Annotated in this window: 102 protein-coding genes and 6 pseudogenes (2 of these 108 only partly in view); 48 read left to right on the top strand and 60 right to left on the bottom strand. The window is 33.1% G+C overall.

The genetic code is table 11. The annotated features are described in order from the left end of the window. Positions 1-686, top strand: partial view of an adenosylmethionine-8-amino-7-oxononanoate aminotransferase gene (locus AD998_11525; GenBank protein ID KOY86689.1) — the 3' portion only. It extends 646 nt beyond the left edge of the window; only the last 686 of its 1,332 coding nucleotides appear in the window; the start codon falls outside the window, past its left edge; the stop codon is at positions 684-686. On the opposite strand, the gene AD998_11520 is transcribed toward AD998_11525, so the two are convergent. From AD998_11520 to AD998_11495, 6 genes and pseudogenes are all read right to left on the bottom strand, one after another. Next, a complete protein-coding gene (locus AD998_11520) occupies positions 683-1,405 on the bottom strand; it encodes a hypothetical protein (GenBank protein ID KOY86688.1) in 723 nt (240 codons plus the stop codon). The two genes, AD998_11525 and AD998_11520, sit on opposite strands and share 4 nt — an antisense overlap. Before the next feature lie 45 nt (positions 1,406-1,450). After that, positions 1,451-2,224: a hypothetical protein gene (locus tag AD998_11515; protein KOY86687.1), complete on the bottom strand. Its 774-nt coding sequence runs from the start codon at positions 2,222-2,224 to the stop codon at positions 1,451-1,453. Then, positions 2,221-3,258 carry a hypothetical protein gene (locus AD998_11510; protein ID KOY86686.1) on the bottom strand — a complete coding sequence of 346 codons (1,038 nt, stop codon included), beginning with the start codon at positions 3,256-3,258 and terminating at the stop codon, positions 2,221-2,223. Before AD998_11510 ends, AD998_11515 begins: the two co-directional genes overlap by 4 nt. 530 nt (positions 3,259-3,788) lie before the next feature. After that, positions 3,789-4,736: pseudogene (locus AD998_11505) on the bottom strand (hypothetical protein). 129 nt (positions 4,737-4,865) lie between these two features. Beyond that, positions 4,866-6,050, bottom strand: a complete 1,185-nt coding sequence (locus AD998_11500) for a hypothetical protein (GenBank protein KOY86685.1) — start codon at positions 6,048-6,050, stop codon at positions 4,866-4,868. Positions 6,051-6,122: 72 nt separating this feature from the next. Further along, a complete protein-coding gene (locus AD998_11495; protein KOY86684.1) occupies positions 6,123-7,325 on the bottom strand; it encodes an alanine dehydrogenase in 1,203 nt (400 codons plus the stop codon). Positions 7,326-7,474: 149 nt separating this feature from the next. Between AD998_11495 and AD998_11490 the strand changes: the two genes are divergently transcribed. The 4 genes from AD998_11490 to AD998_11475 all read left to right on the top strand — a co-directional run bounded on the left by AD998_11490 (position 7,475) and on the right by AD998_11475 (position 11,066). Continuing rightward, complete coding sequence (locus AD998_11490) at positions 7,475-7,876, top strand: hypothetical protein (protein ID KOY88168.1); 402 nt, start codon at positions 7,475-7,477, stop codon at positions 7,874-7,876. A gap of 169 nt (positions 7,877-8,045) precedes the next feature. Continuing rightward, positions 8,046-8,771 (top strand): hypothetical protein, encoded by a 726-nt coding sequence (locus AD998_11485; GenBank protein KOY86683.1) that lies wholly within the window; start codon positions 8,046-8,048, stop codon positions 8,769-8,771. A gap of 219 nt (positions 8,772-8,990) precedes the next feature. Beyond that, positions 8,991-9,854, top strand: coding sequence for a nicotinate-nucleotide pyrophosphorylase (locus tag AD998_11480; protein KOY86682.1), 864 nt, complete (start codon positions 8,991-8,993; stop codon positions 9,852-9,854). Positions 9,855-10,043: 189 nt separating this feature from the next. Continuing rightward, complete coding sequence (locus AD998_11475) at positions 10,044-11,066, top strand: hypothetical protein (GenBank protein ID KOY88167.1); 1,023 nt, start codon at positions 10,044-10,046, stop codon at positions 11,064-11,066. Between the two features lie 15 nt (positions 11,067-11,081). Here AD998_11475 and AD998_11470 read toward each other — a convergent pair whose 3' ends face one another. From AD998_11470 to AD998_11455, 4 genes are all read right to left on the bottom strand, one after another. Continuing rightward, complete coding sequence (locus AD998_11470; protein ID KOY86681.1) at positions 11,082-14,090, bottom strand: hypothetical protein; 3,009 nt, start codon at positions 14,088-14,090, stop codon at positions 11,082-11,084. 117 nt (positions 14,091-14,207) lie between these two features. Beyond that, positions 14,208-15,485, bottom strand: coding sequence for a phospho-N-acetylmuramoyl-pentapeptide-transferase (locus tag AD998_11465; protein ID KOY86680.1), 1,278 nt, complete (start codon positions 15,483-15,485; stop codon positions 14,208-14,210). 89 nt (positions 15,486-15,574) lie between these two features. After that, complete coding sequence (locus AD998_11460) at positions 15,575-16,201, bottom strand: hypothetical protein (GenBank protein ID KOY86679.1); 627 nt, start codon at positions 16,199-16,201, stop codon at positions 15,575-15,577. Between the two features lie 75 nt (positions 16,202-16,276). Next, entirely contained in the window at positions 16,277-19,549 is a 3,273-nt protein-coding gene (locus AD998_11455) for a hypothetical protein (protein ID KOY86678.1), read from the bottom strand. Positions 19,550-19,650: 101 nt separating this feature from the next. On the opposite strand from AD998_11455, the gene AD998_11450 reads away from it, so the two are divergent. Beyond that, positions 19,651-20,172 carry an acetyltransferase gene (locus tag AD998_11450; protein ID KOY86677.1) on the top strand — a complete coding sequence of 174 codons (522 nt, stop codon included), beginning with the start codon at positions 19,651-19,653 and terminating at the stop codon, positions 20,170-20,172. A 275-nt stretch (positions 20,173-20,447) separates the two neighbouring features. On the opposite strand, the pseudogene AD998_11445 reads toward AD998_11450, so the two are convergent. The 4 genes and pseudogenes from AD998_11445 to AD998_11430 form a co-directional block, all read right to left on the bottom strand. Next, a pseudogene (locus AD998_11445) lies at positions 20,448-20,789 on the bottom strand (hypothetical protein). An 8-nt stretch (positions 20,790-20,797) separates the two neighbouring features. Beyond that, positions 20,798-21,562 (bottom strand): hypothetical protein, encoded by a 765-nt coding sequence (locus AD998_11440; protein ID KOY86676.1) that lies wholly within the window; start codon positions 21,560-21,562, stop codon positions 20,798-20,800. Between the two features lie 60 nt (positions 21,563-21,622). Continuing rightward, entirely contained in the window at positions 21,623-22,837 is a 1,215-nt protein-coding gene (locus AD998_11435) for a carnitine dehydratase (GenBank protein KOY86675.1), read from the bottom strand. A gap of 2 nt (positions 22,838-22,839) precedes the next feature. Beyond that, entirely contained in the window at positions 22,840-24,450 is a 1,611-nt protein-coding gene (locus AD998_11430; GenBank protein KOY88166.1) for a choline dehydrogenase, read from the bottom strand. Between the two features lie 234 nt (positions 24,451-24,684). On the opposite strand from AD998_11430, the gene AD998_11425 reads away from it, so the two are divergent. Both AD998_11425 and AD998_11420 read left to right on the top strand, forming a co-directional pair. Next, positions 24,685-25,026 (top strand): hypothetical protein, encoded by a 342-nt coding sequence (locus AD998_11425; GenBank protein KOY86674.1) that lies wholly within the window; start codon positions 24,685-24,687, stop codon positions 25,024-25,026. Positions 25,027-25,176: 150 nt separating this feature from the next. Further along, a complete protein-coding gene (locus tag AD998_11420; protein ID KOY86673.1) occupies positions 25,177-25,908 on the top strand; it encodes a hypothetical protein in 732 nt (243 codons plus the stop codon). 173 nt (positions 25,909-26,081) lie between these two features. Here AD998_11420 and AD998_11415 read toward each other — a convergent pair whose 3' ends face one another. Both AD998_11415 and AD998_11410 read right to left on the bottom strand, forming a co-directional pair. After that, positions 26,082-27,002 carry a hypothetical protein gene (locus AD998_11415; GenBank protein ID KOY86672.1) on the bottom strand — a complete coding sequence of 307 codons (921 nt, stop codon included), beginning with the start codon at positions 27,000-27,002 and terminating at the stop codon, positions 26,082-26,084. A gap of 12 nt (positions 27,003-27,014) precedes the next feature. Next, positions 27,015-27,575 (bottom strand): hypothetical protein, encoded by a 561-nt coding sequence (locus tag AD998_11410; GenBank protein ID KOY86671.1) that lies wholly within the window; start codon positions 27,573-27,575, stop codon positions 27,015-27,017. Positions 27,576-27,667: 92 nt separating this feature from the next. On the opposite strand from AD998_11410, the gene AD998_11405 reads away from it, so the two are divergent. The 9 genes from AD998_11405 to AD998_11365 are packed head-to-tail and all read left to right on the top strand — an operon-like array spanning position 27,668 to position 33,660. Beyond that, the gene (locus AD998_11405; protein ID KOY86670.1) at positions 27,668-28,672 is read left to right on the top strand and encodes a membrane protease subunit, stomatin/prohibitin; all 1,005 of its coding nucleotides are present in this window, start codon (positions 27,668-27,670) and stop codon (positions 28,670-28,672) included. A 1-nt stretch (position 28,673) separates the two neighbouring features. Beyond that, on the top strand, positions 28,674-29,075 hold the full coding sequence (locus AD998_11400) for a hypothetical protein (GenBank protein ID KOY86669.1): 402 nt from the start codon (positions 28,674-28,676) through the stop codon (positions 29,073-29,075). A 47-nt stretch (positions 29,076-29,122) separates the two neighbouring features. Continuing rightward, positions 29,123-30,145: a sugar kinase gene (locus tag AD998_11395; protein ID KOY86668.1), complete on the top strand. Its 1,023-nt coding sequence runs from the start codon at positions 29,123-29,125 to the stop codon at positions 30,143-30,145. Between the two features lie 14 nt (positions 30,146-30,159). Beyond that, a complete protein-coding gene (locus AD998_11390) occupies positions 30,160-31,470 on the top strand; it encodes a hypothetical protein (protein KOY86667.1) in 1,311 nt (436 codons plus the stop codon). 27 nt (positions 31,471-31,497) lie between these two features. After that, positions 31,498-31,920: a hypothetical protein gene (locus AD998_11385; GenBank protein KOY86666.1), complete on the top strand. Its 423-nt coding sequence runs from the start codon at positions 31,498-31,500 to the stop codon at positions 31,918-31,920. Beyond that, on the top strand, positions 31,920-32,345 hold the full coding sequence (locus AD998_11380) for a hypothetical protein (GenBank protein ID KOY86665.1): 426 nt from the start codon (positions 31,920-31,922) through the stop codon (positions 32,343-32,345). The genes AD998_11385 and AD998_11380 overlap by 1 nt, the downstream gene beginning before the upstream one ends. Continuing rightward, positions 32,345-32,785 carry a hypothetical protein gene (locus AD998_11375; GenBank protein KOY86664.1) on the top strand — a complete coding sequence of 147 codons (441 nt, stop codon included), beginning with the start codon at positions 32,345-32,347 and terminating at the stop codon, positions 32,783-32,785. The genes AD998_11380 and AD998_11375 overlap by 1 nt, the downstream gene beginning before the upstream one ends. A gap of 3 nt (positions 32,786-32,788) precedes the next feature. Further along, positions 32,789-33,196 (top strand): hypothetical protein, encoded by a 408-nt coding sequence (locus AD998_11370; protein ID KOY86663.1) that lies wholly within the window; start codon positions 32,789-32,791, stop codon positions 33,194-33,196. Positions 33,197-33,255: 59 nt separating this feature from the next. Beyond that, positions 33,256-33,660 (top strand): hypothetical protein, encoded by a 405-nt coding sequence (locus AD998_11365; protein KOY86662.1) that lies wholly within the window; start codon positions 33,256-33,258, stop codon positions 33,658-33,660. Positions 33,661-33,788: 128 nt separating this feature from the next. On the opposite strand, the gene AD998_11360 is transcribed toward AD998_11365, so the two are convergent. From AD998_11360 to AD998_11350, 3 genes are read right to left on the bottom strand one after another with little or no spacing between them, the layout of a single operon-like run. After that, on the bottom strand, positions 33,789-34,826 hold the full coding sequence (locus tag AD998_11360) for a hypothetical protein (protein ID KOY86661.1): 1,038 nt from the start codon (positions 34,824-34,826) through the stop codon (positions 33,789-33,791). Position 34,827: 1 nt separating this feature from the next. After that, positions 34,828-35,499 carry a hypothetical protein gene (locus AD998_11355; protein KOY86660.1) on the bottom strand — a complete coding sequence of 224 codons (672 nt, stop codon included), beginning with the start codon at positions 35,497-35,499 and terminating at the stop codon, positions 34,828-34,830. Between the two features lie 60 nt (positions 35,500-35,559). Further along, complete coding sequence (locus tag AD998_11350) at positions 35,560-36,672, bottom strand: hypothetical protein (protein KOY86659.1); 1,113 nt, start codon at positions 36,670-36,672, stop codon at positions 35,560-35,562. 135 nt (positions 36,673-36,807) lie between these two features. Here AD998_11350 and AD998_11345 point away from each other — a divergent pair, with 135 nt between their 5' ends. Further along, positions 36,808-37,794, top strand: a complete 987-nt coding sequence (locus AD998_11345; protein KOY86658.1) for a hypothetical protein — start codon at positions 36,808-36,810, stop codon at positions 37,792-37,794. Further along, the gene (locus tag AD998_11340) at positions 37,785-38,474 is read left to right on the top strand and encodes a hypothetical protein (GenBank protein ID KOY86657.1); all 690 of its coding nucleotides are present in this window, start codon (positions 37,785-37,787) and stop codon (positions 38,472-38,474) included. Before AD998_11345 ends, AD998_11340 begins: the two co-directional genes overlap by 10 nt. Before the next feature lie 91 nt (positions 38,475-38,565). Here AD998_11340 and AD998_11335 read toward each other — a convergent pair whose 3' ends face one another. The 6 genes from AD998_11335 to AD998_11310 all read right to left on the bottom strand — a co-directional run bounded on the left by AD998_11335 (position 38,566) and on the right by AD998_11310 (position 48,071). Further along, positions 38,566-40,263, bottom strand: a complete 1,698-nt coding sequence (locus tag AD998_11335) for a gamma-glutamyltransferase (protein KOY86656.1) — start codon at positions 40,261-40,263, stop codon at positions 38,566-38,568. Between the two features lie 298 nt (positions 40,264-40,561). Further along, positions 40,562-41,092 carry a hypothetical protein gene (locus tag AD998_11330; protein KOY86655.1) on the bottom strand — a complete coding sequence of 177 codons (531 nt, stop codon included), beginning with the start codon at positions 41,090-41,092 and terminating at the stop codon, positions 40,562-40,564. A gap of 9 nt (positions 41,093-41,101) precedes the next feature. Next, entirely contained in the window at positions 41,102-41,509 is a 408-nt protein-coding gene (locus AD998_11325; protein KOY86654.1) for a hypothetical protein, read from the bottom strand. Positions 41,510-41,606: 97 nt separating this feature from the next. Next, positions 41,607-42,296 (bottom strand): hypothetical protein, encoded by a 690-nt coding sequence (locus AD998_11320; protein KOY86653.1) that lies wholly within the window; start codon positions 42,294-42,296, stop codon positions 41,607-41,609. Between the two features lie 18 nt (positions 42,297-42,314). Continuing rightward, positions 42,315-47,351 carry a hypothetical protein gene (locus AD998_11315; GenBank protein ID KOY86652.1) on the bottom strand — a complete coding sequence of 1,679 codons (5,037 nt, stop codon included), beginning with the start codon at positions 47,349-47,351 and terminating at the stop codon, positions 42,315-42,317. Positions 47,352-47,471: 120 nt separating this feature from the next. After that, a complete protein-coding gene (locus tag AD998_11310) occupies positions 47,472-48,071 on the bottom strand; it encodes a hypothetical protein (GenBank protein ID KOY86651.1) in 600 nt (199 codons plus the stop codon). Between the two features lie 80 nt (positions 48,072-48,151). On the opposite strand from AD998_11310, the gene AD998_11305 reads away from it, so the two are divergent. Continuing rightward, positions 48,152-49,228: a malate dehydrogenase gene (locus tag AD998_11305; GenBank protein KOY86650.1), complete on the top strand. Its 1,077-nt coding sequence runs from the start codon at positions 48,152-48,154 to the stop codon at positions 49,226-49,228. 53 nt (positions 49,229-49,281) lie between these two features. On the opposite strand, the gene AD998_11300 is transcribed toward AD998_11305, so the two are convergent. After that, positions 49,282-49,857, bottom strand: a complete 576-nt coding sequence (locus AD998_11300) for a glutathione peroxidase (protein ID KOY88165.1) — start codon at positions 49,855-49,857, stop codon at positions 49,282-49,284. Between the two features lie 138 nt (positions 49,858-49,995). Between AD998_11300 and AD998_11295 the strand changes: the two genes are divergently transcribed. The 4 genes from AD998_11295 to AD998_11280 all read left to right on the top strand — a co-directional run bounded on the left by AD998_11295 (position 49,996) and on the right by AD998_11280 (position 54,277). Next, positions 49,996-52,245 (top strand): ribonuclease R, encoded by a 2,250-nt coding sequence (locus AD998_11295; protein ID KOY86649.1) that lies wholly within the window; start codon positions 49,996-49,998, stop codon positions 52,243-52,245. 13 nt (positions 52,246-52,258) lie between these two features. After that, complete coding sequence (locus AD998_11290) at positions 52,259-52,774, top strand: hypothetical protein (protein KOY86648.1); 516 nt, start codon at positions 52,259-52,261, stop codon at positions 52,772-52,774. 145 nt (positions 52,775-52,919) lie between these two features. Continuing rightward, positions 52,920-53,891 carry a hypothetical protein gene (locus AD998_11285; protein KOY86647.1) on the top strand — a complete coding sequence of 324 codons (972 nt, stop codon included), beginning with the start codon at positions 52,920-52,922 and terminating at the stop codon, positions 53,889-53,891. A gap of 146 nt (positions 53,892-54,037) precedes the next feature. Continuing rightward, positions 54,038-54,277, top strand: coding sequence for a hypothetical protein (locus AD998_11280; GenBank protein ID KOY86646.1), 240 nt, complete (start codon positions 54,038-54,040; stop codon positions 54,275-54,277). Between the two features lie 50 nt (positions 54,278-54,327). On the opposite strand, the gene AD998_11275 is transcribed toward AD998_11280, so the two are convergent. Together AD998_11275 and AD998_11270 are read right to left on the bottom strand one after the other, a co-directional pair. After that, positions 54,328-56,220: a hypothetical protein gene (locus AD998_11275; protein ID KOY86645.1), complete on the bottom strand. Its 1,893-nt coding sequence runs from the start codon at positions 56,218-56,220 to the stop codon at positions 54,328-54,330. Between the two features lie 99 nt (positions 56,221-56,319). Then, a complete protein-coding gene (locus tag AD998_11270; protein ID KOY86644.1) occupies positions 56,320-57,795 on the bottom strand; it encodes a hypothetical protein in 1,476 nt (491 codons plus the stop codon). 97 nt (positions 57,796-57,892) lie between these two features. Between AD998_11270 and AD998_11265 the strand changes: the two genes are divergently transcribed. From AD998_11265 to AD998_11230, 8 genes are all read left to right on the top strand, one after another. Further along, complete coding sequence (locus AD998_11265) at positions 57,893-58,336, top strand: hypothetical protein (GenBank protein ID KOY86643.1); 444 nt, start codon at positions 57,893-57,895, stop codon at positions 58,334-58,336. 90 nt (positions 58,337-58,426) lie between these two features. Further along, positions 58,427-59,905 (top strand): hypothetical protein, encoded by a 1,479-nt coding sequence (locus AD998_11260; protein ID KOY86642.1) that lies wholly within the window; start codon positions 58,427-58,429, stop codon positions 59,903-59,905. A gap of 80 nt (positions 59,906-59,985) precedes the next feature. Further along, positions 59,986-60,576, top strand: a complete 591-nt coding sequence (locus AD998_11255) for a pseudouridine synthase (protein ID KOY86641.1) — start codon at positions 59,986-59,988, stop codon at positions 60,574-60,576. 3 nt (positions 60,577-60,579) lie between these two features. Then, on the top strand, positions 60,580-61,242 hold the full coding sequence (locus AD998_11250; protein ID KOY86640.1) for a hypothetical protein: 663 nt from the start codon (positions 60,580-60,582) through the stop codon (positions 61,240-61,242). A 105-nt stretch (positions 61,243-61,347) separates the two neighbouring features. Beyond that, complete coding sequence (locus AD998_11245) at positions 61,348-61,863, top strand: hypothetical protein (protein ID KOY86639.1); 516 nt, start codon at positions 61,348-61,350, stop codon at positions 61,861-61,863. Between the two features lie 19 nt (positions 61,864-61,882). Then, positions 61,883-62,443, top strand: coding sequence for a hypothetical protein (locus AD998_11240; GenBank protein KOY86638.1), 561 nt, complete (start codon positions 61,883-61,885; stop codon positions 62,441-62,443). A 181-nt stretch (positions 62,444-62,624) separates the two neighbouring features. Beyond that, positions 62,625-62,972, top strand: coding sequence for a hypothetical protein (locus AD998_11235; protein KOY88164.1), 348 nt, complete (start codon positions 62,625-62,627; stop codon positions 62,970-62,972). A 70-nt stretch (positions 62,973-63,042) separates the two neighbouring features. Next, positions 63,043-63,309 (top strand): hypothetical protein, encoded by a 267-nt coding sequence (locus AD998_11230; GenBank protein KOY86637.1) that lies wholly within the window; start codon positions 63,043-63,045, stop codon positions 63,307-63,309. 50 nt (positions 63,310-63,359) lie between these two features. Here the strand turns inward: AD998_11230 and AD998_11225 are convergent, their stop codons facing one another. From AD998_11225 to AD998_11150, 16 genes and pseudogenes are all read right to left on the bottom strand, one after another. Then, positions 63,360-64,526: a hypothetical protein gene (locus tag AD998_11225; GenBank protein ID KOY86636.1), complete on the bottom strand. Its 1,167-nt coding sequence runs from the start codon at positions 64,524-64,526 to the stop codon at positions 63,360-63,362. After that, positions 64,526-65,632: a hypothetical protein gene (locus AD998_11220; GenBank protein ID KOY86635.1), complete on the bottom strand. Its 1,107-nt coding sequence runs from the start codon at positions 65,630-65,632 to the stop codon at positions 64,526-64,528. Before AD998_11220 ends, AD998_11225 begins: the two co-directional genes overlap by 1 nt. Then, positions 65,629-65,994: pseudogene (locus tag AD998_11215) on the bottom strand (hypothetical protein). Before AD998_11215 ends, AD998_11220 begins: the two are co-directional and overlap by 4 nt. 287 nt (positions 65,995-66,281) lie before the next feature. Beyond that, complete coding sequence (locus AD998_11210) at positions 66,282-67,151, bottom strand: hypothetical protein (protein ID KOY86634.1); 870 nt, start codon at positions 67,149-67,151, stop codon at positions 66,282-66,284. A gap of 163 nt (positions 67,152-67,314) precedes the next feature. Continuing rightward, the gene (locus tag AD998_11205; GenBank protein ID KOY86633.1) at positions 67,315-68,208 is read right to left on the bottom strand and encodes a hypothetical protein; all 894 of its coding nucleotides are present in this window, start codon (positions 68,206-68,208) and stop codon (positions 67,315-67,317) included. A 25-nt stretch (positions 68,209-68,233) separates the two neighbouring features. Beyond that, complete coding sequence (locus tag AD998_11200) at positions 68,234-69,283, bottom strand: cytochrome C peroxidase (GenBank protein KOY88163.1); 1,050 nt, start codon at positions 69,281-69,283, stop codon at positions 68,234-68,236. 21 nt (positions 69,284-69,304) lie between these two features. Next, a complete protein-coding gene (locus tag AD998_11195) occupies positions 69,305-69,862 on the bottom strand; it encodes a hypothetical protein (GenBank protein KOY86632.1) in 558 nt (185 codons plus the stop codon). Beyond that, positions 69,859-70,566 (bottom strand): hypothetical protein, encoded by a 708-nt coding sequence (locus AD998_11190; GenBank protein ID KOY88162.1) that lies wholly within the window; start codon positions 70,564-70,566, stop codon positions 69,859-69,861. Before AD998_11190 ends, AD998_11195 begins: the two co-directional genes overlap by 4 nt. A gap of 200 nt (positions 70,567-70,766) precedes the next feature. Continuing rightward, a complete protein-coding gene (locus tag AD998_11185; protein KOY86631.1) occupies positions 70,767-73,145 on the bottom strand; it encodes a hypothetical protein in 2,379 nt (792 codons plus the stop codon). A gap of 4 nt (positions 73,146-73,149) precedes the next feature. Continuing rightward, on the bottom strand, positions 73,150-73,542 hold the full coding sequence (locus AD998_11180) for a hypothetical protein (GenBank protein ID KOY86630.1): 393 nt from the start codon (positions 73,540-73,542) through the stop codon (positions 73,150-73,152). Between the two features lie 84 nt (positions 73,543-73,626). Continuing rightward, a complete protein-coding gene (locus tag AD998_11175; GenBank protein KOY86629.1) occupies positions 73,627-74,436 on the bottom strand; it encodes a hypothetical protein in 810 nt (269 codons plus the stop codon). 162 nt (positions 74,437-74,598) lie between these two features. Next, the gene (locus AD998_11170) at positions 74,599-74,805 is read right to left on the bottom strand and encodes a hypothetical protein (GenBank protein ID KOY86628.1); all 207 of its coding nucleotides are present in this window, start codon (positions 74,803-74,805) and stop codon (positions 74,599-74,601) included. Positions 74,806-75,116: 311 nt separating this feature from the next. Next, positions 75,117-76,097, bottom strand: coding sequence for a hypothetical protein (locus AD998_11165; GenBank protein KOY86627.1), 981 nt, complete (start codon positions 76,095-76,097; stop codon positions 75,117-75,119). 5 nt (positions 76,098-76,102) lie between these two features. Then, a complete protein-coding gene (locus AD998_11160; GenBank protein ID KOY86626.1) occupies positions 76,103-77,137 on the bottom strand; it encodes an aminodeoxychorismate lyase in 1,035 nt (344 codons plus the stop codon). Continuing rightward, positions 77,137-77,541, bottom strand: coding sequence for a hypothetical protein (locus tag AD998_11155; protein ID KOY86625.1), 405 nt, complete (start codon positions 77,539-77,541; stop codon positions 77,137-77,139). Before AD998_11155 ends, AD998_11160 begins: the two co-directional genes overlap by 1 nt. Before the next feature lie 6 nt (positions 77,542-77,547). Then, on the bottom strand, positions 77,548-78,003 hold the full coding sequence (locus AD998_11150) for a hypothetical protein (protein ID KOY86624.1): 456 nt from the start codon (positions 78,001-78,003) through the stop codon (positions 77,548-77,550). 213 nt (positions 78,004-78,216) lie between these two features. Here AD998_11150 and AD998_11145 point away from each other — a divergent pair, with 213 nt between their 5' ends. The 4 genes from AD998_11145 to AD998_11130 all read left to right on the top strand — a co-directional run bounded on the left by AD998_11145 (position 78,217) and on the right by AD998_11130 (position 84,414). Further along, positions 78,217-80,085 carry an amino acid transporter gene (locus tag AD998_11145; GenBank protein KOY86623.1) on the top strand — a complete coding sequence of 623 codons (1,869 nt, stop codon included), beginning with the start codon at positions 78,217-78,219 and terminating at the stop codon, positions 80,083-80,085. 193 nt (positions 80,086-80,278) lie between these two features. Then, positions 80,279-83,128 carry a hypothetical protein gene (locus AD998_11140; protein ID KOY88161.1) on the top strand — a complete coding sequence of 950 codons (2,850 nt, stop codon included), beginning with the start codon at positions 80,279-80,281 and terminating at the stop codon, positions 83,126-83,128. Positions 83,129-83,206: 78 nt separating this feature from the next. Further along, entirely contained in the window at positions 83,207-83,722 is a 516-nt protein-coding gene (locus AD998_11135) for a hypothetical protein (protein ID KOY86622.1), read from the top strand. A gap of 47 nt (positions 83,723-83,769) precedes the next feature. After that, complete coding sequence (locus AD998_11130) at positions 83,770-84,414, top strand: protein SanA (protein ID KOY88160.1); 645 nt, start codon at positions 83,770-83,772, stop codon at positions 84,412-84,414. Positions 84,415-84,589: 175 nt separating this feature from the next. On the opposite strand, the pseudogene AD998_11125 reads toward AD998_11130, so the two are convergent. The 4 genes and pseudogenes from AD998_11125 to AD998_11110 form a co-directional block, all read right to left on the bottom strand. After that, positions 84,590-84,976 (bottom strand): annotated as a pseudogene (locus AD998_11125) (hypothetical protein). An 895-nt stretch (positions 84,977-85,871) separates the two neighbouring features. Further along, a complete protein-coding gene (locus tag AD998_11120) occupies positions 85,872-87,134 on the bottom strand; it encodes an aspartate kinase (protein KOY86621.1) in 1,263 nt (420 codons plus the stop codon). Positions 87,135-87,189: 55 nt separating this feature from the next. Further along, positions 87,190-88,701 carry an RNA polymerase sigma-54 factor gene (locus AD998_11115; protein KOY86620.1) on the bottom strand — a complete coding sequence of 504 codons (1,512 nt, stop codon included), beginning with the start codon at positions 88,699-88,701 and terminating at the stop codon, positions 87,190-87,192. A 69-nt stretch (positions 88,702-88,770) separates the two neighbouring features. Next, positions 88,771-89,064: a hypothetical protein gene (locus AD998_11110; GenBank protein KOY86619.1), complete on the bottom strand. Its 294-nt coding sequence runs from the start codon at positions 89,062-89,064 to the stop codon at positions 88,771-88,773. 54 nt (positions 89,065-89,118) lie between these two features. Between AD998_11110 and AD998_11105 the strand changes: the two genes are divergently transcribed. After that, complete coding sequence (locus tag AD998_11105; protein KOY86618.1) at positions 89,119-89,592, top strand: hypothetical protein; 474 nt, start codon at positions 89,119-89,121, stop codon at positions 89,590-89,592. A gap of 49 nt (positions 89,593-89,641) precedes the next feature. Here AD998_11105 and AD998_11100 read toward each other — a convergent pair whose 3' ends face one another. Continuing rightward, complete coding sequence (locus tag AD998_11100) at positions 89,642-90,847, bottom strand: acetyl-CoA acetyltransferase (GenBank protein KOY86617.1); 1,206 nt, start codon at positions 90,845-90,847, stop codon at positions 89,642-89,644. A gap of 1,332 nt (positions 90,848-92,179) precedes the next feature. Here AD998_11100 and AD998_11095 point away from each other — a divergent pair. After that, positions 92,180-93,400 (top strand): annotated as a pseudogene (locus AD998_11095) (hypothetical protein). Positions 93,401-94,432: 1,032 nt separating this feature from the next. On the opposite strand, the gene AD998_11090 reads toward AD998_11095, so the two are convergent. From AD998_11090 to AD998_11080, 3 genes are all read right to left on the bottom strand, one after another. Next, positions 94,433-94,867: an L-asparaginase gene (locus tag AD998_11090; protein KOY86616.1), complete on the bottom strand. Its 435-nt coding sequence runs from the start codon at positions 94,865-94,867 to the stop codon at positions 94,433-94,435. An 8-nt stretch (positions 94,868-94,875) separates the two neighbouring features. Continuing rightward, positions 94,876-95,589 carry a hypothetical protein gene (locus AD998_11085; protein KOY86615.1) on the bottom strand — a complete coding sequence of 238 codons (714 nt, stop codon included), beginning with the start codon at positions 95,587-95,589 and terminating at the stop codon, positions 94,876-94,878. A gap of 80 nt (positions 95,590-95,669) precedes the next feature. Next, entirely contained in the window at positions 95,670-97,229 is a 1,560-nt protein-coding gene (locus AD998_11080; GenBank protein KOY86614.1) for a GH3 auxin-responsive promoter, read from the bottom strand. A gap of 135 nt (positions 97,230-97,364) precedes the next feature. On the opposite strand from AD998_11080, the gene AD998_11075 reads away from it, so the two are divergent. Next, positions 97,365-98,027 carry an alanine racemase gene (locus AD998_11075; protein ID KOY86613.1) on the top strand — a complete coding sequence of 221 codons (663 nt, stop codon included), beginning with the start codon at positions 97,365-97,367 and terminating at the stop codon, positions 98,025-98,027. Positions 98,028-98,075: 48 nt separating this feature from the next. Here AD998_11075 and AD998_11070 read toward each other — a convergent pair whose 3' ends face one another. The 3 genes from AD998_11070 to AD998_11060 all read right to left on the bottom strand — a co-directional run bounded on the left by AD998_11070 (position 98,076) and on the right by AD998_11060 (position 102,872). Beyond that, positions 98,076-100,841 (bottom strand): hypothetical protein, encoded by a 2,766-nt coding sequence (locus AD998_11070; protein ID KOY86612.1) that lies wholly within the window; start codon positions 100,839-100,841, stop codon positions 98,076-98,078. Positions 100,842-101,022: 181 nt separating this feature from the next. Then, entirely contained in the window at positions 101,023-101,373 is a 351-nt protein-coding gene (locus AD998_11065; protein ID KOY86611.1) for a hypothetical protein, read from the bottom strand. Positions 101,374-101,606: 233 nt separating this feature from the next. Next, on the bottom strand, positions 101,607-102,872 hold the full coding sequence (locus AD998_11060) for a hypothetical protein (GenBank protein KOY86610.1): 1,266 nt from the start codon (positions 102,870-102,872) through the stop codon (positions 101,607-101,609). A 132-nt stretch (positions 102,873-103,004) separates the two neighbouring features. Between AD998_11060 and AD998_11055 the strand changes: the two genes are divergently transcribed. From AD998_11055 to AD998_11030, 6 genes are all read left to right on the top strand, one after another. Further along, entirely contained in the window at positions 103,005-103,682 is a 678-nt protein-coding gene (locus tag AD998_11055; GenBank protein ID KOY88159.1) for a tRNA threonylcarbamoyladenosine biosynthesis protein TsaB, read from the top strand. 205 nt (positions 103,683-103,887) lie between these two features. After that, positions 103,888-104,409, top strand: a complete 522-nt coding sequence (locus AD998_11050) for a hypothetical protein (GenBank protein KOY86609.1) — start codon at positions 103,888-103,890, stop codon at positions 104,407-104,409. A 2-nt stretch (positions 104,410-104,411) separates the two neighbouring features. Continuing rightward, positions 104,412-104,942, top strand: a complete 531-nt coding sequence (locus AD998_11045) for a hypothetical protein (protein KOY86608.1) — start codon at positions 104,412-104,414, stop codon at positions 104,940-104,942. 8 nt (positions 104,943-104,950) lie between these two features. Continuing rightward, positions 104,951-106,042, top strand: coding sequence for a hypothetical protein (locus AD998_11040; GenBank protein KOY86607.1), 1,092 nt, complete (start codon positions 104,951-104,953; stop codon positions 106,040-106,042). A gap of 98 nt (positions 106,043-106,140) precedes the next feature. Further along, positions 106,141-106,743, top strand: coding sequence for a hypothetical protein (locus tag AD998_11035; GenBank protein KOY86606.1), 603 nt, complete (start codon positions 106,141-106,143; stop codon positions 106,741-106,743). 153 nt (positions 106,744-106,896) lie between these two features. Further along, positions 106,897-107,979 (top strand): fatty acid desaturase, encoded by a 1,083-nt coding sequence (locus AD998_11030; GenBank protein KOY86605.1) that lies wholly within the window; start codon positions 106,897-106,899, stop codon positions 107,977-107,979. Positions 107,980-108,093: 114 nt separating this feature from the next. Here the strand turns inward: AD998_11030 and AD998_11025 are convergent, their stop codons facing one another. From AD998_11025 to AD998_11015, 3 genes and pseudogenes are all read right to left on the bottom strand, one after another. Further along, entirely contained in the window at positions 108,094-111,243 is a 3,150-nt protein-coding gene (locus tag AD998_11025; GenBank protein KOY86604.1) for a hypothetical protein, read from the bottom strand. A 32-nt stretch (positions 111,244-111,275) separates the two neighbouring features. Beyond that, positions 111,276-111,584 carry a hypothetical protein gene (locus tag AD998_11020; protein ID KOY86603.1) on the bottom strand — a complete coding sequence of 103 codons (309 nt, stop codon included), beginning with the start codon at positions 111,582-111,584 and terminating at the stop codon, positions 111,276-111,278. Positions 111,585-112,012: 428 nt separating this feature from the next. Continuing rightward, a pseudogene (locus AD998_11015) lies at positions 112,013-112,711 on the bottom strand (hypothetical protein). Positions 112,712-112,816: 105 nt separating this feature from the next. Here AD998_11015 and AD998_11010 point away from each other — a divergent pair. Genes AD998_11010 through AD998_11000 form a run of 3 tightly spaced genes read left to right on the top strand, consistent with a single transcriptional unit; the run spans position 112,817 to position 114,569 of the window. Continuing rightward, complete coding sequence (locus tag AD998_11010; protein KOY86602.1) at positions 112,817-113,686, top strand: hypothetical protein; 870 nt, start codon at positions 112,817-112,819, stop codon at positions 113,684-113,686. Positions 113,687-113,739: 53 nt separating this feature from the next. Then, positions 113,740-114,252, top strand: a complete 513-nt coding sequence (locus tag AD998_11005) for a hypothetical protein (protein KOY88158.1) — start codon at positions 113,740-113,742, stop codon at positions 114,250-114,252. 11 nt (positions 114,253-114,263) lie between these two features. Then, positions 114,264-114,569, top strand: a complete 306-nt coding sequence (locus tag AD998_11000) for a prolipoprotein diacylglyceryl transferase (protein ID KOY86601.1) — start codon at positions 114,264-114,266, stop codon at positions 114,567-114,569. A 9-nt stretch (positions 114,570-114,578) separates the two neighbouring features. Here the strand turns inward: AD998_11000 and AD998_10995 are convergent, their stop codons facing one another. Together AD998_10995 and AD998_10990 are read right to left on the bottom strand one after the other, a co-directional pair. Further along, positions 114,579-115,103 carry a hypothetical protein gene (locus AD998_10995; GenBank protein ID KOY86600.1) on the bottom strand — a complete coding sequence of 175 codons (525 nt, stop codon included), beginning with the start codon at positions 115,101-115,103 and terminating at the stop codon, positions 114,579-114,581. Positions 115,104-115,117: 14 nt separating this feature from the next. Then, a protein-coding gene (locus AD998_10990) for a hypothetical protein (protein KOY86599.1) crosses the window boundary here: on the bottom strand, positions 115,118-115,343 show its 3' portion. It continues 191 nt past the right edge of the window; the window shows 226 of its 417 coding nt (coding positions 192-417); its start codon lies off the right edge, out of view; its stop codon occupies positions 115,118-115,120.

Genomic DNA, 115,343 nt, shown 5'->3' with positions numbered 1-115,343 from the left:
CTGCCTTCATTTATGAACCTCTTGTACAAGGAGCTGCTGGTATGCGAATGTATAGTGTCGAAATTTTAGATGCACTTTTAGAAATAGCTAAGAAACACAATATTTTGTGCATTGCAGATGAAGTGATGACAGGTTTTGGACGAACAGGAAAACTTTTTGCATCAGAATATTGTACAAATAAACCTGATATTATGTGTCTTTCTAAAGGCATTACGGGTGGTTTTATGGCTTTGGGAGCAACTACTTGTACCGAAGAAGTCATTTCTGTATTTCGTTCACCAGAGTCATCTAAAACATTTTATCATGGACATTCTTTTACAGCCAACCCCATTGCTTGTGCTGCTGCTTTGGCTAGCATGGATTTACTCATTCATAAAGATTGCATAAAAGCTATTAATCAAATAGAACAGTCTCATATTCGTTTTGAATCGAAAATTGCCAAACACAAAGCCATTAAGAATATCCGAAGTATTGGAACAATCTTGGCTATTGAGCTGAAAAATAGCGAAGAAAGCAGTTATTTTAACAGTATAGGCAAAGAAGTCTATCAGTTTTTCTTAGAAAAAAATATGCTTCTTCGCCCTTTGGGAAATGTGGTATATGTAATGCCTCCATACATAATTCTACAAGAAGAATTACAGCAAATTTATGAAGCTATTGAAGAACTTTTGAGTCAATATAGTTAAAAACTAAAACCTGCTCTTAGAGCTATTCTTTGATAATTAAAACTTTTTTCTTGAGTGGAGTTCATCATATTGATGTTCTCCGTACCCTGTTGCTGTCTATACCCAACACTTAATAAAAAACCAGTAGAATTATTAAAAATAACCTTCATTCCTATACCTGCTCCCCAAAGAGCTCCACCACTGAATGTCAGGTTAGGATTTTCATTGGTTGTAATGTTTTTTCCATATCCTATATCAAGAAAATAAAATGGTATAACAAGCTTATTTTTTACAAAATCACCCCTTATACTTCCAAAAACAGGCAAGAATGTTTGTGTTGCATATAAATCAATCCCTATGCCACCTCCTAAAAATAAATATTGATTAAATTTATATCCGTTTACTGTCTGAAATGAAAATGCAGAGGTATTTACGTTTGGATTTGCTGTATTCCTTGCAGCCAATGCTCCCAATTCTGTATAATGAGAAAAACCTTTTGTTTTATAGCTGGTATTAGAAAAGACTTTTTCCTCTTTGATTTCTAAAACATCTGTCTTTGAAAACACAAATATATTTCCTTGTGTTGTTTGGATTTTTATTTTTTCGGAGTCATCGGATAAAACTTTTCCTCGAATAACCCATTCATTTTTTAGGTATAATACTTTTTCTGTATTTTTTTGAGCAAAAATAGAAAAAGAAGCAATTTGAAAGAGAGCAAAAAATAAAAAAAATGATTTCATAAAAAATAAGATAAGTAGTAATATGTGCAATTATGTTGCATAACGCTATTGATCTATCCATTGTTTAAAGAATTGTACTTTTTCTCTGCTCACAATGACATCCATATTGATGTGAGGTTCTAAAAAAATCTTCAAACGACTGTTAATATAACTTTTAAACTCCTTGATAGCGTTGATTTTTAGGATAAATTTTCTATTAATTCTAAAAAATAAAGCAGGGTCTAATATATTTTCTAGTTGTTCTAAAGTATATTCTATAATAAAACGTTTTCCTTGTATATTACTTAAAAAACAAGCTTTTTCATCTGTATAAAAATAAGCTATATCTTCTATATCTTGATACTGCATTTTATCTCCATATTTTACTAAAAATCTTGACTTATATTGATAATGAGATGCTTGTATATTTTTTTTGAGAGCATCCACTATCACATCTATATTTGGAATGGCTTGTTGATGATATTCTTGAATCGTTTTGTATTTTTTGAGAGACAGACTTAATTCTTCTAAACGAATGGGTTTTAACAAATAGTCTATACTATTGTATTTGAAGGCTTTTAAAGCATATTCATCATAGGCAGTTGTAAAAATAATGGGTACATGAAGTTGTATATGATGAAATAGCTCAAAAATATGCCCATCAGAGAGGTGAATATCCAGCAATAGTAAGTCTGGTGAAGGGTTTTGAGTCATAAATTCAATGATATCTTCAACAGAATCTAAAGAAGCTACTATTTCAATGGAAGCATCATATTGTTTGAGCAATAATTGGAGTCTTTCTGAAGCAAGAGCCTCATCTTCTGCAATTAGTATTTTCATAACTGAACGTCAATAAGTGGTAACTTTACTTTAAAAAAGTCTTCATCTTCAATAACTTCAATATTTCTATGACTCAATAACTGATAATGTTTGGCTATATTTTTAAGCCCTACAAGTGTTGAATCTTTTTCTAAGAGAGTTTTACGTTGGAGCGAATTACATACAATAATGTGAGCATCTGAGTCTGTGTAAATCAGTATTTTGAGTGGTTTTTTTTGAGACACGATATTATGTTTGATTACATTTTCTAACAGCATCTGAAGTGCTACAGGTACAATGCTGTATTCCAGATATTTTTGCTCAATCTTGATATCGACAATGAGGTTATCAGCAAATCTTTTTTGTAGAAGATATAAATATGATTGTATAAAGTCCAGTTCCTCATTTAGTGGTGTTAGCTCTCTTTCATGGCTTTTTAAGACATAACGATATACTTTAGAGAACTGCTCAACAAATTCATTGGCTGTATGAGCATCTTTGAGTATCAATGAGGAAAGTACATTCAGATTATTGAACAAGAAATGAGGATTTACTTGGCTTCTTAAAGATTGAAGTTGAGCCTGAACGGATGTCCTTTTGAGTTCTTCCGCTTCCAAAAGTTTTTGTTGATACTGACTAATATAATAAGAAATGACATTCAAACAATGTAAAAATAAACTTACCCGAAAACTAAATACGATAGATAATTTGAGAGGAAGCAAAATTTGAGACCATTCATAATCTAAGCCATAAGTGCCTATCAGATATGTGGGTAGAAAACCTGCCAGCAAGGCAATTGGTAAACTTGAAAGAAATTGTATGATTAAGAAATGTACTTTTTTTCCTGAAATAATAACTTTTTGAGGCAATAAGCGTTGCAAAACTCTATTTCCTTCCCATATGATTGCTGTAATTAATAAAAAAACAGAAATAATATAAATAGAAGGAGCATGAATGGGATAGAATTCGAACACTTCTGTGAGAACTGTATTGAAATAAGAATACAATCCGAGTAATAAAATAAAAATGTATCTGTATTTATGTGAAAAAAGCATACTAACCTATATTAAAAATCAGCTCTAAATACTAAAAGCATTTAGAGCTGAAAATTGTTTTATCTTAATACATTATTGATAGCATGAGCTACTCCATTTGTACCCATTACATTGGTAACAAGAACATTAGCACTTACAGGTGTTGAAGAATTTGGTGTAAGAGTAACTGTTGAACCACTGATAGAAACAGAAAGTGTACCATTGGCTACTGTAATAGTTTGTCCGTTGGATAAATCGGAAGAAAATGCTCTTGAGCCAACCACTACGTGTCTGCGAACAATATCTGCCAAAGCTGAAGCTCCAACAGCTGCCAATTCGCTATCTTCTAGAGTTCCGTTAGAATTAGCATCTAAGAAGTTAAAAGCATCATTTACTGGAGCAAATACTGTAAATGGACTATTAGCTGTTCCACTAAGAAGATTTGCTAAACCTGCTGAAGGGCTTGTATTGGCATCTGCATACTGAATAACTCTCAATAAACGACTAAAACGTGTATCTGTTGCTACTAAATTGGTAAGTGTGCCAGCAGGTGGTATCAAAACACTTCCTATTACATGAACTACCCCATTATCTGCTGATACATCGGCAGTTGCCACACGAATACCATTGATAAACACACCATTTCCATTACGAGTCGCATAAACAGGGCGTGAGCCATCAAAAGTGTTCACACTTGCATTGGGTCCAGCAGGCACCTGACTAGCATTTACCTGACCATTCAATACATGATAGGTTAAAATACTTAATATTGCAGAAGCATTTGCTGGATTTGATAAAAATGCCTGATTGAATCCTGCTGCTGTAAAAGCATCATTGGTTGGAGCAAATACTGTTAATTTTTGATCAACAGCTCTGATAAGAAGTGCAGCTACATTCGTAGAGGTATTTCTACTTACATTGGCTACTGCTGTTGTCAATAGAGAGAGATTAGCATTTCCTAAAGCTGCATCTAAAATCGAAGTACGTGGAACTATTACAGAATTGACAACATGAATTGTCCCATTCTTTGCTTTTAAATCGGCTGTACTGACTGTTGCATTATTCACAACCACGCTACTACCTTTACTGATTACTAGTGGTTTATTGGAAAGTGTATTTAGGATTTCTCCATTCACCAAACTCCCAGCATTTCTTTCTGTGGTCAGTACATGGTTTTGTAAAATGCTTGTAAGGGTCGCTACATCAGCATTTCTCACATCATTTTCTGTAGCAAAACCAGCTGCTTTGAAGGCATCATTGGTTGGAGCAAACACTGTGAGCGTTCCAGGATCGGCAGATAATGCGTTTTGCAAGCCTGTTCTCAGAACAGCTGCTTCCAGAAAACTGAAATTAGAATCGTCTGTTACGATTTGTGTAATAGTTTTTTGATTATTAGGAACAGGTGCTGGATCATCTTTTTTGCAACTTGCTATACTACCTGCGATTAGAGTTGTAATAGCTAAAGATTTTAAGCTCGTTTTAAAAATTATTCTTTTCATAAAAAATGAGGATTTAGTGATACAAAATCTGTATTCATAACCCTCATTTTTTCTTATGGTTATGAGAACCATGCTGAACTGTCAAATCTGATAGCTCAGTTGTAAGATAATCTTTCTCAACTGTAATTATTATAACATCAATAATCCTATAATAGCTGCAAATATCATAAAAAATATGGACCCTATAAAGATAAGAAATTGTAATAAGAAAGCCTTTATGATAGTTTTTATCCAACCCTGCTCATAAACAACTCTTTGTGAAATAATCTGATAGATAACTGTTACTAAAAAGAAAATGCCAAAATAAATTCCTTGAGCATCCTCATCCTTGATATAAAAAATAGGAATACCCAAAAGTAATGTGATACTAAAGAAATGAAAACCATATATCAGATGTTCTGAATAATATCGTTTACGGCGAATATACAACAATTTGAGCATCAAAGCCATAAAAGGAATCATCAGAAGGGTTGCCCACCACAACTTAGAGCCTACAAAATCTCTGATAAAACCATCAGGGTCCTTGGCTGTTTTGATACTTTGTCTGAAAAGAACTTTTTGCCATGTTTGTGTAATCTGGTATTTTTTGAAAATTGAGTCCACAGGCAAAGTATAAACATCTATCAGCTTAATATTAGCCTTTGGTTCGGATTTTCTACCAAAACTGAAATTGATATCGAAAGGCTTCTCTCTTAGATATTTCAGATATTTGAGGTCTTTGGTAAAAGCTGTATCTATCTTACTTTTTGCACTAGAATCTAAGCTTTGTTTAGATAATTTTAGATATACTTGTTCTACCTGTAAAGCTTTCTCAATTTCTCGCACATTGATATCCCTTTCTATCTCTGTTTTTGGCTTTTTACCTTTTTTCTTACTTTTAGATACATTGAACCTGTCTTCTTCCATCCGTTTCTGTCGGTTGGCAAAGGTAATAGAATCTTTTTTTCTTCGTTCTACTTTCTCTTCGTCTGTTATTTCATTGACATGTGGAACACTGGCAACCAGACCTGCAAAAAAGAACACTGAGAAAAAAATATACAGACGAATAGGAGGTAAAAAGGCACTTCTTTTACCCTCAATGAATGCTCTGGTCAGATAGCCTGGTCGAAAAATTAAATACAAACCTGTTTTAAATACCTTGCTATCGAAATTGAAGTTGGTATCTAAAAAATCTTTAAAAAAACTCCAAGCAGACTTTCTGATGTCTAAATGTTTTTGTCCACATTTATGGCAATGTGAAGAATCCGTATATTGTTCTGTCCCACAATTGGGACAGTGTGTTCCATTTAAGAGACCTTTTTCCAGAGAAATCATGTATCAATATTGTTTTGTATTTGGCAAATAAACGTTTAAAATTCTTGAAACATTATTCAAATTGCATTTTTTTTATTTCCCATCTACATAATCTTGCAAATATGTAAAATAGGGTGTCAGTTTGCCATTTTGAGCAATGGTAGCTCTTTCCAAAACCTTATCTTTATCTCCGTTAAAAAACTGAGGCAATACTTGTTTCATAAATTGCTCACCAAAATCTTTAGAAGCACCAAAAGGAAGTTCTGTAGGCAAATTATCTACTGCCATCATGGTAATATTATTCAGATTACTAAAAGCCCTCTCCTCTTGTCCTGTTTCTGGGTTAAAATCATAAAGTGGGTCTGCAATTGTTGAAGCTCTTAGGGTTGTAGGAATTGAGCCTTCTATATCGCAGGTAATATCTGCAATGATACTAATTTTAAAATTGGGGCTTTTGGAGTCTTCCAACGTAAATAGTTTAGGAGCTTTTGGATTCCAGAAGTGAGTAGAAATATACAAATCTGTCTGATTGGCATATTTTACAAAATCAGATTCAAAAAGTTCTGGATTGTCATAAAACTTATCGAATGGAGTATTTGTATTTTTTGCTTTGTAATAATCTGAAGAAGCCAACACCACAAAAACGGGCTCGTTGAAAGTTTGATTCAAATATTCTTCTGGGCTTACTTGCCTGATATTAAGAGCTTTTACAATTTCGATAGCACCTTTTCCTGAACGCCCTCTGCCTGTAATAGCTATCTTGATGTTTGGCAAACGTACTTTTTTAAGTTCTTTGAGTAAATCATCATAATCTTTGCAATCAATGGCTCTATGAAGCTCATAGAGTCTGTATTTAAGCCCCCATGTACGAAACGCATGATATGCCCCTACAATGCCTGCATAACGCCCAAAAGCAATAATTCTTTCTTCTTTTATATCTGTAAGACACTCGTAATCAATGAGTCTAATTTTTTTTTCTAAACAAACTTGCAATAATTTTTTATTATATGCTTGTTTTTTGATGGTATGTGAAAAAAAGAAATAAGTTTTGTTAGGTATTAAATCTTTGATAGGGACTTCTTTCACGCCTACAAGCACATCACATTCATCCATATTTTCCATAACAGGCAGATTAAGAGCTTCATATTCTTCGTCTTTGAGACAACGAACCACACTCGACTGCACAAATACTTTTACTTCAGGAAAATCTTGTTCAATTTTTTTGCACTGTTCTGGCAATAATACTACACGTCTATCTACGGGAATTTTCCCTTCTCTAATAACACCTAACTTCATAAATATTGGGTTTTAATTGGTTTTTGGCAAAAATAACAAATGTATTTGACTTTGACAATTACTCGAAATTGAGTTTTTTATTACATCTATAAAAAAAAGCACGAAATTTGATAGTATTATTGCAAACACATCAAACCCGTATTTTTGGAATGAATAAGCATATACTTAGTTTGTTATTGATTTGGATAGTTTTAGGTAGTACAATAGCATTTGCACAGCAAAAAGAAATATCAGACGCAGAGGCTTACATCAAGCAAGGTAACTCTAAAGGTCTTTCCCGACATTTTGGCGAAACCGTAGAACTAAATTTTGATGGCAAAAAACAAAACTATAGTAAAAATCAAGCAGAATTTGTCATGAAGGATTTTTTTGGAAAGAACCCTCCCACTGATGGTTTTGAAAATTATCACAGAGGCAATAATTCTGGTGTGAGCTACTCCATCAGTAAATATGCTTCACAAAATGGTTCTTATCGAGTTTTTATGAAAGTAAAAGTGCATCAAGGGAAATATATGATTGATGCTCTGGACTTTACCCTTATTAAAGAATAGATTACATAACTATGACATATTTTACAAGAGGCAGGTTTTTACTTGCCTCTATTTTTTGTAAAAAAGGATTGTTTTATGTCTATCATTATGCTTCGTTAATGATGTTTTTTTACTATTAAAAAATTCTAGCATAAAAGAATTTTTCTAAACTAATAATTTTTTTATAAACATGAATAAAAATAAATACACAAAAAAAATCATAAACAAAAGCAAAGACACAAAAAAAAATATAATTATATTTATGTTATTGGGTGTGCTAATATTCTCCTTGACACTAATTATGGAACGTTTTATGAGAGGTGAAGTAGCCACTCCCAATAATTTAGCAGACTTTTATTATAGTTCTGGATTGGGTTGGTTTTTGTTATTATTTACAGAAATATTATTATTTACAGCTATTATTATAATCTTCTATGGCTACATTATCCATTATATTACTTCCTTTGGCAAATGGGTAGAAGTTACAACCTTCTTATTCTTTTTAGTAATTATAATTTATTTTTTAATACAAGGGAACTTCAGTGTTTATGGTTATGCATATAAAATTGAAAAGCTATATACCAATAATCACCTGCTCTATGTATTTGATTATGTTGAACATTCCAGTAAATATGGAAACTCATATGTTTATAGAAAACACACCTTCAATGCCAAAACGCTTGAAAGAGTAAATAGAGAAGTTACCCAAAAAGATGCTACACTCAATTACCCCTCATACAAAGTTCTCTCCTCTGATGACCTACCCTCATATATATTAGAAAACAAAGACCATTATGATGCCATCGAAGCTCCCATCACAATCACTATAGATGATATTATCATTATTGCCAACAAAGGATGTCTATTTCAATTAGATAAAAAAACTAAAAATATTCTAAGGAAAATAAGACTCTAAAAAATATTGTATCTTTTTTAGATGAAAATAATTAATTAACTATCATTTTTTGTATATCAAATCTGACAGAGATTATGATTTATCAGATACTTGAAATGGATTTAACCATCCATTGCATCAAAGAATATAAATTTTAATTGATAGAATATTTAGGCTCTACATTTTAAAATATCATCTTCTTGATTATTTTTGACTTTATATTCATAAAACAATTTTTTTATGCGACCATCTTACGCCAACGACGAAGCTCTTTATAACCTCATTGACAATGCCTTGAAAGAAGATGTAGGTGACGGAGACCATTCTTCCCTTTCGTCTGTACCCAATAACGCTATGGGCAAAGCCCAACTCATTATCAAAGATAATGGTATTCTTGCAGGTATGGAGCTTGCTCAGATTATTTTTGATAGAGTAGATGCAGATTTAAAAGTAGATGTACGCATACAAGATGGTACAAAAGTAGAAAAAGGACAAATTGGGTTGTATGTAGAAGGGAAAGCTCAGTCTATTTTAAAAGCTGAACGCCTCGTTCTCAATTGTATGCAACGTATGAGTGGTATTGCTACTTTCACTGATATACTCAATCAGAAAATAGCTCATACCAAAGCCAAATTATTAGATACCCGCAAAACAACACCCAATTTCAGAATTTGCGAAAAATGGGCTGTATGGATTGGTGGAGGTAAAAATCACCGTTTTGGCTTATACGACATGATTATGCTCAAAGACAACCACATAGATTATGCAGGTGGCATCCAAAAAGCTGTTTTGGCAGCACAAAATTACCTCAAAGAAACAGGTAAAAAGCTACGAATTGAAGTAGAAACCAGAAATCTTCAGGAAGTACAAGAAGCCCTTGAAGTGGGTGGCGTGGATGTAATTATGCTTGATAACATGAATACAACCATGATGAAAGAAGCTGTAGCCATGATTGCAGGCAAAGTTGAAACAGAAGCCTCTGGAGGCATCACATACGATACTATTGCTGCTGTCGCAGAATGTGGTGTTGATTTTATTTCGGTGGGAGCTCTTACCCATTCCATTAAAAGTATGGATATTAGTCTGAAAGCCATGAAAGCCTAAGTAGTGATAAGTTATGAGTGATAAATTATAAGTTTAAACAATAGAAACCTTATAGGTTTTTAAGTACTTTTTATGAGTTTATTTACTGATTATCAAGTTTTTTACAAAAAATAAACCTATAAGGTTTGGTATAAAATTGTGAAACAAGCAAGTATTCAATATCAAAATACGTCTTATCAAATAGCTGATATTCAAAGTGTAGATATTTCTACACTTTCTTTTTCTCCATATCTCCAAAATACCATTGAATTTTGCAAAGAGTGGCTTTCAGGAAAAGAACAATTTGTAGTCAATACTTCAGGCTCAACAGGAACGCCCAAACCCATTGAAATTTCAAGAACACAAATGCTTGAAAGTGTACGCCTTACAAAACTAGCATTTGGACTCAAAGGAGACGAAACAGCATTGGTTTGCCTGCACACAGACTACATTGCAGGTAAAATGATGCTTATACGAGGTTTGGAACTTGGCTGGCAAATGTTACTCCAAGAACCTTCAAGCAATCCTTTAGAAAAAATCACCGAATCTTTTGATTTTGTGGCATTTGTACCTCTTCAGTTACAAACCATCTTTGAAAAAACTCCTGAAAAAATTACCCTACTCAATCAGTTCAAAACCATTATTTTGGGTGGTGCAAGCATTAGTGCTTCATTAGAAACTTTCATTGAAAGCCTGCAAGTACCTGTATATCATACGTATGCGATGACAGAAACGATTACTCACATTGCTACACGTTTGCTGAACACCAAACAAAAACAGCCTTATTTTGAAGTCATTGAAGGTGTAAAAATTCGATTGGATGAAAGAGGATGTTTGTGTATCACTTCTCCTACTACCAATTTTGAAGAAATTTTTACAAATGACATTGCAGAAATCATTGATAATCAATATTTTAAAATCATTGGTAGAATTGATAATGTCATCAACAGTGGAGGAATTAAGATTCAACTGGAAAACATCGAAAATAAACTCGAAAAAGTATGGGAAAAACTCAAACTCCGCCAAAGATTTTTTTGTACTGGCATTTCTGATGAAACCTTTGGGCAGATTTTGGTATTATGTATTGAAGGAAAGGCTTTGGATAGTGAACAAGAAACTTTGATTATGAAAGAGTTATCTTTATTGGTGGATAAATATCAAATACCCAAAAAGATTTTTTACAAAGACCATTTTTTAGAAACAGAAACAGGAAAAATAAAAAGGGCTTTATAAAAAACCCTTTTTTGTTTAGTAACATTGCCAGAAGGCATAACCTTCAAAAACATACATCTCCCCAGAATCTCCTAAGTTCATATCTCCAAAACTTTCACTAAATTGCATATAAAAATCTGGTCCGTCTTCTGGTTCCTGAATCCAGATAGGTTCACCACACACATAAGCAGGTGCATTAAATATTTTCTTCCTGATGGTTTTCAAATCTGCATTATTTTCATCCATTTGAGCATCATAGTCCATAAAAAATGCCCCTGAAGGTATCTTAATTTCGGTAATTTCAAACGAATATCCATCTTCTGATGCTGGTATTTCTAAAATATCTTCGGCTTTCAACAAAACTGTTTTTGAGGGATTTTCCCATTCTTCTTCATAACTAAAAAAAGCCAAAGCTCTATATTCTTCTCCTACCTGCTTTTTAAATAGAGGCAACGCATCCAAGTCTAATGTAAAAATATGCTTCATAGGCTCCGAATTATATTTAGGTATCAAGTCCTCTTTAATTGTTAAAGCATTTCCTCTAATACGATTAATTTCGTTTGCTGATACAGTTTTATCGTAGTCAGGTGCAAGATAATACACCGTTAAGCCTTGGGCATTCGGATTTTTATCAAAATACTTCTGACACAATTGCTTTAATAGATTAGCAGGTGTTAGATTTAATTCTTCCATATTATTTCCCTTTAATTGAGCATATATTTTTTTTAGTTTTTCTTCTCCAATAGTATTTTTAAAGGTATTGAGCATTTCTCCATCAGCACCTTTTTCGATAGCAAGATTGATAAGCCTTTCAGCATTCATTTTAAGTTTTTCAGAAAGTGAACGCTGTATCCAGTTGGTATTCAATATTTTTATCTGATTTGTTCCAACTGTTTCAAATGCTTTTTCAAGAAGTGCATGAGGTGAGTCATCAGAAAGCAAACTAAATACTCTGATGGTTGTCATTTTGTCTGTCTGTATCTGTGGAAGTAGTTGTTTTACAAGACGTTCTTGAGATAAAAAGCTTGTAATTTTTTCAAAATATGGTTGTAAATAATGGTCAAAATCGTCTCCATATTTAGGTAACCACAAATGTATGTTGATATATTGGTCATATTTTTCATCCCAAAGTATTTGTTTATCAGCCATGTCTGCTAGTTTTATCAATATTGCCATTGTCAATACTTCATAGATATTTTTTTGGGGAGCAACATTGAGTGTAACAGAATCAAGCCATTCCATATTTTCTATATGTGATAAGCCTTTGGCAATAGGTTGTACATTATAAACACCTAAATCCTTTTCAAGTTTATCAGAAAGCACCTGTATTGCATCCATTTGCAAGCTTTTATCCATAAGATGAACCATTGGAAAAGCCGATTTCCATAGGTATTTTTCATCAAGTACTTTTTTGAAAATCTTATTTGCTCTCTCCTCTGATAGGTATAGCAAGGCTTCTTGTGTTTGTTCTAAGCCTACAAACCACTTTTTAGAACTGCTCTCCATTACCTGATAAAATGAATCGCCCCCTATTAAATCATCATACCACTCAGGTACTGGCAAATTTTGTTTTTTTCTTTTTAAGATGGCAACTATTACGGTTGTTTCTGCTTTCTGTCCTGCTCGATAATCTTCTTTTATTCCCTGAATGATGGTTTCAAGTTCCTCAACACTATCATTTCGTATTTCTAAGAGAGCTTTATAAAAATTATGATAATCTGATGTAGAAAAAGCCTTGTATAACTGAATAAACTCATCTACACTTGCTTCTTCTACAGCAGGATAGGCTTGTGGCAAAGGTAAATTCCATTGAAATTTAAGAGATTCTTTCAACAAAGATTTTTTGAAATCTTTGAGAGGAACAAACTTTTCTACAAATTTCTGAAAGTTATCAGGTTTGTAAGTATCTAACTCTACAAGTTTACTATCTTCACACCACCATACATGATCGGCAATACCTTCAGCAGAATAGACTTTATATCCATTAGCTTGTGTATGTAATAGATTATAAGCAATATAAGATGCCATTTTTTTACTTAACTTATTTGCAGGTAGTTTACCAAAACGTACCAATACAGTTTTAAAGCCTTCTTGTGCCAAAGGAGTAAATTCTTCCCATACATCCTCAAATGCTTCTGGCGATTTTAGATAAAGATGCATGCACATTTTATCCAAATCGTACGACCAAAATTTAAACATTTTCCCTCCAATATTGCTTTTTTCAGTAAAATCAGCAGTTTTAAGCAATTTTATGAGGTATTCAGGTGTAATGAGGTTTGTATATTTTGATAAACCTCCAAAACCTAACAGATGAATAGGTATTGTATGTCCTAATCGTATCATTTGCCAAATACTGGCATAAATAGACTCCCAGCCTACTATTTTTTCAACAGCATCTTCTATTTTATAGAAATCTTTTTTTGTAGCAAATACTTTTAATATCTGATTAATGTGTTTTTCTGTTAAGATAGAGCAACCCATTTCGTACTCAACTTCTTTTTCCTTCGCATTTTCAACAAGAATGAATTTCCCATGTTTAAACCCTTCTTTATAAGTACCCTTTTCTAAAAGATTTCCATTTTCATCCCATTTCTCATATTCTCCGTCCAACAATCCATTTTGCCAATGTTGGGTATAAGATATTTTTCCATTGTTAAAATAATTGACATCTTTTCCATGAAGCATATCATTTGTATAATGTGCTTCTCTACTTATGCTTTTTTCAGTAAAAAACCAGACCCAATTTCCTGCCTTCAATCCATCAGAATAATACCCTCGACAATATTCTTGTTCATTTTCGTTGTACCAAGACCAAATACCATCCCATTTCCCATTTTTAAAACCTCCCTGAGAAGTTTTCTTACCTGCTTCATTAAAATAATGAAATTCTCCTTCTGCAAAGTCATTTTGATAACTCCCATACTGTTTGATACTTCCATTGGGATGGTAAAATTTCCATTCTCCTTGCATCTCATCATCGATAAGAACACCTTCTGATTCTAAAATATCAGTGTGGGGATAATAGTTTTTTTGATAATTGTCCATGTTGCTTCATATTATTGGTTTTAATAGGCAAAATAAAATTGCTTTGTCAGAGCAATTTAAATAATTGGCTCGACAAAGCAATTGGTTCACTCCGTAAAATTAATCGGGAGTATTTTTTTATCTTAATTTTAGTGTTACTAAACAAAATACAGCTAGTAGAATGCTAATCAGCCAGAAACGTGTTACAATTTTAGCCTCATGATAGCCTTTTTTCTGGTAATGATGATGTAAGGGAGCCATCAAAAACAAACGATTTTTTTGAGCATATTCTAAACCATGCTTTCTTTTTTGGTATTTAAAATATGCAACTTGTAAGGTTACAGAAAGAACTTCCGCAAAAAATATCCCACACAAAACAGGTATCATGAGTTCTTTGCGTACACAAATAGCCAAAACAGCTATCACACCACCCAATGCAAGGCTACCTGTATCTCCCATAAAAATCTGAGCAGGAAATGAATTGTACCATAAAAAACCAGCACAAGCCCCTGCAAATGCTGTTGCAAATATGACGAGTTCTCCCAAATTTGGGATATACATGATATTCAGGTAACCAGAAAAGATGATATTTCCTGATAAATATGCGAAAATAGCAAGTGTAAGCCCTATAATGCCTGACGTACCAGCTGCAAGCCCATCTATGCCATCTGTAATATTTGCTGCATTCGAGACTGCTGTTACTACAAAGATAACCATTCCAATATAAATAATCGCCTCCAGCCAGTCTGTGTGTACCACATTGAGCACTTTATAGTCAAAAGAATTTCCTTTTAAAAAAGGAACGGTTGTTTTAGTAGATTTATAGGCTACTGCATAATAAGGTTTTTCTCCTTTTCTTTCTATTTTATCAATTCTAACATCTTTTTCTTCTTTTTTAATTTGCTCTATTCGTGTTTCTTGTCCTAAAGGTACACGTTCTTGTACCACTATTCCACTATGATAATAAAGTGTTACTCCAACGACTAAGCCAATACTTACTTGCCCTACAATTTTAAATTTTCCTGAAAGTCCTTCTTTATTTTTCTTGGCAAGCTTTAAATAATCGTCCAAAAAACCAATAAAACCCAAACCTACAAGCGTGATAATCAATAGTAATACATAAATATTATCTAATTTGGCAAAAAGAAGTGTTGGGATAAGAATAGCAAGAATAATGATGACTCCACCCATTGTAGGTGTTCCTTTTTTCTCCATCTGTCCACTCAGACCTAAATTTCTGATGTCCTCACCTATCTGTTTTTTACGTAAATAATTGATGATTTTTTTACCATAAATTGTACTAATCAGTAAAGAAAGTAAGGAGGCTGCTCCAGCCCTAAAAGAAATATACTGAAACACACCAGCACCAAAAAAATCAAATTCGTGTTCTAAGTAATCAAAAAGGTAATATAACATAAGTCAGGTGAATTCTAAATGGTCAATTCTTAAATTCTAAATGGTCATTGTCTATTGTTCAATGTTCATTAATATTTCCAAGTTCAAACTTACTTTCTTTTCAGAAAATCTTTCATAAATAATTGAAAAAAGTTTTGTTTTCTTTTTTGTAAAGATTCTTCTTCGTTGTCATCAACAGGTTCAGAGGCATATTTGGTAGCTTCTACACTATAAAAAGCTTTTGGATGATAACTTTTGACAATATCTACCAATTCTTTTAAATCTTTACGTTCCACCACAGAAAAAATAAGGTTTACTCCTCCTTTATGTCCTTCAGCTTTTACGTTGGTGAATCCAAAACGAGTTGTTCTAAGGTGTTCTACAAGAGCTGTAGCATCTTGACGAGTAATAAAACGAACCAATACTTTTCCTACACCCAATTTATTTTCAAGCGTCATTCCCATAAAAGTTCCTGTGGCATAACCTCCTGCATAGGCTACATACGCAAGTGGATTATTGACTTGTTTAAAAATAGCTGTGATAATTGTTATCCAAATTAAAGATTCGCAGAAACCCAAAAAAGTAGCCAGTTTTTTTTTACCATTCATCATGAGTAAAATTCTTACTGTACCAATAGAAACATCTGTAATACGGGCTAAAAAGATAAGGCAGGGTAAAATAATCCAAGCAAAGAGGTTCTCAGAAATACCTAAATAATTTACAAAAAAATCTTGCATATATACTTATTTTGAAGCCTACGCAAGATAGAAAAAAAGAAAGACTTTGCATTTACAAAGTCTTTCTTTTTAATTTTATTGTTTGATTACCTTTTTAATGGCTTTATATTTTTCATTTCTGATTTCTAAAATATAAATTCCTTTTGGTAAATTATTCAAATCAATACTTTGTTTTAGACCATCTTGTATTGTTTTCTGATACACTTTACGTCCACTTACATCTGTAAGTTCTAAAACGTTGTTACCATAAAACTCTTTAGGTAAATTTACTTGTAATTTATCCGTTGTCGGATTAGGAAATAAACCTAACTGTTCAGAAACATCTTCTAAAGCAAGTACTGTTACTACAAAATTTGCTGATGTACTTTTACAAGTGGAAGCTGTAGATTGAGCCTCTACTGTATATGTACCCATCTGACTGATGGTCAGCTCATTGGTAGTTCCTGTAGATGCTAATAATGTACCATTTAAAAACCAACGATAATTTCTATAACCAGGTGTAGCCACAATTCTAGAACCATCTTGTGTAATTGTTACATTTACACCTGCATTAAAGGCTGTTGATGATAATGTATTATTAGCTGCATTACCATCTCCAGCAGCTGTAACAGTAGCTTCTATGGTATAATTTTCGTTTATTTTACTCAAATCTGCTGTAAAGCTTACATTTTGTGTAGCACTTGGGTTAAGACTCGCAATATTAGCTGAACCAGTATGTACTACACTATTATCAGCTTTTTTAACTGTATAGTTTACTGTTAGATTATTGAGAGCACTTGTTCCAGTATTTGATACTGTAACCTGTATGTTGGTAGATGATGTAAGTGTACATACATTTCCTTTTGGAGTAATGTTAGAAATACTTGCATCAGTTGCACAAGCAACTGTGGTATAGGTAAATGACTGGGCTATAGTTCTTCTACTCTTAGAATTATTTGTTCCCAAAGCTCTTACAGCGTACCAATAAGTATTACCTGTGGCTACAGGGTCTATCAAAGAAGTAGATGTTGTTGTACCCACTGATTCCATATATTTTGCTCCAAGCCTAAAAACCTCGTAACCAGTAGCTCCAGCAGATGCAGTCCAAGATACAGACACTCCATTACATGCTCCAACAAGTGTAAGCCCTGTAGGTGGTGCTTGAATAGAAAAATTAGCAATGCTTTGTGAGTTTAAAGCTCCTTTTGTTACTCTTACAAGTGCTTGTCCTGATGGTGTGTTGGGTACAGCCCAAGTGAATGAACGAGCTGAACCAGCTACTGTAGTAATGTTTGTCCAATTTGTACCATTGTTTGTAGAATATTCTAAAGTAAAGTTCCCATCAGTACCCCATGCATCCCATCTAATTACTTCACTTTCAGAAGGATGAAAAGATTCTCCTCCAAGAGGGAATATTACAACAACTTCATCTCTTACAAATTCATATACAACAACATAGTTTTGAGGACCTTGAGGAATAGTTGTTCCTGCAATATTTACTGTATGATTGCCAGTAGCAGGGTCATCAATTGTAATTTGCTCTGAATTATTTTTATTGTCTGTTCCTCTTGTTGCTAAACTACTGGGATTTGCAGAATCTAATATCCAAGGTTGAACTGTTGTAGAAGCAGGAGTTGTAATAGTCATATTCAAATTGTTGACTAAAGGATTGCTTGAAGCAGATGTACCCTCATAGTCATTCCAATAAACCATTACTTTGAGTTGTTTTGTACCAGCAGGCACATTAATCGTATGTGTATTAGCTCCACCTTGACTGATGCTACTTTCAAAATATCTATTGCCTTCCAAAGTAAGTACAGCTCTACGAGCATTTACTCTACCATAGCCATAAATATAGTCAGGATTAGCATTGCCTAAATCATCTGCTGTATTCATCAAAATAGCCTTGATTAAAGCAGATGTTGGATTATTATTACTATTCAAACTTTTATAAGCATGATACATAACAGCAAGTGTTCCTGAAATAGCAGGGCAAGCCATAGACGTTCCTGTTGAACTATAATAAGTATTATTTTCACCTGTTGAAAGAACGCTTGTTCCAACAGCACAAATTTCAGGCTTTAAACGACCATCTGCTGAAGGACCTCGGCTACTAGAACTAGCTATTACATCTGTTTTAGTAAGATTTCCTATTGCCATTACATTTTTTCCTGCTTTTCTACCACCTGTGATGGTGAAAAAACCTGAACCCGAATTTCCACTAGAAAATACGTGCATTAAGTCAGGAAATTGACGAATTTGTTGATCAACATTTACAGCTCCACTTGTATAACCTGCATTAAGTGTCTCACCCAATGAATGAGAAGTAATTTTGACACCTTTATCATTATAAGGTGCAGGCATCCCGTCAATATCAGCATGTCCACTATATACTTCCAATTGAGCACCAGAGGCTTGCCCTTTCATAAGCGGATTAACATTCCCTGCTCCCATAATAATACCAGATACATGGTCTCCATGATCCCCACTATTTGAAGATAGGTTATTGGTAATTCTTCCCTTTTTATCCATGTGGCTATCTGCAGTACCATCATCACCCATAGAAACTACCACACCTGTTCCATCATATTTTCTACCAGCAGCATATTCTGAATTCATAAAATTGATACGGTGATTGCTTGTAGATTCTCTATTTTCTAAATAAGGTTCTGGGTTTGTAGGTTCTAAATAGAAAACCACAGGAATTTGAGCTAATTCATTCAATTTATCAATGGGAATACGTAATTCCATTGTATTAGGCATTGCTTTTTCATTAATTATCTTTATCCAAGAATAGTTTTTCAAAAGATTTTTAGCTTGCTCAACACTAATGTTATTATATAATTGAATATATACATCATATTTACCATTCTCCTTGATAGCCCACATAGGTTTCTTTTTCCCTTTGAAAAGCATCGAAACTTTATCTTCTCCTTGATAAGGATAAACATCTTTTACTCCTATACTTTTAAGCGTTTCTGAGTTTACATTATCAGGTAAATATGCCCAAAAAGCATAATTAGGCAAATAATTTAACAATGTAACTCCTTTACTTTGAATAAGAGCTTTTGCATTTTCGTTAGGAATTTGATGAAATTGTAGAATTACATAAGTCCCTGCTCCAAATCTTGCTTGGGTAAAGGCTTGTTTTTGAGCAGAAAACTGCTCCACAGCAATTTTAGATGGCTGGTTACCAGATTGTAACTCCAAACGATAATTTTGAGCCATCAATGCTAATGATAAATAGCAGAGAATGATACTAAGATATAATTTTTTCATGGGTACATAAAATGGTATTTGTGTAAGAATAAAAAAATGGATAGTAGTTTTTTTTTGTATAAAACATTCTTTTTCAAGATGATTATACAATATAATATTTTGCAATTTATAATATTTCTAATCTTTATACAAATTTTAGAGATATAAAATATCTTTTTATTATTGCAAAGTCTTTCACTTAAAAATTATTTATGGCTCTTATTTTATCTGTTCGTGGTTACACTCCTAAGTTTGGGAACAATTGTTTCATAGCTCCAAATGCAACTGTAGTTGGTGAAGTAGAAACAGGTGATAACTGCACTATTTGGTTCAATGCTGTGGTACGTGGTGATGTAAATACCATCAAGATGGGTAATAACTGTAATATCCAAGATGGTGTGATCGTACATTGTACCTATCAGAAATCAAAAACTATTTTAGGAAATAATGTTTCTGTTGCTCATAATGCTATTATTCATGGTTGTACCATAGAAGACAATGTACTCATTGGCATGGGGGCAATTATCATGGATAATGTTCATATTGGGGAAGGTTGCATCATTGCAGCTGGAGCAATTGTGCCAGCCAATACCAAAATTGAGGCAGGTAGTATTTGGGCAGGTAATCCTGCTAAGTTTTTAAAACCTGTTGGCGATAAAGTATCTGAAATACAAAGAATTGCTAATAATTATCCTATGTATGCAAGTTGGTTTAAGGATATAGAACAGAATTAGTTAGCTAATTCTGTTGCTAGGCTGGCTTCAAGTAATTGAAAAAATGTTTGAAAAATGCTTTGTTTGTCAATAGACAAGTGTTTTTCTAGTAGTTCTCCTTTTTGGAAAATAAGTTGCAAAGTACCTGTTGCCATTGCCCACAAACATTTAGAAACCAGCAAAGCATTTACAGGCTTGATGCTGCCATCTTGTATGCCCAATTCAATACATTTGGTAAGTGTTTTATCTAAATGTAGCATTTTAGACTCCATTTCTTCAGGAATAGCAAAATCACTTCCTGAAACAAAATAAGAGATAAAACGGTAATAATGAGGATAAGTATTGGCAAAATCAAAAAAAGCAAAACCAATGGCACGAACTTTATCTACTCCAAGTTCATGATTTTCAACAACTTCATTGAAACGTTGTTGTAGAATTTCATTTCCCCTTTGACAAATTGAGAAAAAGAGTTCGTCTTTGCTTGGAAAATAACTATAAACAGTAGCTTTGCTAAATTTTGTCAGTTTAGCTACTTCATCCATTGTAGCATTATTGATTCCTTTTTCAAAAAACAGTTTTTCAGCTACCTCTACAATGCGTTCACGCCTTTTTTGTTTGGATTGTTCTCTTTTAGTCATAGTTTTAATTATTTAAGAAAAATATCGTAAGCAAATCGGGTAATGAGAAGCAAAATTACAATTAAAAAGAATTTTCTCACAAAAGCATTACCTTTGAGTATAGCCATTCTACTTCCTAAATAAGAACCAGCCATATTACACACCATCATTGGTATTGCCACTTTGAACATAACAAAACCTCCCATTAAAAAAGCTATTAATGAAAAAACATCAGCTACTACATTGATTATCTTGGCTTTGGCAGATGCCATCAGGAAATTATAACCAACTACACTTACGAGTGCAAAAACAAGCAAACTCCCAGTCCCTGGTCCTATCAGTCCATTGTAAAAACCTAATATTGCTCCAACAAGAAAGTTATACGTATAAACTCTGTTAAAGGATGGATGAATTTTAGAAATTTCTCCAAGTTGTTTTTGGGTATATGTGTAAATGACTATTCCAAGCATGAGAATGAGGATAACAGGCTTCAAAATACTTGCATCTATGATACTGGAGGCTTTTGCACCCAAAAAAGACATTCCTGCTGCTCCAACAGCAGCAGGAATAACAGCTTTGAAGTCTATTTTTACTTTTCTTAAATATTGCCAAACAGCTACAGATGTGCCCATAACTGAAGCAAAACGGTTGGTGGCTATCACCTGAGGCACTAAAAAATGTGGGAAAATTACAAACAAAGCAGGAACTTGCACAAGCCCTCCTCCTCCTACCACAGCATCTACAAAACCCGCCAAAAATGCAAACAAAGCAGCTAAAACAATTTCTATCTCCATTACTCGATTTTTTATAAAAAATTGAGCCAAAGATAAAACAAAGCTTGCAATTTCAGTTGTCTAAAAAGTAATTATTTTCTTTTCTTGAAGGTCTTGAAGGCGTTCTTGTGAAATACCCAGCGTTTCTAAAATAGTTTGAGTGTCTTCACCTAAGTTTGGGGCTATCCAAGCAGGTGTGGCTTTTGTTTCTGAAAATTTTAAAGGAACTCCTAATTCTTTAATTGTTCCAATTTGAGGATGATGCATTTCAACGAACATTTCTCTCGTTTTGAGGTGTTTATCATGTTCTACTTCATCTATTTCATAAACAGGACTGATGAGTAAATCATTTTCTTCACTGATTTTAAGCCAATACTCTCTTGGTTCATTTTTGAAAAATTCAGCAAGAGTTTCCTTGTTTTTTTGCATCATTTCCTCTTCTTGAGGCATGGCAAAACCCAAAAATTCAGGTTTTTGAAAAATTTGACAAAATTTCATCCAAAATTTAGCCTCAAGTGTTGCTAAGGCTATATATTTCCCATCTTTACAAGCATAGACATGATAATTTGGAAACATTCCAGAAAGAGGTGTTTCTCCTCGTTTTTGTACTTGTTTGGTGGCTTGGTAATAGGTAAAAGGTACTGTAAGGAGTGGCATGATAGCATCAGTCATGGATACATCTACATGTTGCCCTTTTTGAGTAGTATTTCTTGCATGTAAAGCTGAAAGAGAAGCGATTACACACATATATGAGCCTCCTGCTACATCTGCCATTTGAACAGCAGGAATAGTAGGATCTTGATTCTTAGCCCCTATTTGTCCTAAAATACCTGCATAACTAATATAATTCAAATCGTGTCCTGCAAAATGACTGTATGCCCCATTCTGACCATATCCTGTAATAGAAACATAAATAATTTTGTCGTTTACTTTTTTAGCATCTTCATAACCTATTCCAAATTTATCTAAATATTTGGGTCTGAATTGCTCTACTACAATATCGGCTGTTTTTACAAGTTCTAAAAATATCTCCTTCCCTTCAGGTTGGGTATAATCCAAAGAAAGACTTATTTTAGAACGATTGAACGCTAAATAGTTTGCTGAAAATTCTTGATTATCAGCTTCGTAAACAGGCGGAAAATTACGAACATAATCAGGTTGGTTGGGACTTTCTATCTTAATAACTTCTGCCCCCATATCTGCCATAAGCATTGTACCTAAGGGACCTGGCAATAATCTTGTTAAATCTAAAATACGAATGCCCTGTAAAGGACCTTGAGTGGGTTTTCTATTCATGTTTACTTCGTTTTTAAAATCATATCAGCAGCTTTTTCTGCAATCATAATAACTGGGGCATTGGTATTACCAGTCGTAATTTGTGGCATAATGGATGCATCCACAACCCTTAATCTTTTAATCCCTTTTACTTGTAAATGGCTGTTTACAACGCTCATTTCATCATTTTCAGTTCCCATTTTGCAAGTACCCACTGGATGATATACACATTCGAGTGTTTTACAAATATGTTCTAATATATCTTTCTCATTTTCAATATTTTTAGGAAAATATATTTCTTTTCTAAATTTATCGAATGCATTGGTTTGCATTACTTCAAAAGCTTTTTTTACACCTTGAATGAGTGTTTTTTGGTCTTTTTCTGTATCTAAATAATTGGGCTGTATGATGGGGGCATCCAATGGATTTTTCGACTGAATACTTACATATCCTCTACTTTCAGGACGTAAAAGAGTCGCTAAAATTGTGTAACCACTATGCGTTGGATATTTATTCAAATTATACATATCTACATCATAACCACCTAGATGAGCAGGAACAAAATGAAATTGCATATCAGGACGATCTGTTTGGCTATCAAGTCTCATAAATGCATTCGCTTCAAGTGGTGAGGCAGTTGCGACTCCCTTTTTGAATAAAAAGTACTCTAAAACTCCTTTAATTTGGTTATGTATTTTCAAATCATGATTGGCTGTTGGCACTTTAGATGAACTACTTACCATTGCAAAACAATGGTCTTGTAGATTTTTTCCTACACCTATCAAATCTTTTTTAACTTCAATACCTTGTTTTTTTAGAAATGTAGCATCTCCGATACCAGAAAGCATAAGCAATTGAGGCGAACCAAATGCTCCAGCTGATAGAATAACTTCTTTTTCACAATAAATTTTGTATGAATTACCTTTAGAAATAATTTCTATTCCACAAGCTTCATGCTCATCTATCAAGATTTTGCCTACATGGGCATTGGTTAGAATATCCAAATTGGGTCTTTTTTGGATAGGTTTTAAAAATGCTGTTGCTGTACTATGTCGTTTATGATTTTTAACAGTAAACTGAAAAAAATTTACCCCTTCTTGACTTTCACCATTGAAATCTGGGTTTAAAGGCATACCCAACTCCATACAAGCTTTTATAAACGATTCTGAAACAGCATGATGCGAATAAGCAGAACGAACATTGAGCAATCCATTTTTCCCATGAAATCTTTTATCCAATTTTTCATAATCTTCGTTATGTTCCGATTTGATAAAATAAGGCAATACATCTTCAAAACTCCAACCGTCACAACCCATAGAAGCCCAATCGTTATAATCTTCGGCATTACCTCTGATATAAGCCATTGCATTGGTAGAGCTACTACCACCAAGTACTTTGCCTCGTGGTTGAAAAAGTTTTCTATTGAGAACATTTTTTTGAGGTTCAGAGTAAAAAGCCCAATCTACTGCACTACGATTAAGTTTAGAGTATGCAGCAGGGATATGAATTTCCATTTTAGTGTCTTTCCCTCCTGCTTCAATCAAAAGAACTTTATTTTCAGTATTTTCTGAGAGTCTATTGGCTAAAACACAACCCGCCGAACCTGCTCCTACAATGATGTAATCATAGTTAATATCCTTTTTAGGCAACATAGAAGTACTTAGTTTAAATTATTTTAGCCAATTACAAAACTTTATATCTTAATATTTATCATTTACCATATTAAATATTGTTGAAATATATTTAAAAAAAATTCTATTAAAAAAAATTTGGCAGAATATTTGTATGTTAATTTAATGTTAATTAATTTTGAAGCCAATTTTAACAAAAAATAATATTTTTTTACACTTAACAACCTTTTATGAAAAATGAAAAACCTCGAAAAGCTCTTTTTAGTCAATGGTGTGTGGCTTGTGTGCCCTGAGAGTAGCTTAGAACAGCCTGAAAGTTTAAAAAAACTTTACAGACGACAAAAGCTATTTGTGAAATACGCCAAACGTTTTATGATGGGTCCTGTATTGGGCATGTTATTTGGTTTTCTGTTTATGCTTATGCAAGTTCCTACATTGGTAAGTATAGGCTTTGGAGTAGTTATAGCTATTGCTGGATTGTTTTTACCATTTAAGTACATTAAAAATGCTTACTGGTTACTTTTAGTCGGACTTTATGGTTTTTTAATTAGTCAGATGATAGTACATTGGGGGAATTAATACTCCTATATTCTTTATAAAATTTAAAGATAAGCACCTATGTTTGGGTGCTTATTTTTTGTCTTATAGAATTTGTTAAACTCATATTTTTAGTATATTGCTTAGTATTTTTAATTTATTATAACAACCATTCGATAACCTTTAAATTGTATGTCAGAAGAAACTAAACTAAGTTTAGAAGATGAAAATCGCATCAAAAAAGCTTTTAAGAATCATGATTGGAGTGAAATAAAAAGTACAAATTCTTGGGCATTGTTCAAGATTATGTCTGAATTTGTAGATGGATTTGATAAGCTTGCTCGTATAGGTCCCTGTGTTTCTATTTTTGGTTCGGCTCGTACCAAGCCCGATAATCCTTATTATATAACAGCTGAAGAAATTGCTTCAAGACTTGTAGATATGGGTTATGGCGTAATTACAGGTGGTGGCCCAGGTATTATGGAAGCAGGCAATAAAGGTGCAAAAGCTCGTGGTGGCAAATCTGTAGGTATCAACATCATTTTGCCTTTTGAACAAAGTAGCAATATTTATATTGACCCTGATAAGCTTATTACCTTCGATTATTTCTTTGTAAGAAAAGTAATGTTTGTCAAATATGCTCAAGGTTTTGTAGTGATGCCTGGTGGTTTTGGAACATTGGATGAGCTTTTTGAAGCTCTTACACTTATTCAAACCAAGAAGATTGGACGTTTTCCAATTGTGTTGGTAGGCAAAACGTATTGGGCTGGTTTAATGGACTGGATAAAAACCACTCTTTTAGAAGAAGAACGAAACATCAATGCAGAAGATCTTAATTTATTTAGTGTTGTAGACACTGCTGAAGAGGCTGTTGATGTCATTGATAACTTTTATTCACAATACTTATTACAACCTAATTTTTAATTTCGTAAACTAATATATCTGTTTCGTGAAATATATTGAGGGCTTAATAAAAAACAAAATAAGTAATGTAAAATCATTCCTATTTTTGAATTAATTATTATTCTGTCAATTAACAGAAAAGATAAGTGTTTTGTAGTAAGTGAAATACCCATTAATATTTAATGGGTATTTTTTTATCCTTCTCTAATTTCTTTTTTTCTACGAATATATCTTCGATTAGCCAAATTTTTCAGATATAGGAAATCTTTGTCCAAACCTTCTTCAATAATAGCTCCATAGATGGCTTTGTCTATATTTTGAAGGCTTTCTCCCAGTTTGGTAATGGGCAATGTTTCTAAGATTTCTCGTGAGGTGTAAGTACTAAAAGGCTTATGCTCAATTTGTTCTAAGTGCTTCTTCCATAGATTTAGAGCCTGCTCAATATCTGTGATACGTTTACGATTACGAATTTTAGTAATATCTCTATCTAAATTATCTTCAAAGACAATATGTTTGCGTTTGAGGTTTAATAAAACGATTTGCTTTTTAATCCAATCACCAAAAAAAAGCCAAATAACTATACCCAAAAAAATACCTGTAATACTCCAAAATATCCAAACATGGTAATTTACTTTTGGTGCAAGTATAGCTATTTCAGTATCTGAACGCAGGGCAAGGGTATCAAGTTTTTCAGATAAAATTAGCTCTTTAAAGGCAATAGAGTCTATATTTGAATATACCCAAGTAGAATCACCCTGTGGTTTGATAAGAAAAACTGGCAATCTCAAACGATGAATTTTATCTATTTCAAAGTTTCTGAGCCAGTAAACAGCACTATCTCTACTCAAAGAAGCGTTGGTTTGTGTAGGGAAAAACTTCTTTTCTTGTAGTTCAAAGCTTCCATATGTAAAATTAGTATCACAAAACACAACCTGCCAATGTTTAGGATAATAAAATGTGAGGGAAACAGGCGTAGGTTTGCCAATATACAATGTATCTTCCAAAAAATGTAGTACTGGTTGTATTTCTGAACTATCTTTTTTTTGAGCTAATGAAAATTGAGTTGATAAACCTAGCAAACAAAACAAAAAACAATATAAACCTCTATTTTTCAAATTTTTATAATTTTATATATAATTGCTTGTAAATGAATTGTTGGGCAAATCTACACAGAATCGCCATTTCTTCATAGCAATTATATCATTTGTTGTAATAGTAAGAATCCCTGTTTCCTGTGAATAGCTTTGTTCTATAATTTGAAAATCTGTTATATTTTCATTTAGTAGTTTTTCCGAATCGTCATAATAGCTTTTTTTGAAAGCAATTTTTTGTATAGTCGCCTCATTTCCAATAAATAATTGATTAACAAATGCAAGTTGATTTTCCCGATAACCCATTTGAGAATACACACCCTTAAAATTTTCTACCATTCGTAGTTTTTCTATAATTTTCTCTAAAATCTCCCCTTTTCTGCAAGTCCACTGCCCACAACCACCATACTCACAACCTTGTTTTTCAAATTGTTGAATCCATTTCATTTGTTCTACAAATAAAGGCTCTCCCAAACTATCTCTTCCTATACTTTCGTTGGGTATAAAAATATCATTCTCTATAATATGAAAAAAGTAACGTTGCTTTCTAAAAGTTCCATCTGGGAAACCCTGTGTATAAATTTTCAGGTCTTTCATGCTTTATTCAATTTTTCTTGGTAAAAATAGAAAAGTTATTATATTTGTGTAATTGCCTGTTTATCTTTTTAACTACTCAAACTCTTTCATGTATGTTTGGAATAAAATACATTAAATTTGATGCCATGACCTACGTTATGCGTTATACAAGTGGCAAATTACGTGCAGAAGGCAGAGGACTATCATTTTTTTATATGGCTTACAATACTTCTATTGTTGCCATTCCTTTGGGTAGTAATGATGTTCAATTTTTCTTCAACGAATCCACACGAGATTTTCAGACTATTTCTATACAAGGACAAGTTACTTATAAAGTTTCAAATCCCAAGCAACTTGCTGAATTGCTCGATTTTAGTGTGGATAGGTATGGTAATTATAAAAGTACAGATGCCGAAAAAATCACTCAACGTCTCACCAACGAAGCCCAAACAGCCACCAAAGCTCTAATTCAAAGCCTTACCCTCAAAGAGGCTATCAGAAGTGGTAAAAAAATAGAAGAAACTATCAAAGTTGGCGTACAAGCCTCTGAAGCTATCAAGATGCTTGGTATTGAGCCTTTGGCTGTCAATGTCATTGCTGTAAAAGCAAGTCCCGAAATGGAACGAGCCTTAGAAGCAGAAACTCGAGAAAGTGTACAACAAGAAGCTGACCAAGCTATTTATAATCGCAGAAACTTTGCTGTTGAACAAGAACGTAAAATCAAAGAAAGCGAACTCAATACTGAAATTGCTGTGGAAGAGAAACGGAAACAAATCGTTGAAAAACAAATGGAAACAAAGTTTTTGACACAAGAAAATCAGCAGAAATTAGAAGAAATGCAACTTGCTACAAGTATCACGTTGGAGCAACAACGCATAGAACTTGTGAAACTCAAAACAGAAAACGACAAAAGAGAAGCTGATGCCTCAAAATATATCCTTGAAGCCACACTTCAGCCTTACAAACAACTCGATTGGAAAACCCTCATGGCTATCAGTCAGAATGGTGGTGATGCTAAATTAAATATAGCCTTGGCATTTAGGGAACTCGCTGAAAACCCTCAAAAAATTAATAATCTCAATATTTCACCAGATTTATTACAGAATTTGATGTCGTAAAATGAGAAGTATAGAGCAAAGACTTCAAATATATACAAGAGCTTCTACTAAATGGATATTGGCTACTCTAATCTGTACTTTATTAAGCATATTAGGAGAAATTTGGAGTATTCTGTTTTTTGGGGTAGCATTTCTTTATTTTCAAAAACAATTGAGTTCTGCTATTACAAAAACTCATCCAAAGTTTTATTGGTTAGTTTCTATTCTGGTTTTGAGTTTATTATCGCTCAAATTTTCAGTAGACAATCAGATAAAAACTTCTTGTTTACAAAGTTCATCAGAGAGTTTGTTTGGTTACGGCTTATTTGTTATTTGGACAAGTATTTTTATTTGGGAAGCTTATTTTTATGCTTTTTCTTATAAGAAATTATATTTTGTTAAAACTATTAATGTTAGAAAATAATCTAAATCAATACTTAATTTATCATTTATAACTCATAACTAAAAAGTATGGCTACCATCGAAAAAGCCATTATCGTCAAAAGTAAAACCCGATTGGAGTTGCTTACTGAACAATACAACACAGTTCAGCAAGCTAAATTTTCCATAGAGCGTAAAAGGGAAAACTTGGAAGTTCAAAGTAATTTTTTAAGTAAAGAATCATTAAAAAGTGTAACCAGTAATAGAGCGAAAAAAAAGGAACAAATTGGTTCGGGAGAGTTTTCGGACTTTGATAAAGCCCACAAACAGCAATATAATGTACTTGAGATGGTGCAAAATATTACGGCAAAACACCTGAAAGTGAAGGTAATAGATAATACCATTCTACCCTCTTTTATCTTTTCAGAAAATGATTTGATTATTGTAGTTGGGCAAGATGGGCTGGTTGCCAATACAGCCAAATACACCAACAATCTGCCTATTATTGGTGTAAACCCTGATGCAAGCCGTTTTGATGGGGTTTTACTTCCTTTCAATGCTCAAACCTTTGAACAAGCCCTTTGGAACGTCTTGAAAGGCAATTATAACCATAAATTGGTAACAATGGCAGAAGTTTTGTTGGATGATGGACAAAGACTGCTTGCTTTTAACGATTTTTTTATTGGCCCCATTTCTCATTCTTCTGCTCGTTATCTTATTACATATCAAGATATTACAGAAACACATTCATCTAGTGGTATCATTATTTCCACAGGTGCAGGGGCTACAGGTTGGATGAGTTCACTTTTCAATATGGCAAATGGCATTCATCAGGCGTTTGGAGGTGGACAAATTTGTGAACGTCCCAAAGTACCTTTGGATACTGAACAGCTTATTTTTATTGTCCGAGAGCCATTTATTAGCAAAACCTCACAAGCTCAAGTTTCAGCAGGCATTATTACGCCTCAAAAAGAATTGGTTGTGGAATCGTTGATGGAAAAAACTGGAATTATTTTCAGTGATGGTATCGAGGCTGATAAACTTCGTTTCAATTCAGGCAGTATTGCCAAAATTGGTATCGCCAAAGAGAAAGCTAAACTGGTATTGCCTTAAAAATTGAGTAATCTATGCATCCTCTTATAGAATCATTAAAACTTGAGTTTTCATCAGAATTAGAGCAAAAATTACTGGCTTCTCCTGCTTTGGAAGAAGAAATTGAACATTTTAAACAAAAGGTAAAACAATGGGAATTACCTCCACTTCCAGAAGTTTTTTATGATTTTTTTCGTTGGCATAATGGCTCTAAAACAGCTACTTATAGTCTGGTTGATTTTTTTGATGGTGAAAGTATTTTACCTCTTTCTAATATTATTTCTGACAAAGAAATGTGGGACGACCACGAAAATAATGATATTTTTAAAGAATATGAGCAAGGTACTTGGTGGAATAAAGCATGGATTCCTTTTTTGTACATCCCTGATTGGTGGGTAGGTGTGATTGATACAAAGGGTTGTTTTGGAGGAAAAGCAGGTCAGATTTTAGGTTTTGATTTCAAATCCGCAGAAGGTAAAACTATTAGACATGAATCCTTTGAAAAATGGCTTGAAACGATGCTGGCTTTCAAAAAAGCTGGTTTATTGTATACTGCCCAAGATGAAGAAACGGGTTATCTGACCATTGAACAAGAAAATACTAAAAGAGATATTTTTGATAAAATTAATGGTACATTTCCATTTCATGTAGATATTTGGCAACATCGCCGAAAAGCAAGTTCTGAAAATCCTCATTGGCAAACATTAGAACAATCTATCCAAAATCAAGATTTTGAAAATGCCAAATCTTTGATAGAAAGCAGCAAAGTAGGCTTAAATGAGCAAAATTTATATATAATGGAACGCCTAACACCTTTGCTTTTAGCTTTGAATTTACAAGCATTTTCATTTGCTCAGTGGCTTATTGAGCAGGGTGCTGACTTAAACGCAAAAGATTGCTATGGATTTAATGCTTTTTCAAAGATTAAATCAGCTTATGCATCCAAGCAGATAAATAATATCTCATTTTACATTGAATTGTTATTAGCCAATGGTTATCAGCCTAAAGATTTTTTTGGTGTACACTGGCTTGCCCCTGTTTCAGAAAATGCCATAAATTTAGAAGACTTTAATACCTTAGACTACTGTTTATCAAAAGGTTTGGATATTAATAAAATTTTCCCTGAATATTCATTTAAAACGTTATTGCATGATCTTGTTGAGAAAAATGGGAAACTAACCACAGCTAAAACGCTTATAGAAAAAGGAATAGACAAAACCCTCAAAAATAAAGCAGGTAAAACAGCTTTAGAGCTATATCAGGAGTATTGTCAAAATATCAAACAAATATTTAAACATTCTTACACTCCAAATGATTATGAATCTTGGATAAATATACTTTCATAAAAAATCAACTTAAATTTTTTTAATCCCATGACAACAACACTTAAGCCCAGAGCCTATTGGATTCCCGCCGTTTTGGTTTTCATCCCTATCCTATTTTGGATGATGGTGGAAAATGCAAACAGTTCAGGAGTTCAAGTCAATTATACTTTTTATTTTTTATTAATTTCTGCACTTTGTATTGGTATAGTAGTCTATACCTTATTTTCTGACTATCAAGAGTATAGCTTTGACAATCAGAATCTTACAATTAAAAATTTAATTACTAAAAAGCTAACTACTATACCTTTAAAAAGTATTAAAAACTTAAAACTCCATGAAAAAAGTATGAGAAACGGGCATTATCATAATATTATTGTAGAAGCACAAAATGGAGAATATACTCTCAAAGGCGTGTATATCAATGAAATGATACAATTTTTTTATGAATTAGAAAAAACTGTGAAACAATAATGAGAACTACACTTAATTCCAAAGCTCATTGGATTCCTGCTGTTTTAATTTTCGCTCCCATTGTTTTGTGGATTATGCTGGAAAGTATGAATAATTCTGGAGCAGTTCGATTTGATTACTCTTCCTATCTTTTACTTGTTCTGCTTCTCTGTTGGGGAGGTTTAGCTTACACGCTTCTTTCAGACTATCAACAGTATAGTTTTGATAATCAAAATCTTGTAATCAAAAATCTGGTTACAAAAAAACAAACTCTCGTATCTCTCAAAAGTATAACAAATCTAAAAATTCATGAGAAAAGCATGAGAAATGGAAATTATCATAACATCATTGTAGAAACCAAAAGTGGTGAACATACTCTGAAAGGTATTTATGTTAATGAAATGATACAATTTTTTTATGAGTTAGAAAAATCTGTAAAACAGTAATGAAAACTTCTCTTAATACCCCAGCCTATTTAATTCTTATTTTTGGCATCTTGGGTCTAATTTTAGTGTTGATTCTAATAGTGAGTAGCGACAATCCAAAAGGAATCTTATTTAACTATTCTGACTTTTCGATTTCTTTATTGTTGTTTTTTGCTTTTTTAGGATATGGTGCTTTTTTTTTGTTATCAGGCTACAAAGAATATACCTTTAATAATAAGACACTTATAATAAAAAATTTAATTAGTAAAAAGCAAACTTTCATTGATTTATGTGATATTAAAAAACTAACACTTATAGCAAAAAAAACTGAATTTGGTTATTTTTATCATAATATTCTTGTCCAAACCAAAAATACTCAGTATACTCTCAAAGGTCTTTATATCACTGAAATGACGTTTTTTTTCAATGAATTAGAAAAGACTATAAAACGAATATCATAAATTATGACAACAACTCTTAAATCTAAAGCCTACTGGATTCCTGTTTTTCTTGTTGCAATGCCTGTACTTTTGTGGGTATTTCTGGATAAACTCAATAGCCTAGATGATTTCAGAATTGGCTTGGTTTTCTTTTTATGTTTTCTTATTCTTATTCTTTCGCTATCATCAAACTATAAGCAGTATTCTATTGATAAACAAAAACTTACTGTCCAAGATTTGATTACAAGAAAAACTACAATCATACCTTTACAAGATATTGTAAACTATCAAATATTGGATAAAAAAGCAGGAAATGCTCTGTATCAGAATTTAATTATCAAAACCCAACAAAAAGAATATATTTTGAATGGTGTATATGTAAATGGTATGAGAGAATTGCATAATGAGTTAGAGGAAAATATGAAGAAATAATTATTAATGGTACAGTATTTGAAACAAAACATCTATTCACTTTTAAATCAAAAATTATTATGCAGTTTTTCAAAATTACGTTCTTTGCTTTTTGTATGATTTTGAGTCTCCAAACATTGGCTCAATCGCAGGAAAAATGCTTTTCTAATGCAGGTTTAAAATCTGAAACAACTATTAAAATCAAATTTTTACCCAATAACCAAATCGCTGGAACCCTCACCACAGATGACTATGCTGGAACGCAGGCAAACGCATCTTTTACTGGTACCATCAAAAATGGTATCATTCAGCCCGTTTTTGAGAAAAAAATCCCTTCTATTGGTGAAGGCTCTGAGTGGACAAATAAGCCTTGGAGCATCAAAAAAACAAAAGCTGGTGAAACTTTAAATATTATTTTCAAGTCTAAAAACTATAACACAAATGCATGGAAAGAAACTCCCTATGTATTTGAAGTGTGTAAATAAAACAAAAAGGGCTGAAATCAGCCCTTTTTGTTTTATTTTTTGTTAAGTCTAAAAATATTTTTCAAAATGTAAAGTCAATGATTATATCATTACTCGAATCCAAAGTAACTTTACATTTTGAAGCTTTTCTACTTAAATTTTTCAATAAAATCAATAATTTCCATATTTAATTTAGTAGTCTCCGTCAAATATGGGTCATGGGCACTTTTTTCAAATATCACCTTTTTCTTATAGCTTGAACCAATGTTATTTATAACATCATCTGCTAAAGCAGGTGGAACAACAAAATCGTATTTTCCGAACAAACATAATGTTGGTTTTGATATAGTATTTAATTTGGAAGAGAATTCAGCATTAAATAACTCTTGTTCCATTCCACTATTAAAATAAATACTCTTAAAATTCATTAGACGAGACATGAGAGAGTTTTGAGAGTATGATAAATCATTCGTCTTTGGAAATTCAATTTTATTCACTTCTTCCATTAATTTAATGGCACTGTAAGCATTTTCATTAAATTTTTCAGAAGTCTTAGAATTTTTTCGTGGGTCATTATTGTTCGCATAATCAATGATCTTAGTCCATTCCGCAATATTACGACCTGCATTCTTTTCAATAGTACCTAACTGTATTTGCATTGCTTTGCTCTCCATATCTGTCAATGGAAAATTGTGTGCACCATCAATATTAATCCAACCATTGACTAAATTTTGATTATCATTTGTGGTAAGAAAGGAAGCACTCAAACAGCCTCCAAAGCTGTGACTGTAAAGAAAAATACTGATATTATTACCATATCTATGTTTAAGGGTTAGTATAACAACTCTTAAATCTTCCGTCATGGTTTTTAAATTCAGGTTGTTATGATTTGCACCTCCCTGTGTATTTCCTGAATTTCGTTGGTCCCAATATGCTACAGCATAATTTTTTTCTAGGATGTCCATGAAACTGCCATTCATAGTTAGTATAGCGTCAGAACCTGGTCCACCATGAACTACAAGAATAAAAGCTTTCTGAATAGTATTGCCCTCAACTAAAACTGGCATAGATGCCCCTTTGTGTTTTATATAGAATAAATCTTTTGTGTTAGGCGAAAATGTAATATCTTCTTTTTGGCAAGCAGAGAATAAGAAAATAATAGTTCCAATGAAGAATATGTTTTTCATTTTATTTAGATTTGTGTTGTTTGCTAATATTTTTTGATTTTACTGTAAATCCCTTTTTAAATTTATACCTTAAACCAATTTCAAGCATAGGTGTAGGTAATATCAAACCATTATATGGTAAAAGCCCCGCCAGATTTGTGTTTACAGTTAAAATAAGTGGAAACGAAGGTTTTTTAATCCCAAAATCTTTACCTATCCCAAAATTTAATGATGGCATAAAATAGAAATCACCAACTCCATTAATTTTATGAACACTTCCATTACCATTTACCTCATAAGTAGTCGCCCCTAAAAATGTTCTGCTTAGTGAAAGTCCTGTTTTAAATTCCGTGATAAATCCATTTTTAGAGATTCGTCTAAAAACATATTCGCTTGTTGCAAAAAAATTAGTGTGGAAACCACCATGATAATAAAAGCCTATGCTGTACTGAACAGACTGCTCCTTATACTTTAAAAAATTACCCCTTTTGTCTGAAAAGGTTGTATGCTTTAAAGGTTGTTCAATACCCATTCTAAAACCTGGATAGATGCCTTGAAAAATAAAATTACTAAATATTGAAATTGGAACTTCTTGCTTTTGCTCACTTATCATGCTATACTTCTGAGCAAAAATTGAATTACTTATAAATAATGTAATAAGTAATGTTGCTGATATTAGATTGATTGTTGCCATATATTCGTTTTTTTATTTCTCTTAAACTTTGATATTAGTCTAATGGTATTTTAAAATAGATTAGTTCAAAGGTTTTATAATCTGTTGCTCAATAGATTTGAGATAGTTGAGGGATTCGTTAGAAAATACAGGATAATTACCTTTGAGTTGATTGGCAGCTTTGTTATAAGCATATATAAAAGCAAAAGGATTTTCTATATCTGTAATTAAATCATTTAATTGACCTGTAATTTTGATAGCTTTTCCCATGTACCGACCAGGCTGATGACCAGCATACGCCATAATAGACTGTTTAAATGCTTTTAAATCACTAATAAATGGATTTTGACTGATTCTGATTAATTCTTTGTCTAAGTTCTTAATAAAATTAATAGATTTTTCCTCTTCATTAACTGTAAATGTTTGAAAAACATCATAAACAGGTGAACCTACTTTTCCTAAAATTTCCTTATCTATTAAATCTGCTATACCTTCTTGAGATATTCCTATGAGTGATTCAGTAATGATAGAGCGAACATCCGTACTTTTGAGTTTTACTTGATAGCGTGATATCAGTGATTTGGTTGCTATGGAATGGAAGGCTTCATGAGCTGTTAAAACACCTTTCGCATAATTATCTACTTTAAATGCCAATAAAGCATCTTGCAGAATCATATTCTCAAGCCCATTTGCTTCTTCTCCAAAGTAATATGTATAAACAACAGGAGGCACTTCCATATTTTGTAAACGTTTGGGTAAATAAGGAAATAGGTATTTTTTTAACTCCTCTCTAATCAAGCCATTTTTGATATTGTTTGAATATGCCTGAAGAGAATCCAATCTTTTTTTATACTCAAAATGATGTGCATATTTAGCGAGTTGCTCTGATGTATAATTTTGTGATTTGTAAACCACTCGAAGTTCATTTTTTTGTTCATCTGGAGTGGAGTATTTGTATTGATAAATGAATAGATGATAAAAAGGGGTAACAAAAAGAGAATCCCATTCTTGTTGAGAAGGTTCTTGTTGATTAGAAAGCCTTTGAGCAATGTTTATATACCTGTCTAATCCTCTTGTATCAATTAAACCAACAGGATTTCCACCTTTGATGAACGGCTGAGAAACGTCTTTTTTGCATCCTATCATGAAAGATAATAAGAATAATAGGCTGAATATTTTCATGTTTTTTTTCATTTTTGTGATATTTTTGATGAAGTGAAAGCCAAATTAATCACCTAAAAAATTATAAAAAAACTGTTATTTGACGTATAAAACTTCTTTTTGATGAATTGCATTCATCAAAAATCAAGTTAAAAAGATATAATGCTTATGAAATTTCTAAAAAATCATCAATGGAAAATAATTTTGGGTATTTTGGGGCTTCTTTGCTCTATAATGAGCTTTTTAATACCCAAAGGAGTTTCAGATACATTGTATTTTGGATTGGCTTTTCAATTTCGTTTATTCTTCGTATATTTTTTGATGGCTATTTTTCATATAGCCTTGTTAGAGTTTTTATTTTTTAAGCATTATTACATTCGTTTCTTTATAGTTTATATCACTTCTTTGATTATCATTTCTCTTGTTTTTGCTCTTCTATTTCCTTTCTCTGATGTTGAAGTTTATAGCAACAATTTTATTTTTCATTTGTTTTCAATGATTTTCCTCCAGTTATTTACAACGCTCATTTACATCATTTATGACCGTATCAAGTATAAAAATGAATATGATTTATATAAAAACAGAAAGTTATTATCTGAGATAAAGCTCCTCAGGCAACAATTAAACCCTCACTTTTTATTCAATACTTTGAATAGCATTTATTTACAGTGTCTTCAAAACTCAGCCTCAGCAGCAGACATGGTTACACAATTAGCCCAAATGCTTAGATATCAGTTAGAAACCACAGAAATGAATCTGATTGAGCTAAAAAAAGAGATTGATTTTATTGAAAGTTATATTGCATTTGAAAGAAGAAGACTTTCCAAAAAAGTAAAATTGGAGGTCAATATTGATATCAAGAATTGGAATTTAATGATACCTCCAAATGTTCTCATTGTTTTGATAGAAAATTGCTTTAAACATGGCATTTCCAATAACCAAGAAAGCCATATTCAAATTGATTTGGAGGTAGTTGAGAGCCAAGTTTTACTAAAAACCAGTAATTATATGATCAAAACGCCCAATGCAGAATCTTTGGGAACAGGTTTATCAAATTTACGTCAGAGACTGGATTTTAAATACTCAGACAAATACAGATTGATTATTAAACAAGAAAACAGTAAATTCATAGCAAATTTAGAGTTATGTCTGTGAACCTGAATTGTATTATTATTGATGATGAGTTAGATGCTCAAGAAGTCTTAAAAATTCATTGTAAGAAAACGGGCTTTATCAACGTTTTACAAACTTTTGATAATTCTATTGAAGCCCTTCACTATATCAATCATCATACTGTTGATTTTATTTTTCTTGATATAGAAATGCCTGACTTAAATGGCATACAGTTTTTAAACTCTTTCATTCATCCACCCAAAGTAATCATGGTTTCAGCTTATAGCGAATATGCATTAGTTGGTTATGAGTATAGCGTAATAGATTATCTTTTAAAGCCTGTTTCTTTGGAACGTTTTTTAAAAGCCGTTCAAAAGATACAAATATCTCAAAAACAAGACCTATTAAGTGATACTGTTTACATCGAAAATCATCCTGAACCTATTTATCCATTAGAAATTTTATTTGTTGAATCTGTGGGAAATTATGTAAAGATACATTTTAAAGATAAAAAAATGATTGTTTTGCATATCACCATGAAAAATATCTTGAAAGTATTAGAACCTTATGGATTCGTTAGGTGTCATAAACAATTTATTATTCAAAAAAATGAAATACAACAATTAAATAATAACTCATGTTTAATTTCAGATAACATCAATATTCCCATTGGAATCAGTTATAAACAACAAGTAAAAAATATTATAGATAAAAGTAATTAAGTTCTATCTCATTCTATAATCTTGATTTTAAACCTTGTAATTTTTATAATTTATAAATAAAACAAAAAAGGGCTGAAATCAGCCCTTTTTGTTAATATCCTCCTGCTTGACCGTCTTTTCGGCTTTCGGAAGCTCCATAATACACTTTTTTCTCAGCATCCCACCAAATCGCCTGATAACCACCATAACCCCCAAATCCATAACCAATTTTATGCCCCATTTGCATCAGTTTGCGAATAGTTTCATAATCAAATCCAGATTCTAAAGTAATTGTTCCTCCTCTTGCATCTCGTTCTTCTGCTCCTGTGGGGTCTGTAGAACCCAAATGGTCAATACGTGGAGCATCCCCTGCTTCTTGCAAATTCATTTTAAAATCTACGATATTCATAATAATTTGAGTATGCCCCAAAGGCTGAAAATCCCCTCCCATCACGCCAAAAGCCATCAGTGGTTTACCATTTTTAGTCACAAATGCAGGAATAATGGTATGAAATGGTCTTTTTTGTGGTGCATACACATTGTTATGTCCTTCTTCAAGGCTAAAAAGCTCTCCTCTATTTTGTAGCATAAAACCCAAACCATCAGGTATCACACCTGAACCCATACCTCTATAATTGCTCTGAATGAGTGAAATCATGTTGCCATCTTTATCTGCCACACACATATAAATGGTTTCTTTGGCAAAATTATCACCTGCTTTGTAATTATAATTGGCTCTGTTTTGATTTATCAGTTCTCTGCGTTTTTTAGCGTATTCTTTAGAAATCAGCTCCTTCAGAGGAATTTTAGCAAAATTGGGGTCTGCATAATATTTGGCTCTATCTTCAAAAACCAGTTTTTTGGCTTCCGTAAACAAATGAATGTGGCGAGCTGTCCCAAAATCTTCGGGTTTAAATTCATAACCTTCCAAAATATTGAGCATTTGAAGCACTGTAGCCCCTTGTCCGTTGGGAGGCAGTTCCCAAACATCGTAACCTCTGTAATTGGTTGAAACAGGCTCTATCCATTCTGACTGATGGCTTGCAAGATCTTCATAACTCAAAAAACCACCTTGTTTTTTCATGGTAGCATCTATAATTTTAGCTATTTCTCCTTTGTAAAACTCATCTCTACCACCTTTTATCAATTTTTTATATGTATTGGCAAGTAAAGGATTTTTGAATACATCTCCTTTTTGGAGAGCTTTTCCATTGATGCTGTAGGTTTCTTTAAAATTAGGATTATTCTGAAAACGATTGTATGAACCCTGTAAATAATAGGCTATCAGTTCAGTTACAGGAAAACCATTTTCAGCATAACCAATAGCAGGCTGTAAAACATCTTGCATTTTGAGTTTACCAAACTTTTTATGAAGTTCAAACCAACCATCTACTGCCCCTGGTAAACTTACAGGAAGCACCCCAAACGAAGGAATGGCTTTCATGCCTTTCTGTTTAAAATAATCGAGTGTCAGTGATTTAGGGGATTTTCCAGATGCATTCAATCCATACAATTTCTGGGTTTTAGCATCCCAAACAATGGCAAATAAATCTCCTCCAACGCCACAGCCTGTTGGCTCCATCAGTCCAAGTGTTGCATTGGCTGCAATGGCTGCATCAATGGCTGTACCTCCTTTTTTGAGTACGTCTAAGCCCACCTGAGTGGCAAGCGGATGGCTTGTTGCTACCATTCCGTTTTGGGCAATTACCTCCGAACGAGTGGCAAAATTTCTACCTGTTACACGATCTTGGGCTTTTGACTGCAAAATACCCATCAAAAATACAATAAGAGTTAGTTGTTTAATATACATGATAAACTTGTTTAATTTTTAATGATAACGATTGTATCAGATAAAATGTTGTTAAATCATTCAATAAACCATTTTTTTATGTATTGAATAAAATATACTTCAAAAAAACCAGAGATGTTTACGGAAGGAAAATTGGATATACAAGTCAGTTTTCTAAATGATAAAGCTATTTATACACTGACTATAGTACCAGCTCATTTGTATTGTCGTGACCCAAAAGGCAAAACACAAGATTATGATGTTATTTGGGATTAAATTACTTATTAAAAGATATAAGCTATCAAATATAAAGTATTTTTTAGCCTTTTTTCTTTTTCATTCTATCATGAATTAGCTTTTCGCTCCAGTTTAGAATACTTATTACTCTCTCAGATTCTACAAATTCATCAGCTACTTCTGCTGTTAGTTCTATAATTTCCGTTTTTTGAGGGTTAGTTGTTATTTGGAGAGCAATTGTATTACCAATCCCAATAAAATAAAGTTCTCCAGTAGCTCCATGTGTACCCGCACAGCGAAACGCTCCTGCAATTTCATTTCCCAAATCTACTACTGTATCTTTATCCAGATATCCCCTCCAAACCAATTTTGTCTCTTGCTTTTCTATTTCAAAGTCTAAAGGATATATTTCCCTTTTGAAAAATTCCTCCCAGCGAAGTTTAAACTTTTCGACTGTCAAACTTTCCTCAAACGATATCCATTTTAATGGTTTTGTAAAAGGAAACACATCATCTCCATAATTTTCTGGGTGAATTTCTGTTTGCAACCATCTATCTATTTGTGCTTCACTAGAAAAACACAGTTCTCCGCTAATGATAAAATCCCAAGCCATATGTAAAAACTATTTATTAGGCAATGCTGAAGCATGCCCAGCCAAAAGAATCCATTCGTTGTTTCTGAATACCCATGTATCAGTAACATGAAGTTTCACATCAAATTCTTTACCCATATAATTTCCTTTTTGATGCAGAATTCCCGTTAATATTGCTGTTTTATCTAATATTCTAACTCCAATTTGAGATGTATGATTAACTTCCCATTTTATTTCTTTGTTAGCAATATCTTTCAAAATGTCTGATTTAATCTTCTTCTTTCCAATAGATGTGGTTAAAATAAAGTTCTCTGCATAAAATTTTTCAGCCTCATTTGAACGATATTTCATAATTAAACTATCTAGTTGGTTGCTTCTGGCAATAACATCTGATTCTTTTTGGGACGTGGGGATAAAAACACTTAAAAACAAAGTCATTACAAGGTATAATGTGCTTATCATATTATTTGGATTTGATATATTCCAAAAACGTATAAATATGGTAGATTATTTTGTTGGATGTTTTTATAATTTGTTAAACCATTTGAAATACTTCTGATTTTGGTGGGCTTAATTTCTTTGAATTAAATAAGCAATATGTGAATCCATCATTATCTTTATTTTCTTTCCATCTATATCCATCTATTTTTTTATTCAATGCTCCTACTAATTTTTTAAATTCTATACCATTATCAAAATCTGTTAATCTTTGTCCAAAAACTCCGCTGTTATCTTCTTCAAGTTTCCAACTATCATTTAACTTTAACTTTGAGAAGGCTTCTATTTTTAATAAATAATCTTGAGAGCTTTTATTTATTTTGTTATCGATATTTTTTATTGTATCATATGGGTCTTGAAATTTTTTAAATGTTTCCAGTTGTGAATTATCTATATAAGTCTTAAAATCATCCGTCATAACATTTATTTTTAAATGATACAATACATCAAGCATTCCATATATATTTAATCCATCAAAATCTATTATTTTTAACATATACATAGTTTCACAACTTGAAATGTAGTATTGATTAAATTGTTTTATTTTAACATTTTCAACTAATTTTTTAGCTGTTTCTTTTGTATCTATAAAAAAATATAGATTTGCTTTGTTTTTGTGTTCACTACCAGTTTGATACTCTGGATTTTTGAAGTTATCATCCCAATTTTTTGGTGGTTCTTCTATATCATATCGATATAATTTAGTACAAATATTAATTAAGCTCATAAATCCACTATGTTTCTTTTACCTCAAAATATACAATTTCCCATAGCCTTTCTTAAATCCTTTGTCGGCTTTGGTGTTTCGATGTTTTATTTCTTGTCCATTGAGCTTCATGATTATTCTATACAAATAAACGCCATTGGCAAGTCTGTCACCAAATTCATCTGTGCCATTCCAAGCAAACTGAGAAATATTATTGCCAATTCGGATAGCTCCGAGTTCGCTTTGTGTAATCTCTCTGACTACTTTTCCAGAAACAGTTAAAATCTGTATTTTCATTTCCTGAGGTACTTCTGAGCCTGTAAGCGTAAATACAAACCTTGTAGAACCCGAAAATGGATTGGGATAAGGTAATACATTAGTAACAGAAGACTCTGTAATCACCTCAAAACTAATCTGATAAGGCTCTATTCCTGCTCTATTGCCTTTAGCATCTTCACCATTGACACGAAGCGTATAAACGCCATCAGTGAGGTTTTTGGGTGTGAATTCTAAATCAATGTTTCTGCCTTCGCTTCTCCAACGAATATCAGGGTTACTAAACGCAATTTTTTCAAAATCGCAATTTTCACAAGGGCGTTTGAAGCGTACATCCAGACCTACTGTATCTTTTTTCTGTAAAAATGGATTATCATCACGCAAACGTATGCGTATAAGTGGATTAGGAGAAACAATATCACCATCCAAAATACGAGTACCATCAAAAGTTACATCCAAAATAGGATTTTTATTATCTCTTAAAACATCATACTTTACTTCCAATATATTGTTGTCGTAATATTGTTCAGGTACTTCTTTGGGGTTTACATACACTCTCAATACATTTTCACCATCACTATCAAATGTCTGAACAGGAATGTTAAACTCTGTAAATTCTTTGATTTTTGGGGATTTAATTTTAAATGTACGAATTTGCTCTGTACCTTTTGTTTTATTGAGCAAAGTGTATTGTACTGATAATGAATCTGTATTAAAATTTTTACCTGAAATATTTTCAAAGGCAAAAGGTACACTAAAACTTTCTCCTTCTTGTTTGGGTGTAATCTTGTATTTTTCTAAACCTACTTTTTCTGTATTCAAAAACCCTTCAGGTACTCCATCATAAATTACTTGCCAACGTTTGAGTTGTGTAGGTGTAAAGTTGATGCTATCACGGCTGTACAGTCTTAAACGCAAATATGGATAAATATTAGCATCTATATTACTAATTGCATACGCATACTGATTTTGAGGTACATTGTTATTCAAAACTACTTGCATGCCTGTATTTGTTTCACCGATAATACTCAAATTCCATACATCAGGACTATTGGAAGGTTCCGTAGTTTGTATTTTTTTGTATAAAGTTCCCCAATTGGTTGCAGGACCTATTTTGGTAGATGTAACCGTTCCTTTTGTAAAACCTCCTCCTAAATTAAAATCCAGTTGTATGGTTTCTTGGGTGGGTGTAGTGAGCGATGTGGCTATTATTTCTTGTAAACGATTTCCGCCTTTTTGTGTAAGTAAAATGTAGGGTTCACCCTCATTGAGTGTTGCCAAAGCAGCAGGGCTTGCTCCTATACTCAATAGTGCAGGTTTTGCAACATCCCAAGCAGTTTGTGTAATGTTTCCTTTGTTAAAAATAAGTACATAACTGTCTTGTGGTATCATCAGAACACCACTAGACAAAGCTCCATTGATAAGAGCTGTGTTAGAAAAATAATATACCACAGAAGGTCTTCTACCACAAATAGGAACGCCTGTACTTGTTCCTCCCAAAGCCTGAATAGGCAGTTTGCTTTCTTTATCGAAAACTACCAGAAGCAAACTATTGACTGCACAAGCATCTATATCCGAAGGGGTAATCAGTGGCAAATCGTTGAGTACACAACTGACATTGCTAAAACCACTCCCTCCATTTGGGCTATCCTTGCCAAAAGTAGTAACTCGAATTCTGTTTTGGACTTGCTGAAACTCCCATTTTCGTTGAATATCATTTTTTATAATGCCTACATCTGTACTTTTAGAAAATTGAGGAAAATGACTTTGTGACCAACCTGATGGGCTATTTTTGATATAAATAAAACTGCTTTCATCCCACAAAATATTAGGATTATTCACTGCATCAGCATAATTGACACGCCAATAATACACAATACTATCTGAAGGTAATCTATCAGTCAGTAAAGATGTTTCCCAAGTAGCTATACTGCCAGCAGGTACAATTTGAGAACGTTTAACTGGACTATTGAATCGGTTTGTTGTATCTAATTCAAATACATAATCTCTGAATTCTAGTTGTAAATTGGAGGCTTGAGCAACCAACTTTACAGGCTGACTGCTTATTATGCTGTATTCTGGCGGAAAAAGAGCTTTTGCTCCAAAATCTGGGATAAAAAATTCTAAAACGCCAATATTATTATTTTCAAAAACTTCAGGTATTTCATTTTTCCAATCTAATTGAACCTCAATTCTATTGTTACCAAAAAAACTTGTTCCTTGTGGACGTTTGATGGTAAAACTGAGTGTATCTTGTTTGCGTGGGTCATTAAATTTCTTTTCGGGTGTATGGTCTATAATTGTCCCATTGCTCAAAGTCTGGCGTACAGATATTTCAAAAAGCTGATTGGTTGTTTTGGATAAATTGGCAATGCGTACTTTAAGCTGTAAAGAGTCAGCTCTTGCTGTAATAGGTGTATTGTTAAAACCTTCTAAAGAAAGCCAGCTATTTTGAGTATAAAAATCAGGAGCATTGCCACTTTGTAGCCTTACAGCAGGGTCGCCTTGCAATGCCATTTGCTGAACATGTGCTAAATCTAGATTGGGAGAAGCTGATGTACCATAGCTACGACAAACTTGTTGATTGATTACACCAATAGGGCTTCCAAAATAAGCAGCATTAGCAAAAGCATTAGAATAAAATCTGTTTGAGTAATTATTCAGGTTTGAAGCAAAACCCAAAGAAGTATTGGCAAGCCAAGCAATACAACCTCTTTCTGCTGTAAATATCCAGTCATCTGATTGGGTAGATTTTCCTGAATATACATCACCCAAACTACAACCATTTCCAAGAAGCATTGGATATTTACCTTTGTTTCGATAACCTTGGGCATCATCAGAACATTGTCCAATTTCAATATCTGTAATATTTGCTCCAGAGTGTCCAAAAAATGTCATCAGAGCCACTCCATTATTGAGTTCATCTGCTATATTTACGTATTCAACATTTGAGTTGGTAGTTTTAGATACTGTTTTTACAGAAGCTGCTAAGAAATCGTTGATGGCTATAGTTTTGTATAATTCCAAAAAAAACTTAAGTGATGCTTGCTCCCCAGCACTGATTCCACCACTTAAATGTAAAATGTTTTTACGCCAAGTATCTCCTTTTCCAAAAGCATCTTCATGTTCTTTTACTTTATTGAGATAATTGGCAATTTGCTGAGGATTCTGAGCGACTAATCTACCTGTTGGAATAGCTGGAGCATATTGGTATGTACCATCAAAACCTGCTGTAAATGGCACATCAGACCCAGGGAAACCCCAAGTAGGTACTAAATTCAGAGAAAAATGGCTTGAATTGGTTCGGATATCATAACTTGTAAAATAGGTAAAACCATACGTTGCATCAAAAGGACGCAATGTTATAGAGTAACCTATCAAAAATAAAGATTTAGGAGAGCCATTATTATAACAATATTTGGCAAAATTACGAATAGCCATAGGGCTCACTTCTCCATAATTGAATTGGTCATATAATTGTAAGATATTGGCTACAAAAGGTCTATAACTTCCTCCTGCCACAGAAGCTCGATAGTCAGCATAAGCTTGTACTACATTACTATACCCTCCTGCCGATTGCATAAGCTTGGGGTGTGAAACAATGAGATAATCTATTTGTGAAGGATTGATATTGGCAAATGTAACAGGCTTAATATCAATTATATTTTTAAAATTATTACTTAAAAATAATCTTCTGTTGGCATTGGTATTGGGCACAATAGCCGAAATAGTACCCACACCAGTGTAGGTTATTTGAGCAATGTTATTCAAATCAGTAATATCATACAAATTGCTTCCCGAAGCTACATTTGATATATTTACCAAAGAAGTAGCTCCTACATTGGTATCTAATACAAACTCTTTTTCAGCTTGATTATTTGCATTTAAGGATTGTGGATACAATAATCTGATATATGTAACTGAAAACCAACCTCCACCACCATTATTCAAAGCTCTTACAATTAAGTTTCCATTAGTAGGTAAATCAGAAAATTCTAATTCCAAACTTAAAAAACCCTTACTATAATTACTTACAGTAGTATTTTGGATAGTTCTTAAACTACCAGTAGAAGCCCCTACCTGAAAAGCCAAAGCGGTGTTGGTTGAATTTCTACTGACAAAACCTATTTCTATGCGTGGTTTTTTGGAGGCTGTTGTAGCATTCTGAATAGAAATCAGAAAATCTCTATTACCACTATAAATAGGAGCACTTGTATGCCCCTCACCTCTATCATAGCTACTCATGTACGCAAAAGTGGCAGAAGCAAAAAAGTTTCTCCCTGGCGATAGTTGCTCTGCCAAAACATTTATTCTTTCTTCAAAAGCAAAGTTTTCAGGTGTATAGCCAATGTTAGGCAAATTCACCTGATTCATTCTTTTTCCCAAAGTACCTGTTCTAAAAGTTACAAAATAGGCTGTTGTATCAGAATGTAGATTGTAGTAAGGGTTTACTTGCTGGGACTGAATAGGATAATATAATTCTGTATCAGTAGCACCATCATTTCCTTTTCCATAAAAATCAATATAATCAGTTGTATTAAAAACGCCATCACCCTCTCCTGCTACAAAAATAGCTTGTTCTTGTCCTCTATGAAATATTTGAATGTTTTGTGGATTTACATTGGCTGGCATACCTGCACCTATCAGTTGGCTTTGTGGAATGCGGTAGAAACCTTTTTGAGTAACAGGTATTTTAAAATAACTCTGAGAAGGGTTTATCCATTCATTACCATATATTTGAGCTCTGAGCGAATTAAAATGTAAAATGAGAAACAGCGTTGTAAACCAAATATATTTCATAGCAACATTTTTCTTTTTCATTGATACACAAAAGAAACAAAAAGTAAGCAGAAATACAATAATGAGTTATCAGAAGGTTCATAACAAAAAGCCCCTCTATTACATTAGAAGGGCTTTGGTTTATTTCATTTTTACACTTTTGACAGCTTTTTGCTTTTCAAATGCTTTTTTATCAGGATTGTAGATTTCCATTTCTTTATATTCAACTGCTATTCGTTTACCTTTGAGTTCTTTTTCTTTTCCAAATACATTTTCTGAACCCTCAAAACGCTCCAAAATCATAAACTCCTCTTTTACACCATTCGAAACCAAAGTAATGATTACTAAGCCCTTCGATTTGATGCTTTCCACAGTGCCTTCTAAAGATAATGTTTTATCAACTCCTACTACTTCACCTTTCATGGTAAAATTACCACTACTACCTGCAACTTTCATAAAAGCAGGGCAGTCTTTAGTGAGTTTCAAGCCTAATTCCATACCAAAAGACTCCATTTTCTTAGGGTCTTGCATAGCATCACCATATTGTTGCATAAATTCATTCATGTTGTTCATCATGGCTTCCATTACACATGCTTGCATGAGTTGCTGAATATCTTTTTCTCCTTGAGCTGTTTTCTTTTCAATACAACCACAAGCATCTTTTGACATTTTATTCATTAAGTCCTGAGAAAAAGCAACATGAGAAAGAAGTACCAACACAGGAAGTATTAATTTTTTCATCATAATTTTATAAAGGTTTGAATTATTTATAGGTTTGCAAAATTACATTTATTTTTGGTTTCATTCAAAAGAAATAAAAGATGTTACAAGTATTTCCTTATCATATACTACAAAATTTTAGCCAAAAAGTTTTTTTAGCGATTGGTTTTTCTGAAAAAGATGCCACTTTGGCTACCAAAGTTCTTCTTAAAGCAGATTTAAGAGGCATCGATTCTCATGGAATTGCTCGTCTTTCTGGCTATGTACGACTCTGGGAAGCCAAAAGGCTCAATGCAAATCCAAAAGTAGAAAACGTGTACGAAACCCCTTCTACTGCTACTATGGATGGTGATGCAGGTGTGGGTTTGGTGGTTGCTCCTCAGGCTATGCAAGTAGCTATCGAAAAAGCTAAAAACTGCGGAACAGGTTGGGTTTCTGTGAAAAACTCCAATCATTTTGGGATTGCTGGCTATCATGCCATGATGGCTCTTGAAGCAGATATGATAGGCATTGCTTTGACCAATGCAAGCCCCATTGTAGCTCCTACTTACTCAATTGATAAACTATTGGGTACAAATCCTATTGCTGTTGCGATTCCAGCCCTTTCGCAACCTGCTTTTGTGGCTGATTTTGCTACAACTACGGCTGCCAATGGCAAATTTGAGATTTTGGAACGAAAAGGAGAAGATGCTCCTTGGGGCTGGCTACAAGATGAAACTGGGGCTATCACTACTGATACACAGGCTCGTAAAAAAGGCGGAGCTTTGCTTCCTTTGGGTAGTGACTACGAACACGGAAGCCACAAAGGGTATTGTTTAGGAGCTATTGTAGATATTTTCTCAGCTGTTTTCTCAGGAGCTAATTATGCCTCTTGGGTACCTCCTTTTGTGAGTTATTTACCCATGCCCGAAAACCCTGTGGGTGAAGGTATTGGACACTTTTTTGGAGCTATCAGAGTTGATGCCTTCAGACCAGCAGAAGACTTTAAAAAACACATGGATAACTGGATAAATACGTTCAGAAATGCCAAAGCAGTAGAAGGTAAAAAAGTGATTATCCCTGGTGACCCTGAAAGGCTTTATGAAGCAGAAAGAATGGAAAATGGTATTCCATTGATGAATGCTGTGATAGAAGATTTGAATAAGTTGGCTGAAAAATTAGGTGTTGAAAAGCTTTAAATACAAAGGCTTGAGAAAATCTCAAGCCTTTGTTATGTATATCTATTACATTATTATTGAATTGCTTTAAGCATCTCATCTCCGACTGGATCGACACCTGAGCCATAGAATTTTACGAGTTCGCCTTTTTCGTTTACCAAATATTTAGAGAAATTCCATGAAGGAGCTTGGTCATTCCAACCATTTTGGCTTTTATCTGAAAGCCATTTGTATAAAGGATGCATATCAGAGCCTTTTACAGATATTTTTTGAAACATTTGGAATGTTACACCATAATTTTTCTTACAAAAAGTAGCGATTTCCTCGTTTGTACCTGGTTCTTGGCTACCAAAATTGTTGGCAGGAAAGCCCAAAATGGTTACTTTGTTTCCATATTTCTCATGTAAAGCCTGCAATTGCTCATATTGAGGTGTATAGCCACATTTAGAAGCTACATTGACAAGTAATACTTTTTTACCTTTGTATTGACTGAAATCAATCATTTTGCCATCTATGGCTTCCATTTTGAAATCATAAAAAGACTTTTTAGTTGCTTCATCCTGCATAATTGTGGTGTTTTGTGTATTTTCTGGTTTCGATTTGATGGTATTAGCTCCAAAACAAGCAGAGAGCAACACCAAGGGAATCATGATAGATTTGAACATTGTAGTGGGAGATTTAGGTTTTTGCTTAAAAAACATTTATCTTGCTAAAAAGTTTTGAAAACAGCAAGTTTTTATTAAAAGCTTTTGCTGTTTCTTTTAGTATTAACAAATAATGTAATAAAAATGAAAAAACAAACTAAGAAAACTACCAGTAAAAAATCAACTGTTATTTCCCCTGAAAGTTTAACTCAAAAAATCAAAGAATTGCTGACTCGCCCTAAATTATGGGGATATTCAGCTCGTACCATCATCAGAGAATTGCATTTAGAAGGAAAACAAGCCAAAAGAGATGTAGAACAAGTTTTAGAAGAGCTTTTGGAAGATGGATTTATTTATCTCAATGAACATGGACGTTTCAAATGCCAAGAAGAACACCCTGATACACTTGTTGGAACAATAGATTTTGTAAACTCCAAATATGCTTATTTTATGTCAGAAAGTCTGGCTAATGACGTTCGTATTGATGCAAATGACATTGGAAATGCTTTAGATGGAGATACGGTAAAAGTAGCAGTATATTCTAGCCCATACGAAAATGCACGTATGGAGGGAGAAGTATTGGAGGTTGTGAAACGAAAAACTGATACTTTTTCAGGAATCATTCAAATATCGAAAAATCATGCTTTTTTGGTAACCAGTAGCAAAAAAATGTATGTAGATATTTATGTACCTTTATCGGATATTGGTAAAGCTCAAAACGGTGATAAAGTCATTGTACAAGTTATAGAGTGGCATAAAATTGGCAAAAAACCCGTTGGAAAAGTAAGCAAAGTATTGGGTAAACCTGGTGAACACGAAACGGAAATTCATGCAATTATGGCAGAGTATAATTTGCCTTTTGAGTTTCCTAAAAATGTTTCACAGGCTGCTAAACGTATTGGTGATGATATTACAGAAGAAGAAATTGCTAAGAGAAGAGATTTCAGGAAGGTTACCACTTTTACCATAGACCCCGAAACAGCCAAAGATTTTGATGATGCCCTTTCTCTCAAGAAACTTGAGAATGGCAACTGGGAAATTGGTGTACACATTGCTGATGTAAGCCATTATGTAAAATCCAATTCGATACTCGATAAAGAAGCTTTTGAAAGAGCTACTTCGGTATATTTGGTAGATAGAACGATTCCTATGCTTCCAGAAAGGCTTTCAAATGAACTTTGTTCACTCAATCCGCATGTAGATAGACTTACTTTTGCAGCTGTTTTTGAGTTGGACAACAACGCCAATTTAATTTCAGAGTGGTTTGGAAGAACTGTCATTCATTCTGCAAGACGTTTTACTTACGAAGAAGCTCAGGAACGTATTGAAACTAAAAAAGGAGATTTTGCTAATGAAATCAATATTTTAAATGATTTAGCCAAGAAAATATGTGCAGAACGTTTTAAAGATGGTGCTATCAGTTTTGAAACCCCCGAAGTAAGATTTGTTTTGGATAAAAATGGTACGCCTATTTCGTTGCAACCTAAAATCAGAAAAGAGGCTCATAAACTCATTGAAGAGTTCATGTTGCTTGCCAACAAGCGTGTAGCAGAGTTTATTTACAATATGGGCAAAGGCGATAAACGCCCTACAATGGTGTATAGAATCCATGAAGCTCCTGACAAAGAAAGACTTGCAACTTTTGCTCGTTTTGTGGCTCGTTTGGGTTATAAAATTGAAACAGAAGGCAAAAAGATGTCCGCTTCTTTCAATAAAATGACTGAAGCCTTAGAAGGAAAGCCCGAACAAGATGTACTTCAGAATTTGGCTGTTCGTACCATGTCGAAAGCAAAATACAGTACTGATGCTATTGGACATTTTGGTTTAGCATTCAAACATTATACACATTTTACATCTCCTATTCGCCGTTATCCTGATGTGATGGTTCACAGGCTTTTAGAGCATTATCTAGAAAAAGGAAAAAGTGTATCGAAAGATGCTTATGAAGAAAAATGTAAACACTCATCGGATAGAGAAAAACGTGCTGCCGAAGCAGAAAGAGCTTCCATCAAATACAAACAAGTAGAGTTTATGAAACTCAAAGATGATGGCAGAATTTGGAATGGTATTGTAACAGGTGTAACAGATTTCGGGATTTATGTGGAGATTATTGACACCAAATCGGAAGGGATGGTACGCATGAGCGAACTAAAAGATGATTTCTATGAATTGGATGCTCAAAATTATAGAATTGTAGGCAAGAAAACAGGAAAAATCATTGCATTTGGCGATAAAGTACAAGTAAAAGTCATAGATGCCGATTTACAAAAAAGAACGATAGATTTAGAGCTTGAAGGTTCTTCGCATACAAAAACTATTAAAAATGTTGTAGGAAAAACAACCAACCAAAAAACTGTACGAAAAAGTAATAACAGCTACAGACGAAAAAGATAAAATATCCTTTTTTATGAAATTGATATATGCTTTATTTTTAATTTTAGGGCTTTGTTCAGCTAATATGCCGAACAAAGCCCCTATTGTTTCTGACACCAGTAAAGTTTTACCAAAAGAGCAAAAGAGTATTACTTATTTTGAGCTTAAAACGGCTTTAGAGAAGCAAAAGGGTAAAAAATTAAATTTCACAGAAAGATTAGCTACCAAAATACTTGTAAAGAAGCTAAATAAAGCTACTTCTTCTCAGAAAAACAAAAAAAAACCTATTCACCCTGATAGCAAAAAGGCTTTTTTATTTGGTTTGTTGGCTTATCTGACACTATTTCTTGGAATAGGTTTCATTCTTGCCATTTTTGCTATTATTTATGGCATCAGAGCAATTGGTAAAACAGGCAAGAAAAAGGAGTTTCGAGGGCGAGGTTTGGCTATTATAGGGCTTATTTTGGGTGGGTTTCCTTTCCTGATAGGCTTAATTCTTTTGATTTGCTTGGCAATGCCTATTTTCTTTGGCATTTCGATATGTTTTTAAAAAAATTTTATAGTGTTCTTTCTTGTGAGCCTACAGAAAAAATATTAGGTAAAAATTATTGATGGCTGGTTGCTAAAAAACTATCTATTTATTCTAAAACAACTCATTCAAAAATCAACGTTAAACTTTAAAACAATTTATAAGTATGAAAAACACATTTATTATAATTTTGCTATTTATATCAATAAGTTTGTTTGGACAGAAAGATAATACTCCTGCTGAAGAATTATCACCATTTTTTGATATTTCCCCAGACAATAAGAATCTCGTAATATCTATATCAAATAAGGAAGGCTCATCTTTGTATATTTATTCTCTTATAAATCATAAGATAACACCTTTGACAACAACTAAAGGATATTACACCAACCCTATTTATTCACCAAAGGGAGACAAAATACTTTTTTTATCAAAAGATTTAAATTCAGAAAATAGTGATTTATATTCCATTCATTTAGAAACAAAAAAAATAAAAAATCTAACAAATGGGAAAATATATGTTACAGAGGCTTCTTTTTTACCTAATGGAGAGAAAATTCTATATTGTGGAGCAGAAGTTGTAACCAATTACTCTCCAATGGCAAGAAAAGCTCCACACAAAATTGATTTATATTTAACAGAATATGATGCTGATAAATCTCAAAAACTTACAAACTTTCGTGCTTACCAATTGTCAAATATACAACCAAATAAAAAAGGAGATACGGTGCTTTGCAAGCTTATTAGCAATAATGCTACTGAAGGATTTTATTTACTTTCACTTGCTGATACAGTAAAAACGAAAGTAGAAGTTATTAATAATCCACGACCAGAAATCAAGGATAATTTTTATGGCACACCAGCCTTATCCCACCACAATAAGCAAATAGCTTTTACAGCTCCTTATCAACTGTATATCATGAGTTTAAAAGACCATAAATGTGAAGAAATTTGGTCATCTTTTGGTAAAGAAGAACAAGCAATGCCTATTTTTCTTCGTTTTGATAAAAAAGATGAAAAAATATTTTTTTCAATTCTAACAATTGTGAATAGAAGATATAATTTTAATGCAAAAATTTATTCCTTTGATATCAAAACAAAGAAACTAACACGGATTGAGATTCCTTTAAGGGATTAAATAAAATATATTTGAAAATATGGCAAATAAAACGCTTACATTCTTTTTTCTTGTTTTATTTTTCAGTTGCCAGCAAGCTAAAGAATAAAAAACTGCCAAAAAAGTGATTCTATTCTGATAAAAGAGTTTAGAGAACAAGAAAAAAAATGAGACACCCTGGTGAAGTAGGATTGTATAAATATCAATGGAATGGGCTTAAAATTGATACTATGGAGTTCATTTATCCTCTTCTTAGTCATAAAAATGAAGAATTAAACATAGAGTTTATTAAAACAAAAAAACCTGTATATAAACCAAATACTAAGGATGGAGTTCTATTAAAAGAAGTTCCCAAAGAATATTTGAGTGTTACAGATTATGAATGGTTTGAGATGTTTAAAAAATAATATAGATTTTTGTTAAAAAACACAAGGGCTGAAAATTCAGCCCTTTGCATTTATTCCTTCGTTGATTTTTTCTGTTTTTCGAGGGTTTTAACTAATTCCACGAGTTGTATAAAATTAGAACGATAACCATTATCATCTTTTCCTTTTGCCCCCCTTGCCATTGAAAGGACTTGTTCATAATTACTCTTTCCTTTATATGGCGATTCTCTCAGAAGCATTCCAAAACTTGCTACTGATGCCGAAAACCTGAAATTATCTGAACTATTCTCCCAATTTTTTGAATTGTTTTCAATTACTTGAGTTATTAGTACACTTTCTTCTTTCTTAAGTGGCTTGTATCTGAATTTCACTGTCATCAGTTCGTTGGTTTGCGACTGGTTTGAAAGTTGAGCTTGTTGATATTTCAAATCATCTGTTTTAGCGACATATTCACTTTTTACTCCTACTGGTACTATTTCATAAAGAGCAGTCACTGTATGCCCTGCTCCCAATTCTCCAGCATCTTTTTTGTCATCATTAAAATCTTCATTTGCCATCACTCTGTTTTCATAACCAATGAGTCTGTAAGCCTGAACCCATTGAGGATTGAATTCTACTTGTATTTTTACATCTTTGGCAATGGTAAACATATTGGCTCTCATTTCTTTGGCAAATACTTTTTGAGCTTCCTGAAGATTATCAATATAAAAATAGTTTCCGTTGGCGTTTTTGGAGATTTCTTCCATAGAGCTATCTTTGTAATTTCCCATTCCATAACCACAGATAGTCAGATAAATTCCTTTTTGTCGTTTCTTTTCTACGATTTTAACCAATTCGTCTGTAGAGGTTACACCCACATTGAAATCCCCATCTGTACACAACACAATTCGGTTATTGCCATCTTTGATGAGGTTTTCTTCAGCTATTTTATAAGCAAGCTCAATACCTGCCCCACCATTGGTAGAGCCTCCTGAGCTCAAATTATCCAAAGCAGTCATAATTTTTTCTTTCTCACTTGCTTTAGTAGCTTCAAGAACCAAACCTTCTGAACCAGCATACACTACAATCGAAATTTTGTCTTTGTCTGAAAGTTCATTGAGTAAGATAGATAGAGATTTTTTTACAAGAGGTAATTTATTTGTATCTGACATCGAACCTGATACATCAATCAAAAACACCAAGTTAGACGGTTTGAGGTTTTTGTAATCAAGGTTTTTGCCTTGCAAACCAATGTGTACGAGTTTGTTTTGTGGATTCCAAGGGCATGAAGCTAACTCAGTGTTGATGGTAAAAGGATGCTCTCCTTTAGGTTCTTCGTAGTCATAATCAAAATAGTTGATGAGTTCCTCAATACGAACAGCATCTGCTGTGGGCATTTCACCTTGTTCTATACTTGACCTCACTTGGCTGTATGAAGCATTGTCCACATCAATGGAAAACGTAGAAAGTGGTTCTTTTTTGGAATCTTTGAAAGTATTATCAACTATTTTGCTGTAATCGTTGTCGTTGGGTTCTTTTGTTTTTTTACTATGGTTTGCCTGCTTTTGTGCATTTGTAGACCATTTCATGCTTTTTTCAGCTTGAATATAAGCTCTTTCTGCTTCTTTTTGAGCTTTTCGGGCTTTTCTTTTCCCTCCTCTTATTTGTCCATAAGCAGTTGAAGTAACACTGATGTATTGTATATTCCCATCAATTTCCAACACTACATTTAGAACTGTCATGCCATCTTTGATTGGCACTTCCTTATCTTTGAAATCAACGGCTTTGAATACGATAACAGAATTTTTAGGAATATCATGAATGGCATATAAACCATCCACATCTGTAACTGCACCCAATTTGGTATTACCTTTTACAAAAACAGTTGCACCAATAACAGGGTTAGCATCTTTATCAGTAACTTTGCCCTTTATACTGATTTGAGCAACAGACTGAAAAACAAAGGCTACCATAAAAGTAGCCATAAATAGTAGAGTTTTTTTCATACGCTTTTATGTTTTAAGTTTGACATATCAGAAATATAGCATTTTAAAACGTAAAAACCTTGTATTTTTTTGTTTTTTTTACAGTTTCCCAGTATCCATATAAATATTACCTAAATCAGATTTCCCATCTCTGGTGGCTCTGATATTTCGGATTTCTTGGAGTTCCTCACGAAGCTGGATAAACTGATAACGAACTGTTCCGTCATCTTGTGGGATAGCCTCTCCTCCCCAGTCAATAATAAGTTTACTCATCATAGATTGTACTTCGGGTTTAGAAAGTTTCTCTACATCTCCTTGATTTACTTGTGAAACTATTTCATCCAAAGATAAATCTTTACTTACACCCTGCTGATAAATGACTTTTACAAGGCGTTTTTTGATGTTATTGAGTCTTCTTTTGTTACGTTTGGGGATAAGGCTAAAATAACGCAAAACAGGTACTAAAAAGAAAATAGTAGAAAACAAGAAGGGAACAACTCCCAAACCATACAACACAACATAAGGCTCTATCATTTCTGTAAAAAGTCCAACCTTTCCATTGTAAATAGTATCTATTCCATCTACCAAACAAAGAGATGCAAAAATAAGGTTGAATGCATTCATGGCTATCACACCTGCATTTTTGCCTGTTGTATTTCCTGTAAGTTCGTATTCGGGTTCATATTCGTTCCAATACCATTCTATTTTACCATCTTGGGCTTGGGTTTTACTACGAGTCAGATCATAAAAATCTGCATACAAAACAGCATTGGGGCTTATTTCAGCCGAACCATTGAATCTGCCTATACAATCTGTCATAAATTCTTGGGCTTCATCATTGTTCCAACCTGCAAGAGCCTTAAATTCAGGAAGAATCATTACACCTTTATTTTGGCGAGCATAAGCAGCTACTTCCTTCTGATTCTCGAAGGGTTCTATTTCCACACGAGGAGGACCAAAAACAAAGTCGTAAACAGCCGAAATAAAATTCTTCTTGGCTTTGGGGTCTGTAGAGTTTGTTTTAAATATCTGAGATTCTATAGGTTTGTAATGTTTATAAGGCTGTCCATATTGGTCTTTTTGGTAATAAGTACCTCCTGTAATGGTATTCCAGCGAAAAATCGCATAAAAAACATCTCCAATGAGCCTAAACATAGCCCCACCTCCACTACTTTTCCTGTCATCATCTTTATTTGCGGCAGTCAGACCAATAATAATGGCTATGAGTAAAAGGACAAATATGACAAAGTACACAACCAAAGTAACTGTAATCCAAGCTTTAAAAAATATTTTAAAAGCCTTCCAAAGCCAATTTTTAATACCATCTAAGATTTCTGCAAAACTTTTTTCGCCTCTGCGTGTAGGGCTTGAGCCAAAATCGTAAATCAAGTCTCCATTTTCACTGACTTGCAGATGGCAGATGTACTTGCTCATCAGTTCGTTGAGGCTCTCTCTGGCTTGTTCTACAGCTACACCTGTGATGGCAGCAGCATCATTGAGGGTAAATTGCCCTTTTACCTTTTCAATGTGTTTTTCTAATAAAAGAGCATTTTCTTTGAGTGTAATGGTTTCCATGATAGGGTGTCAGGTAATTTTTTCTCTAAATTTTCAAAATCTTTCTTGATTTACCAAATTTTTTAATCATCTTGATTACTCAATCAATCATTTTGTAATGAACAAAGCATTTCGCAAGGCATATTCTGATGCCTCCAAACAAGAGTCTAAACTAAAAGTATTAGAAGAGCTGATAGCTCAAGAAAAAGAAGAAAGTGCTGTTCTTTTGGCATATAAAGCAGGCTTTCAGGCTCTTAAAGGTAATTATGCTTTTTTTCCAGCCATGAAACTTGCTTATTTTTGGGAATGTAGCAAGCTTTTTGATAAAGCGTTAGAGTTAGAGCCTGATAATTTAGAAGTTATTTTTTTACGTTTCACCATAGAATGTGGCGTACCTTCTATCATGAGTTATGCTTTACATTTACAGAAAGACAAAAAAAGTATTTTAGAATTATTACCCAACAGCAATTTTGACAAAGAATTTAAGAAAGCTATGATTGATTTCATGTTCGAGTCTGGTAAACTTACCGAATCGGAAGAAAAAATATTAAAAAGCGTTTAATTTCAATACTCCTTACTTATACAAAAATCTAAGCAAAACTAATTTTATTGAAGTTCATGAAATTTATTCTAAACTTCCAAATATACAATGATGAAAAAAACATGGATAGTGGCTCTAATATTTATTCAATTGCCACTTTTTGCTCAAAAAAATTATAAAGAAGCCTTGAGCATGGCTCAAACAAAAATGAAAGAAAAAGATTATAGAGAGGCTGCTCCTCTCCTTGAAAAGGCAATTAAATTTAAGCCAAAAATTGCTCAAAACTACTATCTCAAAGGCTATTGCTTGGTAGAGCTCAGTAAACATACAGAAGCCATAGAGTCTTTAGACCAAGCCATCAAATTAGATGCTAAACAATGGAGATATTTCAAAAAGCGTGGAGATGCTTATTATAATGCAAAATTATACGATAAAAGTCTGCCTGATTACACAAAAGCGATTGATTTGGAAACTTCTAAAAAGAATGACACTTTATTTCAATACAGAGCAGATACTTACATGAATTTAAACAAGTATCAAGAAGCGATTGATGATTATGATAAGGCTATTGCTATCAACAATAAAAACAAACAACTTTATTTTGATAGAGGCTACATGTACAACAAATTAGGCAATAAAGAAAAAGGTTGTCCTGATTATCAGAAAGCCTATGAAATGGGTCTTGAGAATGCTAAATCTGAAGCTTACGAAATGATGCAATGTGATTGGGCTAAACCCAAAGTAAAAGAAAAAGATAATAGCCCAGTAGCTATCAGTGATGTACAGGTAGACCCATTTACAGGAGCTATTTTTATTTCGAAAGGGCTTACATATGAGAAATATGAGATTACTCCTAAAAGTGGTGGCTTTGTAACAAGTTCCATTTTTGGTTACGATGAAGATTTTGTTTTAAAAGTAGATAAACCCAGAGGTTTTAACTTAAATAATACAGATGCTCATGTGGGTGTTGGTTTCAGTGTGTATCAGGGTAATACCTCTCTAGGTGAAGCAGAAGACTTATTTAAAGAAATAGGTCCATTGGAACAAGAAATGCTTAATAATTTAAAAATTACGCTTAGCTTTCCTAAATCTGAAGCAAATAGCGATTTGTTATTAAAAGCCCGTTTTTATGATAAGCTCAGCAATGCTGAAATTCTGGTGAATATGCCTTTTACAATGGCAGAGAAAACAGCAAAGTCAAACAATATTAGGACTAGCACTTCTGTGCTGGGTAATGGGATAAATACCAAATCTACTTTTGAAATAACAGTGGGCAAAATAGAATTTCTGATGGCAGGTAAAAATGTAGGTACTCTTAAAGTAAATCAGAATTATGTATTATCACTTTCTGAGAAAAAGAATTTGGGCAATGTTGTCAATTATCGTTATAGTTTTGTAGATGCCCAAACAGGTGAAAGGGTTCTTTCTGATGGCAAAAAAGAAGTTTTGGCAATGGCCAAAGGCTTAAAAACAGATTTACCCATTAAAACGCCTTCTAAAAAAGGTAATTATATTGTATGGTTAGAAGTGAAAGAAAGTAAAGATTTAAACCGAATCTGGACAATGACCTACCCTGTTGTAGTAGAATAGTTTTTAGATATGAGATTTTAAAGAAAAGAAGAGAGATTTAAAGCAGAGTAAATTTAGCATTAACAGTTTAAACATTTAGCATTATTTTGTTTCGTTATTTTATTATATACAAACCTTATGGCGTTCTGAATCAGTTTACAGACGATTTGGAACGCCCAACGCTTGCCTCTCTCTACGATTTTCCAAAAGATGTGTATCCTGTGGGGCGTTTGGATATTGATAGTGAAGGACTTTTATTGCTTACCAATGATACTAAAATCAATCATAAGCTCTTAAATCCTGCTTTTAAGCATACCAAGACATATTGGGTACAAGTAGAGGGACAAATTACGCCAGAAGCTATCAAAATTCTTGAAAAAGGTGTAAAAATAAAAATTGATGGCAAAGAATACCAAACGTTACCAGCCAAAGCATCTATTTTTGAGCAAGAACCCAATTTACCTGAACGAGACCCTCCTATTCGTTTTCGGAAGAATATTCCTACTTCGTGGCTGAGTCTTTCAATTGTAGAAGGCAAAAAACACCAAGTTCGTAAAATGACAGCCTTTGTGGGATTTCCAACACTCAGGTTAGTTCGTTATAGTATTCAGAATATCCATTTGGATGATATGCAAGTAGGTGATGTGAAAGAGCTTGATAGAGATTTTGTATATAAAACCTTGATGTTGTAGTATATGAAAGGGTTTATTTTACTTTTATGGATCATTGCGTTTTCAGTGTATAGTCAAGAGCCTATCAAACGAGATTGTACATTTTTAGGTACTTTTAAACCAATTTTATTAGAAAATGATACTTCTATCATCAATAAAAGCAAATGGAAAGTGTATAATGTTTTTGATAGTAAAAAGTGTAAACTTGAAGGGTTTCAAATAAAGGGAGACCAAATTTGTAATCCCAAAGTTTATGTCAATAAAGATTCTTCTATAACTCTTGTTTCACAACTTTGGAATTTTGTAATAAAGACAGATAACGTGTATATTTATCAGCATTTACCACGAAGCTTTTATAAAAAGGAAACTTCTGCTCGTGAATTTAGAGTAAATAGAGAAGGTGTACCTGATGGTCAAGGAGGTATTAAATTTATTTATGACCCTGATATTATGAATTTTAATTCTACTTTTGGAAAAATACAAGTTTATAGAACTCATTTCGGCTGTGATGACACAGGTCGGAATCCTTTAAAAATTGTAAATGAAAAATCTTCTTTGTATTTTAAAAATATTGGCAATCTCCTATTTTTTGAATACGATTTAGATAACAACAAACAAAAGGAGTTATATGTTATTAATTTTCATTGTTGTACTCAAAGAATAAAAATTTATCGAGTGGTCAAATAAAATATATCTGTTTTTATGAAAACAAACATATAAATTATTTTTTTTAAAGCACCCTAAAATTAGAAAACTCATGATTATCATTTTTCTAATTTAAAATAATATCACATGACAACTATCAAAAACACAGAGGCTATTGAGCAAGTGTCTTCAGGAAATGCTATTATTATAGATGTACGAGAACCCGCCGAGTTTAGAAACTATCATATTGCTAATGCTATCAATATCCCCTCCTCAAAATTTAATGTTGCAGATTATGAGCCCTATAAAACTAAAAATATATATTTAGTTTGTCAAAGTGGTAATAGAGCCAATCAAATATTAAAAAAATTAGAAGCTCAAGGATTTCAAAATTTATATATCTTGGAAGAACAAATGGAGTCTGTTTCTATCACAGAAACCTATAATACAGGAGGTTGGAGTGTTGATAGGCAATTTAGGTTTGTCATAGGTATTTTATTGGGGATATTTTTGGTTGGTTATCATTATGTTTCCATTTATTTTATAGTTATTCCTATTATTTTATGTCTTGGTTTTACGATTACATCTCTCTTGAATAAATGTTATATGAGAATGGGAATCGCCATGCTTCCATGGAATAAAGGCAAAAAAGTAATTGTATAACAACTATTTTAAGACATGTATGTTAGACTTTTCAATTTACCCTAAAGGCGAAATTTCTACTATATTTTTGAATTTAGGGATTACTAGTTTTAAAGATGCAGGTAATTGGATTGCTTCTTTACCTTATCGAAGAAATTCATCTAAAGTCGATTTAAAATTTGTTTTCCAAGAAAAATGTGGTACTTGTAGCACCAAACATGCTATTTTGAAGCTTTTAGCAGATGAAAATAATTTTGAAGAGTTAGATTTAATGTTGGGTATTTTTAAATTGAATCATTATAATGCTCATAAAATATCCCCCATTTTACAAAAATATAATCTTCAATATATTCCTGAAGCCCACAATTATCTATTTTATAAACAAAAGATTTATGATTTCACTTTCCCCACCACACAAGAGTTAGATTTTGAAGAAAGCTTATTAATACAATACCCTATAACTCCTTATCAAATATCTGATTTTAAAATAGATGCACATAAGAATTATATAAAGAATTGGTTAAAAGATCATGATGATATTAAATATTCTTTGGAGGAAATTTGGCAGATTAGAGAATTATGTATCAAAGCCTTATCTTAAAATATATTACATTTATTTATATAACTTTTTAAGAAATCATAATAAAACAATACAAGATATTTCTCAAATCAACTGAATATCAATTTAATTTAAAGTCAAGATTATAAAATCCTTCTTTTAATTTGGATTTATTCTAAATAAAAACTTATATTTGCTTAAATTTTATTTAGGCTCTATAAATATGGTAAAAGAATTGGCTCTAACGGAAGTATTTTCTACTGCAAAAGGCTCTATTTATCAGTGTGATATAACCAACAGTTTTATGATTGAATTTGCAGGTACAACTGCTCGTTTCAATGTAAAACAGTTTATAGACTTCAAAAAGGTGATCAATCAAATCAATTTGCAAGTCATGCTTGAACGCATCGAAAAAGAATTTGATTTGGAACTGATTTATTTACCTCAAACTGATAAACTTTATACACTCAATGTCTGTGAAGTATATCATTTACAAGAACTTTTGGCTGGAGCAAAAGCTATGCTTGAACTCAATAGCATTTTGCATGAATACAATATTGTTTGTGAATAAATTTATTCTATAATTAGTTGATAAACAGTTTTAAACCTTATAGATTTTCTTACATTATTTTTAATCAAAAATGGGTAAAAAACATGATTTTCCTGCTCAGGTAGTGTGTATGTGTATGGGCAGTAAATGTAAAAAATACAACAAAGATCATTACAAACATCTGAAAGATGTCTTAAAACATGAAGGCAAACACCACGATGTTGAGATTTTGAAAATAGAGTGTACAGGTAGATGCAAACAAGCTCCTGTGATGTGTTTACAACCTACAAACCTTTGGTTTACAGATTTTGATGATAAACTGTTCAAACAAGTAACCAAAAATCTTCTAGAGAAATAATGCTTTCTAATGTATTTATTAAAAAAGCCTCATTATGAGGCTTTTTGTTTTTATGTATTTTTTGTTTCAAACAGACTTTTAATCAATTTATGTTTTAATTGATATCGAAAATCTATTAATTTTCGTCTAATAAGCCTTTCTTGAACTAGCAACAATATTTTCTCAGGCAGATTCATCCAAAAATGGTCTTTAAAAGAAAAAACAACCTGATTATCAATAATTTGCATTTTACACCCTAAATCTTTCGTTCCATACCATTTTTTTGAATCCACAGATTTTCGTTTGTGGTCGTTTTGATGGCTCAAGCCAAACTCTCTATGCAAAAGTCCTTCTTTAGAATCGTACAAATAATTGAAAGCCTGACCTATATCTACTAAAAAGGCATCTGGAATTCGTTTTTGAAGATGATACACCAACCATACACTCAAAGAACCTGCCACAAAAAAGTATAAGCAGGGCTTTCCAAACTTCTTTTTTTGAGCATGCAAACCCACAATATACTCCAATAATTCCTCTCTATTCTCTGAGGCTTTGTTATGATGAATGGCTACATGTGTGTAATCAGGTATTTTTACCAATTCTCCAAAATTATGATAGTGTTTGGGGGCTATGCCTATTACCTGAAATTCCTTCAAAGCCTCAAAAAAAGCTTGAATTTGATTATAGTAAGTGTATCGTTTCCAAATCAACCCATCAAAAAACGTTTTATTTTTAGGTAAAATATATTGCATCACTTCTTGCCTGTCCCCAAATCTTAACTTATAGAATTTCAATTGATTAGATGTTGGTAAGTATTTAAAAGAACATTTAAAAGGCAAAGTATAATGATTGTAATGGTATGGTGGTGTTTGTTCAGGATAAAAATAGGTATCTCCTATTCCAAAAAAGAAGTTTTCAGGTGTTTGTTCTAAATTTTTCAGAATTTGAAGCAATTCCATATAAAGTTTTGGAGGATAATAAAGTCCTTCTATGGCTTCTTTACCCTTTGACATGGTTTGAGCCAGTTTCCAAAGATAATTTTCATCTTCTAATTCTATTTTTCGCAAACTTGCATCTAAAATCCATGCCCCAATGACAGAATCCCAGAGTCCATGCAATTGTCTTGTAAAAGCAAAATATTCTCTTTTCTGTAGTTTTTGGATAAAGAAATCAATATCAGGCTGATACACTTCTATCAAACTACCTTGACTCAAGGGGATTTTGGGTAAATCAAGCACTATTTTTTAAATTTCGTGATACAATCAATAATGTATGAAACATCTGTTTCAGAAAGGTTAGGATGCAAAGGTAAGTTTAAGCCTTGTTCATTGAGTTGTTCACTATTAGGAAGTACTTTTGTACTCTGATACAAAGCATTGAGATGCAAAGGATGGTAACGAAGTGTTGTGTAAATTTTTTTATCCAATAAATATTGTGCTAATTCATTTCTAAAGGGTGTTCTGATAAAATACGTAAAATAAGAATGCTGTTCATGTAATTCTGAATCTTGTGGACGGGCTATCCAGTCTATATTTTCAAAAGCTTTTTGATAAGTATCCCAAATATTTTTTCTGATAGTTTGGTATTTTTCCATTTTTTGCAATTGAACCAAAGCTATAGAAGCTTCTAAATCAGTGGGTAACATTTTGATAAACACTTCCGAAATGTGATATTCCCACCACTTATTTTGACTTTGTTGAGCTTGTGACTGCTGAAAACCAGATTTTTCAATACCACAATATCTCAGTTTTTTAGCTCTTGCAAGATAGGCTTCATTTTGGGTAGTTATTCCTCCACCCTCACCCATTGCAAGATTTTTAATGGAATCAAAACTAAAAACGCCTATTTCTCCTATTGTTCCACATGCTTTTCCATGATAATTGGAATGAATGGCATGGGCTGCATCTTCTATGACAGGAAACCCTAATGCTAAAATAGGATTCATATCTACTGGTTTGCCTGCATAATGCACCACCATAATTGCCTTTGTCTGAGGCGTAATATGTGGCAAAATGGTTTCTACTGTTACATTTTGTGTTTGTATATCCACATCACAGAATACTGGCGTGTGTCCTGCTAATAGAACTGCTTGAGCACATGCCACCCAAGTAAAACTGGGCAAAATTATTTCCGAATTTGGTGGCAAATTGAGTAACGTAATAGCTAGATATAACGCATTTGAACCTGAATCGACCAGTAACATATTGGGCAAATGCCTTTTTTGAGCCAATTCTTGCTCAAATTCAGCTACTTTTTTACCCATACCTGCCCACTGCGAAAGCAGAACCTGTTTCACAGACTCTGCTTCTTCTTCTGTAAATTTACTTCCAAAAACTGAAATCATAATTCTTTTATAATTTTTGCAGGACTTCCAAGAGCCAATACATTTTCGGGTATATCTTTTAAAACTAGTGAACCCGCACCAACTATACTATTTTTACCTATTTTTACTCCTTCTATAATATTTGTTCCCATCCCCACTGTAACACCTTCGGCTATTTCGCAATGCCCTGCGATATTTACTCCAGGGTTAATGGTACTAAAATCACTGATAGATGTATGATGTCCAATACTTACTTGTCTGTTGATAGACACACATTTTCCAATTTTAGCATAAGGAGCTATCACCACAAACGGATTGATTTGTATGCCTTTATCAAGACTTACAGTTTCGGCAATGGCATTTTGAGGGTGTAGAATATTACATAAATGCTGTTCTAAATTTGGAAATCGTTCTAAAAAACTATTCCAGACAGCATATTTGGTTTTTACCTGATAAACACCTAAAATTACTTTATCAAAAAGCCTATTTTCAATATTTTCTACATGAACACTTGTATAAGAAACTTTTGGATGGAGAAAATCTCCATCCAAAGCATGTGAAGTATTCTGAACAATTCTGACCTGTGGAATATTGATTTGATGGGCTAGTATTTCAAAAATCATGGATAATGTATCAATACTAGCCCCTAAAATATCTATTTTATCCATCATTATACAGCCTCTTTTAAAATATCATTCTTCATAAAAACCCTGTTCTTATTAAAGAAACCCATTTTTCCAAATGTTGCAGGTTTCATAATAGGTCTTTCATGAATTTCGGCTAGTGTATGTATGCGTTTGATTAAATCTATATTAGTAGCATACTGAGTACGTTTGGCATTATACCAAATGTTATCTTCCAAACCTACTCTTACTCCTCCTCCTGCTGTAATGGCATAACTATTGGCAGCCAGTTGAAAGTCTCCTATTCCACCCAATGCCCAAACTGATTCTTTTGGTAAATCTTTGATGAAAGTACCAATATGAGCCATGTCATTGGGCATCCCAAAGATATTACCAGTAATGAGATTGAAGTAAAAAGGAGGCCTTATTTTTCCTTTCTGAATCAGATAAAGTGCATAATTGAGCATACCAGCATCAAAACACTCTAGTTCGGGTGTTGCACCACAAGCCTGTATTTTCTCTGCAAGGATATTGATGGTTTCTGGTTCATTTAAACTTGCCTGATTTTTAAAATTCAGTGAACTGAGTGTCAAGGAAGCCATATCAGGCTTTAAGCTCAAGACCTCTGTTCTTTTCTCTATTTCAGGGAAGTTTCTTCCACTTAAAGACACTCCCAATACCATATCTTGACAGTATTTACGGATACCCTCTAAAATAACACTGTAGATACTTGCTTTACAACTTGGACTTTCGTCTTCTTCTCTGGCATGTAAATGAACAAGTGTAATGCCCAGTTCATAGGCTTCTATCACTTCTTCAATAATCTGGCTGGGGCTAATGGGTATGTATGGAGAGTTTTTGGATGTTGGAACATTACCCGTTGGAGCAAAATTAATAATAAGTTCTTTTAAGTTCATATTAGTTTAGTAGTAGTTATTGTGCAATAGTACTTATTTAAACGTATTATTTATGCCCTTGTTTTATGAAATGCTGTTTTTTATTTACCAATTGATATTTTATTTTAAAATAGGCTTACATATTATTTAAAAGCACGTAATAACTCATTATGTTTGTATTTCATTAAAACAGCCAAGAAGCCTGCAAAACTACTCTATTATTTGCCTTGATTTCTCCATGAGCTAAATTTTGAGAGAGAGGGATTTGGTAATTCACTCCAATATTTAATTTCTGATTCCAATATACGTCCATTCCTATATTAGAAGCGAGCAAATACCCACCTGTTTCTTTTATTTTTTCATTGTTTCGAGTATCTAAAGCAGATTGCTCAAAATAAATCCCTGTATAAGGCATCAGGCTTAGTTTTTTGCTTATTTTCCTGATGTAAAAAATATTACTATTTCCACTGATTCTATTACCAAAACGATAATTTTTAGCATTATTAGTATTTATTTTATAGGCAATATCCTGATTAAAACCCCAGTTTTGATAGCGAACATTATAGAAAAGATTTGTCAAAATATCCACACTGCCTGTTCCCAACTGAAAATTTGGATTGGCTACCTGCCCTGCATCTTGTTCTTCATAATTGTACTTGCCTGTAGGCAATTTTACCCCTCCTCCTATCCACAAACTATGTTTAAATTTTCGTACAATGGTATCTTGAATAGTAGAAGCATTGAACATATTATAACTTGCCATCAAGACAATATCATTGAAACCCTGCATTTTTTTAGATTGATTGTTAATATCTACCTGATTGTTAAATGAATATGGTACAAATCCCATGATTTGCAACTTGTTTGTTGGATAAAATCTGCCCCAGAGCTCTGTTGTATGAAAATACTCCTTGGTTCTGAGCAACTGAGAGTTTAGATGCGATTCAAAAGACATACTTCTATAACGCAAGCCCATAAAATGTTTATGATATTGAGGCATCACACCAAAATAGTAGCTTCCAACACCACAACCACAAATATCACATGCCCAAGAGCTATTGGGTATTAGAAAAAACATCCAAATAAATAAGGATAAGGTTATTTTATGGATTTTCTTCTGATAAAATCGGGTTTTTAAGAAATTCTTCATCGGTTAGTGTTTTTAAGAATGCTATAATTTTTTTCTTCTCATCATCTGTCAAATTTATTCCTAATCTGCCATTTTGTTTTAAAATGGGGTCTAATGTCGGATTATCTTTAACACCTGTTTGGTAATGGTCTAAAACTTGCTCTAATGTCCTCAAAGAGCCATTATGCATGTAGGGACGTGTGATTTCTACATTTCTCAGGCTTGGTACTTTAAACTTAAATTGATCGTTTGGGTTAAGCGTAATACGTTCTCTCCCTGTATCAATTGTATCAGCACCATTGAGCTTAAATCTTTGAGGTATGATTCCGTTATTTCGATAACTTAAATCTGTAAACAACTCTCCCTGATGGCAGGAACTACATTTTGCCTTAAAAAGCTCTAAACCAGATAATTCATCATTTGTAAGGGTTGCTCCCTCGTTTCTTATAAACTTATCATACTTCGAATTGGCAGAAATTGCCATGAGTTGAAATTGAGATAAAGCTTTTAAAAATCTATCCAAAGTGATTTCAGAAGTACCAAAAGCTCTTTCAAACATTTGAGGATACTTAGAATGCTTTCTGAGTTTATTTAAAACATTGGCAATACTTTCATCCATTTCATTATGAGCTTCAATGGGTGCAAGGGCAAATAAATCCAAATCAAATACACCTCCATCCCAAAAAAACTCTTTTTGCCAAGCCAGATTCATAATTGGTGGGGCATTTCTAAGTGTAAGTTGGTCATCTATCCCATGACTCAAATCGTGTCCGTGTTGTGTAAATGCCGAACTAGGGATATGACAACTCCCACAACTAATGGTTCCATCTCTACTCAAAATACTATCAAAAAACAGCATTTTACCCAGTTTAAACCCCTCTGTTGTAATCGGGTTTCGGGATAAATTGTAATGTGGTTCAGGAAAATTTGATGGATTTTGAAATGATATGGGTGTCTCCAAATCCCTTGATTTACATGAAAACATTACAACTACAATGACAATATAAAGAATGTTTTTATTCATAGCCTTCTTCATTTCAATGGTTTAGTTTCTATTTTGTATGGGAAACTTGATTTTTATTTTTTCCCAAGCCATTTCTACATATCCTTTCCCATCTGCCTCATCCACAACCTGATATATTAGCCTTTCGGTATGAATATTTTCGAGGGGTTTTACTTTGAAGCGGATTATATCTTCTTTTTGATTGTATTCATCTGCCAGATGTTGTTTCCAACGAGTATTCAATATAATTGTCCATTCATTTTTATCAGGAATTGTAAAAAAGGCATATTTTCCTTTTTTGATTGTTTTTTCTTGAATGACAACATCTTCAGAGAAGGTAAAAGATGTTGCCTGATGTGCTCCTGTCACCCAAACTTCGCCAAAAGGTACCAAACCACCCCAAACAATACGATTCCTAACAGCAGGAGCTGTATATTCTATATGAACATGGTTGCGACCAATGTTTGCCATAGCTGTTTTTTTAACACTCTTTTTAGTTGTATCTGTTTGGGTACTAGGATGCTCATGCTTTTGATGATCATCCCTATCACAACTCCAAAAAGTCCATGATATGATTGTGTATACAATTATTCTTTTCATTTTTTTAATTTTTCTAAACTATCTATCAAAGGCATCAATCCCATTCCATACATAATATTCATCATACTTAATACATCACTAGGTGTTTTCTTGGGAGAACCACCTTCAAAAGGAGGCATAGGGTCGTATTCCATATCTAACATTACTGCTTGTGCATATTTTTCGCCCCAAATATCTTTGAGCATTGCCAGAGACATATCCATTCCAGCCGTTACACCTGCTGATGTCCAGTATTTACCATCATTTACAAATCTTTTTGACTCGAATTTAGCTCCATACTTGGTCATCATTTGTTCTGCCTGATACCAGTTTGAGGTTGCTTTTTTATCTTTGAGAAGTCCTGTTGCTCCTAAAATCCAGCCACCTGTACACACAGCAGCCGTATAAGTTGTATTTTTATCAATTTTTCTAATCCAATCGTGTAATTTGGTATCATAAGTAGCTAGTACTGTACCTTTGAAACCACCTGGAATAACCAAAATATCTAATTGACTTACAGAGTCTATGGTTGTGTTGGGTACTATTTCTGTTCCCATTACTGTTCTGATATTTCCTTTTTTCAATGCAATTAAATCAATCTTAACACCCATTATCTGCCCTAAAATGTAGCGAGGTCCCATCAAATCAAGTTCATTGACACCATCATATACCAATATTCCTACTGTTTTAATATTTTTCTTAGGTTTTCCTAAAATGAGTGTCATTTCATCTTGTTGGTGTTTTGGAACCAATGTGTCATGGTTTTTTTCAGTTGTATTACTTTTTTCTTCAGCAATCTTTTTCGTTTCTTTAGATGGCTGATTCTGGCAAGCAAACAAACCGCCTATCAATAGTAATATCAATATCTTATACATATCTTTTTGGTTTAAAAGGAGGCTTAAAATACTCCAAACCTCCTTTATAGTTAAAATTTATATTGAGCAGTAAATCCAAAAGTTCTTGGTGCTGCTGTTCTCACATTTCTACCAAAACTACTATCAGGATTACCAAAAGCCAAATACCTTTCATTGTTAAGGTTTTGTCCCCAAAAGAATAAACTATATTTTTCATAATTCAAGCCAACTCTTGAATTGATAAGTGTATAAGTTGGCTGTTTAATTTGGTTTTGAATATCAGTGTAATAGCTTCCAATGTTACGAACTTCTCCACGAACAACAGCTTTCAAATTCTTAGAAATGGCATACTCATATTGAGCACCCAAGAAAATGGTATGGCTTGGTGCATTAGAAAGGCTGTTACCACCTATGGCTGTTGTACTTTCCACACCTGTTCCAAAGTTTACACGTTTCAAATCAAAACTTTTGTACTCTGTTTGGTTGAATCCAAAACTTCCATCTATTTGTAATCCTTTAACGGGTATAACTGAAACTTCTAACTCTAATCCAGCTGACTGAGCATTACCTACATTTTCCCTTGCATACGTAAAAGGTGCTACCAAATTAAAGAATTGCAAATCTTGCCATTGAATTAAAAATGCAGAGGCTCCAATACTCAGTTTGTTATTAGCCAAAGAGGTTTTGTAACCCACTTCGTAGTTATTTGAGTATTCAGGGTCAAAAGTTTGGCGAACATTGTTGGGTACTTTTTGAGCATTTACACCACCTGCACGAAAACCACGAGTATAAGTTACATAAATGTTAGAACGCTCATTTACAGCATAACTCAAAGCAAATTTTGGTGAAATTGCAGAATAGTTACCACTAACTGTTGTGTCGGGTAAAATTTGAGTAAACACACCACCTGAAAATATTGCATCTCCAAAACCGTTAAAGGTAGCTTCACGTTTTTCGTAGTCATAACGTAAGCCTGCTGTAGCTTTTAACTTTTTAGTAAGTTGATAACTCAATTCACCAAATCCTGCAATACCAAAATTATTTGCTTTATTTCTAAAAATTGAATAAGTATCAGGAAATATTGGACTTTCAAAGGCTAAGTTCGTTGAAGGTTCATATCCTACTTGAGAAAAGCCATAAAAGCCAGCCGTATATTGCAGTTTACTATCAGAGCTTGAATTGATTCTCAATTCCTGACTGTACACTTGTTGTGGTGGCAGTTTTTCGCCAATAGCACTTTTGTAAAATGAATGATAGAAACCAGGGAAGTCGATATCTTTAAATGATAAACCAATCGTTTGATAAGCCGAAATTGAAGTTAGGGTGAACTTATTCCCAAAATACTTAGCTACTAAAGATGTATTTAAAATGTTGCGTTCATGTTCGCCCACTCTTGCCAAATTAATTCTATCAGGATTAGCAAGTGCCAAATCTCTATCCGTTTGAGAAACAAAAAAGCCAGTATTATTACTCCAATCTCTCTGTCCCTTTAAATTCAGTGTAAACTCAAGTTTCTGATGAGCAATCCACTTCAAGAATATATTACCATATAAATTATTCTCTCCTCCAACAGTTTTACCATTTGCATTGCCATTGATGGCTCCTGTTCCTGTTGTATCATTTTTCCAGTAACCATTTTGTTTTTGAAATAAACCATTGATTCCAAAAAATAATTTATTTTTGATAATAGGTGTTTTAAAACCTAAACTATGGCGTTGCAAACCTAAATTTCCCATTCCGACCTCAGCAAAACCACTTGTTCGATTGGTTGGTTTTTTGGTAATGATATTGACCACTCCTCCCATTGCATTTCTGCCAAACAGTGTACCTTGTGGACCTCGTAATACTTCTATGCGTTCTACATCTGTAAATGCAAACCCATTGGCAAGAATATCAATGTTATTGACATCATCAATATAGGTAGATACAGCAGGATTTTCGCTAAATACCTGAATACCACGAATAGACTGCACTTGTTGAAATGGAACTCCTAACTCTTGATATGTATAGTTTGGCACCAAAGCTGTCAGTCCTCCAAGTCCCCAAGTTCTGGTATCTTCTATTTTTTTAGCAGAAAGGTTGGTAACAGATATAGGTGTTTGAATGGCATTCTGCTCTGTTTTTTGAGCAGTTACTACAATATCATCCAATACTTCTATATTTTCAGATAACTCAAAATCAAGTGTAACAGACTCTTTTGCTTCTATCTTTCTGATTTGTGAAGCATAACCTGTTGCACTAACAGAAATTTCATAGTTTCCTTGTGGAATATCTATTTCATAATTTCCATTTTTATCAGAATATGTAGATTTTGATAAATTCAGGATACTTACTTTCGCAAAATCAATGGCTTCTCCTTGTTTATTTTTAACATTTCCTGAAAGCTTTTGCCCCCACGAAAAATGACTCCATAAACATAATAAGGTGTATAACAAATACTTTCCTTTCATTTTTCTAGTGTTTTTCGTTTTTACACAAACCCATAATTTCATGAAATACATCGTGTAGTGCAGCTAAATTTGTTTTAATCTGTTCATCAGATGCTTTTCCTGTTTTGATGAGTTTATTGAGTTCTTTACTACCTTTGTTTAGTCTTTTTACAGCATCCTTAATTTTGGGTGTAGCAAACTCTGTTGGAATAGCTGATTTTGCCAAAATTTGTGCTTTTTCTGCCATTTCATTGCTACGAGTCTTGATAGGCTCTAAGTTTCCCTCTTCGGAAGGGTGAAAAGTTTGAGACATCACTGTATGAAACTCTTTGAGTTCCTTCCATTTCTCTCCAATAGATTGTGCTTGAAGATGATAGCTTATGATATAAAAGAAGAATAATATGAATATCTTTTTCATGTTTGGATAAATTTTAATCTTGAAATAAATAATTAATCAAAAAGTAAGCTTCTTTACTTATAGAGTAAAGAAGCCCCGTTCATGTTAGTCATCATTATGAATATGATCATAAGCAAACATTTCTGTATAATTATTGGCAACGTTTACCCCGAAAGCACTGAACATCACAGTATTATTATCTGCTATTTTTAGTTGTGTAGAACCATTGAATAGCTTCATCACATCTGTAATTAGATGCACAGTAGGTGCTGTTTTTGTTCTTACTTTGGCTATATCCTTATTAAAAGAAAGGGTTTTCTTGCGAACACAATTGATAGTTTTTGAAGAATATCCTCCATAACCACCAATATGATAACGGTATTTTTGGTCCGGTGCCGTAGATTGTGAAGAACTACCTTCAAATTTCACAAAAATATAACCACTGTTCCAAGACCAGTACATACCTTGAGCCGTTCCAGAAATATCCAAGTTTCCAGTTCTTTCACCAACAGGTTTAGTGTTTCTAAGGCTATCCACACCTATTGTAAAAGAAATTTCATTATAATCTCCTTCAGGGATATCATTTAATGTAAATTTGAGACTTTCAGGTTTTTCTTGGTCTATTAAAAAATAGCTGTCATTTTGTGGAACAGTGAAAACTGTACCATTTGAGGCTTTCAATTCGATATTGCTTATAAAATAGCGTAACATACTAGGTGTAAAAGACTCATTGGTATTGGGGTTGGTGTAAGTGGTACCAAAAGCAAATTTTTGAGTTCCTACAAAATTCTCAAATTCTACTTCCAAACTACCTGTCAAATTTGGATTTGGAGCGGGTTCTGTATCATTTTTTTTACAAGAAATCACAATAGTAGACGCTATAATAGCAAGCAAAAAGAGATGTATTCTTTTCATAAATAAAAAGTCTAAATAAAATTTAAAATAAAAAATAAACGTATAGGACTATCTACACCTCTGGCTAGCACAAAAGCGTAAAATAGTTTTGCAAAAAGAAAAAGGATTAGCAAACAGTTACCATAAGTATCTGTTAAACCTATTTATAAAAGGTATGAATGATTAAGCACAAGGAGGTTGAAAAGTGCTTAAAATACAATTTTGGGTATAAAAACTAATAAAAGATGAGAAATATATGATTTCATTTTCTTTTATAGTCTGTTTAAAATAAAAAGATGGTGGATTTTGAAATAGGGAAATTGATAATAAAACTTCTAAATTTTCTGTATTTTTCTGTTCCTGCTGCTTTTTTTCTGCTAATTTTTTCATCAAAAAACATTGACCACCACATTTTAATTCGGGTTTGGCTCTATTTTCACAGAGGTTTTGAGCAATGTAAGTCCTATTCAATTCAAAAGAAACCCTAACCCAAAAATATTGTAGAGGTTGGGAAAGAGATATGAAAAGAAAGAATATGGAAATGTATTTTGTCAAAGGTTTTCTGATTTCATGGCAAAAGTATATGTTTTGTCAAAATAAAAAAATGATTTTTCTTAAATTTGCTTATTTCAGAAAAGATTTAAAATAAAAAGCCCTAAATTTTATCAAATTAGGGCATAATATCAATTTGTCAGAAAATTTTAATCCTTAAAATCAGGATTGAGTGTATAACCAATTTTATTTCTTGATAAAAACTCCATGTAAGCATTTTTATAGCTATCCAGATTTTGTAAAGCTAAAGCTTTTTGATAACATTTTACAGCATCTAATAAAAGACCTTTTTCTTCAAAATATTTAGCCATAATCATGTAATCTAAAGCGTTTTCAGGTGTAGTACTCCCTATTTCTTTTTTAATTCCTTCTTTTTTCGTTTTATCCATCAACGAAACTGTAAAAACGCCTTTATATAAAGGAGCCTCAACAGTAAACACTTTGATAATAAAAGTAGCATCACTATTTTTAGCTCTTTTGTAAATACTCATATCTAATTCCAAATAGTTTTTATCTGTTTCGAGTAGAGCCACAGTCTCATCATTGAAGTTTGTAATTTGTATATAATATTTTTCGATTTTATCATTGCTGTTAGGCATCCATGATAAATAAACAAAGTTATCATATACCTCTTGAGCTCCATCACTTGTAAAAACAGTAAGTGTTTTAGCTTCATTGAGTACCCTCGAATCACGAGAGACAGCTCCTGTAATAGCCATGTATTTTCTATGATTTTTATTTATATCTTGTTTTTCTCCTTTAAATAATTCTTCAGCAACATAACTACTATATTTTGGTCCTAATGAGCTATTTCCTGTTTTGGGCGTTAATGTGGACATGGTATAAGTTCCAGCCTTCTTAATTTCAATAGTTTTACCTGTTTTAAGGTGCATAAGCCCCAAGTATCCATTTTGAGCAACTGTAATCACATCTGCATTTTTTAAAGCTGTACCAGCCCATATTTTTTTATTTCCTAATTTAATTAGATTGTTTCCGTTGCTGGTAAGCACTTGAAAATCTTGAGCGTACAACAAATTGCTTACAAAAAGAAAGAGAAGTATGAGATTTTTCATAATATTGATTTTTGCTTGTTTTTCATCTAAAATAATGCCAAAATAAAAATTTGACACACAATTTATTTAATTCCTTTCTCATTAAGAGTTTGCTGATACAATTTAGCATTTCTATTGTGTTCTGCCAATGTTTTTGCAAAATTATGATAACCTGAGAAGTCTTCTTTAGCACAGAAAAAATAATAATCGTGTTTTTCTGCATTGAGTACAGCATCTATTGAAGAAATTTCAGGTAAATTAATTGCACCAGGTGGCAATCCTGCATATTTATAAGTATTATAAGGTGAATCTACTTTTAAATGACTGTTTAAAAGCCTTTTGATACTGAAATCTTGCAAGGCAAATATCACAGTTGGGTCAGCTTGTAACAAATCGTTTTTGGCTAATCTATTTAAGTAAACACCTGCTACACGAGGTTTTTCATCATTTTTAGCTGTTTCAGCTTGTACAATAGAAGCCAAGATTGAAGCCTCTGAAGGTGACAAATTCAAGGCTTTTGCTTTCTGAATTCTATTTTCTGTCCAAAACTTTTTGTATTCTTTATGCATTTTTTCAAAAAGTTCCTCTTTGGTTATTGTCCAGTATATCTCATACGTATTAGGAATGAATAAAGTTGTCATAGTATTTGCGTCCAAGCCATATTTTTGAGCTAACTCCTTATTATTCAGCATATCTAATATTTCTTGTTTGGGTATAGGTAATTGGTTTGCCAATCTTTCTGCCAAATCGTCTTTTGTTCTTAGATAATTAAATGTAAGCCTTATAGGTGTTTGATCACCCGAACGCAATTTACGAATAGCTGCCAGATTAGTCATATTGGGTTCAATAAGGTATGCTCCTGCTTTTACATGTTCTTGATAACCCAGTGTTTTTGAAAGAAAAGCAAATGAAACAACATTGCTCACAATCGAGTCTTTTTTAAGTATTTGAATCAGTCCCTGAAAATCAGTTCCTTTAGGGATATAAAGCATTTTTGCACCTCTTTTTACTTGTAAATTAGGGCTTTGTGTTACTTGATATACATAAAAAGCTAATGAAGACAACAAAATGGTTAATCCTACAAAGATAGCTGATAATATTTTTTTGGTTTTAGTCATTATTTTATGATGGTTTCTATGGTATTTTCACCTGATTTTAAGATTTTAGACACAGGACAAGCATCTGCTATTTGCTTGAGACGGTCTTTTTCAGTTTGTTCTATATCATTTGCAAAACTTATTTCTCGTATAAATTTTGCTTTTTTTGTTCCTGATTCACTAATTTCCTCAAAATTAATTGTTACATTGATTTGCCCCACGTTCCATTCTTTGCGTTCTGTATACATTTTGAGTGTAATACTAGTACAAGCTGCCAAACTTGCCGAAAGGAGTTCGTAGGGAGTCATACCTGTATTTTTTCCACCCAAATCTTCAGGTTCATCAGCAATAATTTGATGATGAGATGAGTGTATTTTTACTTGGTATTTTTCGTTTTCAAGTACAGAATCTATAAGTTTTTCCATGTTATTTTAGCCCTCAAAATTAATATTTTTGTGTGAACCATCACAATAAGGTTTCTTTTTAGATGCTCCACAACGGCAAAGATATGTAGTTGACTTAGCATTTTCCTTTTCCTCTTCACCATGCTTCAGTGTGAAGTTCCCCTGCACCAAAATAGGTCCATTGGGTAATATTTCGATTTTCAGATTTTTATCTTCGTTTTGCATGGTAGTTTCTTCTTTTTTGGTTTGAGTTGAATCATTTTGAGCATTGTTGTGGTAATAGCTCAATGCTTTGGAGGGGCATTTTTCTATTTGAGCTACAATCTGCTCAGTATTAGCACCTTCTATATTCACCCAAGGACGTTTATTGGGGTCAAAAACGCTCTTGAGTCCACGAAAACAAACAGCAGAATGGATACACATTTTGGGTTGCCATACCACTGTAATTTCACCATTTGAGTATTCTTTTTTTTCAATAGCCATAATTGTATCTGTTTGTGCAAATATAACTTTTTTGATATATCTCTTAAATTTACGTTTGTTTTTTGTTTAACTGAAAGTATCCAAATCACTCATAATCAACAAATACAAGATTATAAAAGTTTAGAGTCAAAAAATTAAGAGAAGTTTTTTTGCATACACAGCTTTTCATTGTATTTTTAAAACTTATTAATTTCATTAAAATCTACACGCAACATGGACAGTACAAAATCTTCTAGTAAACATCCACCAGGCTTATTTGTATTATTTCTAACAGAAATGTGGGAAAGGTTCAATTTTTATGGTATGCGAGCCTTGCTTACACTTTTTATAGTGAATGCTTTGATGATGAGTAAAGAAGACTCATCACTAATTTATGGAGGTTTCTTAGGATTGAGTTATCTTACACCCATGTTGGGAGGGTTCATCTCTGATAGATATTTAGGCAATAGAAACTGTATCATGATAGGTGGTACACTGATGGCAATAGGTCAGATGTTGTTATTTTTTAGTGGTAACGTTTTTGATTCTAATTTAGGGCTTGCTAAAACATTGTTATACATAGCTTTGGGCTGTATTATTTTTGGAAATGGCTTTTTCAAGCCCAATATTTCTTCGATGGTAGGTAGTTTGTATCCCCCTCAAGACAAGAACAAACTGGATACAGCTTTTACCATATTTTATATGGGAATTAATGTGGGAGCATTTTTAGGGCAATCTATTTGCCCCTTGTTGGGAGATGTTGTTGATGATAATGGTGTGAGAGATATTTTTGTTTTTAAATGGGGCTTTTTAGCAGCTTCTATCGCTATGGTTCTTGGGACACTTACTCTGTATTTCCTTAAAGATAAATATGTTATTACACCAGAGGGAAAACCTATTGGTGGCTTACCCAAGCATAATGATGTTGCTGATTATACTGAGGGAGAAGCTCAATCAGCTAAATTTACCCCTGCTGCACTTGGTACAGCTTTATTAGGATTTGTAGCATTAGCACTTATATTTTATTTTGTTTTTGGGCAGAACATCATTTATTCTACCATTTATGGTAGTGGTCTTACTTTAGCAGGTCTTATACTTTCTGACAAATCTCTTACAAAAATAGAAAGAGATAGAATTTTGGTAATTTACATTGTATCATTTTTTGTAATTTTCTTTTGGGCAGCTTTTGAACAGGCAGGTTCTTCTCTTACATTTATAGCAGATAATCAAACAGATAGAAATTTTTTCGGCTGGAAAATGCCTCCTTCTATGGTTCAGTCAGCTAATGGTGTTTTTGTGATTCTTTTTGCTATTCCAATGAGTATTTTGTGGGATAAATTGAGAGCAAAAGGCAAAGAACCCATATCTCCTTTCAAACAAGCTATAGGATTACTTTTAATAGCTCTCAGCTATTTTATCATTGCTCATAATGTGAAAGATTTAGGAAAGTCCAGTTTATTAGCTGTACAATGGCTTATTCTTTTGTATTTTATCCAAACTATTGGAGAACTTTGTTTATCTCCCATTGGTTTGTCATTGGTGGGCAAGCTTGCTCCCAAAAGATTTGCCTCATTGTTATTTGGTGTATTCTTCTTATCGAATGCCTCAGGATATGCTTTGGCTGGTACATTAGGTTCTATATTACCTCCTACCAGCGAGCAGTTTATCGCATGCGATAAAGTTAAAATTGATTTACAAGGAATTTTGGACACTAAAGTAGATGCTTCAGGAGAAGACTTATTCAGGCTTTTAAACATGAAAATAGCTAAATTAAATTCAGATTTAGCTAAAACAAATAATCTAAATATTGAAGATAGGGTAAATAATCTCCACAAACTCAATGCAGCAAGAGAAAAAGCGAAAAAAGACAAAAAAGAGTTTACAAATACTTATAAGGCTCAAGATACTACTTTTACAGCAGAAGAGTTCAAACTTATTAAAGACAAGAAAATTATTGAAATAAAATATCCAACATTTGCAGGGTTTACAATTCATAATTTATTTGAATTTTTCATGGTGTTTGTAGTACTTTGTGGTATAGCTTCGATACTACTTTTTGGACTAACTCCCATCTTGAAAAAAATGATGCATGGTAGAGGGTAAAATAAAAGAACAAAAAAGCCGAATTTGATTCGGCTTTTTTTATGCTTTAGATACTCTAAAAAATCCTTGTCTTTTTTCCTTTTATTGCTTAATTTTCAGAAAAACATCAAACTTTATAATAACTTTTATGAAACATTTACTCTTATTTAGCTTTCTGTTATGCTCTTACATTACACATGCTCAATTCGGCAATTTGAAAGACAAGGTAAAAGATAAAGCCAAAGACAAGGCTGATAGAACTGCTCGGAATGCCACTCAAGGGCAAAAAAACAAATTCTTAGGTGATTTACAGAAAAAAAGAGCAGAAATGGATTCTGCCAACTATACTTGTGCCATCGCAGTAAGCGATAATACAGGTTTTTACGAAGAAAATCAGCGTTGGAATAAGATGTTTAATTCTATGGGACAAGATTTTATTGCTGATGGCAGATTAAATCTAAATGCTACTTCAAAAATAACAAACAACATTAGTGACCCAGCCGAATATGCTCAAACTCGTATGGAGTTGGGCGAGAGTATGCTTGCTATGAATAAATACAAGGCTGCAGAAAAGAACTTCTCAGCTGCTGAAGAAAACTTTAAAAAGGCAGGTAAAACCAATGATATGTATTATGCCAAACTCATGACAGACATGGGTTTGATGTATTCAGCTTTGGGCAATTTTGAGAAATCTGAAACTTATTTAGAACAGGCTTTACAAATAAGAAAACAATTATTTACAGAACAATCGAACGATTATGCCATTGCCCTCAACAACAAGAGTGTTTTGTATAATCAACAAGGACATTTCACAGATGCTCAAACTACTGTCAATCAGGCTATTCAAATTGCTGAAGCGAAAAACTTAGATAAAAGTATTTTAGCAATTATGTATAATAACAAAGCTTATTTTCAGCAGGTTATTGGACAAAACCAAAAAGCTTTAGAAATCTATGAAATTTCTTTAAAAATGGTAGATGATGAGAAAAGCCAAAAAAGTCTTACTTATCAGCGTGTGGTAGTAAATAAGGCTCTTTTATTACAAGAAATGGGCAAAAAAGAAGAAGCATTGGCTATTTACGAAAAAATACTTAAAATCAAAAAAGGACAATTAGGAACTAACAGCCCTGATTATGCTCATTTACTGAATCTTACAGCTTCTTTGTATATGCAAATGGGCGATTATAAAAAGGTTGAGAGTTATTTACAAGATGCATACAGCATTTATAAAAAGAAATTTGGAGACAATCATCCTTCTACAGCCAAAACGCTTCACAATTTAGGACTTTATTACTTGTATCAGGGTAATCCTACAAAGGCAGAAGAAAATCTAAAAAAATCTTACGAAGCAAGAAAACAGGTTTTAGGCGAAAATCACCCAGATTTTAATGCTTCTCAAGAAGGTTTAGCTCTTCTCTATTGGCAACAAGGTAAAGTTAAAGAAGCTAGTGAATACTATAAAAAGGTTTTGGATAAAAACAATGAGTTCATTGTCAAGTATTTTCCTGCCATGAATGAGGCTGAAAAAGACCAATATTGGTCTAAATTACGCCCTACTTATATGCGTTTTTATAGCTTTGCAGTGCAAAATGGAGAAAAAGATCCTCAATTGCTTTCTGAAATGTACAATGCCCATATTTCTACTAAAGGAATTCTCCTGAACGCTACCAACAAAATCAAACAAAGGATTTTAGCTTCTAAAGATGTTGAGCTTATCAAAGATTATAACCTTTGGATTGAGAAAAAAGAACAATTGGCTCGTTTGTACTCCCTTTCTAAAGAAGAATTGAAAGAACAAGAAATTGATTTGGGTAAAATTGAAAGTGAAGCCAACGATTTGGAAAGAGCTTTATCTCAAAAGTCTGAGATTTTCAAAAGCAAAATTGATGATAAACTACACACTATCAAAGAAATAGATGCAGCCTTAGCCAATGATGAAGCAGCTTTAGAAATTATTTCTTTCCAAAATTTTGATAAAAAATTTACAGGAGAAAGTATCTATGTGGCTTTGGTAGCAGGCAAACATCAGCACAGTCATCCTAAAATGGCAATTTTGGGAAAAGGTAAAGAATTTGAAGAAGATGAACTCAAATATTACCAGAATGTAACCAGAACCAGAAAAGAAAATAAGATGTCGTATGGTGTATTTTGGGAGAAAATCGAACCTCTTTTACAAGGTAAAAAACGTATTTTTGTGTCGTTGGATGGCGTTTATAATCAAATTAGTTTGAATACTTTACGCAAACCCAACGGAAAATTTGTAGTAGAAGATTGGAATTTGACATTTGTAACCAATACTCGTTTCGTACCTGATTCTAAAGAGCGTGAGAAAAAACCTGCTAATAAAAATACTAAAAAAGCCCTTTTAGTAGGCTTCCCCAATTATGGAAATAAAGGAACTATCAGCCCTTTACCTGGCACTAAAAAAGAGGTAGAGAACATCTCTCCTATTCTTAAAGCTTTGGGTTATAAAATCGAAACATATTTGGCTGATAATGCTAATGAAACCAATGTAAAAAAAGCTGATGATGCTGTACATCCTGATATTATTCATATTGCTACTCATGGTTATTTCATCAACGAAATAGAAAAAGAAGGTGGCTTGGTGTTTGGTGTAGAGTCCTCAAAAGCTAAAAGTAACCCTATGTTACGTTCAGGATTAGTATTTGCAGGTGCTGAAGAAACCATGGAAGGAGTGAAAAATAACAAAGATTATCAATCAACTGACAATGGGTTCTTAACGGCTTATGAAGTAGCCAATATGAACTTGGATAACTCAGAGCTTGCCATTCTTTCAGCTTGTGAAACTGGCTTAGGAGATGTAAAAGCTGGTGAAGGTGTATATGGTTTACAAAGAGCTTTCCAAATTGCTGGTGTAGATGCTACGATTATGAGTTTGTGGAAAGTAAGTGATGATGCCACACAAGAATTGATGACTTTATTCTATAACAATCTGAAAGTGAGTAAAAACAAACCCGAAGCTTTCCGTAAAGCTCAGTTAAAACTCAAAGAAAAGTACAAAGACCCTTATTTCTGGGGAGCTTTCATTCTGACAGAAAATTAATATGCTCTTTATTTCTGGCAACACTGACCTTCTTGTTGGTGTTGCTTTTTTATTTTTTTATTTTTTATCTATACTCAAATGATTACAGGAAACGAAGTTTATTATCCGCTTCAAGCGGGTTTTGAGTGGACTTACCAACTCAAAGATGGCTCTACTTACACCAATAAAGTAACAAGTGTAAATCCATCTAACCCTCATGAATTTACCATGATAAATTCCATGATGAATAAAAATCAAATCATGCGAAAAGATGGAAACAATTATCTAACAGATAGTTTTGAAGAAGGAACAATGCAAATTTTACTCAAAGATGACCTTACTGTAGGAAATTCTTGGGAAGTGAAGTTCAAAGCAAATGGCTTTGATAATATATTGGTTTTCAATGTAAAAGAAGTAGGCTCTACAAAAGAAGTGAACGGAAAAACATATAATGCTATAGCCATGATAGAAGCAGAAAGTAAAATGCTGATGAACGGTAATTTGATGTCTTTGAATTTTTTTACACAATATTATTATGCCAAAGGTGTTGGCTTGGTGCTGACAACTTCTTCATTGGGAGATTCACAAAGCCTTATCAGTACAAACGTTGTATAAGAGTAAAAAAATCAAGTTTTTATTGAATAACACTCCTGAATATGACTATGAAAAGGAAGAAATGGATGATTTATGGAATATTGACTGCCATTATCGTTTGTGTTGTGGTTGTGTATGTGTGTGATAGCATTATTACTAAAAACACCAAAAACAAGCTTTATACTGATGTAAAAGATATTCCTTACAACAAAGTAGGTTTACTTTTGGGTACAGCCAAACTTTTAGAAGGTGGCTATGTGAATTTGTATTACACTTATCGCATTCGAGCAGCCTCTGAGCTTTTTAAAGCCAAGAAGATTAAATATATTGTTATCAGTGGCGATAATGGCAGAAAAGAATACAACGAACCCGAAATGATGCGTTCAGATTTAATCAAAGCAGGTGTAGATTCTACACATATTTATTTAGATTATGCAGGTTTCAGAACTTTTGATTCTGTCATCAGGCTTCGTGAAATTTTTAGTCAAACATCTGTAACCATTATTTCTCAGCCTTTCCATAATGCAAGAGCTGTTTATATTGCCTCCAAAGAAGGCATTGATGCCATTGGTTTCAATGCTCGTGATGTAAGTCTCAATTATGGTTTTAAAGTACAAGCTCGTGAAAAACTAGCTCGTGTAAAAGTATTTATTGATTATGTATTGGGTGCAAAACCTAAATTTTTAGGCGAAAAAGTGCCTATACCAGAGTAAAATTCTGTTTGAAAGCAGGTTTTATAAATTTTTTGTTTGTGAGTTATAATTTTATATTTTTGAAACAAAATGAACCTAAATATTTGTAATTATATATTAGACTTTATATAATATTTCTTCTTTCTATTTGATATTTGGCATCATTTATCCATTTATCTATCAAGTATGTGCTATTATCAAGCTCCTTTGCCTTAATAAATTGCTTTAAGGCTTCATCAAATTCACTTTTATCAAAATGATAAATGCCCATGTTCATATATCCATAAGAATTGTTTGGGTCTAATTCAAACGAATGAATAATGTCTTGTAAGCCTTCTTCAACTTGTCCAAGTTTTATTTTGGAGAGTCCCCTGTTGTTATAAGAATATGCAAAATCTTTATCAATATCAATTACTTTATTGAAATATTGGATTGCCTCTTCAAATTTACCCATTAAATTTAAAGTATAACCTTTATTATTCAAAGAATATTTATTGTCTGGATTTTGAAATAATGACTTATCATAAAATTCTATTGCCTTTTCATGTAACCCAAGTTGAGAATAGGACAGTGCAAAACTAGACAAATCATCAGAAGTCATTTTGCTTTTCAAAGCCAAAGTTTCTGATAAATCTTTTGCTTTGAGAAAATTTTTGCTTTGCAAAAAAGCACTAATAGCAAGGCGATAAATACTTTCATCTTTAAAATCTTGCAAAATTATCGTTTCAAATAAAATAGCAGCCTCTGCAAATTTTTGTTCATTATATAACTCCACAGCCATTGAATATTCCTTTGGGAATTTCTTGCCATAAAAAAGTTGTTGTAGGTTATAACCGTCATTATATGTTATGTTTCCGTCGTGAAGTCTAATAGGTGTATTACTTGGAATAATATTAGCAAAAAAGTCGAACAAAGAAGAGCAAATAAGCATCTTTAAACCCTCTTTCAAAAATTCGTGTGGTTTATAAGCAAAATTGAGATAGTAAGCAATTCCTCCAACTAACAGGGAAGCCAATGGTCCTGCTAATATATAAAAGATTTGCTGATTTATAGAAATAGATTTAGCAGAGGGAACGCAACATCCCGATTTCCAAGAAAAAGGATTGTATCGGAAAAATATGTTTAATATTCCAAAATTAATTTTTAAACTTTTTTTAGGGTCACCATACGAACCAATGTAAATAGTCGCTTTTTGTTTAGTTAGTAATATGACAGATATTGCATGACCGAGCTCATGTAAAATAACAGTAAATGGTCTGATAATGAAAACTAAGCAAATAAGAAGCAATATAAATATAAAGAGGTCTTGCATCTGCGAAAATATTTTTTTTTAGTCAACAATGTTGATTGTACTTCGCTAGGTCAGATTTAGGAAGTTACAAAAAATACAAGATTTTTTCTATGTTTGAGAATTTATTTCACAAATATATTTATACAAATATAAATCTGTGTTTTTTTATTTGAAATCAAAATTTATTTTACTCTAATACAACAGCTCTGTAATATTGAGGAGTTTTTTGTTCTAAAACTTTCTGATAACCAGAAATCAGTTTTTGGAGATTCTGCTCTTCATAATATAAGACTGTAAGCAACTGAACACCTTTTTCTTGTTTGATAGCAAATTCTTCTTCCAAAAACTCACAAACTTTAGCTATTCGTTGAGTTTGATAATCCGTACAAATAGAAAATGAAACTGCTGAACTTTGCATTAAGTTTATTTTACAGTTGAGTTGTGTAAAAGTATGCAATATTTTACTCAAATTCTCTTCTGTAATAAAAGCCAAGTCTTTCACGCTAAACGTTAAAAATACCTGACTGGGTTTAAAAATAATGGTAGGCGTTTGGCGTTGGCTTGCTTCGCCATCTATACAAGTTCCTGATTTACTAGGCTCTACAAAAGAACGCACATACAAAGGAATATTTTTATTGGCAAGTGGCTTAATAGTCTTTGGGTGAATCACGTTTGCCCCATAAAACGTCATCTCGGCAGCTTCTGTATAAGAAAGTGTTGTATAAAGTTGTGTATCAGCTATTTTTTTAGGGTCTGCATTCAAAATACCAGGAACATCTTTCCAAATGGTTACAGATTCAGCATCCAAACAATAAGCAAAAATAGACGCTGAATAGTCTGAGCCTTCTCTGCCTAATGTTGTAACTTTATTACCCAACGTCCCACCCAAAAAGCCTTGTGTAATAATAATTTTATCTTGTAGTATAGGATTTAATTCTCTTTTTACCAGATTTTCAGTCCAAGGCAAATCCACTTTGCCCTCTCGCCAAGTGGTATCTGTTTTGATGTAATCTTTAGCTTCAATCCATTCGTTATCAATTTTTTGCTCTTTCAAATAATAACTCAATATTTGTGAAGACATGACTTCTCCAAAACTTACAATTTGGTCATAACTTTCATCATACTGACTAGGCTTTATTTTATTGAGTAAAGCATCTTTTAGTTGCAAAAACAAATAATCTAAAGCTGTATATATGAGATGATCTTTTGAGAAAAGGCGTTCTACAATTTCTATATGATATTTTTTGAGAGCCTCATACTCTACTTGCCAATCTTTTTTTTCAAAGAAATCATTGAGTAATCTTTCAAGAGCATTGGTGGTTTTTCCCATTGCCGAAACTACTACAAGTAAATTATTTTGAGAACCAAATTCTCTAATGATATGAGCTACATTTTTTACAGCTTCTGCATCTTTTACAGAAGCTCCCCCAAACTTAAATATATTAAACATAAATAATACTAGTATAAAAAATACACACTTTGAAGTGTGTATTTGCATTTATTTTTTAAATTTCTTTTCTTAGTCGGGCAACAGGAATACCCAATTGTTCTCTGTATTTGGCTACTGTTCTACGAGCTATCAAATAGCCTGTATCATGAAGCATTTTTTCCAATTTATCATCAGATAGAGGCTTTTTCTTATCTTCATTATCTACAAATTCTTTGAGTTTAGCTTTTACTTCTCTGCTACTTACATCTTCGCCTGTTTCAGTGGCAATTCCTTCAGAGAAGAAATATTTAAGTGGATACACCCCAAACTCTGTTTGTACAGTTTTGCTGTTTGCTACCCTTGAAACTGTCGAAATATCCATCATTATTTTTTCAGCTACATCCTTGAGAATCATGGGTCTAAATTTACTTTCATCTCCTTCCAAAAAGAAATCATACTGGAATTCGATAATTGCCTGCATAGTCTTGAGAAGTGTTTGCTGACGTTGTTTGATGGCATCAATAAACCATTTGGCTGCATCAAGTTTTTGTTTTACAAATGATACCGTTTCCTTGATAGCTTTATCATTTTTATTGCTTTTATGATAAGTATCCAACATTTCGGCAAATGAACGACTGATACGCAATTCTGGAGCATTACGAGAGTTCAGCGTTAAATCCAATTTGCCATTGTTATTGATTAAAATAAAATCAGGGATAACATATTGAGTAATGCTTTCACCATCTTCTGTTTCCCCAGGTTTTGGATTTAACTTCGTGATTATCTTGATGATAGGCTTCAATTCCTCCTCTGAGATATTGAGGCGTTTTTCAATCTTGGGATAATGTTTCTTAGTGAACTCTTCAAAATTATCTTCAATTACTTCAATAGCAAGTTCTAAAAGATGACGTTCTTCTTCTGTGTGTAATTCTTCTTCTTTTTTACGTCTAAGCTGAATCAAAAGACATTCTTGCAGATTTCTTGCTCCTACACCTGAAGGGTCAAAACGCTGTATTTTCTTGAGAAGGTCTAATACTTCTTCTTGTGTTGTTTCTACATTTTGGGTAAAAGCCAAATCATTTACAATAGCAGGGATTTCTCTACGTAAATATCCGTCATTATCCAAACTACCAATCACTTGTTTACCAATGACACTTTCTCTTTCATCCAAACGCAAATAACCTAGTTGAGCTTCTAAAGCTTCAAAAAATGTAATTCCAACAGAGATAGGCATTTGTTTGTCCTCATCATCTCCTCCACCGTTATTCATTTGCGTTTTATAGCTGTCTTCTTCGGCTTGTATATAATCGCTGATATTTACCTCATCGCTGTTGCCACTGAAATCATCATCAAAATTATCATCGTCAAAATTGTCAAACTCCTCCTCATAACTATCTTCTGTGCTGGAAACATTTTCATTTTGGTCAAAAATATCATCTTTTCCTTCTTCTAAAGCAGGATTTATTTCCAATTCTTCTTGGATACGAGCCTTTAATTCTACTGTGGGTATTTGGAGCAACTTAATAAATTGTATCTGCTGAGGAGATAACTTTTGTTGCAGTGATTGATGTAAACCTAACTTTTGCATAAGCTTTTAGCATAAGAGCATGCAACATAGCAATAATTTTGCCAATTTTAAAAAAAATGAAAAAGTTTTTTATTTGGATTCTCCGAACCAGTCTTTTTTTTCTGCCCAAAATGTTCCAAAAGGCAATAATGAAACTAAAAAAGCAATAAAAGCTCTTTTAAAAGTCCAACTATATTCTATCCAAACTTGCAAGAGTAGCAAACAATAAGCTATAAATAAAATTCCATGAGCTATTCCTACTATATAATTGGGTTGTGGTATTTTTAAAAAGTATTTTAAAGGCATGGTAAGCCCAAAAAGAAGAATATAAGAACAACCTTCTATAAAAGCTATTTTACGAAACAAAGAAAATTTATCAGGCATTTATTTTGTAGATTTGTAGTAAATGGTACAAAAATAAAAAAATCTTGATTGGATATGAAAATACTCACGATTATTCTTTTTTTTCTTTTTTCTTTAGAATTGATGGCTCAAGAGCAAACCAGTAAATATTCTTCAAGAAAAATTAACAATCATCATATCATAATTATTGAAGATTCTATAACATGCAAACCAGAGCATTTTAGTAAATTTTGGTATATAAGAAATGATAGCTTGGCTATGTTTATTACGTATTTTACCAAACTTAAATACGATGGTTTGAAACTAAATATTAAAAGAAATTATATTCTACAAGTGTTTAGTTATTATAATAGCAACTATGATAAAATGTTAGATATAGTCTTATTACCCAAAAAGTATTTTAAACAACATGGTACTGTCAAATATCCTAAACCCTTTCATACTGTTTGTTTTGCACCCATCAATTTTGATAAAATAGATAGGTTCTCATATTTTTCTTTGAATTGTACAAATTTAGGTTTGTTTATTGACGCAATTTGGGATTACTAAAAATAAAGAGGAACTGTAAACAATTCCTCTTTATTTAAAACATATTTTCTTACACTCTCTCAATAATCGTAGCGATTCCCATACCTCCACCAATACAAAGCGTTGCCAAACCAGTTTGTTTATCCCTACGTTCAAGTTCATCCAAAAGTGTACCCAAAATAACGGCTCCAGTAGCTCCAAGAGGGTGTCCTAAAGCAATAGCTCCGCCATTTACATTCACCTTATCATGCGATACTCCCAAAGCATCCATAAAAAACATAGGCACTACTGCAAAAGCCTCATTTACTTCATACAAATCAATATCGTTGGCTTGCATGCCATTCTTTTTCAGTATTTTCTGAACAGCAGGCACAGGACCAGTCAGCATAATGGTTGGTTCAGAGCCGATAATGGTAAATGCTTTAATCTTAGCTCTGGGTTTCAAACCAGTTTTTACACCAAACTCTTTGTTACCCAACAAAGTAACAGCCGAACCATCTACAATACCTGAACTATTGCCTGCATGGTGTACATGGTCAATTTTCTCAACTTCAGGGTATTGCATCAAAGCTAAATTATCAAGCCCCCCCATTTGCCCCATCATGGCAAAAGCAGGTTGTAGTTTAGCTAAGGTTTCAAGCGTTGTCTCAGGACGAACAGTCTCATCACTATCCAAAATTGTAAAGCCTGCTTGGTCTTTTACAGGGATAATAGATTTGAAATATCCGTTTAGTTGAGCCTGATAAGCTCTTTTATGCGATTCGACAGCGTACGCATCCAAATCTGAACGTTTATAACCATACTTGGAAGCTATCAAATCGGCAGAAATGCCTTGAGGTACAATTTTATGTTTAGCAACAATAGCAGGGCTTGTAAACAAAGCTCCTCCATCTGAACCCATCGGGATACGAGACATAGACTCTACTCCACCAGCAATCAAAGCATCAAACTGCCCTGACATAATATATGCAGCAGCCATATTGATAGCCTCCAGTCCAGAAGAACAAAAACGGTTAATCTGTACGCCTGCTGTAGTTTCAGCATAGCCTGCCACAATAGCAGCTGTACGGGCAATATCTGCCCCTTGTTCGGCTACTGGTGTAACACAACCAATGATAATATCTTCAATTAAAGATGTATCTAACTGATTTTTATCTCTAAGAGCTTGTAAAACAGTTGTTAAAAGTGTTATGGGCTGAATGGTATGTAAAGAACCATCATTTTTGCCTTTTCCTCGTGGTGTACGAGCTATATCATAAATAAATGCTTCTGCCATAGAATTGTGAAGAATTAAGAACATGAATATCAGCAAATCTAATTAAAATATTTGAAATGTCAGAATTTTTAAATGCACGAATTTATTTTGTAGATAAATGATGGTTTTATGTTTTAAAGTTAATATTTTTGTGATATGAAAACCTTTATAATTCATCATTTCATGAAAACAAAAATTATCCTTCTTCTCATCAGCATTTTTGTATCCATTACAAGTTTTGCTCAGAATCTTTCTCTTCTCAAAGATATTAATGCAGGAACAAGTAATTCAAATAGTGAACCTAAGAATTTTATTAATATTAATGGTACTGTATTTTTTACTGCAATCACTCCCACACATGGTAGAGAACTCTGGAAAAGTGATGGAACAGAGGCTGGTACTGTAATGGTTAAAGATATTAATGCAGGAACTGCTAATGGATTTGTTTCAACTATGTCTCAATCAGACCCATATTTTACCAATGTAGATGGTACTTTATTTTTTATAGCAGACAGTGGTATCTATAATCCAGAACTCTGGAAGAGTGATGGAACAGAAGCTGGTACTGTTTTAGTTAAAGTTCTTGTTGGAAGTAACATCACTAATTTAGTAAATCTTAATGGAACTTTATTTTTCTCATCTAATGGCTTTCTCTGGAAGAGTGATGGAACAGAAGCTGGTACTGTTGACATTAAATATTGTAGTCCTTCTCATATTACTAATGTGAATGGAACTTTGTTTTTCCAAGGAGGGGTTGATTGTTGTGGTTCTACAACTGGTATAGAACTCTGGAAGAGTGATGGAACAAGAAATGGAACAGTTATGGTTAAGGATATTAATACTGGTGCTGGGAGTAGTAGACCTAATAGCTTCACATATCTAAATGGCTCTGTATTTTTTACAGCTTATACTGCAACTCATGGTCGTGAGCTATGGAGGAGTGATGGAACAGAAGTTGGTACTATCATGGTTAAAGATATTGGTACAGAAACAGATGATTCGTTTTATATGACTAATATTATTATTAGCAATGGAGCTTTATTTTTTGGTGCTTATAACTCTCTATGGAAAAGTGATGGAACAGAAACAGGAACAGTTTTGCTTAAGAATAATATGGCTCAGAGTATAACAGATGTAAATGGTATAGTGTTCTTTCAAGTTTATGATGGTAATAGTAGTACAACCTCTTTATGGAAGAGCGATGGAACAGAAGCAGGAACTGTCTTGGTCAAAAATAGTCTTTTCATGACTAGTATACCAACTAATATAAATGGAACTTTATATTTTGCTGGTGGTAATAATGCAACAGGTTATGAACTCTGGAAGAGTGATGGAACAGAAGCTGGTACTGTAATGGTTAAAGATATTTATTTAGGTTCAAATTCAGGATGTTATAATATTTATAATATAAATAATTCTTTATATCTTAATGCAAATAATGGTATATATGGTTTTGAACTCTGGAAGAGTGATGGAACAGAAGCTGGTACTGTAATGGTTAAAGATATTTCTACAATACCTGATAATAGCAATCCCAGTAATCTGGTCAATATAAATGGAACTTTGTTTTTTGTAGCAGATGATGGTATACATGGCTCTGAACTTTGGAAGAGTGATGGAACAGAAGCTGGTACTGTAATGGTTAAAGATATTGCACTATTGACAAATAGTAGTTATCCTTCTCATCTTACAAACATAAATGGAACTCTATTTTTTCGTGCTAATAACTCTCTTTGGAAGAGTGATGGAACAGAAGCTGGTACTGTAATGGTTAAAAATATTGGTCTTTCATGGCTCACAAATGTAAATGGAACTTTATATTTCACTAGTGGTATTGGGAGTATGCAACTTTGGAAGAGTGATGGAACAGAAGCAGGGACAGTCAGAGTAAAAGATTTTACGTTTATGTCGTGTGGTGTCAGTTTAACATGGCTTACAAATGTAAATGGAACTTTATTTTTTACAGCCTGTAAGTATCCAGAGGGTATAGAGTTATGGAAAAGTGACGGAACAGAGGCTGGTACAGTCATGGTTAAGGATATTTGGGCTGGAGATTTTTCTGGAAATCCATCTAACCTTACAAATGTAAATGGTACTTTATTTTTTGTAGCTAGTAACTATGCTAATGCCAAAGAATTATGGAAAAGTAATGGAACAGAAGCAGGTACTGTTTTAGTTAAAGACATCAATGAAGGTGGTGGTGATAGCTCTCCTTCTCATCTCACAAATGTAAATGGAACTTTGTTTTTCTCAGCTTATAGCTTAAATGGAGGTCGTGAGTTATGGAAGAGTAATGGAACAGAAGCTGGTACTGTTTTAGTTAAAGACATCAATGAAGGTTCGAATTATAGTTCACCATCAAATCTTACAAATGCAAATGGAACTTTATATTTTACAGCTAATAATGGTGTTAATGGAGAAGAACTATGGAAGAGTGATGGAACAGAGGCTGGTACTATTTTGGTTAAAGATATCAATATAGGAGCAAATAATAGTTCTGCTACCAATCTAGCTCATATAGATGGAATTTTATATTTTAGTGCTAATAATGGTATACATGGTCTAGAACCTTGGAAGAGTGATGGAACAGAAGCTGGTACTATAATGTTTCAAGATATTAACTCTTCAAATATTGGTGTTTTTGTTCCCGCAGGCAATAAATTATTTGTATCTATAACACATCCAACTTCTGGCACAGAGTTATGGGTTTCTAATATACCTTTACCCTCAGCTAATCCAACTAACCTTACAATAAATACTATTTCTCAAACACAAATTAATTTATCATGGACTGATAACTCTAATAACGAAACAGGTTTTAAAGTTGAAAGCTCTCCTGATGGCTCAAACAATTGGGCAGAAATAGTAAGTCTTCCTATTAATTCTACAACCTACTCAGATAGCAACTTAATGGCTAATACTTCTTATTACTATCGAGTAAAGGCTTACAATATGGGTGGAAACTCTATATACACTAATATTGCTAGTGCTACAACTCTACCATTACCTCCTATTGCTCCAACTAATCTTAGTATGATAGCTACTACTTCATCAAGTCAAATTGACCTATCATGGACTGATAATTCCAATAATGAAACAGGTTTTAAAATTGAACGTTCTGCTGATGGTTCAAATAATTGGACAGAAATTGCAAGTTTACCAGTCAATTCTACAAATTACTCAAATACAGGTTTAACAGCCAATACTGCTTATTTCTATCGAATAAAAGCTATAAATGCTGGTGGTGACTCTGAATATAGCAATGTAGTAAGTGCTAGGACACTGGAAGAACTCTCTCCTACCAGTATAGAAAATGAATGGAGTAAAAATATTATTATTTATCCTAATCCCACACAAGGAAGACTATCTATAGATATAACCAAGCTCAATTCTCAGAATATTCAGATAGAACTTTACAATATAGTTGGTCATAAAATACAACAACAAAACACAAAAGATACGATTGTATGTTTGGATATAACTAACTTACCTAAAGGAGTTTATATTTTACATGTTAGCACTCAAAAAGGTAAAACTCATAAAAAGATAATTCTAGAGTAACAAAAAGCCTCCTAAATTAGGAGGCTTTTATTTTACAATCACTTTTTAACTCGAATGGTCTGCACAAATCACCCATTTTCCTTTTATTTTTCGCCATAAAAGCGAAAAATGCCCACTGACATCTCCTTTTTCATCTCTTTTGAGATACCATTTACCAATCATCAAGATTGCATTTTTACTAATAGAATCTGTATGAAGTACTGTAAATTGTAACACACCCATTGTTGCTTTATCAGGGTAACCTTTTTTATAACGGTCTAAAGTTGCCTTCCAGCCATATGTAATGCCATTTTTTCCAACAAACTTCAGTGAATCTGATTGCCAATACCCTTCCATAAAACCATCTAAATCTCCTTTATTCCATGCTTCTTGTTGGTTTTTTAATATAGCTTTTAATGCTTCATCATCTTTTTTTCCAACTTTTTGAGCAACAACCGTTTGGCAGATCAGCAACAGGCAAAGAATTAAGAGCTTTTTCATACAATATCTTAATTTGTTGAATTTTCGGTTTGTTTATTGGACTTGAATTGAATTCTGTGCATATAAATTACTTGAAAAACATGCTCAAATCGTGTCAAATCTCTTTCATTAATAGGTTTTAACCATCTGTTGAAGTACAATACATCCAAATTGGCATTTTTCATTAAAAAACGAAAACCAGCCTGCCCTCTTGTTTCACTAAACCACAAACCTCTTCTGATGATAAAAGGCTCAAAAGCTAAAAATCCACTTATTTTTTTGGTAATAGGTGGTGTAATTTGTCCCAGCAAACGCCAACGATGATTGACAGGTGTTCTTACATCTGTTTCATATATCGGATTTGCCCATAACCTATCATAACTCAAACGAGCTACAAAAGGTATTTTTCCATTGGCAAGTGTTCCAAACCGATTGATACGCCCTTGAGCAATATGAAGTACCCCCAAAGGTTCAAAAACGCCACCAATATAGCCTACAGCAAATCCCCAAGGCTGATTAGGTCTTCTGTAATTCAAATGTACTGTTCCCAAAATTGTTTGTAATCTCGAAAAATTCTTGTACATTCTATTCTGAACGCTCAAATCTACACCCCAAGGAGAGTTTTGTTTTGTAATATTTGTACCTGCTATTCCCCAAAATAGACCATCATGTAGTATTTCTCCCTCTTGTGCAAAAGCAGGCAATGTTATCAAAACAAGAAAAGTCAAAAAAACTGTTTTCATGAAATTTTTAAAGCTTGTGTTTTCAAGAAAACTTTAAAAACATATAATTGTTTTACAATTTTTTATAATTGTATTACTATTTATATTTTGATACTATGTTGAGCTACATAATTCTGCCAATCTTTCATAATATCGCCTTTTACAACTCTTGGAAATTTGGTTTGTCCTCCTTCTTTGCCTTTCGAACGCATCCAATCATAAAATATGTGTGTGGGTAATACCTGAACTAGTACATCTTTCAGGGCTGCACTACGTTCTACTTTGTAGTCATCATTCAAATCGCATAATTTTGCATCCAAACGAGCTTTTATTTCTTCAGCATTCACTACATCATCTGTTCCAATATACCAGTGGTGAGCAAATAAAGTATCATGTTTTACTCCTGCTACTGTAAATTCTTTCACCATAAAGCCCATATCACTCGCCACACTTTCAATAGCTTTGTTCATATTATCCACAGACAAATGCTCACCACACAAACTCAAGAAATGTTTTGTTCTACCTGTAATAATAATATCAGAATGTTTTTTATCTACCAGTTTTACAGTATCGCCTATCAGATAACGCCATGTTCCCGCACAAGTAGAAAGTAAAATAGCATATTCTTTTCCTTCTTCTATTTCATCAATCATGAATGTTTCAGGATTTTCAATTATTTCTCCATTTATATCAAAATTCTTTTCATTGAATGGCACAAATTCTAAAAATATTCCATTATTCAATACCAATTGTAGTTCCCCGTCAGGACGAGCTTGAAAAGCTATGAAGCCTTCTGAAGCCAAATATGTTTCCAAATACAATAACTCTTTACCCAAAAGTTTAGAAAAGCTATTTTTGTAAGGCTCAAAAGCTACACCGCCATGAGCATAAATCGTCAGGTTAGGCCATATTTCATGGATATTTTTTACCTGATAATGAGCTATAATTTTCTCTAAAAGAATTTGAATCCAAGCAGGAACGCCCGCAACATAACCAATATCCCACTTGGGAGCTTGTAATACAATTTCCTCTAATTTGGCATTCCAATCTGTATTTTTAGCTATCTTTCTGCCTGGTTTATAAAAATGTTGAAACCAAAAAGGAATTTTAGAAGCTGTAATACCACTCAAATCACCTGAAAAGTACATTCCATTGAAATTGAGATGTGTGCTTCCACCCAACATCAGAATACCTGTTTCATACAATTTACTCGGTAAATTTGGATAATTGGCTAATGCAAGTATTTGACGTATACTTGTTCTACGAATAGCCTTTATCATATCCTTGGTAATAGGAATGTATTTACTGGCAGACTCCGAAGTACCTGAACTCAATGCAAAATATTTAATCTGTCCTTTCCAACATACATCTTTTTCACCTTCTTTGGCTCTATGCCACCACTGATTATAAATTTTGTTGTAGTTATATGTTGGTACATGCTTTTTATAAAGCTCATAAAACTCTCGGCTGGCTTTAGGGCTATTTTGAATATTTTCTATAATTTCCTGAAAATGATATGTTTTACCAAAAGCTGTATGCTCAGCAGTTGTCAAAAGTTTTAGGAGTTCTTTTTTTTGCAGTTGAAAAGGTGATTTTTTTTCTTGTTCAATGCTTTTTCTTAATTTTATGCCGTTTTTAAGGAGTTTTCCAAGAATAGCCATAACATTAGAATAGTTTAAGTGTTTATTTCAAACAGAGTTTTGAATTTGGCACATCTAAATTGAAAACTTTTTAGGAATTTTCCAAAAAAAAATACAAAAATTTGAAAAGTACAATAAAAATATAAAAAAAATACAATGTTTTTAAAAGACAAATACACAGACATTTTAAACGCTTTAGGAGCTTGTAAATTGATAGCTGTAAGCAAAACAAAACCTCTACCTGACTTGATAGAAGCTTATGAAGCTGGTTGTAGAGATTTTGGTGAAAATAAAGTACAAGAAATGGTAGATAAACAATCGCAAATGCCTCAAGATACTCGCTGGCATCTGATTGGACATTTACAAACCAATAAAGTCAAGTACATAGCTCCTTTTATACATCTTATTCATTCTGTCGATAGTCTTAAATTATTGCAAGAAATCAACAAACAAGCAATGAAGAATAATCGTGTAATAGCCTGTTTGTTACAGATTTATATTGCTCAAGAAGAAACTAAATTTGGGCTTGACTTTGATGAAGTCAAGGAAATTTTAGATTCTGAAGAATTAAAAATCCTCCAAAATATCAAGATTGTAGGTTTTATGGGTATGGCAAGTTTTACAGAAAATACAGAACAGATCAAAAAAGAGTTTTCTGGTCTCAAAAAATTTTATGATGAATGTAAAACTTCTTATAAGCAAGATAATGTTGATATCCAAGAGCTTTCAATGGGTATGAGTGGCGATTATGCCCTTGCCGTTCAAGAAGGTTCTACTATGGTACGAGTGGGTAGTTTATTATTTGGAACAAGAAATTAAAATAAGCCTGATAAATTTATCAGGCTTATTTTTTCTAAAAAAGTGTTTTTATTCAATCACTATTCTTCTTGTTTCAATTTGAGTAACAGTGTTAATAACAAGCAGATAAGTTCCTTTCGCAACTCTTTTCAAATCTACTTCTAAAGTATTTTGTCCTTTTTCCAATATTCTCTTTTGAGAAAACTGCTCAATACCTTGTAAATTTACCACTTTCAAGGTCATTTCTTGCTTTTCCAAACTGTTGATTTTTAGTTTGGTGTTAAATGTATTGGTTGGATTAGGATAGATGTTTTCAATTTGCCAAGATTCAACAATGGGATTAATAACTGTAATTTGGTGAGAATATTCAGGCTTTTTATTTTTTATAATTTTCTGTATTCTATAAAAATTTCTACCTTTTATAGGCTGTTTGTGTGTATAAGCATATAAATTAGTATTTGTTACAGGTATTTGAGCTATTTTTTTGAAGTTTATTTCATCTGTACTATGCTCCAAAATATACATTTCTACATCTTTTTGATCTTTAAATGACCATTTTAAATCTACTTCTAAATTTTGTTTATTCCATTCACCATTAAAATACATAAGATTTAGAGGCAGAGGTGTGCAGGTAGTGCAAGTTGTTGCATTAAAAGTAAAACGATAAGCTTCGTTGGTGGCTGTCCAGTCTGTACTCAACGCATTTCTGTTAGTTGGTACAAGAGCTTCCGTTCCGTTATAGTTATGTAAACCTACAATGGCATTTCCACTATTCCAAGAAGCACACAAGCGTTTTCTTGTGATGTGGACTTCTATATTATTGGTTGTTTCAAACATTTTAATTTGACCTGTATAATCAAGACTTCTATCTCCTTCGCAACTACTACTAAACATAGGAATACTTTCCCAAGAAACCACAAAACGTCTGTTAGGAGCTGTTCCAAATGTTTGATAACGAATAGTCGGATTTGCTCCATTGGTTGTTACACTTGGGTCAATATCATGCCATGTACCCAATATGGCATTTCTTGGAGCATCAGTTGTATTTGGAATATCAGCACTAATAGAATAATCAGAAAAATTTCCTGCTGCTGCATTAATGCCTGTTGGCAGATTTGTTACAGAACTTCCACAACTTGTACCTCCAGGAGGAGCAAAAATAATATAACCATTGGCTGAAATCAAAAAGTCTTGGTATTGATTGCCATTTAGACAAAAATCGAAACCTGTAGCCACTACACCACCAGGGTAAAATACATCATCCGTAAACCCAGAAAGGTCAGCAGATGTTAGTACATCAGGACTATGTGCAATAGAGCTCATAGTATATGTTCCTGATAAAGTACAAGTTGTAGAAGCTGTAACAACAGGGGCAGAAATTGTTAAATTAGTAAAAGGATTATTGGCTGGGGAAGGAAATGAATCCATAATAAGATAATATGTTCTTCCTGTCACTACATCAGCACACATACTTTTATTACCCGTAGAAGATTGTGTTTGGGCTACACAAATGCCTGTTGCAGCTCCACCACAAGAGCTTACAGGACAACCATCATACAACATCAAACCTGTCCAAGTACCTGTAGAAATCAAATCTATTGTAATTTGTCCTGAAGTAGTAGGTGTAAATACCCAAACTCTATCTTCTCCTTCATAATAACTGGTGCTACCACATACCTGAGACACATTAGATGATGTAATGTCATCTACAGCTCCTGCTGTTGTTCCTGCCCCTGAACTATAAGGTAAACTGGCAACGTTCGTAACTCCTGTTCCCAAACTACAAGTAGCTGCCACAGGAGCAGAAATTGTCAAATTGGTATAAGCATTGTTATTTGGAGAAGGGTCAGAATCTAATACTAAATAATATGTTTGTCCTGCTGTAAGATTTGCACACATACTTTTATTACCTGTAGCAGATTGTGTTTGAGTTATACAAGTTCCTGTTCCTGTAAAAGAACAATTACTCGTTGGACATCCTTGATACAACATCAAAGCTGTATTTGTACCTGTCGATGTGAGTGTCATGGTTACAATACCACTTGTTGCAGGTGTAAATTGCCAAACTTGGTCTTCTCCATCATAATAAGCAGTGCTTCCACAGATAGCTGATACATTAGTAGGAGTAATATCATTAACAGCCCCTGCTGTTGTTCCTGCTCCTGAACTATAAGGCAAACTGGCTACCACCGTTGCCCCTGTACCCAGTGGGCAACTTGCTGTAGTCGTTGCTACCAACGAAATATTATCTATTGCTGCAGGTGGGTTTGTTCCTGAACCATTATTATTATTTCTCCAAGAAAACACCAAACGTTGCGTTGTCCCAATTACAGAGCAAGGTAAGTTAATAGAAAAATTCTGGTAAGTACTTTGTCCATATAAATTTGAGCCTATCTGCCCTGTTGTAAGTTGTGTTCCTCCTACAGGAGTAGTTGTAGTTGGAACGAGAAAAATACTTAATCTATCTGCTGCCTCTCCTGATGCCTTCCAGTTAAAACTCAATGTAACTTGGCTTACACCTGCTGGTATAGTTACATTACGATAAATATGAGATACAGAATTTCTATTATTATTGTAGTCATAATCTGTACTATTTCTAGAAATAAAGGCTGCCCTTGAGCCTGTTGCACCTACCCCTGTAGGATTACCAATTTCCCATTCGTTTCTCTCACCACCACCACCATCATTAGCAACTGTCCAACCATTACCTGCAAAGGTAGTTGCACTTTCAAAACCTCCATTTCCTGTGGAACTGATAATAGTTTGGGCATATGAAGTTAAATTAAGCAAAAATGCTATCAAGAAAAATAATACTGTTTTTTTCATAAAATTCATAAAGTTAAATATGTTGTTTAATTAAGAATCCCAAAACTAAACTTACAGTTTAGTTTATCAATAATATTATACGAATCATCTATAATATCATATCTTGTATATGGATATTACATTGTTTTATCTAAAAAATAAAGATTAATGGAAAATTTGAGATATTATGAAGAGCAATGAGACGATTTTATTATTTAGGTTTTATAGTTTCATCATTGCACATTGCCATCATGGTTTCAAAGGTGGCTTCTTTGATAAAGATATTGTATTTAGCATCTGTTACCTTTATTTTATCAAAAATAGGTTGATTCGTTGGGATTAAAGTACGATTTACCTGCAATATGATGCAATCGTGGCGAGTGCAAACGCCTTTTACTTCTATTCCATTCATGGTTTGAAGGGCATTTTTTACTTTATTCCATTCCTGAATAGTCTGATAACATTCGGGTATGCCAAGAACTATCTCTGTTGTATTATTTTGAGCTTTTACCTTAGAAAAGAGAAAAATAGAGAATAAAAAAATAAAATAGATGTTTTTCATAATACCTTAAAAGTTTATGTTGTTTTATTTTGGCTAAATTATTGCAAAAGTTTATTATAATTTCATGAAAAACTCTTTACAAAAAATAATATTTTACAATACAGCATTTTCACAAAATTATGGTTTTATTTTTGAAAGTAAAAAAAGGTAAATCACAAAAACAAAAAAACCTCGTAAATCTTACGAGGTTTTTTTGTTCATTTTATATAATTATCTATGAATCTGTTATTTAATTATTTTCCTTTTTTCTTGTCTTGTTTAACTCCTTTCAGGTTTTCTTCTGCTGAAGGCTGTGGATTTTTCACAGGATTATTGTTTCTACGGGCAACTAATAAACTTGCATTGTCTGTTTTCCAATGGTAGCCATAAGCAAAATTGATGCGTGTTACTTTAGAGCTATCTTTGTAGGCATCTCTCAAATCGGGCTGTACAGTATAATTGCCAAAGTCAGCTACAGGACGAGCATATTTTCCATATAATTTTACATCCCAGTTACCAGCAGACATATAATCTCTGTAAGGTACTCCTGTATCATCTTGGAAAATCACTTTGGTGTCTTCTAACAAGATTTTCTTTACAATCTGAAAATTAGGATTGAAAAGCACATAAGATGCTGATTTCAAATAACCTACTTTGTTAGAGAAGCCACGAATAAATTTATCGAACTGAGGTTTTTTAAGCAATGCCATATCGCTTACATCTCCACCAAAATAATACACCCATTGTGTTTTTTTACGATTTTTGTTTTTAATCTCAAAAGCTACACCATAATAAATGCTATCAGCTTTGGTTGTGTAAATATCTTTGAAAATAGGTTTTGCATCTTTATCAATACCTACACGTTGTACACTTACAATCTCGTTGCCTGTACGAGCCAAGAAAATACTCATAATCGGTGCAACACCATTGGCTCTGCGATACAAAGCAGAACCCATATAACTTGTAATGAAGTAGTTACGAGCAAAAATATCTTTCAATCCTAAACGTACATCAGCAAAATATCCGTTTAAGTATTTATCATCTTTTGCATGGAAATCTTTTTCCAATGTACCTGGTAGTTCCAAACCAAACATGATATAATTATCTGCATTGGGGAACAAATTATAAGCATTTAAAATATCTGGACCACTGAAAGGATAGAACACAGTATTTCCTTCTTTGTTCATGTCCGAAAGTTCGCTATCTCTCCAAGGACGTAATTTACTCAAATATTTATCTTCTAAATTTGCCCAACCTTTGTTAAAATCTTCTTGATGAGCTTTAAAAGCAGCCGAATTGATGATTCTTCCATAATTAGCTGTATCTGTGGGAGTCATGGCAGCCAATACTTCTGCCCTTCCCGATGCCATTTTATCAATGGTAACTGATTTTTCTACCTCTGTTTGTTTTTTGGTAGTATCTTTATTGTCTTTATCTTTGGTACTATTGCTCTCTTTACAAGAAGCAAAAGCTACACACAACCCTAAAGTTGCAAACTTTATTGAATTACTCAATTTCATAACAAATGGGAAAAGTAATTTTAGACTTGTGAAAAACTTTGCGAAAGTAATTGTTTTTTAAGAATTTTGGCAAAAAAGTAACAAAAACTTTTATATACATTTTAAAATAATTTGACTTTGAACACCCAAGAAATAATTTTAAGTATAGAAACTGCCACTCCTGTTTGCTCTGTGGCTTTGCATATTGCAGGAAATTTGGTTGCTAACTACGAATTACACACCGAACGTTCCCACTCCGACCAGCTCACCAGCATGATTGAGCAAATTTGTAAACAAAGTGGTGTTCGCTTATCAGATATATCTGCTGTGGCTATTTCAAAAGGTCCAGGTTCTTATACAGGCTTACGAATTGGCGTGGCTACTGCCAAAGGTTTGTGTTTTGCATTGGATAAGCCTCTTATTGCTATCAATACACTCGAGGCTATGGTGTGGCAAATCAATGCTTTTTTTGGAGAAAATACACTCTTCTGCCCTATGATTGATGCTCGTAGAATGGAAGTTTATTGTTTAGTAGCAGATTCAAAAGGAAATATTCTTGAAGGAACTCAAGCAAAAATTATTGACAACCAGTCTTTTGAAAATATTTTATCTACAAACAAAGTTGTATTTTTTGGAAATGGAGCTACAAAGTGTAAGTCTATGATTGAACACGAAAATGCTATTTTTTTGGAAGGTGTGTACCCAACAGCCAAAACAGTGGGTTTATTGGCTTCTCAAAAATATCCTCAAAATATATTTGAAGACCTCATTTATTTTGAGCCTTTTTACCTCAAAGATTTTGTTGGTAAAAAAGTTACCAATTTGTTATAGTATTTTTCAATAAAACGCTACTCTACATTTTGCATTTTTTGCAAAATACACTTCAGCATTTGCATTTTTCGCAAATGCTATTTTTTTGCATGCGATTACTCTCTCATTTTCTGCAAAAAACGCTTTTATTAAGTTTACAAGGCTAATAATCCGTTTCATTTCTGATTTTTCATCCTCCATCTTTGAAACAAGAAAACAGAAAAAAATGAAACTACTTGTTCCTGTATTATTCAGTATTATTTCACTATCAGCTTTTAGTCAAAGAAAGCAGAAAACAGAAAAAACTTCTGATGGTTGGCTATTTGGAATTACAAGTCAACAATATGGAAGTAATGATACCACAATTACAACAAGATGGGGTCTTGAGGTAGGTTTGAATCAAGAGTTTTACAGAAATTTACCAGAAGGAGATTATCATTTACCTAATTTTTATCGTTCAACCACAGCTAGTATTAGTTTAGAGGAAAAACCAATCATTAGTTTAAAACATGGTTTTTGGGGGTATCATTTTATTGAATGGGGCATTCATGCTTCTGCTCAAACAGATTTCACATACTATAACATAGCCATACACCCAGAGTTTGGACTTTACTTTTACTATGGTAAGATAACCAGTTCCTTTGCCTTTCCTGTTGGTAATTCTCGTTTTGAAAGATATAAAAACCCTTTTGTTACTATCAATTTACAAGTTATAACCAATAATTTCAAGAAATCAAAAAGACACTAAAAATGATGAGATTATTTATTTTACATATCATACTCTGCTTCAACATTGGCCTATCAACTTTTGGGCAATCAGAAGAAAAGAAATTAAAGTTATTGACAGGAGTTTCTCTAACTAGCTTTGATAAAACTCATTACGGAGGTATAGATTTAGGAGTTAGCCAATACAATTGGAAAGATTCTTATGATAGTCTTGGTCATTTTACATTTAAATTTACAAATACTTCAGTTTATACTAGTGTCATATTTGGAAAAAAGCCTGTAATGGGTTTACACTATAACTTTTTAAGAGGTGGGTTTCTTCCTTATTATTTAGGATACATAAGTATAGGTGGTGATCTATCCATCATGACAAATTTTCAAAAAATTAGTTTTGTAATACAACCTGAAGTAGCTCTGTCATTTGGAGAACATGGGAAAATCTCTGTTGGACCTTCAATAACTATGGGAAGCTCTCCTTTTGAAGGTTTCAATCAAGTCTTCGCTACTGTTAAACTACAAATATATCATCATACATTAAAGAAAACCATAAAATAAAATATATTATGAAACGTACATTTTTAATACTCGCTTTATCAGTTTGGAGTTTTATTATCAAAGCTCAAACACTCACAATCTTACATATTGATACCAAAGGATTAGGCTATGAACCTGCTCAAATGGGCGATTTGGTTCGTTTGGAACTCGATAAAATTCAAAAATTCCAAGTAACAGACCGTTATGATGTAGCCCATCTCATCACTCAAAAAGGGTTAAATGTTGCAAACTGTTATGGTAAAATCTGTTTGACAGAAATCGGAAAATCCATTGGTTCAGATAAAATGCTGGGCGGAAGTGTTGAGAAACTGGGTAAAAAAATCATTGTTAGTTTTCGTCTAATAGATGTAAAATCAGAAACTACCGAAAAATCTTATACAAAAGAGTTTTTAGACCTTACTCCCGAAATACAAACCATTATATCGATTAGTTTGCGTGAAATGTTTGGTTTAGAGAATGACCAAGAAATTGTCAAAAAACTTACTGAACCTGATAGTTATGAAAGTGTTTTGAACAATCCATATTCTGAACGTCTCAAGCTCAATGGTCCAAGAATGGGAGCAACTGTTTTTACAGGCTCATTAGCTCAAAGATTATCTGAACCCAAAGCTCAAGGTGGTTTCAATGCCATGCCTCTTATGTTTCAGTTTGGGTATCAGTTTGAAACACAATACTTAAACGAAGGTAATTTTCAAGGTTTGTTTGAGTTTATTCCCATGATTACAGGATTTGACCAAGGCCTACTGATTCCAAGTTTTACAATTTTAAATGGTTTAAGAAACAACAAAACAGGCTGGGAATTTGCTTTTGGTCCTACTTTTAGCATGGTACAAATGGGTGAAGGTTATTATGATGCAAACGGACAATGGACTTTAGTACTTGCAGACCAAGATAGAAGTCAAATCCCCTTTCCTATCGAAAAACGTTTGGATAGCAGAGGTGGTAGATACGAAATACGCCCAGGTTTCTTGATTGCAGCAGGTAAATCATTTCGTTCTGGCAAATTAAATATCCCCGTAAACTTCTATTGTATTCCTTCTAGAGATGGCATGCGTTTTGGAGCATCCTTTGGCTTCAATGGGAAAAATAAAAAATCTTAGTTAGACTAAATTGATGAATGCTATGCCTTTATAAATAAATTTTGAACACTTGCAGAAGATAATATAACTATGGAAACTTTTATTTAACCTCTACAACTATGAAAATTTATATTCCTATGGCAATGGTGGCCTTTAGAGCCATCATTGCTCCTTTTACAATCCTAATTGCCTATTTTACACCAGAATTTAAGTATTGGATAGCCATTTTAGCTTATTTAGCTATTATTTCAGATATTTTTGATGGTATTTTGGCGAGAAAATGGGGAGTTGCAACTCCCAAATTACGTTTGTACGACTGCTGGGCAGATTTATTCTTTTGGTTATGTGCTTGTTATTGTATTTGGTTGTGCTTTCCTGAGCTTGTTCTACAATATAAATATTGGATTATTCCTCTTTTCATTTTGGAGCCTATTCCAGACATTATTTATTGGTTTCGTTTCAAAAAAACGGGCTGTTCACATGCTTATAGCTCCAAATCGTTTGGAATTGCATTAGTAGTCATGTTTAGCTTTTTATTTTTCGCAGAAATAGCAGGCATACCTTTTTTTGTAGCAATTGCTTTGGGTTTAATTTCTCAAACTGATAGAATTTTCATTGCCAGTCTGTTACCTTCACGCATTTGTGATATACCAAGTTTCTATCACGCTTATTTGCTCAGAAAAGGTAAAAATTTTAAAAAACATTTTTTATTCCATTCTTGAAAAAATCTTATTATTCTTAGAATAAGAACAATGTCAGCAAAATATATGGTTATACCATAAGCCAAAAATACAATTTCATTAGGAATTGCAGGTATTTATTTTTTACTTTGTAAAAAATTTTTAAGTTAAGGACTAAATTTTAGTTACTAAATTATGCCCAAAATCACCTTTAACAACAAAAAAGGCAATTTTCATTCTACGTTGAAAAATGCTGTTGAACAGTACTTTTTGGAAAATAATATTTCCAAAACTGGAGATTGGAGACTTTATTCCAAAACTATCATTCTTATTGGCTCAGCCATAGGTATGTATTTAAGTCTTATCTTAATGCCTTTACCTGCTTGGCTAGGAATTGTTTTAAGTGGTGTGCTTGGTTTTATTCTTGCTACAATTGGTTTTAATGTCATGCACGATGCCAATCATGGTAGTTATTCAAAGAATAAAACTATTAACGACTTGTTAGGTCTTACACTCAATGCTTTAGGCGGAAATGCTTTCCTTTGGAAAACGAAACACAATATCATTCACCACACTTATACCAATGTAGATGGTTTGGATGATGATATTGCCAAAAGCCCTTTGATGCGAATGGCTCCTACACAAGTTTGGGTACCTGCTCATAAATTTCAACATATTTATGTTTTCTTCTTGTATGCTATTAGTTCTTTTGCATGGGTATTTCTCATGGATTTGAATAAATATTTCAAGCAAAAAGTTTATACAACCCCTTTACCAAAAATGTCTTTTCAAGAACATTTTATTTTTTGGATGAGTAAAATATTGTATGTAATATTCTATATTGCTATCCCTGTTTATTTTGTAGGTTGGGCAAATTGGGGTATTGGTTTTGCTGTTATGCATGTAATTATGGGACTTACTTTATCTGTGGTATTCCAATTAGCTCACGTAGTGGAACACACAGAATTTGAGCATGTTGAGGAAGACAAATTGGTAGATAGCGAATGGGCTATTCATCAAATTGTTACAACTGCCAATTTTGCACCTGGTAATAAAGTAGTATCTTGGTTTGCAGGTGGATTAAATTATCAAATTGAACATCATTTATTTCCTCGTGTAAGTCATGTTCATTATCCTGCTCTCAGTAGAATTGTAAAAGAATTGTGTCAAGAATATGGTGTTCGTTATTATGAATCTCCTTCTGTTTGGACTGCTATCGCATCACATGTGAAAGTAATGAAAGAGTTTGGAAAACGCCCAATGTTAGTCAATTCTTAATAAGTTATTAGATATATTATAGAAAAAGCCCGTTTAAAACGGGCTTTTTCTATTTAATGGTTATTTTGCAATCAATATTGTTATACTTATTACCTATATCTTTTCTACTACTTATTATTTGATAATCTTTCTTGTAATGGTTTGTCCTTCATGTTGTAAACTTATCATATACATACCTCTTGAGAGGTTCAAGTTTGTAAATTCGTAAGTATTTATGCCTGCCACTCCTTCTACAATATTCTTTTCCACTATTCTACCAAAAGCATCTGTAATGATTGTTTGTACTTGAGCATTATGGGGCAAAGTAAATAGAACTTTAAACTCTTTTTGTATAGGATTAGGCTGAACATTTACAATATTGAATTCATTAACATCAAAATTGACAGCCTGTGGCTTACTATAAATATATTTACCATCTTTATCTATGTTTTTGAGTCTATAATAAGCTATTGAAGTTTGTTGGCTTATAGCTTTATCTGTAAAATTATAAGTGTTAGCTTTACCTATCGCCTCTATAGTACCTATTTCTTCAAATTCTTTAGCATTGAATGAACGCTCAACACTAAATATTTTACTATTTAACTCAAATTCTGTTTTCCACTCTAAAAGAGCATCTGAATTGGATTTACTTGCTTTAAAATAAACCATTCCAACAGGCAAAGGATTATTACTTGTGGTACTTCCTAATGTAATAGGGCTAAAGGATGTAAAGGTAACAGCACTTGTTACAAAAGAACTTGCTACACCACCATTTCCTCCATTTGTCCATTGTGTTCCATCCCAACGACATACCAATAACTCTGAAGGATCCGTTACTCCACAACTACGAACATTATCATAATGGAGGCTTACAGTAGCACTTTGGCTTCCATTGGTTCTGTCAAACATCCAATATTCACAATTGCTTACATGGTCAATAGATGCTTCTTTGGTTGCTATAGGATACAAAGTATTAGGGCTTGTGCGTGTATAGGTAACTGTAAAATGATCAGTAGCTGTTGTTGTACCACTTGGATTGAAACCTATCCCTGCATAATAAGTACCATTACCCAACGGAAATATAAAATTAGTATTACCTATTTTTCTAGCTGTACCTGTCATGTGGCTTGCATTGGAAGCGTTGATTGTGTTTGAGGTAGCCATAAAATCTACTCTCTGAGAACCTGCAACCAAATAACCATTTGTAAAATCAATCATACCATTGATATTGATAGATGTACTTGTCCCTGCAAGTATCAAATTACCCGTTTTATTAAAAGTTGTATTATTTAAGGTAAAAGGGTTTGTGGATGCTGAAAGTGTTACACCAAAACTATTAATTGTTCCTGTATCAAAAAACGCATCATCTACCACATACAAAGTCCATGTTCCATTTAATGGTCCAGCATAAGAAGCCAAGGTTCTTGCATCTTCCCAAGCAAATGTACCTGAAAAAGGTGCTGTACCAGTACTAATAAGTGTTGCCCCATCTTGTATAATAGTGTTGGTGTAATTTCCTCCACCCCCACCATTATCTGTAGAAACAACATATACTGTATTATTAGGAGTTACCAAATATATATCTACATCTGAATCAAAAGTATGTGTAATATCAAAATTAAAGCTATTGAGAGCTATATAAGTACCAACAGGAACTGTTACTTGTATATTTGCACTTCCTGCTAAAGACGCCAAAGTTGGGACTGTATTATTAGCAACAACCCCACCAGTAGGTGTATCATCAGCAATAGCCACTGGTGTTCCTGGTGTATTGGAAAAACTGTTAGTATTTACATTTGGTATAGTAGAAAGTATCTGGTTTACATTTCCTGTAAAAGAAACTGTATTGTTTCTAGCATTAAAAGCCCCCGCAGATTGAGTCCAGTCCCCTTGAGATTCTATGTTAAAGTTAGATGTTGTCGCATCAAAACTGCCTCCTAAGTGGTTTAAGTTCCCATTGATGAGTACATTTGAGTTAAGTTCTCTGGTTGCTCCATTTTGTAGGTTTAAATTGGTATAAGTAGCACCCACTACCTTCTGTGTTCCTGATACTCCTTGATAAATCACTGTTCCAAAAAATGTATTGGCATTACCATAACCTTGTAAAAAGGTATTGGTAGCATGTGTATAGCCTACAAATATTCTATTGTTAGTATTATTTCCCATGGTAAAATTCCCCATTCCCCCTGTTCTTTGCATGAGTCTAGTTGTAATTAAATCCATAGAGAATGCTACATTATTGGTTGCCATATTAAAATGTCTGCCAATATTTACAGTATTAAATACCCAGCTTTCTCCACCAGAAGAGTTTACATCTAAAGTTAAATCATTGCTTACATTCACATCCATACCCTGACCATTAGCGTCTGTGTAAGAAGCATTCCCTATATCTTTGGAAATTCCACTATAATTTTGTATAGTAAGGTTATGATAATTACCAGAACGTATGAATTGTGTAGCATTAGCACTATAAATAAATGTACTTGTCCCAGCGTTCACTGTTCCTTCACCTGCTTGTCCAGTAGGGAAATATGGATTATATAAATCAGGGCTTACATTGCTTGTTGTACCACCTCTCAAAGTAAGGTTTGCATTATTGAAATTAGCATTTCCTTCAATAGAAAGTTGTGTCATATTGATAGATTGCCCTATGCCAAAATTAAGTGTTGTATTTGTATCTGTAGAAAAACCATATACATTTGTTGTACTGGCATTGAAATTAACTATTTGCCCTGCTGTTATCAAATTAAAAGCAAAATTATTGAAATCTGTGCTTGTACCAGAGATAGTTACCGTACCAGCATTTGTAAGGTTTGCGAATAAATCCCCTGGTTGATGTAGGCCTCCATTGTTGGTAATGCTAGTTCCTCCCATAGCAAAAGTACCAGAACCCACTCTGTTATCAGAAATAATTCCTCCAACATTGATGGTAATATTGCCTGTTACACTAAGTGCTCCACCTGTATTGATATTGAGCGTACCACTCACTGTTAAATTTCCGTTCACAGTAAGTTGTGATCCATTTGTAATATTGAGGGTTGTACCAGCATTAACAGTCAGGTTATTACAAACATCATCATTTTGTTCTACATTACATGTTCCAGTACCAATAATAGCATTGGTGCCCGCTACAGGTTCTCCACTTGGTGTCCAGTTACCATTTCTGTGCCATCTTCTGCCTTGAATAGCACTTCCACCACCTAATCCTTCTGTAAATGTACTCTGAGCATAAGTTTCGATACTAGAAAAGATTAATATTATTAAAAAATGAATATACTTTTTCATGTTTTTTATATTTTATGTATCCTAAATACTTCTTATTGAGTCTTTTTTATAGTTAAAAGCGATCTTTTTTTACTATAAACTAATATTTCTAAATCAGGGCTTACTTTCCAAATAATATCATCATTGGTTTGTCTTCTGCGATGAATACTTTTCAATACATCATCAGAAACTGGTTTGCCTGTTTCATTTTTGACAATTTGATATGTGTTACTTGCAGGGATTTGAAATCTTGGGGATTCTTTTTGAGGAGATTCTATCCAGTTAGGGTTTTGAGTTGTTTGAGCAGATGCATACAAACAGCTCCCAAGTAAAATAAGGGATAACCAATATGCTTTTTTCATGGTATTATATAAATTTCAGGTATCTTAAATAATGTATCTATTAGGTAGATTCTGTAAAGTATATAAAAGGTAACCTTTTTTTTTGCTTATTTTCAATTTTACAAAATATGATTCTATAAAAATTTCATTTTAAACAAAAAAAAAATAAGCCCTAAAAATCAGGGCTTATTTGTAATTTATTTTTTTTCTTCTTCATTAGGTTTTGCATTTCGATTAGCAGAAACTGTTAAATCTACTATCTCACCTGCTCTTATTTTATTTCTTGGACGTGGGTCAAACTCATCTTTGCCATACCTCTTTTTCGGTTGATTCTGTGCATCTGGATTGAGAGCTTGTTTTTTTCGTTTTAACTCATCTCTTTGTTTTTTAGTGAGGGCTTTTCCTTCTTCATCATAGTATGGAATCCCATCTGCTTCAAGTCTTGCTGGTGGGCTTTGTTTGGTTACCACGCCTGCTGGTTCATTGGCGTTAGGGTCTTCAGTAACATGCCCAAGTTGCAAACCATTGGTTTCTAAAATACTTTTGGCATCTTCTAAACTTAAACCTTCTAAATCGGGCATATCCATTTCTTCATCACCTACACCACTCCCTACTACTAAATCAATGCTTGTTCCTACTTGTATGAGTTCATTTTCTTTGATGGGTCTGCCATTCATTTCTTGACCTAAAATGGCATCTTTGGCTATATCTGGTTTGAAGCGAATAGCTCCAACTTCCAACTGCATGGTTTTAATTTTAGCAATTGCCATTTGGTAAGAAAGCCCTTCTAGTTTAGGCATTTTTACCTTTGGAGGAGCTTTAGGGCTGATAATCAGATAAATTTTTCTACCTTGTTTTACTTTCGTTCCTGCAACAGGTTTTTGGTCTATAATTGTATAAGGCTGATATTCTTTTGAATAGATAGTATCTTGAACCACCATTTCAAAACCTGCCTCTTTGAGTTTTCCTTCAATATTCTCTACACTTACTCCCACCAAACTTGGTACAGTAATAGATTCACCATGATTGGTTACAAAAGGCAGATAATTATAAAATACAAATAAAAGTATAGTAGCGAAAATAAGTACTACAATACCTATATGAATGAGTACTTGGGGGAAAGAATTACTACGAATAACAACGCTCATAAATGATATTAACTTTTTCAGTGCAAACTTATGCAAAAATCGGGCAAAAATAATACGTTGTAACCTATTTTTTTGATTTTGCGTAAAAAACACTATCTTTGCACCATGAAAATAAAAGAAACCATATCTTCTTGGCTGACGCATCGTTACGAAATTTTAGTACGCGATGAGGAAAATTTTGAAGAGAAACGTAATTTCTCTTACAATCATGCAAAAGCCTTGGCTATTAGTGTACCTATTCTATTTTTGATGTTGGTATTGGGTTTTTGGCTAGGTTCTTCTAGTAGTTCCTCTCCTATTGCTCAAAAATCTGATGAAGTAAAACTAAAAAAGCAAGTTTTAATGCTTTCTGGTACTGTAGACTCATTGATAGAGGTTACTAATCAGTATAATCGTTTTTATGATAATTTCAAAAAGGCTATCAAAGCAGATGTAAATGAATTGCGAACTGATACTTCTCATATTTCTAAAAATCAGGTAACTCAAACAGATACTATCAAGGATTATATTGCTCCTGCTGATATGAATTTAAGAAAAGAGTATGAGTCTATGAATATTAGTTTAAATTCTGAAAAATCTACTGGTACTTTTGATATATCTTTTAAGGATTTTTCGTTTTTTCCTCCTATCAAAGGAGTTATTACAGAACGCTTCGATTCAAAAACGAAGCATTTAGGCATTGACTTGGTAGCACAAGCCAATGAACCTATCAAAGCTGTTGCAGATGGAACAATTATTTTTTCTTCGTGGACAGAAGACACAGGCAACGTCATTGGCGTTCAACATCAAGGAAATGTTATCAGTTTTTATAAGCATAATGCCGTTTTATTGAAAAAACAAGGTGATTTTGTAAAGGCTGGCGATGTGATTGCCATTATAGGTAATACAGGCCGGCTTTCATCAGGTCCTCACTTACATTTTGAGATGTGGTACAAGGGCAATGCTGTAAATCCTGAAAAATTTGTTTCTTTTTAACTCAAATATTTTTAAATTGCTTCGCAACCTATTAAAACTACCTAATTATGGCAATGTTCGGAAGTAACAACAACACTAAGGAGACCAAACAACAGGATGTAGATAAAATCTCTAATGCAAGTACTAATATTGGCAAAGGTGCCACTTTACAAGGAAATATTGATACATTTGGTAACGTACGCATAGATGGTAAATTAGTTGGAGATATCAAAAGTAAATCGAAAGTAGCTACTGGAAATGCTTCTGTGGTTGAAGGTTGTATTACTGCTCAAAATGCTGAAATAGAAGGAGAAGTAAAAGGCTCATTGGAAGTAACTGAACTTTTGGTATTAAAATCTACAGCAATTATACATGGTGATATTCTTACATCTAAAATGGTTGTAGAAGCAGGAGCAGTATTTAACGGTAAATGTCAAATGGGTGATCTAGATCAAATCAAAAAGAAAAACTCATCTAACTCTACCTCTAATCAGGAAGTAACAGTAGACGTAAAAACAGAATCTTCTGTTGAGACCAAAGAAGAAAAAGCCACCAATAACTCTGTATTTAGTGATTTAAAAATCTAATTATCCATTAGATGAATTGGCTTGAAAAATTAAAAAATCGTTGGGGAGTACACAGCATTTGGCAGGTACTCCTTATTTTATGTGTATTTGCTTGTACTGGCTTTACTATTTTATTTGTTAAAAAGCCTATTTATGCAATATTAGGCTATAATGAACAAACTCCTACATGGATAAAAATCCTTACATGGATTGTGCTGATTTTGCCACTCTACAATATCATTTTGCTTGGCTATGGATTTATTTTTGGGCAATTTCGTTTCTTTTGGATGTTTGTGAACAAACTTTTTGGGAGATTATTTTTTTGGCAAAAAAAGTAATTTGAAAATTTATAAGTTTTCTGTTATACGTTCTAAATCAAGAAAAACTTGATTTGCTACCCAAAACACTGTTTTTGTTTTGGGTGAAAACCAAATGGTTGCATTATCTCCTTTCTGAACAAAATCAACCCTTAAATCATAATTCATTTGTTCTATATCATTAGGGATTTTAAATTTTTGACCAACGATTACCACAAAGTAATATGTAGCATTCTTGCCTGTTGAGCTAAATTTATCTTCTATGATACCTGATATACAAATTTTTTGCCCTGTTCTGATGTCTAATTGATAGTTGAGATAACGTTTTATTCCATAATAAATTCCTGCAAGCAAAGCAATTCCAACCAAAAGAAGTGCAAGAATCAGCCAACTGTTGTTTATTTTCTCAGCATTTGGAATATGAGAAAATAAATATTTGGTAAGAATGCTAGCCAAAACGAGTATTATAATCAACCAAAGCCCTTCCTCTCTTCCTTTTTTCAAAAACTTTATCTCTTGTTGAGTTAAAGAAGCATATTTGGGTTGGGCTTGCATATTTATATTAATTTTTATTGAGCAAGTTTTACTTCTGTAACTTCATCTTTATCATTATAAATGATTTTGAATTTTTTACCTACCATTTTTGGATGAGCTCCTGGTAATCCTTCCAATTTGGGATCATCATCTATCATTTTTTCAGGCATTTTAGCATAAATAAGCTTATCTTCTGGCATTCTGGCTTCAGGAGCAAGCACAGATACATTGATGGTATCTCCTTTAGCTACAGATTTAAAG

The organism is bacterium 336/3, from assembly GCA_001281695.1.
Taxonomy (GTDB): domain Bacteria; phylum Bacteroidota; class Bacteroidia; order Cytophagales; family Thermonemataceae; genus Raineya.
Note: the sequence above shows the minus strand (reverse complement) of the source record. Positions and strands in the feature narration are given on the sequence as shown.

Excerpts from the sequence above, each read along its gene's own strand:
- AD998_11265 (KOY86643.1), top strand. The coding sequence starts at position 57,893 with ATGAACAAAGCATTTCGCAAGGCATATTCTGATGCCTCCAAACAAGAG.
- AD998_11470 (KOY86681.1), bottom strand. The coding sequence starts at position 14,090 with ATGGACAATTATCAAAAAAACTATTATCCCCACACTGATATTTTAGAA.
- AD998_11345 (KOY86658.1), top strand. The coding sequence starts at position 36,808 with ATGAAATTTCTAAAAAATCATCAATGGAAAATAATTTTGGGTATTTTG.
- AD998_11020 (KOY86603.1), bottom strand. The coding sequence starts at position 111,584 with ATGAAAAAAGCATATTGGTTATCCCTTATTTTACTTGGGAGCTGTTTG.
- AD998_11500 (KOY86685.1), bottom strand. The coding sequence starts at position 6,050 with ATGATTTCTCTGGAAAAAGGTCTCTTAAATGGAACACACTGTCCCAAT.
- AD998_11295 (KOY86649.1), top strand. The coding sequence starts at position 49,996 with ATGAAAAAACAAACTAAGAAAACTACCAGTAAAAAATCAACTGTTATT.
- AD998_11440 (KOY86676.1), bottom strand. The coding sequence starts at position 21,562 with ATGGAGATAGAAATTGTTTTAGCTGCTTTGTTTGCATTTTTGGCGGGT.
- AD998_11130 (KOY88160.1), top strand. The coding sequence starts at position 83,770 with ATGAAAAGGAAGAAATGGATGATTTATGGAATATTGACTGCCATTATC.
- AD998_11450 (KOY86677.1), top strand. The coding sequence starts at position 19,651 with ATGGCTCTTATTTTATCTGTTCGTGGTTACACTCCTAAGTTTGGGAAC.
- AD998_11235 (KOY88164.1), top strand. The coding sequence starts at position 62,625 with ATGGTAAAAGAATTGGCTCTAACGGAAGTATTTTCTACTGCAAAAGGC.
- AD998_11070 (KOY86612.1), bottom strand. The coding sequence starts at position 100,841 with ATGAATTTTATGAAAAAAACAGTATTATTTTTCTTGATAGCATTTTTG.
- AD998_11315 (KOY86652.1), bottom strand. The coding sequence starts at position 47,351 with ATGAAATATATTTGGTTTACAACGCTGTTTCTCATTTTACATTTTAAT.
- AD998_11220 (KOY86635.1), bottom strand. The coding sequence starts at position 65,632 with ATGATTTCAGTTTTTGGAAGTAAATTTACAGAAGAAGAAGCAGAGTCT.
- AD998_11045 (KOY86608.1), top strand. The coding sequence starts at position 104,412 with ATGATGAGATTATTTATTTTACATATCATACTCTGCTTCAACATTGGC.
- AD998_11495 (KOY86684.1), bottom strand. The coding sequence starts at position 7,325 with ATGAAGTTAGGTGTTATTAGAGAAGGGAAAATTCCCGTAGATAGACGT.
- AD998_11425 (KOY86674.1), top strand. The coding sequence starts at position 24,685 with ATGAAAAACCTCGAAAAGCTCTTTTTAGTCAATGGTGTGTGGCTTGTG.
- AD998_11150 (KOY86624.1), bottom strand. The coding sequence starts at position 78,003 with ATGGCTATTGAAAAAAAAGAATACTCAAATGGTGAAATTACAGTGGTA.
- AD998_11105 (KOY86618.1), top strand. The coding sequence starts at position 89,119 with ATGAAAATACTCACGATTATTCTTTTTTTTCTTTTTTCTTTAGAATTG.
- AD998_11035 (KOY86606.1), top strand. The coding sequence starts at position 106,141 with ATGAAAATTTATATTCCTATGGCAATGGTGGCCTTTAGAGCCATCATT.
- AD998_11230 (KOY86637.1), top strand. The coding sequence starts at position 63,043 with ATGGGTAAAAAACATGATTTTCCTGCTCAGGTAGTGTGTATGTGTATG.
- AD998_11185 (KOY86631.1), bottom strand. The coding sequence starts at position 73,145 with ATGAAAGGAAAGTATTTGTTATACACCTTATTATGTTTATGGAGTCAT.
- AD998_11250 (KOY86640.1), top strand. The coding sequence starts at position 60,580 with ATGAAAGGGTTTATTTTACTTTTATGGATCATTGCGTTTTCAGTGTAT.
- AD998_11520 (KOY86688.1), bottom strand. The coding sequence starts at position 1,405 with ATGAAATCATTTTTTTTATTTTTTGCTCTCTTTCAAATTGCTTCTTTT.
- AD998_11180 (KOY86630.1), bottom strand. The coding sequence starts at position 73,542 with ATGAAAAAGATATTCATATTATTCTTCTTTTATATCATAAGCTATCAT.
- AD998_11260 (KOY86642.1), top strand. The coding sequence starts at position 58,427 with ATGAAAAAAACATGGATAGTGGCTCTAATATTTATTCAATTGCCACTT.
- AD998_11435 (KOY86675.1), bottom strand. The coding sequence starts at position 22,837 with ATGAATAGAAAACCCACTCAAGGTCCTTTACAGGGCATTCGTATTTTA.
- AD998_11405 (KOY86670.1), top strand. The coding sequence starts at position 27,668 with ATGTTTGGAATAAAATACATTAAATTTGATGCCATGACCTACGTTATG.
- AD998_11400 (KOY86669.1), top strand. The coding sequence starts at position 28,674 with ATGAGAAGTATAGAGCAAAGACTTCAAATATATACAAGAGCTTCTACT.
- AD998_11480 (KOY86682.1), top strand. The coding sequence starts at position 8,991 with ATGCGACCATCTTACGCCAACGACGAAGCTCTTTATAACCTCATTGAC.
- AD998_11060 (KOY86610.1), bottom strand. The coding sequence starts at position 102,872 with ATGAAATTGAGTAATTCAATAAAGTTTGCAACTTTAGGGTTGTGTGTA.
- AD998_11380 (KOY86665.1), top strand. The coding sequence starts at position 31,920 with ATGAGAACTACACTTAATTCCAAAGCTCATTGGATTCCTGCTGTTTTA.
- AD998_11135 (KOY86622.1), top strand. The coding sequence starts at position 83,207 with ATGATTACAGGAAACGAAGTTTATTATCCGCTTCAAGCGGGTTTTGAG.
- AD998_11460 (KOY86679.1), bottom strand. The coding sequence starts at position 16,201 with ATGCAAGATTTTTTTGTAAATTATTTAGGTATTTCTGAGAACCTCTTT.
- AD998_11190 (KOY88162.1), bottom strand. The coding sequence starts at position 70,566 with ATGACACTCATTTTAGGAAAACCTAAGAAAAATATTAAAACAGTAGGA.
- AD998_11305 (KOY86650.1), top strand. The coding sequence starts at position 48,152 with ATGTTACAAGTATTTCCTTATCATATACTACAAAATTTTAGCCAAAAA.
- AD998_11080 (KOY86614.1), bottom strand. The coding sequence starts at position 97,229 with ATGGCTATTCTTGGAAAACTCCTTAAAAACGGCATAAAATTAAGAAAA.
- AD998_11385 (KOY86666.1), top strand. The coding sequence starts at position 31,498 with ATGACAACAACACTTAAGCCCAGAGCCTATTGGATTCCCGCCGTTTTG.
- AD998_11355 (KOY86660.1), bottom strand. The coding sequence starts at position 35,499 with ATGGCAACAATCAATCTAATATCAGCAACATTACTTATTACATTATTT.
- AD998_11515 (KOY86687.1), bottom strand. The coding sequence starts at position 2,224 with ATGAAAATACTAATTGCAGAAGATGAGGCTCTTGCTTCAGAAAGACTC.
- AD998_11010 (KOY86602.1), top strand. The coding sequence starts at position 112,817 with ATGAAAATAAAAGAAACCATATCTTCTTGGCTGACGCATCGTTACGAA.
- AD998_11300 (KOY88165.1), bottom strand. The coding sequence starts at position 49,857 with ATGATTCCCTTGGTGTTGCTCTCTGCTTGTTTTGGAGCTAATACCATC.
- AD998_11200 (KOY88163.1), bottom strand. The coding sequence starts at position 69,283 with ATGAATAAAAACATTCTTTATATTGTCATTGTAGTTGTAATGTTTTCA.
- AD998_11325 (KOY86654.1), bottom strand. The coding sequence starts at position 41,509 with ATGACTTTGTTTTTAAGTGTTTTTATCCCCACGTCCCAAAAAGAATCA.
- AD998_11065 (KOY86611.1), bottom strand. The coding sequence starts at position 101,373 with ATGAAAAACATCTATTTTATTTTTTTATTCTCTATTTTTCTCTTTTCT.
- AD998_11290 (KOY86648.1), top strand. The coding sequence starts at position 52,259 with ATGAAATTGATATATGCTTTATTTTTAATTTTAGGGCTTTGTTCAGCT.
- AD998_11510 (KOY86686.1), bottom strand. The coding sequence starts at position 3,258 with ATGCTTTTTTCACATAAATACAGATACATTTTTATTTTATTACTCGGA.
- AD998_11285 (KOY86647.1), top strand. The coding sequence starts at position 52,920 with ATGAAAAACACATTTATTATAATTTTGCTATTTATATCAATAAGTTTG.
- AD998_11275 (KOY86645.1), bottom strand. The coding sequence starts at position 56,220 with ATGGCTACTTTTATGGTAGCCTTTGTTTTTCAGTCTGTTGCTCAAATC.
- AD998_11280 (KOY86646.1), top strand. The coding sequence starts at position 54,038 with ATGAGACACCCTGGTGAAGTAGGATTGTATAAATATCAATGGAATGGG.
- AD998_11195 (KOY86632.1), bottom strand. The coding sequence starts at position 69,862 with ATGAAAAGAATAATTGTATACACAATCATATCATGGACTTTTTGGAGT.
- AD998_11245 (KOY86639.1), top strand. The coding sequence starts at position 61,348 with ATGACAACTATCAAAAACACAGAGGCTATTGAGCAAGTGTCTTCAGGA.
- AD998_11420 (KOY86673.1), top strand. The coding sequence starts at position 25,177 with ATGTCAGAAGAAACTAAACTAAGTTTAGAAGATGAAAATCGCATCAAA.
- AD998_11155 (KOY86625.1), bottom strand. The coding sequence starts at position 77,541 with ATGGAAAAACTTATAGATTCTGTACTTGAAAACGAAAAATACCAAGTA.
- AD998_11075 (KOY86613.1), top strand. The coding sequence starts at position 97,365 with ATGTTTTTAAAAGACAAATACACAGACATTTTAAACGCTTTAGGAGCT.
- AD998_11085 (KOY86615.1), bottom strand. The coding sequence starts at position 95,589 with ATGAAAACAGTTTTTTTGACTTTTCTTGTTTTGATAACATTGCCTGCT.
- AD998_11490 (KOY88168.1), top strand. The coding sequence starts at position 7,475 with ATGAATAAGCATATACTTAGTTTGTTATTGATTTGGATAGTTTTAGGT.
- AD998_11350 (KOY86659.1), bottom strand. The coding sequence starts at position 36,672 with ATGAAAAAAAACATGAAAATATTCAGCCTATTATTCTTATTATCTTTC.
- AD998_11390 (KOY86667.1), top strand. The coding sequence starts at position 30,160 with ATGCATCCTCTTATAGAATCATTAAAACTTGAGTTTTCATCAGAATTA.
- AD998_11330 (KOY86655.1), bottom strand. The coding sequence starts at position 41,092 with ATGGCTTGGGATTTTATCATTAGCGGAGAACTGTGTTTTTCTAGTGAA.
- AD998_11270 (KOY86644.1), bottom strand. The coding sequence starts at position 57,795 with ATGGAAACCATTACACTCAAAGAAAATGCTCTTTTATTAGAAAAACAC.
- AD998_11120 (KOY86621.1), bottom strand. The coding sequence starts at position 87,134 with ATGTTTAATATATTTAAGTTTGGGGGAGCTTCTGTAAAAGATGCAGAA.
- AD998_10995 (KOY86600.1), bottom strand. The coding sequence starts at position 115,103 with ATGCAAGCCCAACCCAAATATGCTTCTTTAACTCAACAAGAGATAAAG.
- AD998_11240 (KOY86638.1), top strand. The coding sequence starts at position 61,883 with ATGTTAGACTTTTCAATTTACCCTAAAGGCGAAATTTCTACTATATTT.
- AD998_11370 (KOY86663.1), top strand. The coding sequence starts at position 32,789 with ATGACAACAACTCTTAAATCTAAAGCCTACTGGATTCCTGTTTTTCTT.
- AD998_11175 (KOY86629.1), bottom strand. The coding sequence starts at position 74,436 with ATGAAAAGAATACATCTCTTTTTGCTTGCTATTATAGCGTCTACTATT.
- AD998_11485 (KOY86683.1), top strand. The coding sequence starts at position 8,046 with ATGAATAAAAATAAATACACAAAAAAAATCATAAACAAAAGCAAAGAC.
- AD998_11375 (KOY86664.1), top strand. The coding sequence starts at position 32,345 with ATGAAAACTTCTCTTAATACCCCAGCCTATTTAATTCTTATTTTTGGC.
- AD998_11320 (KOY86653.1), bottom strand. The coding sequence starts at position 42,296 with ATGAGCTTAATTAATATTTGTACTAAATTATATCGATATGATATAGAA.
- AD998_11090 (KOY86616.1), bottom strand. The coding sequence starts at position 94,867 with ATGAAAAAGCTCTTAATTCTTTGCCTGTTGCTGATCTGCCAAACGGTT.
- AD998_11410 (KOY86671.1), bottom strand. The coding sequence starts at position 27,575 with ATGAAAGACCTGAAAATTTATACACAGGGTTTCCCAGATGGAACTTTT.
- AD998_11210 (KOY86634.1), bottom strand. The coding sequence starts at position 67,151 with ATGAACTTAAAAGAACTTATTATTAATTTTGCTCCAACGGGTAATGTT.
- AD998_11145 (KOY86623.1), top strand. The coding sequence starts at position 78,217 with ATGGACAGTACAAAATCTTCTAGTAAACATCCACCAGGCTTATTTGTA.
- AD998_11040 (KOY86607.1), top strand. The coding sequence starts at position 104,951 with ATGAAACGTACATTTTTAATACTCGCTTTATCAGTTTGGAGTTTTATT.
- AD998_11000 (KOY86601.1), top strand. The coding sequence starts at position 114,264 with ATGAATTGGCTTGAAAAATTAAAAAATCGTTGGGGAGTACACAGCATT.
- AD998_11160 (KOY86626.1), bottom strand. The coding sequence starts at position 77,137 with ATGACTAAAACCAAAAAAATATTATCAGCTATCTTTGTAGGATTAACC.
- AD998_11050 (KOY86609.1), top strand. The coding sequence starts at position 103,888 with ATGAAACTACTTGTTCCTGTATTATTCAGTATTATTTCACTATCAGCT.
- AD998_11340 (KOY86657.1), top strand. The coding sequence starts at position 37,785 with ATGTCTGTGAACCTGAATTGTATTATTATTGATGATGAGTTAGATGCT.
- AD998_11360 (KOY86661.1), bottom strand. The coding sequence starts at position 34,826 with ATGAAAAACATATTCTTCATTGGAACTATTATTTTCTTATTCTCTGCT.
- AD998_11465 (KOY86680.1), bottom strand. The coding sequence starts at position 15,485 with ATGTTATATTACCTTTTTGATTACTTAGAACACGAATTTGATTTTTTT.
- AD998_11170 (KOY86628.1), bottom strand. The coding sequence starts at position 74,805 with ATGAAAAAATTAGCAGAAAAAAAGCAGCAGGAACAGAAAAATACAGAA.
- AD998_11310 (KOY86651.1), bottom strand. The coding sequence starts at position 48,071 with ATGAAAAAATTAATACTTCCTGTGTTGGTACTTCTTTCTCATGTTGCT.
- AD998_11335 (KOY86656.1), bottom strand. The coding sequence starts at position 40,263 with ATGTATATTAAACAACTAACTCTTATTGTATTTTTGATGGGTATTTTG.
- AD998_11115 (KOY86620.1), bottom strand. The coding sequence starts at position 88,701 with ATGCAAAAGTTAGGTTTACATCAATCACTGCAACAAAAGTTATCTCCT.
- AD998_11100 (KOY86617.1), bottom strand. The coding sequence starts at position 90,847 with ATGGCAGAAGCATTTATTTATGATATAGCTCGTACACCACGAGGAAAA.
- AD998_11025 (KOY86604.1), bottom strand. The coding sequence starts at position 111,243 with ATGAAAAAGTATATTCATTTTTTAATAATATTAATCTTTTCTAGTATC.
- AD998_11030 (KOY86605.1), top strand. The coding sequence starts at position 106,897 with ATGCCCAAAATCACCTTTAACAACAAAAAAGGCAATTTTCATTCTACG.
- AD998_11205 (KOY86633.1), bottom strand. The coding sequence starts at position 68,208 with ATGTTTTTTCTAATACCCAATAGCTCTTGGGCATGTGATATTTGTGGT.
- AD998_11365 (KOY86662.1), top strand. The coding sequence starts at position 33,256 with ATGCAGTTTTTCAAAATTACGTTCTTTGCTTTTTGTATGATTTTGAGT.
- AD998_11005 (KOY88158.1), top strand. The coding sequence starts at position 113,740 with ATGTTCGGAAGTAACAACAACACTAAGGAGACCAAACAACAGGATGTA.
- AD998_11395 (KOY86668.1), top strand. The coding sequence starts at position 29,123 with ATGGCTACCATCGAAAAAGCCATTATCGTCAAAAGTAAAACCCGATTG.
- AD998_11110 (KOY86619.1), bottom strand. The coding sequence starts at position 89,064 with ATGCCTGATAAATTTTCTTTGTTTCGTAAAATAGCTTTTATAGAAGGT.